The 108,565-nt window shown below is 58.5% G+C and carries 117 protein-coding genes and 2 pseudogenes (1 of these 119 cut by a window edge); 68 read left to right on the top strand and 51 right to left on the bottom strand.

Annotated features, from left to right (window positions below; genetic code table 11):
• Together rssB and rssC are read left to right on the top strand one after the other, a co-directional pair.
• Window positions 1–622: the 3' portion of a two-component system response regulator RssB gene (rssB, locus tag ACM6I5_RS08450; RefSeq protein ID WP_017339862.1), read on the top strand. Its footprint begins 563 nt before the window's first position; only the last 622 of its 1,185 coding nucleotides appear in the window; the start codon falls outside the window, past its left edge; its stop codon occupies window positions 620–622.
• The gene (gene rssC / locus ACM6I5_RS08445; RefSeq protein ID WP_007935262.1) at window positions 619–1,101 is read left to right on the top strand and encodes an anti-sigma factor antagonist RssC; all 483 of its coding nucleotides are present in this window, start codon (window positions 619–621) and stop codon (window positions 1,099–1,101) included. Before rssB ends, rssC begins: the two co-directional genes overlap by 4 nt.
• Before the next feature lie 216 nt (window positions 1,102–1,317).
• Here the strand turns inward: rssC and tal are convergent, their stop codons facing one another.
• Complete coding sequence (gene tal / locus ACM6I5_RS08440; protein ID WP_017339861.1) at window positions 1,318–2,244, bottom strand: transaldolase; 927 nt, start codon at window positions 2,242–2,244, stop codon at window positions 1,318–1,320.
• Window positions 2,245–2,422: 178 nt separating this feature from the next.
• Window positions 2,423–3,433, bottom strand: coding sequence for a tRNA dihydrouridine(20/20a) synthase DusA (gene dusA / locus ACM6I5_RS08435; RefSeq protein ID WP_414883575.1), 1,011 nt, complete (start codon window positions 3,431–3,433; stop codon window positions 2,423–2,425).
• A gap of 103 nt (window positions 3,434–3,536) precedes the next feature.
• Between dusA and ACM6I5_RS08430 the strand changes: the two genes are divergently transcribed.
• Together ACM6I5_RS08430 and ACM6I5_RS08425 are read left to right on the top strand one after the other, a co-directional pair.
• Window positions 3,537–4,652 (top strand): tyrosine-type recombinase/integrase, encoded by a 1,116-nt coding sequence (locus ACM6I5_RS08430; RefSeq protein ID WP_414883574.1) that lies wholly within the window; start codon window positions 3,537–3,539, stop codon window positions 4,650–4,652.
• A gap of 239 nt (window positions 4,653–4,891) precedes the next feature.
• On the top strand, window positions 4,892–6,475 hold the full coding sequence (locus ACM6I5_RS08425) for a BON domain-containing protein (RefSeq protein WP_414883573.1): 1,584 nt from the start codon (window positions 4,892–4,894) through the stop codon (window positions 6,473–6,475).
• A gap of 82 nt (window positions 6,476–6,557) precedes the next feature.
• Here the strand turns inward: ACM6I5_RS08425 and ACM6I5_RS08420 are convergent, their stop codons facing one another.
• From ACM6I5_RS08420 to ACM6I5_RS08395, 6 genes are all read right to left on the bottom strand, one after another.
• On the bottom strand, window positions 6,558–6,833 hold the full coding sequence (locus ACM6I5_RS08420; RefSeq protein WP_414883572.1) for a pyocin activator PrtN family protein: 276 nt from the start codon (window positions 6,831–6,833) through the stop codon (window positions 6,558–6,560).
• Entirely contained in the window at window positions 6,830–7,465 is a 636-nt protein-coding gene (locus ACM6I5_RS08415) for a hypothetical protein (protein WP_414883571.1), read from the bottom strand. Before ACM6I5_RS08415 ends, ACM6I5_RS08420 begins: the two co-directional genes overlap by 4 nt.
• Window positions 7,462–7,881 (bottom strand): hypothetical protein, encoded by a 420-nt coding sequence (locus ACM6I5_RS08410; RefSeq protein ID WP_414883570.1) that lies wholly within the window; start codon window positions 7,879–7,881, stop codon window positions 7,462–7,464. The genes ACM6I5_RS08415 and ACM6I5_RS08410 overlap by 4 nt, the downstream gene beginning before the upstream one ends.
• A gap of 58 nt (window positions 7,882–7,939) precedes the next feature.
• Window positions 7,940–8,257 (bottom strand): pyocin activator PrtN family protein, encoded by a 318-nt coding sequence (locus ACM6I5_RS08405; protein WP_414883569.1) that lies wholly within the window; start codon window positions 8,255–8,257, stop codon window positions 7,940–7,942.
• Between the two features lie 158 nt (window positions 8,258–8,415).
• The gene (locus tag ACM6I5_RS08400; RefSeq protein WP_414883568.1) at window positions 8,416–8,700 is read right to left on the bottom strand and encodes a phage antirepressor KilAC domain-containing protein; all 285 of its coding nucleotides are present in this window, start codon (window positions 8,698–8,700) and stop codon (window positions 8,416–8,418) included.
• 10 nt (window positions 8,701–8,710) lie between these two features.
• Window positions 8,711–9,301, bottom strand: coding sequence for a hypothetical protein (locus ACM6I5_RS08395; RefSeq protein WP_414883567.1), 591 nt, complete (start codon window positions 9,299–9,301; stop codon window positions 8,711–8,713).
• A 350-nt stretch (window positions 9,302–9,651) separates the two neighbouring features.
• Here ACM6I5_RS08395 and ACM6I5_RS08390 point away from each other — a divergent pair, with 350 nt between their 5' ends.
• The gene (locus ACM6I5_RS08390) at window positions 9,652–10,689 is read left to right on the top strand and encodes a DUF2806 domain-containing protein (protein ID WP_414883566.1); all 1,038 of its coding nucleotides are present in this window, start codon (window positions 9,652–9,654) and stop codon (window positions 10,687–10,689) included.
• A gap of 11 nt (window positions 10,690–10,700) precedes the next feature.
• Here ACM6I5_RS08390 and ACM6I5_RS08385 read toward each other — a convergent pair whose 3' ends face one another.
• Window positions 10,701–11,432 carry a S24 family peptidase gene (locus ACM6I5_RS08385; RefSeq protein ID WP_414883564.1) on the bottom strand — a complete coding sequence of 244 codons (732 nt, stop codon included), beginning with the start codon at window positions 11,430–11,432 and terminating at the stop codon, window positions 10,701–10,703.
• 79 nt (window positions 11,433–11,511) lie between these two features.
• Between ACM6I5_RS08385 and ACM6I5_RS08380 the strand changes: the two genes are divergently transcribed.
• From ACM6I5_RS08380 to ACM6I5_RS08360, 5 genes are all read left to right on the top strand, one after another.
• Complete coding sequence (locus ACM6I5_RS08380) at window positions 11,512–11,772, top strand: hypothetical protein (protein ID WP_414883563.1); 261 nt, start codon at window positions 11,512–11,514, stop codon at window positions 11,770–11,772.
• A gap of 331 nt (window positions 11,773–12,103) precedes the next feature.
• On the top strand, window positions 12,104–12,622 hold the full coding sequence (locus tag ACM6I5_RS08375; protein WP_414883562.1) for a phage regulatory CII family protein: 519 nt from the start codon (window positions 12,104–12,106) through the stop codon (window positions 12,620–12,622).
• On the top strand, window positions 12,615–12,845 hold the full coding sequence (locus tag ACM6I5_RS08370) for a TraR/DksA family transcriptional regulator (protein ID WP_414883561.1): 231 nt from the start codon (window positions 12,615–12,617) through the stop codon (window positions 12,843–12,845). The genes ACM6I5_RS08375 and ACM6I5_RS08370 overlap by 8 nt, the downstream gene beginning before the upstream one ends.
• Entirely contained in the window at window positions 12,835–15,051 is a 2,217-nt protein-coding gene (locus ACM6I5_RS08365) for a VapE domain-containing protein (protein ID WP_414883560.1), read from the top strand. The genes ACM6I5_RS08370 and ACM6I5_RS08365 overlap by 11 nt, the downstream gene beginning before the upstream one ends.
• Window positions 15,044–15,403: a hypothetical protein gene (locus ACM6I5_RS08360; protein WP_414883559.1), complete on the top strand. Its 360-nt coding sequence runs from the start codon at window positions 15,044–15,046 to the stop codon at window positions 15,401–15,403. Before ACM6I5_RS08365 ends, ACM6I5_RS08360 begins: the two co-directional genes overlap by 8 nt.
• Window positions 15,404–15,911: 508 nt before the next feature.
• Here ACM6I5_RS08360 and ACM6I5_RS08355 read toward each other — a convergent pair.
• The gene (locus ACM6I5_RS08355; RefSeq protein ID WP_414883558.1) at window positions 15,912–16,274 is read right to left on the bottom strand and encodes a hypothetical protein; all 363 of its coding nucleotides are present in this window, start codon (window positions 16,272–16,274) and stop codon (window positions 15,912–15,914) included.
• Window positions 16,275–16,374: 100 nt separating this feature from the next.
• Between ACM6I5_RS08355 and ACM6I5_RS08350 the strand changes: the two genes are divergently transcribed.
• The 28 genes from ACM6I5_RS08350 to ACM6I5_RS08215 all read left to right on the top strand — a co-directional run bounded on the left by ACM6I5_RS08350 (window position 16,375) and on the right by ACM6I5_RS08215 (window position 38,936).
• The gene (locus ACM6I5_RS08350; RefSeq protein WP_414883557.1) at window positions 16,375–16,719 is read left to right on the top strand and encodes a phage holin family protein; all 345 of its coding nucleotides are present in this window, start codon (window positions 16,375–16,377) and stop codon (window positions 16,717–16,719) included.
• 133 nt (window positions 16,720–16,852) lie between these two features.
• Window positions 16,853–17,443, top strand: a complete 591-nt coding sequence (locus ACM6I5_RS08345; protein ID WP_414883556.1) for a terminase small subunit — start codon at window positions 16,853–16,855, stop codon at window positions 17,441–17,443.
• Window positions 17,444–17,447: 4 nt separating this feature from the next.
• Window positions 17,448–19,460 carry a phage terminase large subunit family protein gene (locus ACM6I5_RS08340; RefSeq protein WP_414883555.1) on the top strand — a complete coding sequence of 671 codons (2,013 nt, stop codon included), beginning with the start codon at window positions 17,448–17,450 and terminating at the stop codon, window positions 19,458–19,460.
• 1 nt (window position 19,461) lies between these two features.
• On the top strand, window positions 19,462–19,668 hold the full coding sequence (locus ACM6I5_RS08335; RefSeq protein ID WP_414883554.1) for a phage head-tail joining protein: 207 nt from the start codon (window positions 19,462–19,464) through the stop codon (window positions 19,666–19,668).
• On the top strand, window positions 19,668–21,146 hold the full coding sequence (locus tag ACM6I5_RS08330) for a phage portal protein (RefSeq protein WP_414883553.1): 1,479 nt from the start codon (window positions 19,668–19,670) through the stop codon (window positions 21,144–21,146). The genes ACM6I5_RS08335 and ACM6I5_RS08330 overlap by 1 nt, the downstream gene beginning before the upstream one ends.
• A complete protein-coding gene (locus ACM6I5_RS08325) occupies window positions 21,143–22,297 on the top strand; it encodes a head maturation protease, ClpP-related (protein WP_414883552.1) in 1,155 nt (384 codons plus the stop codon). The genes ACM6I5_RS08330 and ACM6I5_RS08325 overlap by 4 nt, the downstream gene beginning before the upstream one ends.
• Entirely contained in the window at window positions 22,294–22,638 is a 345-nt protein-coding gene (locus tag ACM6I5_RS08320) for a head decoration protein (RefSeq protein WP_034156291.1), read from the top strand. The genes ACM6I5_RS08325 and ACM6I5_RS08320 overlap by 4 nt, the downstream gene beginning before the upstream one ends.
• A 61-nt stretch (window positions 22,639–22,699) precedes the next feature.
• Window positions 22,700–23,695: a major capsid protein gene (locus tag ACM6I5_RS08315; protein WP_074877060.1), complete on the top strand. Its 996-nt coding sequence runs from the start codon at window positions 22,700–22,702 to the stop codon at window positions 23,693–23,695.
• A 2-nt stretch (window positions 23,696–23,697) separates the two neighbouring features.
• Complete coding sequence (locus ACM6I5_RS08310; protein WP_150735304.1) at window positions 23,698–24,018, top strand: hypothetical protein; 321 nt, start codon at window positions 23,698–23,700, stop codon at window positions 24,016–24,018.
• Window positions 24,015–24,680, top strand: a complete 666-nt coding sequence (locus ACM6I5_RS08305) for a hypothetical protein (RefSeq protein ID WP_414883551.1) — start codon at window positions 24,015–24,017, stop codon at window positions 24,678–24,680. Before ACM6I5_RS08310 ends, ACM6I5_RS08305 begins: the two co-directional genes overlap by 4 nt.
• Window positions 24,673–25,182 (top strand): hypothetical protein, encoded by a 510-nt coding sequence (locus tag ACM6I5_RS08300; RefSeq protein WP_414883550.1) that lies wholly within the window; start codon window positions 24,673–24,675, stop codon window positions 25,180–25,182. The genes ACM6I5_RS08305 and ACM6I5_RS08300 overlap by 8 nt, the downstream gene beginning before the upstream one ends.
• Window positions 25,179–25,772, top strand: a complete 594-nt coding sequence (locus tag ACM6I5_RS08295) for a phage baseplate assembly protein V (protein WP_414883549.1) — start codon at window positions 25,179–25,181, stop codon at window positions 25,770–25,772. The genes ACM6I5_RS08300 and ACM6I5_RS08295 overlap by 4 nt, the downstream gene beginning before the upstream one ends.
• A 52-nt stretch (window positions 25,773–25,824) precedes the next feature.
• Entirely contained in the window at window positions 25,825–26,043 is a 219-nt protein-coding gene (locus tag ACM6I5_RS08290; RefSeq protein WP_414883548.1) for a hypothetical protein, read from the top strand.
• Window positions 26,044–26,048: 5 nt separating this feature from the next.
• Window positions 26,049–26,375, top strand: coding sequence for a GPW/gp25 family protein (locus ACM6I5_RS08285; RefSeq protein WP_414883547.1), 327 nt, complete (start codon window positions 26,049–26,051; stop codon window positions 26,373–26,375).
• Window positions 26,372–27,262: a baseplate J/gp47 family protein gene (locus tag ACM6I5_RS08280; RefSeq protein ID WP_414883546.1), complete on the top strand. Its 891-nt coding sequence runs from the start codon at window positions 26,372–26,374 to the stop codon at window positions 27,260–27,262. The genes ACM6I5_RS08285 and ACM6I5_RS08280 overlap by 4 nt, the downstream gene beginning before the upstream one ends.
• Window positions 27,259–27,867, top strand: a complete 609-nt coding sequence (locus ACM6I5_RS08275; RefSeq protein ID WP_414883545.1) for a phage tail protein I — start codon at window positions 27,259–27,261, stop codon at window positions 27,865–27,867. The genes ACM6I5_RS08280 and ACM6I5_RS08275 overlap by 4 nt, the downstream gene beginning before the upstream one ends.
• Window positions 27,860–29,500, top strand: coding sequence for a phage tail protein (locus ACM6I5_RS08270; protein WP_414883544.1), 1,641 nt, complete (start codon window positions 27,860–27,862; stop codon window positions 29,498–29,500). Before ACM6I5_RS08275 ends, ACM6I5_RS08270 begins: the two co-directional genes overlap by 8 nt.
• A 9-nt stretch (window positions 29,501–29,509) precedes the next feature.
• Window positions 29,510–29,950, top strand: a complete 441-nt coding sequence (locus tag ACM6I5_RS08265) for a phage tail assembly chaperone (RefSeq protein ID WP_414883543.1) — start codon at window positions 29,510–29,512, stop codon at window positions 29,948–29,950.
• A gap of 101 nt (window positions 29,951–30,051) precedes the next feature.
• Window positions 30,052–31,215: a phage tail sheath subtilisin-like domain-containing protein gene (locus ACM6I5_RS08260; RefSeq protein WP_414883542.1), complete on the top strand. Its 1,164-nt coding sequence runs from the start codon at window positions 30,052–30,054 to the stop codon at window positions 31,213–31,215.
• A 12-nt stretch (window positions 31,216–31,227) separates the two neighbouring features.
• Window positions 31,228–31,731 carry a phage major tail tube protein gene (locus ACM6I5_RS08255; RefSeq protein WP_248693294.1) on the top strand — a complete coding sequence of 168 codons (504 nt, stop codon included), beginning with the start codon at window positions 31,228–31,230 and terminating at the stop codon, window positions 31,729–31,731.
• Between the two features lie 12 nt (window positions 31,732–31,743).
• Window positions 31,744–32,049 (top strand): phage tail assembly protein, encoded by a 306-nt coding sequence (locus tag ACM6I5_RS08250; protein ID WP_414883541.1) that lies wholly within the window; start codon window positions 31,744–31,746, stop codon window positions 32,047–32,049.
• A 148-nt stretch (window positions 32,050–32,197) separates the two neighbouring features.
• Window positions 32,198–34,681, top strand: a complete 2,484-nt coding sequence (locus ACM6I5_RS08245) for a phage tail tape measure protein (protein ID WP_414883540.1) — start codon at window positions 32,198–32,200, stop codon at window positions 34,679–34,681.
• Between the two features lie 12 nt (window positions 34,682–34,693).
• Window positions 34,694–35,539 carry a phage tail protein gene (locus tag ACM6I5_RS08240; RefSeq protein WP_414883539.1) on the top strand — a complete coding sequence of 282 codons (846 nt, stop codon included), beginning with the start codon at window positions 34,694–34,696 and terminating at the stop codon, window positions 35,537–35,539.
• Window positions 35,514–35,720, top strand: a complete 207-nt coding sequence (locus ACM6I5_RS08235) for a tail protein X (protein ID WP_150735317.1) — start codon at window positions 35,514–35,516, stop codon at window positions 35,718–35,720. Before ACM6I5_RS08240 ends, ACM6I5_RS08235 begins: the two co-directional genes overlap by 26 nt.
• Window positions 35,721–35,802: 82 nt before the next feature.
• Window positions 35,803–36,849: a phage late control D family protein gene (locus ACM6I5_RS08230; RefSeq protein WP_414883538.1), complete on the top strand. Its 1,047-nt coding sequence runs from the start codon at window positions 35,803–35,805 to the stop codon at window positions 36,847–36,849.
• Between the two features lie 54 nt (window positions 36,850–36,903).
• Window positions 36,904–37,467, top strand: coding sequence for a glycoside hydrolase family 19 protein (locus ACM6I5_RS08225; protein WP_414883536.1), 564 nt, complete (start codon window positions 36,904–36,906; stop codon window positions 37,465–37,467).
• Window positions 37,449–37,991 carry a lysis protein gene (locus tag ACM6I5_RS08220; protein ID WP_414883535.1) on the top strand — a complete coding sequence of 181 codons (543 nt, stop codon included), beginning with the start codon at window positions 37,449–37,451 and terminating at the stop codon, window positions 37,989–37,991. Before ACM6I5_RS08225 ends, ACM6I5_RS08220 begins: the two co-directional genes overlap by 19 nt.
• A 150-nt stretch (window positions 37,992–38,141) precedes the next feature.
• Window positions 38,142–38,936 (top strand): DNA adenine methylase, encoded by a 795-nt coding sequence (locus ACM6I5_RS08215; RefSeq protein ID WP_414883534.1) that lies wholly within the window; start codon window positions 38,142–38,144, stop codon window positions 38,934–38,936.
• A gap of 597 nt (window positions 38,937–39,533) precedes the next feature.
• On the opposite strand, the gene ACM6I5_RS08210 is transcribed toward ACM6I5_RS08215, so the two are convergent.
• Entirely contained in the window at window positions 39,534–40,214 is a 681-nt protein-coding gene (locus tag ACM6I5_RS08210) for an SOS response-associated peptidase family protein (protein ID WP_414883533.1), read from the bottom strand.
• Between the two features lie 95 nt (window positions 40,215–40,309).
• Between ACM6I5_RS08210 and ACM6I5_RS08205 the strand changes: the two genes are divergently transcribed.
• Both ACM6I5_RS08205 and umuC read left to right on the top strand, forming a co-directional pair.
• Window positions 40,310–40,735, top strand: coding sequence for a LexA family protein (locus ACM6I5_RS08205; RefSeq protein ID WP_414883532.1), 426 nt, complete (start codon window positions 40,310–40,312; stop codon window positions 40,733–40,735).
• Entirely contained in the window at window positions 40,728–42,005 is a 1,278-nt protein-coding gene (umuC, locus tag ACM6I5_RS08200) for a translesion error-prone DNA polymerase V subunit UmuC (protein WP_414883531.1), read from the top strand. Before ACM6I5_RS08205 ends, umuC begins: the two co-directional genes overlap by 8 nt.
• Before the next feature lie 95 nt (window positions 42,006–42,100).
• On the opposite strand, the gene ACM6I5_RS08195 is transcribed toward umuC, so the two are convergent.
• Together ACM6I5_RS08195 and ACM6I5_RS08190 are read right to left on the bottom strand one after the other, a co-directional pair.
• Window positions 42,101–43,261: a DUF2971 domain-containing protein gene (locus tag ACM6I5_RS08195; protein WP_414883530.1), complete on the bottom strand. Its 1,161-nt coding sequence runs from the start codon at window positions 43,259–43,261 to the stop codon at window positions 42,101–42,103.
• Between the two features lie 93 nt (window positions 43,262–43,354).
• Window positions 43,355–45,220 (bottom strand): DUF4209 domain-containing protein, encoded by a 1,866-nt coding sequence (locus tag ACM6I5_RS08190; RefSeq protein WP_414883529.1) that lies wholly within the window; start codon window positions 45,218–45,220, stop codon window positions 43,355–43,357.
• A 680-nt stretch (window positions 45,221–45,900) separates the two neighbouring features.
• Here ACM6I5_RS08190 and ACM6I5_RS08185 point away from each other — a divergent pair.
• Window positions 45,901–47,103: an AAA family ATPase gene (locus tag ACM6I5_RS08185; protein WP_414883528.1), complete on the top strand. Its 1,203-nt coding sequence runs from the start codon at window positions 45,901–45,903 to the stop codon at window positions 47,101–47,103.
• Window positions 47,100–47,780 carry an HNH endonuclease gene (locus ACM6I5_RS08180; protein WP_414883527.1) on the top strand — a complete coding sequence of 227 codons (681 nt, stop codon included), beginning with the start codon at window positions 47,100–47,102 and terminating at the stop codon, window positions 47,778–47,780. The genes ACM6I5_RS08185 and ACM6I5_RS08180 overlap by 4 nt, the downstream gene beginning before the upstream one ends.
• 121 nt (window positions 47,781–47,901) lie before the next feature.
• On the opposite strand, the gene ACM6I5_RS08175 is transcribed toward ACM6I5_RS08180, so the two are convergent.
• Both ACM6I5_RS08175 and ACM6I5_RS08170 read right to left on the bottom strand, forming a co-directional pair.
• Entirely contained in the window at window positions 47,902–48,123 is a 222-nt protein-coding gene (locus ACM6I5_RS08175) for a hypothetical protein (protein WP_414883526.1), read from the bottom strand.
• Window positions 48,124–48,311: 188 nt separating this feature from the next.
• Window positions 48,312–48,422 (bottom strand): annotated as a pseudogene (locus tag ACM6I5_RS08170) (tRNA dihydrouridine(20/20a) synthase DusA); the annotation flags it as partial.
• A 101-nt stretch (window positions 48,423–48,523) separates the two neighbouring features.
• On the opposite strand from ACM6I5_RS08170, the pseudogene ACM6I5_RS08165 reads away from it, so the two are divergent.
• Window positions 48,524–48,922, top strand: a pseudogene (locus ACM6I5_RS08165) (integrase); the annotation flags it as partial.
• 58 nt (window positions 48,923–48,980) lie between these two features.
• Here the strand turns inward: ACM6I5_RS08165 and ACM6I5_RS08160 are convergent.
• From ACM6I5_RS08160 to ACM6I5_RS08150, 3 genes are all read right to left on the bottom strand, one after another.
• Window positions 48,981–49,352, bottom strand: a complete 372-nt coding sequence (locus ACM6I5_RS08160) for a hypothetical protein (protein WP_031319042.1) — start codon at window positions 49,350–49,352, stop codon at window positions 48,981–48,983.
• Window positions 49,337–50,044 (bottom strand): hypothetical protein, encoded by a 708-nt coding sequence (locus tag ACM6I5_RS08155; protein ID WP_414883525.1) that lies wholly within the window; start codon window positions 50,042–50,044, stop codon window positions 49,337–49,339. Before ACM6I5_RS08155 ends, ACM6I5_RS08160 begins: the two co-directional genes overlap by 16 nt.
• Before the next feature lie 362 nt (window positions 50,045–50,406).
• On the bottom strand, window positions 50,407–50,676 hold the full coding sequence (locus ACM6I5_RS08150) for a short-chain dehydrogenase (RefSeq protein WP_414880118.1): 270 nt from the start codon (window positions 50,674–50,676) through the stop codon (window positions 50,407–50,409).
• A gap of 479 nt (window positions 50,677–51,155) precedes the next feature.
• Here ACM6I5_RS08150 and ACM6I5_RS08145 point away from each other — a divergent pair, with 479 nt between their 5' ends.
• The gene (locus tag ACM6I5_RS08145) at window positions 51,156–51,374 is read left to right on the top strand and encodes a hypothetical protein (protein WP_414883524.1); all 219 of its coding nucleotides are present in this window, start codon (window positions 51,156–51,158) and stop codon (window positions 51,372–51,374) included.
• 94 nt (window positions 51,375–51,468) lie between these two features.
• Here the strand turns inward: ACM6I5_RS08145 and ACM6I5_RS08140 are convergent, their stop codons facing one another.
• Window positions 51,469–52,230, bottom strand: coding sequence for a transporter substrate-binding domain-containing protein (locus ACM6I5_RS08140; RefSeq protein WP_017339852.1), 762 nt, complete (start codon window positions 52,228–52,230; stop codon window positions 51,469–51,471).
• Between the two features lie 125 nt (window positions 52,231–52,355).
• Window positions 52,356–53,228, bottom strand: a complete 873-nt coding sequence (locus tag ACM6I5_RS08135; protein WP_017339851.1) for a LysR family transcriptional regulator — start codon at window positions 53,226–53,228, stop codon at window positions 52,356–52,358.
• A gap of 268 nt (window positions 53,229–53,496) precedes the next feature.
• Here ACM6I5_RS08135 and ACM6I5_RS08130 point away from each other — a divergent pair, with 268 nt between their 5' ends.
• Together ACM6I5_RS08130 and ACM6I5_RS08125 are read left to right on the top strand one after the other, a co-directional pair.
• The gene (locus ACM6I5_RS08130) at window positions 53,497–54,822 is read left to right on the top strand and encodes an MFS transporter (RefSeq protein WP_414883523.1); all 1,326 of its coding nucleotides are present in this window, start codon (window positions 53,497–53,499) and stop codon (window positions 54,820–54,822) included.
• A gap of 4 nt (window positions 54,823–54,826) precedes the next feature.
• Window positions 54,827–56,224 (top strand): FAD-dependent oxidoreductase, encoded by a 1,398-nt coding sequence (locus ACM6I5_RS08125; RefSeq protein WP_414883583.1) that lies wholly within the window; start codon window positions 54,827–54,829, stop codon window positions 56,222–56,224.
• Here the strand turns inward: ACM6I5_RS08125 and ACM6I5_RS08120 are convergent, their stop codons facing one another.
• A complete protein-coding gene (locus tag ACM6I5_RS08120) occupies window positions 56,225–57,547 on the bottom strand; it encodes a type VI secretion system Vgr family protein (RefSeq protein ID WP_414880115.1) in 1,323 nt (440 codons plus the stop codon).
• 220 nt (window positions 57,548–57,767) lie between these two features.
• On the opposite strand from ACM6I5_RS08120, the gene ACM6I5_RS08115 reads away from it, so the two are divergent.
• The gene (locus tag ACM6I5_RS08115) at window positions 57,768–58,472 is read left to right on the top strand and encodes a YebC/PmpR family DNA-binding transcriptional regulator (RefSeq protein ID WP_008029612.1); all 705 of its coding nucleotides are present in this window, start codon (window positions 57,768–57,770) and stop codon (window positions 58,470–58,472) included.
• A gap of 129 nt (window positions 58,473–58,601) precedes the next feature.
• On the opposite strand, the gene ACM6I5_RS08110 is transcribed toward ACM6I5_RS08115, so the two are convergent.
• From ACM6I5_RS08110 to ACM6I5_RS08070, 9 genes are all read right to left on the bottom strand, one after another.
• Window positions 58,602–59,906 (bottom strand): protein kinase, encoded by a 1,305-nt coding sequence (locus ACM6I5_RS08110; protein WP_414880114.1) that lies wholly within the window; start codon window positions 59,904–59,906, stop codon window positions 58,602–58,604.
• Between the two features lie 111 nt (window positions 59,907–60,017).
• Complete coding sequence (zapE, locus tag ACM6I5_RS08105; RefSeq protein ID WP_414883522.1) at window positions 60,018–61,148, bottom strand: cell division protein ZapE; 1,131 nt, start codon at window positions 61,146–61,148, stop codon at window positions 60,018–60,020.
• A 229-nt stretch (window positions 61,149–61,377) separates the two neighbouring features.
• Window positions 61,378–62,424, bottom strand: coding sequence for an ABC transporter substrate-binding protein (locus tag ACM6I5_RS08100; RefSeq protein ID WP_017339845.1), 1,047 nt, complete (start codon window positions 62,422–62,424; stop codon window positions 61,378–61,380).
• Window positions 62,425–62,442: 18 nt separating this feature from the next.
• Entirely contained in the window at window positions 62,443–63,558 is a 1,116-nt protein-coding gene (locus ACM6I5_RS08095; protein ID WP_017339844.1) for an NAD(P)/FAD-dependent oxidoreductase, read from the bottom strand.
• On the bottom strand, window positions 63,555–64,910 hold the full coding sequence (locus tag ACM6I5_RS08090; protein ID WP_414883521.1) for an FAD-dependent oxidoreductase: 1,356 nt from the start codon (window positions 64,908–64,910) through the stop codon (window positions 63,555–63,557). The genes ACM6I5_RS08095 and ACM6I5_RS08090 overlap by 4 nt, the downstream gene beginning before the upstream one ends.
• A gap of 157 nt (window positions 64,911–65,067) precedes the next feature.
• Complete coding sequence (locus ACM6I5_RS08085) at window positions 65,068–65,358, bottom strand: (2Fe-2S)-binding protein (RefSeq protein WP_017339842.1); 291 nt, start codon at window positions 65,356–65,358, stop codon at window positions 65,068–65,070.
• Window positions 65,359–65,365: 7 nt separating this feature from the next.
• Window positions 65,366–66,160: an ABC transporter permease gene (locus tag ACM6I5_RS08080; RefSeq protein WP_414880111.1), complete on the bottom strand. Its 795-nt coding sequence runs from the start codon at window positions 66,158–66,160 to the stop codon at window positions 65,366–65,368.
• A gap of 6 nt (window positions 66,161–66,166) precedes the next feature.
• Complete coding sequence (locus ACM6I5_RS08075; protein WP_414883520.1) at window positions 66,167–67,036, bottom strand: ABC transporter permease; 870 nt, start codon at window positions 67,034–67,036, stop codon at window positions 66,167–66,169.
• A complete protein-coding gene (locus tag ACM6I5_RS08070) occupies window positions 67,033–68,052 on the bottom strand; it encodes an ABC transporter ATP-binding protein (protein ID WP_414883519.1) in 1,020 nt (339 codons plus the stop codon). The genes ACM6I5_RS08075 and ACM6I5_RS08070 overlap by 4 nt, the downstream gene beginning before the upstream one ends.
• A gap of 241 nt (window positions 68,053–68,293) precedes the next feature.
• Here ACM6I5_RS08070 and ACM6I5_RS08065 point away from each other — a divergent pair, with 241 nt between their 5' ends.
• On the top strand, window positions 68,294–69,130 hold the full coding sequence (locus ACM6I5_RS08065; protein ID WP_414883518.1) for an IclR family transcriptional regulator: 837 nt from the start codon (window positions 68,294–68,296) through the stop codon (window positions 69,128–69,130).
• Between the two features lie 39 nt (window positions 69,131–69,169).
• Here the strand turns inward: ACM6I5_RS08065 and ACM6I5_RS08060 are convergent, their stop codons facing one another.
• Both ACM6I5_RS08060 and ACM6I5_RS08055 read right to left on the bottom strand, forming a co-directional pair.
• A complete protein-coding gene (locus ACM6I5_RS08060) occupies window positions 69,170–69,922 on the bottom strand; it encodes an anti-sigma factor family protein (RefSeq protein WP_017339837.1) in 753 nt (250 codons plus the stop codon).
• Window positions 69,919–70,425, bottom strand: coding sequence for an RNA polymerase sigma factor (locus tag ACM6I5_RS08055; protein ID WP_414880107.1), 507 nt, complete (start codon window positions 70,423–70,425; stop codon window positions 69,919–69,921). Before ACM6I5_RS08055 ends, ACM6I5_RS08060 begins: the two co-directional genes overlap by 4 nt.
• A gap of 156 nt (window positions 70,426–70,581) precedes the next feature.
• Here ACM6I5_RS08055 and ACM6I5_RS08050 point away from each other — a divergent pair, with 156 nt between their 5' ends.
• Both ACM6I5_RS08050 and ACM6I5_RS08045 read left to right on the top strand, forming a co-directional pair.
• Complete coding sequence (locus ACM6I5_RS08050) at window positions 70,582–71,667, top strand: catalase family peroxidase (protein ID WP_414883517.1); 1,086 nt, start codon at window positions 70,582–70,584, stop codon at window positions 71,665–71,667.
• Window positions 71,664–72,209 carry a cytochrome b gene (locus ACM6I5_RS08045; RefSeq protein WP_017339834.1) on the top strand — a complete coding sequence of 182 codons (546 nt, stop codon included), beginning with the start codon at window positions 71,664–71,666 and terminating at the stop codon, window positions 72,207–72,209. The genes ACM6I5_RS08050 and ACM6I5_RS08045 overlap by 4 nt, the downstream gene beginning before the upstream one ends.
• A gap of 98 nt (window positions 72,210–72,307) precedes the next feature.
• Here the strand turns inward: ACM6I5_RS08045 and ACM6I5_RS08040 are convergent, their stop codons facing one another.
• A complete protein-coding gene (locus ACM6I5_RS08040) occupies window positions 72,308–73,537 on the bottom strand; it encodes an MFS transporter (RefSeq protein ID WP_414883516.1) in 1,230 nt (409 codons plus the stop codon).
• Window positions 73,538–73,631: 94 nt separating this feature from the next.
• On the opposite strand from ACM6I5_RS08040, the gene ACM6I5_RS08035 reads away from it, so the two are divergent.
• The gene (locus ACM6I5_RS08035; protein ID WP_017339832.1) at window positions 73,632–74,078 is read left to right on the top strand and encodes a winged helix-turn-helix transcriptional regulator; all 447 of its coding nucleotides are present in this window, start codon (window positions 73,632–73,634) and stop codon (window positions 74,076–74,078) included.
• 81 nt (window positions 74,079–74,159) lie between these two features.
• Here the strand turns inward: ACM6I5_RS08035 and ACM6I5_RS08030 are convergent, their stop codons facing one another.
• Together ACM6I5_RS08030 and ACM6I5_RS08025 are read right to left on the bottom strand one after the other, a co-directional pair.
• The gene (locus tag ACM6I5_RS08030) at window positions 74,160–75,311 is read right to left on the bottom strand and encodes a M14-type cytosolic carboxypeptidase (protein WP_414883515.1); all 1,152 of its coding nucleotides are present in this window, start codon (window positions 75,309–75,311) and stop codon (window positions 74,160–74,162) included.
• A gap of 484 nt (window positions 75,312–75,795) precedes the next feature.
• Window positions 75,796–76,137, bottom strand: a complete 342-nt coding sequence (locus ACM6I5_RS08025) for a DUF6124 family protein (RefSeq protein WP_017339830.1) — start codon at window positions 76,135–76,137, stop codon at window positions 75,796–75,798.
• Between the two features lie 129 nt (window positions 76,138–76,266).
• Here ACM6I5_RS08025 and ACM6I5_RS08020 point away from each other — a divergent pair, with 129 nt between their 5' ends.
• On the top strand, window positions 76,267–76,914 hold the full coding sequence (locus ACM6I5_RS08020; protein ID WP_017339829.1) for a LexA family protein: 648 nt from the start codon (window positions 76,267–76,269) through the stop codon (window positions 76,912–76,914).
• 39 nt (window positions 76,915–76,953) lie between these two features.
• Here ACM6I5_RS08020 and ACM6I5_RS08015 read toward each other — a convergent pair whose 3' ends face one another.
• The 4 genes from ACM6I5_RS08015 to ACM6I5_RS08000 are packed head-to-tail and all read right to left on the bottom strand — an operon-like array spanning window position 76,954 to window position 82,522.
• Entirely contained in the window at window positions 76,954–78,909 is a 1,956-nt protein-coding gene (locus tag ACM6I5_RS08015) for an acetyl/propionyl/methylcrotonyl-CoA carboxylase subunit alpha (RefSeq protein WP_414883514.1), read from the bottom strand.
• A complete protein-coding gene (locus ACM6I5_RS08010) occupies window positions 78,909–79,724 on the bottom strand; it encodes a gamma-carboxygeranoyl-CoA hydratase (RefSeq protein WP_017339827.1) in 816 nt (271 codons plus the stop codon). Before ACM6I5_RS08010 ends, ACM6I5_RS08015 begins: the two co-directional genes overlap by 1 nt.
• A gap of 13 nt (window positions 79,725–79,737) precedes the next feature.
• Window positions 79,738–81,345, bottom strand: coding sequence for a carboxyl transferase domain-containing protein (locus ACM6I5_RS08005; protein ID WP_017339826.1), 1,608 nt, complete (start codon window positions 81,343–81,345; stop codon window positions 79,738–79,740).
• Between the two features lie 13 nt (window positions 81,346–81,358).
• On the bottom strand, window positions 81,359–82,522 hold the full coding sequence (locus tag ACM6I5_RS08000) for an isovaleryl-CoA dehydrogenase (protein WP_017339825.1): 1,164 nt from the start codon (window positions 82,520–82,522) through the stop codon (window positions 81,359–81,361).
• Window positions 82,523–82,853: 331 nt separating this feature from the next.
• Between ACM6I5_RS08000 and ACM6I5_RS07995 the strand changes: the two genes are divergently transcribed.
• Window positions 82,854–84,545 carry an AMP-binding protein gene (locus tag ACM6I5_RS07995; RefSeq protein ID WP_414883513.1) on the top strand — a complete coding sequence of 564 codons (1,692 nt, stop codon included), beginning with the start codon at window positions 82,854–82,856 and terminating at the stop codon, window positions 84,543–84,545.
• 679 nt (window positions 84,546–85,224) lie between these two features.
• Here the strand turns inward: ACM6I5_RS07995 and ACM6I5_RS07990 are convergent.
• The 3 genes from ACM6I5_RS07990 to ACM6I5_RS07980 form a co-directional block, all read right to left on the bottom strand.
• The gene (locus ACM6I5_RS07990; RefSeq protein WP_414883512.1) at window positions 85,225–86,124 is read right to left on the bottom strand and encodes a hydroxymethylglutaryl-CoA lyase; all 900 of its coding nucleotides are present in this window, start codon (window positions 86,122–86,124) and stop codon (window positions 85,225–85,227) included.
• 206 nt (window positions 86,125–86,330) lie between these two features.
• Window positions 86,331–86,732: a MerR family transcriptional regulator gene (locus ACM6I5_RS07985; protein ID WP_017339822.1), complete on the bottom strand. Its 402-nt coding sequence runs from the start codon at window positions 86,730–86,732 to the stop codon at window positions 86,331–86,333.
• Between the two features lie 132 nt (window positions 86,733–86,864).
• Window positions 86,865–87,794 (bottom strand): LysR family transcriptional regulator, encoded by a 930-nt coding sequence (locus ACM6I5_RS07980; RefSeq protein WP_008148497.1) that lies wholly within the window; start codon window positions 87,792–87,794, stop codon window positions 86,865–86,867.
• Between the two features lie 176 nt (window positions 87,795–87,970).
• Between ACM6I5_RS07980 and ACM6I5_RS07975 the strand changes: the two genes are divergently transcribed.
• Complete coding sequence (locus tag ACM6I5_RS07975) at window positions 87,971–89,200, top strand: acyl-CoA dehydrogenase (RefSeq protein ID WP_017339821.1); 1,230 nt, start codon at window positions 87,971–87,973, stop codon at window positions 89,198–89,200.
• A gap of 39 nt (window positions 89,201–89,239) precedes the next feature.
• Here the strand turns inward: ACM6I5_RS07975 and ACM6I5_RS07970 are convergent, their stop codons facing one another.
• On the bottom strand, window positions 89,240–90,049 hold the full coding sequence (locus ACM6I5_RS07970; protein ID WP_017339820.1) for a TatD family hydrolase: 810 nt from the start codon (window positions 90,047–90,049) through the stop codon (window positions 89,240–89,242).
• Window positions 90,050–90,284: 235 nt separating this feature from the next.
• Between ACM6I5_RS07970 and ACM6I5_RS07965 the strand changes: the two genes are divergently transcribed.
• The 3 genes from ACM6I5_RS07965 (at window position 90,285) to ACM6I5_RS07955 (ending at window position 92,802) form a co-directional block, all read left to right on the top strand.
• Complete coding sequence (locus tag ACM6I5_RS07965; RefSeq protein WP_414880099.1) at window positions 90,285–91,706, top strand: transglycosylase SLT domain-containing protein; 1,422 nt, start codon at window positions 90,285–90,287, stop codon at window positions 91,704–91,706.
• A gap of 105 nt (window positions 91,707–91,811) precedes the next feature.
• The gene (locus ACM6I5_RS07960) at window positions 91,812–92,246 is read left to right on the top strand and encodes a DoxX family protein (protein ID WP_017339818.1); all 435 of its coding nucleotides are present in this window, start codon (window positions 91,812–91,814) and stop codon (window positions 92,244–92,246) included.
• A 247-nt stretch (window positions 92,247–92,493) separates the two neighbouring features.
• Window positions 92,494–92,802: a hypothetical protein gene (locus ACM6I5_RS07955; RefSeq protein ID WP_017339817.1), complete on the top strand. Its 309-nt coding sequence runs from the start codon at window positions 92,494–92,496 to the stop codon at window positions 92,800–92,802.
• A 3-nt stretch (window positions 92,803–92,805) separates the two neighbouring features.
• Here ACM6I5_RS07955 and greB read toward each other — a convergent pair whose 3' ends face one another.
• The 3 genes from greB to ACM6I5_RS07940 are packed head-to-tail and all read right to left on the bottom strand — an operon-like array spanning window position 92,806 to window position 96,525.
• Window positions 92,806–93,303: a transcription elongation factor GreB gene (greB, locus tag ACM6I5_RS07950; RefSeq protein WP_017339816.1), complete on the bottom strand. Its 498-nt coding sequence runs from the start codon at window positions 93,301–93,303 to the stop codon at window positions 92,806–92,808.
• Between the two features lie 34 nt (window positions 93,304–93,337).
• Window positions 93,338–95,842 carry an ABC transporter permease gene (locus tag ACM6I5_RS07945; RefSeq protein WP_017339815.1) on the bottom strand — a complete coding sequence of 835 codons (2,505 nt, stop codon included), beginning with the start codon at window positions 95,840–95,842 and terminating at the stop codon, window positions 93,338–93,340.
• On the bottom strand, window positions 95,842–96,525 hold the full coding sequence (locus ACM6I5_RS07940; protein WP_017339814.1) for an ABC transporter ATP-binding protein: 684 nt from the start codon (window positions 96,523–96,525) through the stop codon (window positions 95,842–95,844). Before ACM6I5_RS07940 ends, ACM6I5_RS07945 begins: the two co-directional genes overlap by 1 nt.
• Window positions 96,526–96,535: 10 nt before the next feature.
• Here ACM6I5_RS07940 and ACM6I5_RS07935 point away from each other — a divergent pair, with 10 nt between their 5' ends.
• The 3 genes from ACM6I5_RS07935 to ACM6I5_RS07925 all read left to right on the top strand — a co-directional run bounded on the left by ACM6I5_RS07935 (window position 96,536) and on the right by ACM6I5_RS07925 (window position 98,561).
• Window positions 96,536–97,141 carry an arylesterase gene (locus ACM6I5_RS07935; RefSeq protein ID WP_017339813.1) on the top strand — a complete coding sequence of 202 codons (606 nt, stop codon included), beginning with the start codon at window positions 96,536–96,538 and terminating at the stop codon, window positions 97,139–97,141.
• A gap of 56 nt (window positions 97,142–97,197) precedes the next feature.
• Window positions 97,198–97,491, top strand: a complete 294-nt coding sequence (locus ACM6I5_RS07930) for a hypothetical protein (protein WP_003226812.1) — start codon at window positions 97,198–97,200, stop codon at window positions 97,489–97,491.
• A 98-nt stretch (window positions 97,492–97,589) separates the two neighbouring features.
• On the top strand, window positions 97,590–98,561 hold the full coding sequence (locus ACM6I5_RS07925; protein ID WP_017339812.1) for a L,D-transpeptidase family protein: 972 nt from the start codon (window positions 97,590–97,592) through the stop codon (window positions 98,559–98,561).
• 123 nt (window positions 98,562–98,684) lie between these two features.
• On the opposite strand, the gene oprI is transcribed toward ACM6I5_RS07925, so the two are convergent.
• On the bottom strand, window positions 98,685–98,936 hold the full coding sequence (oprI, locus tag ACM6I5_RS07920; protein WP_002553018.1) for an outer membrane lipoprotei OprI: 252 nt from the start codon (window positions 98,934–98,936) through the stop codon (window positions 98,685–98,687).
• A 644-nt stretch (window positions 98,937–99,580) separates the two neighbouring features.
• Here oprI and ACM6I5_RS07915 point away from each other — a divergent pair.
• Window positions 99,581–99,868, top strand: coding sequence for a GNAT family N-acetyltransferase (locus ACM6I5_RS07915; RefSeq protein WP_008057026.1), 288 nt, complete (start codon window positions 99,581–99,583; stop codon window positions 99,866–99,868).
• A gap of 62 nt (window positions 99,869–99,930) precedes the next feature.
• Here the strand turns inward: ACM6I5_RS07915 and ACM6I5_RS07910 are convergent, their stop codons facing one another.
• Both ACM6I5_RS07910 and ACM6I5_RS07905 read right to left on the bottom strand, forming a co-directional pair.
• Window positions 99,931–101,007, bottom strand: a complete 1,077-nt coding sequence (locus ACM6I5_RS07910; protein ID WP_017339811.1) for a 3-deoxy-7-phosphoheptulonate synthase — start codon at window positions 101,005–101,007, stop codon at window positions 99,931–99,933.
• 161 nt (window positions 101,008–101,168) lie between these two features.
• Window positions 101,169–101,612, bottom strand: coding sequence for a PilZ domain-containing protein (locus tag ACM6I5_RS07905; RefSeq protein ID WP_017339810.1), 444 nt, complete (start codon window positions 101,610–101,612; stop codon window positions 101,169–101,171).
• On the opposite strand from ACM6I5_RS07905, the gene ACM6I5_RS07900 reads away from it, so the two are divergent.
• From ACM6I5_RS07900 to cysB, 5 genes are all read left to right on the top strand, one after another.
• A complete protein-coding gene (locus ACM6I5_RS07900; protein WP_414883511.1) occupies window positions 101,611–101,997 on the top strand; it encodes a thioredoxin family protein in 387 nt (128 codons plus the stop codon). The genes ACM6I5_RS07905 and ACM6I5_RS07900 overlap by 2 nt on opposite strands.
• Window positions 101,994–102,950 carry a putative 2-dehydropantoate 2-reductase gene (locus ACM6I5_RS07895; RefSeq protein ID WP_414883509.1) on the top strand — a complete coding sequence of 319 codons (957 nt, stop codon included), beginning with the start codon at window positions 101,994–101,996 and terminating at the stop codon, window positions 102,948–102,950. Before ACM6I5_RS07900 ends, ACM6I5_RS07895 begins: the two co-directional genes overlap by 4 nt.
• 25 nt (window positions 102,951–102,975) lie before the next feature.
• The gene (locus ACM6I5_RS07890) at window positions 102,976–103,881 is read left to right on the top strand and encodes a 5'-nucleotidase (protein ID WP_017339807.1); all 906 of its coding nucleotides are present in this window, start codon (window positions 102,976–102,978) and stop codon (window positions 103,879–103,881) included.
• Between the two features lie 94 nt (window positions 103,882–103,975).
• Window positions 103,976–104,479, top strand: a complete 504-nt coding sequence (locus ACM6I5_RS07885; RefSeq protein ID WP_017339806.1) for a universal stress protein — start codon at window positions 103,976–103,978, stop codon at window positions 104,477–104,479.
• Window positions 104,480–104,752: 273 nt separating this feature from the next.
• On the top strand, window positions 104,753–105,727 hold the full coding sequence (gene cysB, locus ACM6I5_RS07880) for an HTH-type transcriptional regulator CysB (protein WP_008148549.1): 975 nt from the start codon (window positions 104,753–104,755) through the stop codon (window positions 105,725–105,727).
• Window positions 105,728–105,735: 8 nt separating this feature from the next.
• On the opposite strand, the gene ACM6I5_RS07875 is transcribed toward cysB, so the two are convergent.
• Window positions 105,736–106,218 carry a GreA/GreB family elongation factor gene (locus ACM6I5_RS07875; RefSeq protein WP_017339805.1) on the bottom strand — a complete coding sequence of 161 codons (483 nt, stop codon included), beginning with the start codon at window positions 106,216–106,218 and terminating at the stop codon, window positions 105,736–105,738.
• Window positions 106,219–106,220: 2 nt separating this feature from the next.
• A complete protein-coding gene (locus ACM6I5_RS07870) occupies window positions 106,221–106,631 on the bottom strand; it encodes a hypothetical protein (RefSeq protein ID WP_017339804.1) in 411 nt (136 codons plus the stop codon).
• Window positions 106,632–106,755: 124 nt separating this feature from the next.
• On the opposite strand from ACM6I5_RS07870, the gene earP reads away from it, so the two are divergent.
• Window positions 106,756–107,898, top strand: coding sequence for an elongation factor P maturation arginine rhamnosyltransferase EarP (gene earP, locus ACM6I5_RS07865; RefSeq protein WP_414880097.1), 1,143 nt, complete (start codon window positions 106,756–106,758; stop codon window positions 107,896–107,898).
• A gap of 48 nt (window positions 107,899–107,946) precedes the next feature.
• Window positions 107,947–108,516, top strand: a complete 570-nt coding sequence (locus ACM6I5_RS07860) for an elongation factor P (RefSeq protein WP_007943632.1) — start codon at window positions 107,947–107,949, stop codon at window positions 108,514–108,516.
• Window positions 108,517–108,565: the final 49 nt, after the last annotated feature.

Raw genomic sequence — 108,565 nt, 5'->3', positions numbered from 1 at the left:
CCTGTCGGGTGATTTCGTCGACTACTTTCGGGTCGACGAGCGTCGGGTAGCGTTCTACCTGGCGGACGTTTCCGGCCATGGCGCCTCTTCAGCCTTCGTTACCGTGCTGCTGAAATTCATGACCACGCGCTTGCTGTTTGAATCCAAGCGCAACGGTACATTGCCGGAATTCAAGCCTTCAGAGGTCCTTGGTCATATCAACCGGGGCCTGATCAGTTGTAAGCTGGGTAAACACGTCACAATGGTCGGTGGAGTCATCGACGAGGAGACAGGTTTGTTGACCTATAGCATCGGCGGTCATTTGCCGTTGCCTGTGTTGTACACGCCAGACAGTGTCCGTTATCTGGAAGGGCGTGGCCTGCCGGTGGGCCTCTTCAATGAAGCCACCTACGAAGACCACGTGCTGGAACTGCCGCCGACGTTCAGCCTGACGCTGATGTCTGATGGCATTCTGGACCTTTTGCCAGAGCCTACACTCAAAGAAAAAGAAGCGGCTTTGCCCCAACGGGTCAAGGCAGCGGGCGGCACCCTGGATGGGCTGCGGCAGGTTTTTGGATTGGCCACGCTAGGGGAGATGCCGGATGATATCGCCCTGTTGGTGTTGAGCAGGAATCTTCAATGAGTACCGGTAGAATCCAGTTCGCCGAGCAGGACGGCACCTTTGTCCTGAAGTTCGTCGGTGAAGTTCGCCTGACCCTGTGTTCGGCGTTGGATGCGACTATTGAGCGGATCTTCACGGCGTTGAACTTCAACGCGATCGTGATCGACCTGACCGAAACCCGCAGCATCGACAGCACTACCCTTGGCCTGCTGGCCAAACTGTCGATCCTGTCGCGGCAAAAGGTCGGCCTGCTGCCGACCGTCGTCACCACCCACGAAGACATCACCCGTCTGCTTCAGTCCATGGGCTTCGAGCAGGTGTTCAACATCGTTGACCGCCCGATCCCGTGCCCTGAATGCCTGACCGACCTGCCAGACCAGGATCAGTCCGAGGAAGTGGTGCGGATCAAGGTGCTTGAAGCACACAAGATCCTGATGGGGCTGAACGATTCGAATCGTGAAGCGTTCCATGATCTGGTGAATGCCCTAGAGCGTCACTGATCCCTGTGGCGAGGGAGCTTGCTCCCGCAGGGCTGCGAAGCGGCCCTGAAACATCCACGTCGTTGGGTCAGCCAGATCCCGGTTAATCGCTTTACGACTGCTGCGCAGCCGAGCGGGAGCAAGCTCCCTCGCCACCGTTCTTCATCTGCCTCAAAGCCGCACAAAAAAAGGGCGAACCCAATGGGTTCGCCCTTTTTGCATGGCGTCGAAACTACATCACAACTTGGCCTGCAACAGCGACTCAAGCTTCTCCTGATCACGGGCAAACTGACGAATACCCTCAGCCAGTTTCTCGGTTGCCATCGCATCTTCGTTCGACAACCAACGGAACTGCGCTTCATTCAGGTTCAAGCGCGCTTCGCCGGCATGACCCGGAGCGAGTTTACGCTCCAGTTTGCCTGTGTCCGCCGCCAGCTTGTCGATCAAGTCAGGGCTGATAGTCAAACGGTCACACCCGGCCAACTGCTCGATCTGATTCAGATTACGGAAGCTCGCGCCCATGACCACGGTCTTGTAGTCATTGGCCTTGTAGTAGTTGTAAATGCGCGTCACCGATTGCACGCCCGGATCATCCGCACCGGTGTAGTCGTTGCCGTTGGCCTTCTTGTACCAGTCGTAGATCCGGCCCACGAACGGCGAAATCAGGAACACACCCGCATCGGCGCACGCGGCCGCCTGGGCGAACGAGAACAGCAGCGTCAGATTGGTCTGGATGCCTTCTTTTTCCAGAATCTCGGCAGCGCGGATACCTTCCCAGGTGGAAGCGATCTTGATCAGCACGCGGTCACGGCCGATGCCGGCCTTGTCGTACAGCTCGATCAGACGGTGCGCACGCTTCAATACGGCGTCAGTGTCGAACGACAGGCGCGCATCCACCTCAGTGGAAATACGGCCCGGAATCACCTTCAGAATCTCTTGCCCTACCGCAACGCCAAAACGGTCGCTGGCCAGGCCCACGTCGCCCTTGCAGTCGTTGACGCAAGCGTTCAGCAACTCGGCATAAGCGGGAATGGCCGCCGCTTTGAGCAGCAGGGAAGGGTTGGTGGTAGCGTCCACCGGTTTAACGCGAGCAATCGCTTCGAAGTCGCCGGTGTCGGCAACCACGGTGGTCATCTGTTTGAGTTGTTCCAGCTTGGAAGTCATGGGCGTGCTCTGTCCTATGGGTCTAATGACATTACCCGAGCGCTGACAGCCACTCAAGGGCGCATGTACGTATCGAAGGCCCCAGCGGCAACAACCTGAAAACGGCTGTTTGAATGGCGGGGCGCGGTGTCCGTAAATACGATGCCAAATCCGGGCGCAGGTTCAACCCGGGTGACCGTTAGCGTCCTTTCAGCAACTGCGCCGCCTGATCCAGCAACACCAAAGGTTCCTTGGCCTTGTGAATATCCACCGACAACAACTGCCGAAACTTGCGCGCCCCCGGAAACCCGGTGCCCAGCCCCAGCACATGCCGGGTGATGTGGTGCATGGAACCGCCCGCATCAATATGCGCCGCTATATAAGGCCGCAATTGCGCCAGCGCCTCGGCCCGGCTGATCACCGGCGCCGTGCTGCCGAACAGTTGCTGATCCACCTCGGCCATGACATAAGGATTGTGATACGCCTCGCGCCCCAGCATCACGCCATCAAACGTCTGCAAATGCTCGTGACAGGCCTCCAGCGTCTTGATCCCGCCGTTGAGAATAATCTCCAGTTCCGGAAAATCCTTCTTCAACTGCGCCGCCACGTCATACCGCAGAGGCGGAATGTCGCGGTTCTCCTTCGGCGACAACCCCTCCAGAATCGCAATCCGCGCATGCACGGTAAAACTCGTGCACCCGGCATCGCGAACGGTGCCGACGAAATCACACAACTCCTCGTAACTGTCCCGTCCGTTGATCCCGATCCGATGCTTCACCGTCACCGGAATCGACACCGCATCGCGCATCGCCTTCACACAATCCGCCACCAACTGCGGATGCCCCATCAACACCGCGCCGATCATATTGTTCTGCACCCGATCACTCGGGCAGCCGACATTCAGGTTCACCTCGTCGTAACCGTGCTCCTGCGCCATGCGCGCGCAAGCGGCCAGGTCCAGGGGAACGCTGCCACCGAGTTGCAGGGCGAGCGGGTGTTCGGCTTCGTTGTGACGCAGGAAGCGGTCGTGATCGCCGTTGAGCAGCGCGCCGGTTGTGACCATTTCGGTGTAGAGGAGGGCGTGCTTGGAGAGCAGGCGCAGGAAGAAACGGCAGTGGCGGTCTGTCCAGTCCATCATGGGTGCAACGCTGAACCGCCGAGACAGCGCAGGGCTTGTGTTTGTTGGGCTGGAGTGGGTGTTTGGTACCATTTTGCTCTACATATTTTCAGCGTGTTTTGGGGCGTTTTCGGGCGTTTTTTGACTCTCGGTGGTACGATGTACCACTTCAAAACTGACGCGTACCACTTTCGATATGGCGACTATCAGGGCAAGAAAACTGGCGGATGGGACAGTGAGCTACACGGCTCAGATCCGCATCAAGCGCGACGGAGTGCAAGTCTACCAAGAGAGCCAAACGTTCGCCCGAAAACAGGCGGCGCAAGCTTGGGTGCGCCGACGTGAGGCTGACCTCGATCAACCAGGTGCGATTGAGCGAGCGAATCGGAAGGGTATTACCGTCCAGGACATGATCAAACAGTACCTGGATGAGATGGAGAAAGTTCGCCCCTTGGGTAAAACCAAGGATGCCACCCTCAATGCCATTGCTGCGTCGGACTTCGGGCAGACCGTTGACTCCGACATCAATAGTCAGCGGTTGGTGGACTTTGCGCTATGGCGTATGAGTAAGGAGGGCGGCGGCGTTCAACCGCAGACTGCTGGCAATGACCTGGCCCATCTTGGGGCTGTTCTGTCGATTGCTCGACCTGCGTGGGGATATGCGGTCGATCCGCATGCAATGACGGATGCTCGAAAGGTTTTGAGGAAGCTGGGCTATAACATGAAAAGCCGTGAGCGGGACCGGCGGCCAACCAAGGATGAACTGGATAAGTTGCTTAAGCACTTTGTTGGCATTTTGGAACGCCGTCCCAGCTCAATCAATATGCTGAAGGTGGCTGGTTTCGCGTTGTTCTCAACGCGTCGGCAGGACGAGATCTGCCGCATTCTTTGGGCTGATGTCGATGAGGAAGGTCAGCGCGTGCTTGTACGGGACATGAAAAACCCGGGGCAGAAGATTGGGAATAATGTTTGGTGTTACGTCCCTGACGAAGCCTGGAACATTCTTCAAAGCATGCCAAAAGAACGTGCTGAAATATTCCCGTACAATTCTTCGTCAATCTCTACGGCTTGGGCAAAGGCCTGCAAGTTTCTTATGATTGAGGACCTACACTTTCACGATCTGAGACACGATGGCGTTAGTCGGCTATTTGAGATGGACTGGGACATCCCCAGGGTTGCCAGCGTCTCTGGACATAGAGATTGGAACTCCCTGAGACGTTATACCCACCTCCGGGGAAGCCGTGACCCATATCAAAATTGGGAGTGGTTGAGGATGATTGTGCAAGCGACTGTGAGTCTTGGAACTAATTAATTATTTGGACTCGATGTTTCATAAACGTTACAGGTGAGCTTATTCCGATTACCTTTTGAAAGGTGCTCTGTGGGACGCTAAAAATTTTTTGAAAGCTTCATAAGCTTGTCCTGAGTGCGCTGTTAAGAATTTCATGACGCGTTAGCTAGACGGTTTTGAAAAGCCCGACTACTGTGCAGTGTGTGCGAATTTTTTCGTGGTTTATGACTGGCTTTGTTCCTATCTAACGCGGGGTGGTCATGTATAGGTATATTCATTTTATCGCGTTGTTTGCGTCTTTGGCCTTTCCGACTATGACTTATTCTAGTTACATGCAAAGTAACAAAGATAAAGCGCTGGAAGGAAAGGTGCATGCGGTACTTATAGGTCTTCCGATCAACCGTTCGAGTTTTGATGTAGGTGTTCATCGAGATGAGGTGTTGCTTGTTGGAATGATTGAATCTCCCGCGTTAGCGAAAACCGTGGTGAATGCGGTTTCTGCCGTTCCCGGCGTATTACGGGTTCATAATGAACTGAAGTCAGCGCCCCGCAGTGATAAATCCTACGATTTAACAATGGCAAAGCAGTTAGATCTAGTTGTAGAAAATTCTGGTATCGCCGGCCCCCAACGTATTGCTGCTTACGTAATCGAGGGAGGGTTATATTTGATGGGGCCAGTTACCGAGTCGGAAGGAAATAAGGTCGTAAAGGCTGTTGTGGCTTGGTCCTCTTCTCATCCTGAGCTTAAGAAGATAGTTAAGCTTTTTGTGTATTGGAAGGAAGTTCCTGGGTTGGTAAGTATAAAGGGATGTCAGATCTACATTATGGATAGTGCAATAGGGAAGAGTGAAAAAGTCTCTTGGGATGGACGTTGTGTTAAAGGCATTGCTGAGGGGCAAGGGGTAATTACCCTTGTAAAAGGGGGGGAGAATGTAAAAGGGGAAGGGGTGTTTGAGCATGGTTCTTTGGTAAGAGGTACTCTTAAGTATCAAAGAGGTGCCGAGTCATTTGTTTATAATGGTGGGATATTCAATCTGCTGCCTCAAGGCCCCGGTACAGCGAAGATAGAGAGCGCAGATGTGAGTGCAGAAGTGGTTGGTACATTCGATGAGGGAGAAATAGAAAATTGGAAAACCGCAACGAATCTTAAAACCGGGGAGGTCCGTCGTTTTGGGGAGAGTCGAGCTGTTGTGGCTACGACAGAGCCTGATTCAGGCTCTGGTGATGAGTCATCCGGGATTGGCAACATCATAGGCGGTCTACTACAAGGGGCTGGGCAGGCAATGCAATCGATGGGCGGGACACAGTATGGTAAAGGAGTGCTTATTGAAGGAATTGGTGGTGCAGTTGCCGGTGATGAAGATGTTGCTAATAAATCTATGCAATCGCTCAATTCAGGCCGAGCTTCTGCGACATATGGTCAGGGTTTAGTTTCAGCAGAGTCAAAAAAGGAGAATTGTCGATACACGCCATCAGGTTCGATTCGTGGTTGTGTAGTGCCCAGTTTGAATCATTGCATTAAAGTTCGGCCTGGTCGAGATGGGCAAGCGGAACGTTTTAATGGCTGCTCAGAACCTATAAGTTTATATGTATGCAGTTCCGGTCAGGGACAGCGATCGAGTAACGCTGTATCGCCTCTTTGTTCCAGTCTGGTGAACCCCTCAAACAGTAATGCTATCGCGGAACCCTTGAACTATCCCATAGATCCAGGTCGGAGCATTCCTATCTCGGGAAGCTCTGTCACTTGGGCTTGCCCTCCCGGTCGTACCGATGTCTTGGGGTGGGATGGGAGAACTTTACAAACGGTCTGCTACGAAGCGGGGCTTCAAACGGATAGTCGTTGATTGTCAGCGGATATTTACGAGTCGGGTTCAATTAGATAAGAACAGGGCGCCCTCATATCGGCGGCGCCAGTGATAGAGTGAATTAACTGGCTCGGCGGAATCCGTTGAGCTGGTTGAATTCTTTCACAGCAGCCTCCCGTTGCAAATCTAGGTAAGCCGCCAGATCAGTAATGTGGATGCCTTTTGCGCTTTTTTGGCTCGACTCCATCCGCGTGATCGGGATTTTGATCTGCCCGGCCATGACCTTGCGCTGGAACATATCGGTGGTTAGGTGCGTAAAGTAGTCCTTGCAAACCATGTCCAGTGGGATGATCGCCTGGCCGTTGTACTGAGCCATCAGGATGAAAGCAGTGTTCATTTTTCCTCCTGGGCTGCGGGTTGATCCTGTTGTTCTCTGCTGATTTTCGGCAATTCCAGCGCTGCCTGCTTCCACGCCCGACGCATCCATGCTGCGAAACCCGCTTTATAGGCGTAATGCTCGCGGGCGAATGTGTCAGATGTACTTGCTCCTGGTGTCCTGATGTACGTCACGCGCTTTCTGCAGTACTGCAGGCCTTCAGGTATTGGAAACTCATTCTCGAACTCGGCTCGCTCGTCGATCTGAACTACTTCGACGGCCAGCCTTGGCGGTCTTTCGAGAATACATTCAGGGTGCGTATACCCCACAGCAGGCTGCGCGGGCGGGCGATTCTGAGCGATTAGCGTTGCATTGGGTGTGGCTGCCTCGCGCAGCTTTTCGTGGGGTATAAGCGCCTCGGTGGTGCTGCTGGAAGGAGAAATAATGCCTGCTGCTGCGCAGCAGAGGCTGTTTGTTTCTAGTGTGTCGACACTGGTTTCCCTGCAGAGCAAAGCGGTCGTGGATTGAGTGTTGTGCTGGTCCTTTTGCATGCCGCTTTCCTCCGAGGTTCGAATGCGCGTGGGTTCATCTGCCGCTGGTGGGGCGTGAGCCGGGATGCGGTGGGTGTTGGATTGGGGGGAGATCTGGCTCATGCGGCGCTCTCCTGATTTGCCGGTTCCAGCAGGGCTGCGATGGCGAGCGCTTGAGCGCACAAGACGCGGGTTTCGCGCTCGAGTTTTTTTCCCGTGCGAAAGGCTGCGAATGTCTCGGCGGCAATGCGGAGCTTTTCGGCGATATCGAGCAACGTCTGGCGTTCGGGTTCGCCAAGCGTCAATGCTTGCTGAAGGCGCTTGCTGAATTGCGCCAAGCGAGCGTGGTCAGCCTTGATGAAGTCGAGGGAGGCCCTTAACTCGCGGATGGTCTTGGCGCTTTCTGCGCGCTGGATGTCGTCGCTTTCTTTCATGCCGGCAGACATGCCGTCGCTGTGGCCCATGAAGTAGCCGGCCAATACCAATAGCCCGGCCAGAACGATCAGGGCGATGAGTGCGCAGATCTGAATTGCAGTCATGTGGTGTGCTCCTGGTGATGTCTTTGGCTGGTGGTGGCAGCCGTTCGGTTTGTGGTTGTTACTCGGCGGTTTCGTCCTGCTGTCGCTGCATGTCTTCGTCGGCCCTGTAGGCGCGGATGTCGATCAGTGAGGCGACGTGCCGGATGTGGGCGTACTTCGGTGCCTTGCGGCTGGTGTCTAGCGTGGTGATGGGGAGCTGGATGCGGCCGCTGCTGATCTCAGCCACGAACGATTGCTCGTTGAGATTGCGGAAGTACTGCTCGCGCACTTTGTCCAGTGGGATCAGGACGTCGCCGAAGATGCGGTAGAGCAGTTCGACGGTGGCTGACTCCGGTGCTGGGTGTAGGCGCAGCGGGTTTTGTGCTGTGTTACTCATGGCTTTGTTGGGCCTCCTTGCGTTGTTTTCTGCCCGGGTGATTCCAGGCGTTCAGGCAGTGCCGTTTGGTCAGCTCGCGCAGATGTTCGGGCACTTCAAGGAGCGCGGCGTTACGCTCCTCTCGTGTCCGCATGGCGATGATCTGGCGGGCGTATTCCCTAGGCCACGTCACGGTTGTCTGCCGGGATGGCAGGTAGGTCGACGCCTAGCTGTTCGGCCAGCCAGCGGATGCCGGGTTGTTTCACCCGGGTCGACTGGCTGTACTGCATGCCGAGCTGGTCGTGATACCACTGGCCGTCCTTTATCCGCAGGTAGTCCCGGTCACGGTTGGGATAGGCCGGTAGGTTCCGTTCGTTGAGCAGACCTTTTTCCCGCATGCGAGCGATGAGCTTGGGCCGGGTCAGGCCGAGGTGGGTTGCGGCTTGGGCGAGGGTGCGTTCCATTGCGTCCCCCTCATGCCGCGTGCGCGGCAGGGGTTGCCGCTGCAGCGAGGTGGTTGATGGACTCGGTGACCTTGCCGTAGATCTCGACATCGGTGCCGTACACGGTGAAGCACCGGGTGTGTGGGCTTTTGTTGCCGATGCTCAGGATGGTGGTGACACCTGATCGAGATTGAGTGAGATGAAGCGCGACGATTAGCGGGTAGTCGAAACCCATGTCGAGGTTCAGCACGCCGCCGGTGCGCACCAGCTCAAACACTCGTTGCTTGTCCGAGACTTCAAAGCGGCCGTATTCGCGGCTGGCGTGGGGACGGTGCAGCAGGTCGCTGGTATTGCTGGCGTCGAACGGGCCGTTGGCGATCTCTTCGATGAAGTCGGCCAGCTTGAGATGCATCTTCTTTTCGTTCTGCAGGGTCAGCGTGTGGCGTTCGCTGCCCAGCTCCACGACGAAGGTGCTTTCCGAGATGCCGCGTTCAACCTTGAGGCGGAACGCCAGGCACTCGCGCTTGGGCGCGGTCCGGAGTACGTGGTTGAAGGTCTCGGTCAGGTTGACTTGGGCGTTGAGCAACTGAAGTGTGCGGTTGTCGATTTTGTACTTGATCATGCTGCATGCCCTCCGTCGTTCGGATTGACTGGGGCAGGAGTGGTGCGTGCTGTCAGCTTCGGTTTGCTGATGGCGAAGGCGCAGCCGTACTCGCGGGCTAGGCGCCGGATCTCAAAGATTTGGAAGGAGTTAGCAGCGGCCGGATGGACGTGCAGGGTTGCTGTGGTGTGCATGGTGTTGCCTCGCTCTGTGGTGGAAGAGTGAGACGAATATCAACCTTTGGTTGCGCTATGTCAACTGCTGGTTGATTTGTTGGTTGCGATAGAGGCATACAGCTATCATCGTGAGCATCCCTAACGACGTCTGCCTGACAAGCACTTGTGCTTAGAGCATATAAAATGAGGTTCTAAATGGATTTTCCTGGCGAAAAACTAATCTTACGTCTTTGGGATACTCTTGCTGTAAGCGGAGTTAGTACTCTGCTAAAACCTTGGCAGATAAAGCGTGAGGGATCCGCTCAGATTGAAATTCGTCGTTTAGAGCTTCTTTCGATGGCTCAGGCTGAGGTGGACGCAGAAAAAATAAAAGAGGGCAGTAAAAGTCTGCAAGACTTTATGCCACGAAATAACCTTTTGCTTCAAAAGCATTCTAACGATTCTATTGATGATCGTGTAGAACCTGTATTAATAGTTTCAGAGGTTTTTGAAAAAACCATCGAACAAATGATTGGTGATAATGTTCGAAAAAATATAAATATTTCCAAAGCAGTGTTTTACGCTGAAGACCATTTAAAGCATAAGGCCAGTCCTGGGTCAGATACTGCGGTAGAGAAAGATTGGGTTCATCGATGGCGCGAGCTTGTGGGCAATGTTTCCTCAGAAGAAATGCAACGCTTGTGGGGCCGGCTATTAGCTGAAGAGGTCGAATCCCCTGGTTCTTTTTCTTTACGATGCCTTGAGTTTATAAAAAATCTCTCTCGCCAAGAAGCGCATCTAATAGAGCGGCTTGCAAAGATTAGCTTCAGAAAGAATCTTTGGGGTGATGATGATGTTCTTGAGGAGTTTGGTTTTAGCTTTGATGATTTAATGGAACTTCAAGGATTAGGCGTGATTTCAGGCGTAGAAGCTGAATCATTGATGAGTAGTGTTCCATCTATCGATTCAGAAGAAGGACGGTTCAGAACGTTAATCGTTTTATCAAGCAAAAAGTTGCTAGTAATTCAAAGTGATGATGCGAAAAGCGTGGATTATAAATCTTATCTTGTTACAAGATTAGGGCAGCAGCTATTAAGATTGAGTTCGGTTGATCCTGAGATTGAGTTCTTTAAGAAGTTTTCTAAAATGCTTATGTTGGAAGGGTATTCTGTTATTCTTGTCAGTTATGTTGAGGGTGACGACGGCTATTTTGAATGGGAAGAGGAAGAAGATGAGCTTAAGCTAGGTCTCTAAATTTTTTGGAGTTATTCCGGGATGAAAGAGCCTACTACTTTTCCGCAAATATGAGTTTCCTCTGTGATTTCAATAATCGGATATTGAGGGTTGATTGGGCGTAAAAATTGGCGGCCAGCATCCTCAACTAGTATTTTAAACGTAGCTTCATTCGTCCTGGGAACTCTAGCAATTACCCTATCTCCGGTTTTTGTTTCTGCTTCAGGGTCTACGAAGATTATGCATCCTGCAGGATAACTACGCCCTGGTCCCGGATTCGTCATCGAGTCACCGAGAACCTTCAAGGCATAGCCATGGTTGCTTATCGGAACCGGGCACGACAACCAGGAGTCACTATCATAGTTCTCTATGTTTGAGATCGCCTCGCACCAGGCCCCGGCTTGAACCCAAGAGATCAATGGAACCTTGCCAAAGCGCTGATTGATTTCACTAACGTTGCTCAAGTCACTAGGGGCTAGAACGCGAACGTTGCTATAGCCAGTCTGCTCCTTCGGTAGAACCCCGTACTCAAGCCATTCCCGCCTGACACCAAGCCATGAGCAGAGCGCAGACATGCTATCTGCCTCAGCCATCGCTTCGCCATTCAGCCACTTGCTGATGGCCTGGGTCGTTTTATCAACTCCCACGCTTTTCAACTGACGATGAATATCCACTCCACGACCTCGGGCACGTACGCCGGCATCGTTGAGAGCTTCGTGTAGGCGCTCGCTGAAAGCTGCGCGGAGAGAATTTTTATCAACCATGAGTTGAGAGTCTCATAAAGGTTGCGCAATAGTCAGTTGATCTATAACATCAACCGCAAGTTGATAAATGGAGGTTGTCATGTTGGACCCCGCAGATTTTCCGAGCGCGATTGCGTTTGCGTTTGAAGCCGTAGGCGGCATCGGGGCCGCTGCGAAGGTATGCGATAGAAGCTACCAAGCTCTGAACAAATGGCGTCAGGCTGCATGCCTGCCGCGAACGGATTACACAGGTGAAACCAAATACGCCGAGCTGTTGGCGACTGCTGCGAAGCAGAAAGGCAACGCATTCCAAGCTGCTTGGCTGTTGAACGCTTCGGCTCCGCAAAAAGCAGCTGCGTGATCAGAAAAAAGGCGACCTAAAGGCCGCCTAGTTCCTCCCGGCACGCACCACCACAGCGCTGTCGGATCGCGATAGAGAAAGGCGGGCACACCACATGCAACCACCGCTCTTTATCGCGCTTTTCCAAGGCTCGGAAGCCTTGGTGTTGCTGCCTCTTCCACCACAGATTTGGCAGCTGATGCGCCAGGGGTGAGCAACGGATTGCTCGCCCCGGCACGGTGCCGGTGTCGATCCCGAAGATCTAGCCGGCGTTTGGGCCCTTTCAAGCCACGCGGCAAATGTATCACCACTGCATGTCGCGCGGCACTGGCAACTTACAAGGATTAATGCCATGAGCCGTATCGCTCTTAGTTCTGTTGAGCGGGCGCAGCGGGAAGTTTTGCCGCTCGATCTCGCGCTTTACCATGCCGCTCGGGACTACCCCGGTGGCGCCGCTGCTATCGCCGCCACCACCGGCCGGAATGCAACCACGCTGCAGCACAAGTTGTCCCCAACCCACCCAAGCCACACCGTGAACATTCAAGAGTTCGGCGAGATCCTGGAGCTGACTAAGGATCGCCGCATTCTGGATGCGGTGCATGCGTTGGTCGGTGACACGACTTGGCAGGAGCTGGCTGAGGCGTACACCAACGACATGCCCGAGACGTTGACCACTGGGATTGCCGAGTACTTCCGGCGGGTGGCGGATCTGGCGGATACCTGGGCCAAGAGCATTGGCGACGGGGTGGTTTCTGATGAGGAACTGGCTGCGATTCGCCTGCAGGTGTTTCGTGGAATTCAGGGGCTGTTGGGGTTGTTCAACCGCGCCACCTACGTCAACCAGACGACGCGGGGTGCTGATTTTGGCTGACATCGCTGATTTCGCTAATGACCTGGTGCAGGAGCGTATTGATCAGGCGTTGGCTGCACGTCGCCTCGCCGCCAAGCCTGCTTTGGCGGCGCATTCGTTTCTGTTCTGTGAAATGTGTGACGGACCGATTCCGGAGGCTCGCCGTTTGGCGCAGCCCGGCTGCACGCAGTGTGTCGATTGCCTTTCCCTCGCGGAATTGAAGGGGACACGCCATGCTCGATGAAGTGTTGGGACAGTTCGCAGACTACGGTCTTGAGCCTGCGCAGCCATTGGTGTTCGGCAAGCTCACCCGCTGCAAGACGGCCCAAGACAAGGGCAAGGAAAAAAACGGCTGGTATGTCGTACATGAGCAACGCACCGAGAAAGGCGAAACGCTCATCTTCGGTGCGTTCGGTGACTGGCGTTCGGGTGAGTCCCAAAAGATCAAGGTCAAGGCCGGGCGCATGTCGCCAGAAGAGCGCGAGGTTATGCGCGCTCGGCAGGAAGAGGCCAAGCGGCGTGCGGCTGAGATCTCGGCCAATGCGGCACGTCGTGCAGCCAAGCGGGCAGCGGGCATGTTTAAGCGCATGCCGGAAAAGGGCCGTAGCGACTATCTGGATCGCAAGCAAATTGTCGGCTTCGGCGTTCGGTATGCGCCGCGCACTGGTGCGTTCCTGGTACCGATGAGCAATGTGCGGGACGAGATTGTTGGCCTGCAGGTGGTGTTCCCGACCAAGCAAGAGGACACCGGCCGGGACAAGTCATATTGGCCTTACGGCATGTCGAAAGAGGGCGCCTTCCATCTGATCGGGCCACACCCGGATCCGGGCGAGCCGGTGCTGGTGTGTGAGGGTTACGCGACCGGCGCAAGCCTGCATATGGCCACGTCATTGACTGTGGCCGTTGCGTTTGATGCGGGCAATTTGTTGGTGGTTTGCAAGGCTATGCGCGAGCGTTTCGCCGGTTGCCCGCTGATCATCTGCCGAGACGATGACTGGAAGACCACGAAGCCGAATGGTGACGCCTGGAATCCCGGTGAAGAGAAGGCCAATAACGCGGCGTTGATCGTCGGTGGCCAGGTGGTTGCGCCGATCTTCTCCGGTGAGCGGGCAGACAAGTGGACCGACTTCAACGACCTGCATGTTGCGGAAGGTTTGGAGGCGGTGCGCCGTCAGGTGTTGGCGGTGGTCAAACCGCCGGCAGCGGGTGGTTGGAAAGATCTGCTGGCCCGTAGCGAAAGCGGCGCGCTGATTGCGCATATGCAGAACGTCGAGTTGATCCTGGCCAACGATGAGCGCTGGGCCGGGGTCATCAGTTACAGCGCGTTCAGTTCGAAGATCGTGAAGCTGCGTGCGGCGCCTTATGGCGGCGGCACGGGCGATTGGGCTGACATTGATGACGTGCGGGTGATGAAGTGGCTCGCGCAGCAGTACAACTTGCGGGTCAAGGCCTCGCATGTGATCGAAGCGGTGAGCGTGGTGGCGCATGACCACGCGTTTCATCCAGTGCGGCAGTACCTGCGCAAGCTGGAATGGGATCGCGTGCCACGCCTTGAAAGTTGGCTCACCGAAGTTATGGGCGTCAAGGCCACTGACTACTCCTCGAAGGTCGGCAAGCGCTGGTTGTTATCTGCTGTTGCGCGGGTGATGAAGCCGGGCTGCAAGGCTGACTCGGTGATGATTCTCGAGGGCGCGCAGGGCGCTGGTAAGTCCACCGCGATGAGCATCCTCGGAGGCGAGTGGTTCATGGATACGCCGTTTGCACTGGGTGACAAGGACGGCTTTCAGGCGATCCGGGGCAAGTGGATCGTTGAACTGGGGGAACTGGACAGTTTCAACAAGGCTGAGAGTACGAAGGCCAAACAGTTCTTTTCAGCGTCTACCGACACTTATCGCGAGAGCTACGGCCGCAGAACGATGGACGTGCCACGCCAGTGTGTTTTCGTGGGTACGACCAACCAGGACGAGTACCTGAAGGATGCCACCGGCAACCGGCGTTATTGGCCAGTGGCGTGTACCAAAGTTGATCTGGAGCTCTTGCGCTCAATGCGCGATCAGCTGTGGGCCGAGGCGGTGTTCTGTTACGACGCGGGCGATCTCTGGTGGGTGACGCTAGATGAGGCGGCGATGTTCGGCGAAGAACAGGACGAGCGCTTTGTGGTGGATGAGTGGGAAGGGCCGATTCTGACCTGGCTGGAAGAGTCGCAGATCGGCGAGACCACCACCGGCAGCGAGGTGTTAACCAGTGCGTTGAAGTTGGACTTCGGGCATTGGGGCAAGCCTGAGCAGATGCGCGTCGGTGCGATCATGCATCGGTTGGGGTGGCGGCGTGTACGGTTGACGGCGTTGGCTAAGAGTGGGCAGCGGCCTTGGGCTTACAAGAAGCCGGCAGGGTGGGGCGGTGTTTCGGCGTTGAAGCGGGAACCGATTGAGGAGCCTTGCTTTGATTAAGGAGATCGATTCGCTGCTTCGGTTGTGGGCGCAGGAGCTGCACTCGGAACATTCAAAAGGGGGGCTGGCTGGGGGAAATATGGTTGCCATGATGATGGAGAGCAACGGGCAATTGATCAGGGGGCGGCGTGCCTTCCGCGCGCCGTTGGAGAGTTCGTTGGACATTGAGCTGATCGTGAGCAAGCACTTGGCACCGGAGCTGGTGACGGTAGTGCGGGAGCAGTACTGCACGCTCGATGTGGATATGCGCTTGCGGTATGCCCACTGCGGTTGTGGCCGCGACACGTACTATCAGCGTTTGCATGATGCGCATCTGCAGATCTACTGGGTGCTGATGGGGAAGGCTGCGTGACCCCAGGCATCGCTCCGGTTGTGGTTGTCCCAGTGGCCCGTCTTGTCTCGCTACGTTTTGATGCAGTGGGACAGGTGCGGGCCTTGTCGTTGTTGGGTTGTCCCACCGTCCCGCCTAGAAGTACCTCCCGCCCGTGTGAGCGTAGCGGGCGAGCATTACGCGCTTACGCGCGAACGCGTGTTCTTTAAATTTCTTCCTTTACACGAGAAAGAAGAAAGATAAGTAGGACAGTGGGGCGAAGCCCCGAATTTAGGCGCTCTCAGGCGTCCCACTTCGATTCTGAAAAGTGGGACATATGGGACACCACCGCAACAACAGAATGCCGTGGTGGTGTATTCGCCGACATTCGCTAGGCGTTCACCCTGTGTTACCCACTTATTCACCGGGTGGCATTAAAACAGGGTTGCTGCCACCGGAATCGACCTGTAAAAAGTAGTCATCTTCGATAGGTGCGACCGCAGAAGCGGCAGGAAACCGGCCATAGCGCCGGTTTTTTTGTGCACGTCATTTACGATTGCTGTTTACGTTGATCTTCATCCATTTTTCGCCAAATCACGGCGAGACCTAATCCGGTTCCAGCGAAAACGACAATGGACCAACAGTCCAAAAGTAAATGCAGGACACTGGAACGGGTCAGAGGATCATCGGATGTGGCGAAAGCTACGATTCCCAGGACGCCCCGAATGCAAAGTACGAGAGTTCCTGCGTAAGTAAGTGCGCGAATCATTTTTTCGGCGCAGAAAGCTCTCAGCTTCTTCCACTTCATTTTGTCCTCGTCTGAGGCTTGAACCCACAAGAGCATGAACGTGGCGACGCCGATTGGGAAAAGAATGAGTGCTGTTACAGCGACCAAGACGTTCAAGGTATTCATGACAATCCTCAAGACTAAACCGGCAGCTTATTCGACATCCGAGATCACCGAAATAGAGCGGTAGTGTTACTGACACTCCAATTTTACAGTGAGAGAGCAAATGACAAACGAGCAACAAGCACTTGCAGAGATGCCGATCTGGTTAGTGATCGTTCTGGCATTGGTCGGCGGCGTGTCCGGAGAGATGTGGAGAGCTGACAAGGATGGGGCGCGGGGCTGGGTGTTGTTGCGACGCCTAGCGCTTCGGTCCGGCGCCTGCATCGTCTGCGGCGTGTCGGCGATGATGCTGATGATCGGCGCAGGTATGACGATTTGGACGGCGGGCAGCTTGGGTTGCCTGACCGCGATGGCGGGTGCCGATGTTGCCATCGGGTTGTACGAACGCTGGGTTGCCAAGCGGCTTGGCGTGTGCGAAGTCCCGCCGAATGGCGGCGGATCAGCCTGAAACCGCCGGGGACCCTGGCGTTTTCCGGCGGGTACGGGGTCGGAAACCCGCGGGACTGTGTTAGCGGACAGTTCACCAGCTTAGTGAACTGAGGTGAACAGGTGAACACCCGAGGTGAACAGGACATTCCATCATGACTGTAATTAGCAAAACGGAGTTTGCGGCACGGCGAGGCTGGGCTAAATCCTATGTTTCCAAGTTAGCCAATCAGGATCGATTGGTGTTGACCCAGGACGGCAAGGTCGACCTGGAAGCAACGGAAGCACTCCTGGCTCAGACTGCTGACCCCAGCAAAGCCGCTGTTGCCGATCGTCATCACCAAGACCGGCTTCAGCGTGACGTTTACAGCCAGCTCGCCAGCCATGTCGAACCGACTTCCACGGCTGCGCCGCCGCCCGCGATCATCCCTGCGGGGCAAGTCCCTGACTTCCAGAAGGCGCGGGCATTGCGCGAACACAACCTGGCTCAGCTCGCTGAGATCGAGTTGCACAAGGCAAAGGGCTCGCTGGTCGCTCTGGCAACAGTCAAAACCGGTGCATACAACGCCGGCCGCATGCTGCGCGACCAACTGCTCGGCATGCCTCCCCAGCTTGCTCCCGAGCTGGCGTCCATGACCGACCCTTGGGAAATCGAAAAGCATCTGACGGCGGCGATTCGTCGCTCCCTGGAAGACGCTGAACGCATGTCGTCGGCGGACCTTGAACACGCACTGACGACGAGTTAAGCCTATGTCCACGGAATTTCCTGACGGTGCAGAGGTGTATCGCGAGGAGTATTTCCGTGGGCTACGGCCCGACCCGGATGTCTGGATCGATCAGTGGGCCGACGAGTACATGCGGATCCCGCGTGACACCGGCGCCGCAGAGCCCGGCAAGTACCGCACCTCGCGCACGCCTTATGCGCGCGAGCCGATGCGTTGCCTGTCGCCGGCGCACCCCTGCAAACGCGTGGTCACCATGGTGGCCTCGCAGTTGATGAAAACGCAGATCGCCTTGAACTGGATCGGCGGCCTGATCCACATGGCGCCGTCCAACATCCTGACACTGTTGCCCAGCCTTGGCCTGGCCAAGCGGGTATCGTCGCGTATCAGCAAGACGATCAAGGCCACGCCTGTACTGCGTGAGCGTGTGGCGTCCAGCCGTTCGCGGGACTCGCGCAACACCATGGACACCAAGGAATTCGAAGGCGGTTCGTTGTACGTCACGACTGCCGGCTCGGCGGCCAACCTGGCCGAGCTCTCGGCGCGCTACGTGTACGGCGACGAGATCGATCGTTGGGAGGTGGACATCGGTGAAGAGGGTGATCCGATTGAACTGGCAGAAACCCGAGGCAGTACATTTGGCCGCAATGCGAAGTTCTACTTTTCCAGTTCGCCGACCATCAAGGGCGCCTCACGGATCAACGATCTGTTCGAGGGCAGCGACCAGCGTTACTACTACGTGCCATGCCCGAGCTGTGGACACATGCAGACCCTGGAGTGGGAGCGCCTGCATTACTCGAAAGATTTCAGCGTGGTGCATTACCAGTGCGCAGGCCCCGACTGTGACGTCCTGATCGAGGAATATCACAAGGGCGAAATGCTCGCTCAGGGTGAGTGGCGTGCCCATGCGGAAGGCGATGGCGAGACGATTGGCTTTCACCTCAACGCGCTGTATTCGCCGCTCGGCTGGATGGACTGGAAGTCGCTTGCCAAGCAATTCGAGAAGGCCAAAAAAGCCCAGGCGAAGGGCGATCTTGAACCTATGCAGGTGTTCTACAACACCCGTCTGGCCAAGGTCTGGGACGCAGCTCAAGAGCAAACCAAAGCCGATGTACTGAGGCAGCGGGCGCGACTGGAAGACTTCACCCTCGGCTCGTTGCCGGCGGTCGTGTTGATGATCACAGGCTCCGTAGACGTCCAGGCCAACCGCCTGGAATTCATGGCGATGGGTTGGGGCGTCGGCATGGAACGTTGGGTCGTCGACTATCAGATCGTTTCGGGCGATCCCGCTGACGAGCGCACCTGGGCGGCACTGGACGAATTGCTCAAAGCCAAATATCGCCATCCGTGTGGCGTGGGTTTGGGGATTCTCGCCGTCGCGGTCGACTCCGGTGGCCACCACACAGACGAGGTTTATCAGTTCTGCCGCGTGCGGCGCTGGCGCAATGTGTTCGCCATCAAGGGCGCGAGCAAACCGGGTAAACCGGTGATTGCTCAGCGTCCTTCCATGGTCGACGTAACCTGGAAAGGCCAAACCGAACGCAACGGCGCCGAGCTTTGGTTCGTCGGTACCGACACGGCCAAGGACTGGATTTACAATCGCTATCCGTTCGAGGCGGGGCCAGGCGCACTGCACTTTGCCAATGACCTGCCCGACGATTTCTTCGATCAGTGCGTCGCGGAACGCAAGGTTGCGCGCTACATCCGTGGTCACAAGCGCATCGAATGGGTCAAGGGAAAAGCCGAACGAAACGAAGCGCTGGACTTGATGGTGTACTGCCTGGCCATGGCGCATTACCTCGGGCTCAACCGTTACAAGGAACACGACTGGGAGCGCGTGCGTCAGTCCCTCGCGCAGTCGGGTTTGTTTGACGACGCCTTGGGCATCAAACCGGTTCAAGGCGAACGCGTCACCGCTTCAACACCACCAGCTGCTGCTCAACCGGCACCGCAATCCACTGTTGCGGTCGTGCAAACGCGACCGGCAGCACCACCCCCTCAACGCCGCAGCTCCACCAGCGGTTACCTGAAGAGACGCTGATATGTCCTTTACCCAAAAGCACCTCGACGCGGTTGAGGCGGCCATCGCTCGCGGTGAAAAAGTTGTGCGCTACACCGACCGCACCGTGGAATACCGCACCATCGACGAACTGCTCAAGGCACGCGAGGAAATTCGCGCCTCGCTGATCAGTGCAGCCGGACCACGCTCTCGGGTGGTTCGGTTGTACCACGGAGGAAAAGGAGTCTAATGGCCCGCTATCCGACGCTCACCCGTAACGGGTTCGTGTTGCCGTCGAACATCAAGGCCAGTTACGAAGGCGCCGGGGAGGGCCGACGTTCCACTGGCTGGGATGCTCCCGACAACGGAATCAACAGCATCAACACCCCGGCGCTGCGCAACTTGCGATCACGCTCCCGGGCAGCGGTTCGCAACGACCCGTATGCCTACAACGTAATCGACAAACGCGTCAGCAACCTGATCGGCACCGGTATTACGCCAAGGCCAAAAACCGACGATGAAGCCCTGCGCAAACTGCTGCAGGAACTCTGGGACGATTGGGTCGACGAGTCGGACGCCGATGAGCGCACCGACTTCAACGGCCAACAGGCGTTGGTCGCGCGCACCGTGGAAACCTCGGGCGAATGTTTTATCCGGCTGCGCCCGCGTGGCCTGGATGAAGGTCTCGCGGTGCCGTTGCAGTTGCAGATCCTGGCCCCCGAGTTTGTCCCTCACGATAAATTCGAAACCACTCGCGACGGCAACTTCATCCGCGCGGGGATCGAGTTCACCCCGGGTGGCAAGCGCGTGGCCTATTGGATGTACCTCTCGCATCCGCGTGATGCATCTTCGCTGAATGCCGGTTACAACCAACTGGTGCGCGTGCCGGCCGCGCAGGTGTTGCATATTTTCGAACCGGTCGAGCCAGGCCAGTTGCGTGGCGTGCCGCGTTTATCGCCGGTGTTGAAGCGCCTGCGCAGCCTCGACAACTACGACGATGCGGTGTTGTTTCGCCAGGAAGTCGCCAACCTGTTCGCCGGGTTTATCAGTCGTCCGGCGCCGGATAGCGTCCAAACGCCTAGAGACCCGGTCACCGGCCAACCGTTAAATATGGATCGCGACGGTTTCACACCGATGGTGGCGCTGGAACCTGGAACCATGCAGGAGCTGGGGCCGGGTGAAGAGGTCGAATTCTCGAAACCGCCGGATGCGGGCAACAACTATCCCGACTTCATGCGACAGCAACTGATGGCAGCTGCTGCCGGTACCGGCACACCGTACGAGATCCTCACCGGCGACATGCGCGAGGTCAACGACCGGGCGCTGCGGGTAGTGCTCAACGAGTTCCGGCGCCGATTGGAGCAACTGCAGTTCGGCGTCTACGTGCATCAGCTTTGCCGGCCGGTCCGTGCGGCCTGGATGGACATGGCAGTGCTGTCGGGTGTCCTGGTGCTGGACGACTACACGCAACGGCGCCGTGAGTACTTGCGCACGCGTTGGGTCCCGCAAGGCTGGGCTTACATCCAGCCTGTTCAGGACGTGCAAGCCCGGCGAATGGAAGTGCAGGCCGGCTTCGCCTCACGCAGCGAGATGGTCCTGCGTACCGGTTACGACGCGGAAACGGTCGACGCGGAAAACGCAGCCGATCTGGTCCGGGCCACCACCCTCGGCCTCAATTACACCACCCTCGACGCTTTCGTCCCGATCGACGACAAGGAGCAACCATGAGCAAGAAAACGCGACCGCGCGTTTACAACCGGGCGGGCGAGCGCGTGCCGGTGCAAGACAAAACCTGGTACGCCGTACACGCCAGTGGTGAAGCCACCGAACGGGTGATCGAGGTCTTTGTTTACGGCGAGATCGGTGGCTGGGGTATCACCGCCAATCAGTTTGTGCAGGATCTGCGCGCCATGGACGACGGCGTCTCGCCGGTGATCGCCGCCTTCAACAGCATCGGCGGCGACTTGTTCGACGGCCTGGCCATGCACAACGCGTTGTCGCGTTTGGGCGAACGTTGCACCGGCCGGGTGGACGCGTTGGCCGCCAGTGCCGCCAGCGTCGCGGTGTGTGGGGCTCACCGGGTGGTGATCGCCTCCAATGCCATGCTGATGATTCACAACCCTTGGACGTACGCGGCAGGGGATGCCGAAGACTTCCGCAAGGTGGCCGATGTCCTGGATCAAACCATGGAGGCGATCATCGCGGCCTACAAGGCGAAGGCACCAGACATTGATGAGGTCGAGTTACGGCGCCTGGTGGCCAATGAAACCTGGCTCACCGCCAATGAGGCGGTGGCCTTGGGGCTGGCGGACGAAGTGGGTGATGGTGTCGCGGTCAAGGCGTGCGTCGGCCAAGGTGCCGTATTGCAGCGTTATCAGCACGCACCGGCCGAGCTACTGGCCCAGCTCGACGAACCGCCAGAGTCTGATCCGGACTTGGAACCGGATGAACCGCCGCCGACGCCTCCCGTGGTCGATTCAGCAAAGTTGGCCCTGATGATCACCCAGCGCTGTGCCGAGTCGGACATCAGCAATTTGATCGAGCCACTGCTCAGCTCCACCAAACTTGAAAGCGAAGCCATCGTCCAGGCCGGCCTGACTCGGGCCAAAGCGGTGAACGATCTTTGCGTGGCTGCGCGGTTGCCCGAGTTCAGTGTCGAGTTCGTTGCCGCTGGCCTGGACGTCGCAGCGGTACGTGCGCGCCTGTTCGACAAGATCGTCGGCAGTGGCAAGGGTTTCGAAATCGACAACAGCTTGCCGCTGGACGATGACCCGGCCCTGAAGGTGCAGGCCAAAAAAATCGATCAACCTTCCATTTGGTCCGCCCGCCAAGCCGCGCAGACCGGTAAATCCCAACCTGCTTCAGGAGTAAGACGATGACCATCCAACGTGAGCCAATGCATGCGGGCGAATTTCTCCTGTCTGAAGCGGCCGGCACCATTTCCCGCGAAGCGATCAATGTCGCCGCTGGCCCTGCACTCGAGCCTGGGCAGATCCTCGGTCTGGTCAGCCTGACCGGTGAGTTTGCTCCGTATAACCCAACGGCCGAAGACGGTAGCGAAAACGCGATCGCCATCCTTTACGGCCCGCTCGGCGAATCGGATGTGGTGCGTCGTGGTCGTGCCGTGGTGCGTCTGGCTGAAGTCAGCGAAGCCCACCTCACGGGCCTGGACCCTGCTGCCGAGAAGGCGCTCGCCACCCACTTCCTGATCGTCCGCTAAGACGATCCCCTGTTTTTCCAGCCCGCCGAGTGCGGGTTTTTTATTTTCTGGAGATTGCTTCATGGCTGATATTGAAATCTTTAACGATGACGCGTTTTCGGTCTCTTCGCTGACCGCCGCCATCAACGAACAGGAATACCTGCCGGGCCGCATCAGCAGCCTGGGTCTGTTCCAGGAAGAGGGCATTACCACCCTGACCGTGCAAATCGAAAAGGATGGCGACATCCTGGCTTTGGTGCCAGCCGGTGAGCGCGGTACGTCTGGCCTGGTGGTCAGTGGCACGAAACGCAACCTGATTCCGTTTAATACTGTGCACTTGCCGCAACGCTTCGCGATCAAGGCCGATGAGATTCAGGGGATCCGCGCCTTCGGAACGCGCTCCGAGTTGCAGGCTGTCCAGGACGTGGTGAATAAACGCCTGGCGAAAGCGCGTCGACAGCTGGATGCCACTCACGAATTTCAGCGCATGGGCGCGTTGAACGGGCAGATTCTCGATGCCGACGGGTCGACGGTGCTGTTGGACATCTACAAAACCTTCGGCGTGACCCGCAAGAAAATGTCCATGGGGCTCGCCAATGCTGAGACCGAGCTGCGCGTAAAGTGCGGTGAAGCGTTGGACCTGCAGGAAGATGCGCTGGGCAGCATCACCAGCAGTGGCTCGCGCGCCCTGTGTGGCAAAAATTTCTGGAACAAGCTGATCGTTCACAAGTCGGTGAAAGAGACCTTTCTCAACAGTCAGCAAGCCGCCGCCTTGCGCGGCGATGCCCGCGAAAGCTTCGAATTCGGCGGCATTGTCTGGGAGCGTTATCGCGGCAAAATCGCCGGTGTGACCTTCATCCATGACGACAAAGCGCTGCTGATTCCCGAAGGCGTACCGGACCTGTACATCTCGGTCTTCGCCCCGGCCGACTACATGGAAACGGTCAACACCGAGGGCGTGCCGTACTACAGCAAAATCGAGCCGATGCCGTTCAACAAAGGCATGGCCGGTGAAGCGCAGTCCAACCCATTGCACCTCTGCACTCGGCCTCTGGCGCAGATCCTGCTGGAGCTCTGATCATGGGCTTTCGCGATCTGATCGCCGATATCGACGCGGTGGTGTTCGAAACCCTGGGCGACACCGCGCGGATCGAGGGTCGCGAGGAGCCCGTGCTGGGCATGTTCTCGGCACCCTGGTTACAACCGAAAATCGGCAAGCTCAATACCGGCCTGCGTGAGCCTCGTTTCGAGATTCGCGTCAGCGATTCACAGGGGCTGGAGCAGGGCATGTTGGTCAGCGTCGATCTGCCCGAGCTGGACGGTGGTGGCGACTACGATCTGCTGCAGCTGGAGCCGAGCGGTGACGGTCTGGTCGCCCTGATTTTGAGGATGCGCGCATGAGTATCGGAAGCTTCTACAAACCCTCAGCCGACGGCGGGATGATCTCCATCCAGGCGTCGACCGCAGATCTGCAAGCCTTTGAAAACTTCGCCAGCCTGGTCCCCAAAGCAGCTGCCGCAGCCCAGCGTCGAGCGATTAACAAGACGTTGGGCTGGCTGCGCACCCACATTGCCCGGGCGGTCAGTCGGCAGGAGCGGATCGCCGTCGCGGCGGTCCGTCAGCGCCTGCGGGCTTACCCGGTCTCCGGCGGCGCAACCAGCGGTAAATTGTGGTTCGGTCTCAATGCCATCGAGTCCAGCCGTATCGGCCGGGCACGGCAGTCCGGCCGTGGTGTGTCGGTGGCGGGGCGGCGCTATCAGGGAGCCTTCCTGAAGCAGGTTTACGGTAACAAACCCGACATCTGGATTCGTACCGCGAGCAAGCATTTCAACGCGGACGATTACCCCGACAGCACCGTGTCAGGTGCTGCTGGAGCCAGCTCTGGCTGGGTGGCGGAAAACGGCAATCGCTTTCCGTTGGCCAAGGCCAAGGTGTCGCTGGAGCAAGCCCGGCCGCACTTCGACGAATGGATCAAAAAGGCCAATTCACGCTTGCTGGAAATCCTGCAGCAAGAATTCAACTTTGAGCTGCAGAAGTACCTGAAGGGGTCGGCGAATGTCTGATGAACCATTTAGCCTCGATCAGTTGTACAAGGCGATTGAGCAACACCTGTTCAGTCAGTTACCCGGCATCAAAGCGGTCACGGCATGGCCGAGCATCAAGGACCGCATCGCGTTGCCTGTTGTGTTCATCGAGATGGCCGAGATTGAACCGGGCAAGGATATTGGTACCGGTGAAACAACCCTGATTTGCCGTTTCGAAGCACGGATCATTGTTGATCCCATCCGCCCGCAACATTGCCAACAGGCCGCGCAATTGGCGGCCCAACTGGCGGTATTGCTGCGCATGCAAAATTGGGGGCTGGCCATCGAACCGGCCGAGTTTGTCCAGGCACTGCAGGACTGGACCAAGCCGGAGCTCGATGGTTACACCGTCTGGTTGGTGGAATGGACGCACCAGATTTACCTGGGTGTTGAGGAGTGGCCGTGGCCAGATGAGCCGCCGGGCTCGCTGGTGTTCGACATCGAGCCCGGCGATGGCCCGGTAAGTCCGGAGGATCTATGAGCCACGCCCTGGCCGAACATGATCGGATGATTGCCGCCATGCTGATGCCGTGCGCGGTGGTCGGTGTGGATCTGCCAGCGGCGACGGTGCGCGTCTCCAATGGTGCATGGACCAGCGCCTGGGTGCGCTGGCACAGTCTCGCCGCCGGCAAGGCGCGGCACTGGCGGGCGCCCAGCTTGGGCGAGCAAGGGGTGTTGTTCAACCCGAGCGGCCAGGCGGGCATGGGAACGTTTATCCCGGGGCTGTACGGAAACGCCGGACCACCACCGGATAACCGCGATCATGTCGAGGCCTGGCGCTTCGACGATGGCGGCTCCCTGGTCTATGACTGGGAAGCCAATAGCTACACCATCACGCTGCCGACGGGGACAGTGATCACCAAGGTGGGGGCGACCGAATCCATCACCACCGACACCAATATCACCGTGACGACGGCAAACATGAAGCTTGTCGCGGCCGTGGAAATTCAAGGGCCGTTACGCGTAACGGAAGGCGTCGAAATTGGCGGCACCTTGCACGCGGTGGGAAGCATCACCAGCGGCGCCGATATTCTCGCCACTGGCAATAGCGACAACCATCACTCGCACTAACCCGCAATCATCCAGCCCGCCCAGTGCGGGCTTTTTCATGTCTGGAGAAAACATGGCCAAGCCTTCCGATGTAGCCGTTGACGACCCATCACCGGCGCCTGATCTGTTGCTGACCTTTCGCGACAAGGTCTACACCTCGCGAACCTTGATCCTCCCTCGCAGCAAGCGTTCGCTGGCCGTGATCAAAGGGCGAGTCGAGGTGTCGGCGTCTGATGAGCAGGCGATCAGTTACCTGAAAGCCAACCCTGAGTTCGAACCGCTGAAGGAGTGATGTCGATGATCGGAATGGATCGCCACACCGGGCAGCCCATTTCCGGTATCGAGCATCTGCGGCAGTCCATAGCCGACATCCTCGGCACGTCGCCGGGCGCCCGACGGCAACGGCCGGACTATGGCAGCAAGCTGCGCGCCTATGTCGACCTGCCGGTTAACGAGGGCTGGAAAAGCTCAGTCCAAGCCGAGGCCGCCCGCGCGCTGATGGCTTGGGAGCCGCGGCTAAAACTGAAGAGCGTACGCGTGTTGTCGGTGCTGGGCGGGAAGATCGATCTGAGCATTGCCGGCGACTACCTCGGCGACCGCTTTCTGGTAGAGGTGAGTGTATGAGCAGCATTGTGGATCTGTCGGAATTGCCGGCGCCGGATGTGCTGGAGCCGTTGGACTTTGAGGCGACGTATGAGGAAGGGCTGGCCACCTTTCGCAGTTACATGGGCGACAACTGGAGCGCGCCGCTGGAGAGTGACCCGGTGGTGAAGCTGATCGAGGTCGGTGCCTATAACAAAGTGGGCAACCGGGCCCGGGTCAACGATGCCGCCAAGGCCCTGCTGTTGGCTCACGCGATCGGTCCGGATCTGGATCACCTGGGGGCCAACGTCAATCTGCCGCGGCTAGTAATCCAGGCCGAGGATCTGCTGGCCGTGCCGCCGGTGGCGAAGGTCATGGAGCTGGACGACCCTTACCGCGAGCGCATCCAGTTAGCCTTTGAAGGGTTGACCACGGCCGGTCCGCGTAACAGCTACATCCTGCACGCGCGTAATGCCTCGGGCCTGGTCGTGGATGCCTCGGCGGAAAGCCCATCCCCCGCCTGCGTGACGGTCACGGTGTTGAGTTCCGAGGGCAAAGGCGAGGCCAGTCCCGAGCTACTGGCCACCGTCACGGCCGCGTTGAATGACGATGAAGTCAGGCCGGTGGGCGATCGGCTGACGGTGCAAAGCGCTGAGATTATCGACTATCGCATTGAAGCCGTTTTGCACATGAACAGCGCCGGGCCCGAGGGTGACGCCAGTCTGGCCGAAGCCAAAAAGCGCCTCGCGGCCTGGATCAATCCACGCAAGCGCCTGGGCGTTGAGGTGGCGCGCTCGGGGGTAGATGCGCAACTGCACGTTGCCGGCGTGTCCCGGGTCGAGCTGGTGGGGTGGGTTGATCTGGCTCCGACCAAGGCACAGGCGGCGTATTGCACCGAGTGGAGCGTGGTTCTGGCGGGCGCGACATGAGAAGCCTACTGCCGAGCAATAGCACGCAACTGGAGCGCGCCCTGGAGGCGTCGTTCTTCGACAAAACCATTGTGCCGTTGCGCACCTTGTACAACGCCGATACCTGTCCGGTGCATTTGTTGCCCCACCTGGCGTGGGCCTGGTCGGTCGACCGTTGGGATTATCGGTGGTCCGAGGCGACCAAGCGCGCGGCAATCAAGGCGTCGTATTACATCCATGCCCACAAAGGCACGATCGGCGCCTTGCGCCGCGTGGTCGAGCCGCTGGGCTACCTGATCGAAATCATCGAGTGGTTCAAGACGGTGCCCGAAGGGGTGCCGGGCACCTTTGCGCTGAAGGTTGGCGTTCTGGACACCGGGATCACCGAGGAAATGTATCAGGAGCTTGAGCGCCTGATCGACGACGCGAAGCCTGTCAGCCGCAAGCTGACCGGGCTGGCGATCAGCCTGGAAACCAAGGGCCATTTGAACATCGCGGCCTGTCTCTACGACGGCGACGAAATCGACGTTTACCCGCCGGTGATGCGTGACATCGAGGTCACGGGCAGCTTTTCCGTGCTCGGCCGTGAACACACCATAGACTCCTTGGACGTTTATTATGATTGATGCGAATTCGCAGTTTTTCGCCATCCTCACCAATGTGGGGCTGGCCAAACAGGCGAACGCCGACGCGCTCGGCATTCCCTGGAAGATCACCGACATGGGTCTGGGTGATGCCAACATGACGGACCCCATCCCCAATCCCGCGCAAACCGCGTTGATCAACGAATGGCGGCGTCGGCCGCTGAATCAGCTCAAGATCGACCCGGCCAACCCGGCGATCATCATCGCCGAGCAGATTATTCCGGCCGACGAGGGCGGGCGCTGGATTCGTGAAATCGGTCTGTATGACGAGGCCGGCGATCTGGTGGCGGTGGCCAACTGCGCGCCGAGCTACAAGCCGCTGTTGTCGCAAGGCTCGGGCCGCACGCAAGTGGTGCGGATGAATTTCATCGTCAACAACGCCGGCAACATCACGCTGAAGATCGACCCGGCGGTGGTGCTGGCTTCGCGCGCCTACGTCGACGCGGCCATTCTGGAAGTTCTGCCGGCGAACAAAACCGCCGGCGAGTTTACCCGGGTGAAGGTCAACAATCGCGGCGTCGTGGTGTCGGGTGACAACCCAAGCACCCTGGCCGGAATGGGGATTACCGACACTTACACCAAGGCGCAAATCGAGGCGATGATTGCCCAAGCCTCGGCGTTGCCAGTTGGTGCGCAAGTCTCGTTTCCGGTCAACAAGGTGCCGCCGGGCTTTCTGGAGCGTGACGGCAGTGTCAAGAGCATTGCAGCCTATCCGGATCTGGCGACTTTTCTGGGCGGCGCATTCAATCGGGGTGACGAGGGCGCGGGTAACTTCCGTCTCCCGGAGTCGCGCGGCGAGTTCGAGCGCGGTTGGGACCATGGTCGTGACATTGATAGCGGTCGTGCTATCGGTAGCTGGCAGGTCGGGACGTATGCACCTGGCGATGGTGATGCGCAAAATTTGCCTATCCCTAACTTGAACAACGCGGACCATATTCGCGTTCTCGGTATTGATTACGACAAGGCGCCTTGGGTGCCAGAAACGCTTAACCTTGGCTTTACAGCGGCGCAACCGTCGACTACTCCTGCGGATGGTGTGCAGGCGCCAGGCCAAGCCAGCGGCGGTGTGGATTGGGGGCGAAGCCGTCCACGCAACGTCGCGGTAATGATGTGCATCAAGGCCTGGAACGCGCCGATCAATCAGGGAAACATTGATATTGCCGCGCTGGTGACGCTGGCCGCCCAGGCCACCGAAAACAATCAAGGCACGGCTAAGGTCGCAACACAGGTCCAGGTTAATGCCGGTACTGATGACGCGACGATCGTCACACCCAAGAAATTGCGGTGGGGCTTCGCCATTCTTCTAGCCATCAATGGCTTTATCGCGTTTCCGTCGTGGCTGGGTGGTTTCGTTTTTCAGTGGGGCCGTATCACTATTAACCAGCCCACGACTAACGCTGCGGCCACTGGTAATTGGACGTATCCGATGCAGTTCCCGACCGCGTGCCTGAGTGTTTGGGCCTTTCAGCATACGCTTGGCGGAAGTTCGTCGGGCTCAATCCTTGAGCGCCTATGTGGTAACGGTGAGCCCGCTATCAACGGTGCGAGTTTTGTCATTAGCGATGCCGATACGGTGGGCAACTACACGCTTCGAACGTTCGCGATTGGTTCTTGAGGATACGCAATGAAAATGTTCCACAGCCCTTCGAAGGACGCCATGTTTAACGATGCCGTCTACGGAAACGCTATGCCCGAAGACGCGGTGCAAATCCCGGCCAATCGTGTCGACGAAATACTGGCGGGCCTCGGCCTGCAAAAGACACTAGTGGTCGACGAGGGCGGGAAACTGGTGTTAGTCGAACCTGTGCCCGTGGTGCCTACGCTTGAACAGATTGCCGCTGCTGAGCGGACATGGCGTGACGCCGAAGTCTCGCGGGTGCTGTGGTTGCGTGATCGGCATCGCGACCAGCTCGACGTGGGCATGGATACCACGTTGACCGCTGAGCAGTTCAACGAGCTGCTGACGTACATTCAGGCCTTGCGCGATTGGCCGCAATCGTCTGACTTCCCCGACAGCCAGGACCGGCCAATCGCGCCGGCGTGGATCGCCGAACAAACCCAATAAACGCCCCGCACTGACGGGGCGTTTTCTTTTCCGTTACGCATAACACCAATACCCTCACGGCCTCGCTCACGCGGGGCTTTTCCGTTTCTGGAGATTGATCTATGGCTGGCTTTTTTCACGGCGTCACCACGACGCTGATTGATACCGGCGCGCGCACCATTTCGTTGCCGTCGTCGTCGATCATTGGTTTGTGCGACACCTTCACCCCGGGCCTTTTGGCCACGGCCAAAGCTGGGGAATTGGTGCTGATCACGACCGAGCGCGAGGCCATTGCCGCGTTCGGTGCTGACTCGGCAATCACCCGGGCCTGTCAGGCGATCTATGTCCGCGCCAAAGCGGTGATCGTGGCCATCGGCGTGCCCAAGCTGGAAGACGAGGCGCTGCAAACCTCGGCGATCATCGGCGGCGTTCTCGCCAATGGCCAGCGTACCGGCCTGCAAGCGCTGTTGGACGGCAAGAGCAAACACAACGCCCAGCCGAAACTGTTGATCGCCCCGGAGCATTCCGCCACGCAAGCGGTGGCCACCGCCATGGATGCCCTGGCCGGCAAGTTGCGCGCGATCGCCATTGTCGACGGGCCGAACACCACCGATGAGGACGCTCTGGCCTACGCCGAAAACTTCGGTAGTAAGCGGGTGTATTTGGTCGATCCTGGTGTGCAGTACTGGGATACGGGCAAAAGCGAGACGGTCAACGCGCCAGGCTCGGCGTGGGTCGCTGGCCTGTTCGCCTGGACCGATGCCAATTACGGCTATTGGGCATCGCCGTCGAATAAAGAGTTTGTCGGCATCACCGGTACCAGTCGTCCGATCGAGTATCTGGACGGCGACGACACCTGCCGGGCCAACCTGCTGAATAACGCCAATATCACCACGATCATTCGCGATGGCGGCTATCGCCTGTGGGGTAACCGCACTTGCTCCGCTGATGCGAAGTGGTCGTTTGTCACCCGCGTGCGTACCTGCGACATCCTCATGGATGCGATCCAGGCCGGGCACAAGTGGGCGGTAGACCGCTCGATCACCAAGACCTACGTGCAGGACGTCACCGAAGGTCTGCAAGCGTTTATGCGCGATCAGAAAAACGCCGGCGCAGTGATCAATTTCGAAGTCTACGCGGACAAGGAAATGAACACGGCCAGCCAAATCGAGCAGGGCAAAATTTACTGGCGCATCCGTTTCACCGACGTGCCGCCGGCGGAAAACCCGAATTTCCTTATCGAAGTCACCAACGAGTGGCTGACCGAAGTTCTCGAAACAGCCTAAGGGGGCCTTTCAATGATTCCTCAAGTACTGACCAACTGCGTCGCGTTTATTGACGGCGTGAGCCTGTCCGGTGAAGTGCCAAGCCTGACCCTGCCGAAGCTGACGCAAAAGACCCTCGACTATCAGGGCGGCGGCATGTCGGCGCCGATTGAGTTCGCTGTGGGCATGGAAAAGCTGGAGTCCGCGTTTACCACCAACGGCGTGCGCCGCGAGACGCTGAAGTATTTGGGGCTGTCCGATCAGACCGCCTGCAATCTGGTGTTTCGCGGTGCGTACAAGGGCCTCAAGGGCGCGGTCACGCCAGTGGTCGTGACCATGCGCGGCGGCGTGAAAGAGGTCGACATGGGCGACTGGAAGCCGGGCGATCAGGCCGAAATCAAACACGCGGTGAAGCTTGTTTACTACAAGCTCGAAATCGACGGGCGTGTGATGTACGAGATCGATCCACTCAACATGATTCAGGTGATCGACGGCGTTGATCAACTCGCTGCCGAACGCTCGGCAGTTGGCCTTTAAGGATAAAAGCACATGACTCTAGATACTCAAGCGTTGCCGGCCTGGCTCGCCGTTACCGAGGAAGGCGTCACCGTAACGCTGCGTTATAAAGCCAGCTTCAACGGTGTGCTGGTCGACAAGTTGACCATGCGCGCGCCCAGCGTGAAGGAATTCAACGCCGCGAAAATGATCGGCGCCGGCGACATGGAAAAGATGGAGCTGCACCTGTTTTGCTCCTTGCTCTCGGTCGCCGAGGCGGATCTGTTGGCCCTAAAACTCAAGGACTACAACCGCTTGCAGGCCGGCTATTTTCGCCTGGTCGAAGAGGACGATGTGTAACGCAACCACGCTCAAGATCGCGGCTAAACGCTTGGCCAAAGAGACGGGGTTCTCGGCGGCCGAGATCGAGGCCATGACTTTTGATCGGATGGTGTGGTGGCTCACGGATTGAGCCGCCTTCGATCGACTCGACGCATAGGGCACGTACATGGCGAACAAACTCGCGCTCGGCCTGGTCATTGGTGGGGCGGTCAGTTCCTCGGTGGGCAACGCCTTTAAGGATGTCACCGGGCGCATCAAGAAGCTGGAAGCCGAAGGCAAAAAAGCTCGGGTGCTGGAAAAGACCATTGGCGACACCATCCGCTTGCGTGATGAGTGGCGTAAGGCGCATCTGGCGGGTGAACAGGGGGCCGGCGCACTGCTGAAACGGCTTGAGTCCAATATCAGTAGCCTGAAAAAACAGGGCGTTGAAGTCCGCAACTTGACCAAGGCTTACACCAGCATGGGCGCCGTGGCGGCCAAGGCCGAGCTGAAAGCCAAGGGACACATGCAGCTTGATGAGGGCAAACAGAACCTGAAAAGCAGCGTCGGCCAGGCAGCGGCGGCCACGGTGGCCATGGCCGTTCCGACCAAGGTCAGCGCGGACTATGGCGCGATCATTCGCGACATTTCGATCAAGGCCGGTATTGCCAACAAGCCGGAAGAAGCGCAGCTGTCCAAGACGATTATCGGCACGTCGCGCGATACCGGCATGGCGCGCAATCAGGTGGCTGAAGTGGTCAATGCCCTGGTCGGTGCCGGCATGGAGCTGGACAAGGCTCTGCAATATGCGCCGACGGCGGCCAAGTTTGCCGTGGGCCAGGGTTCGGATGGTACCGAAACGGCGCGCATGATCAATGCCCTGGGGCAGAACGCCAAGATCACCGACCCGGCGCAGATGCAAAAGGCCCTGGAGGCGATCGCCTACCAAGGCCAGGCCGGCAGCTTTGAGGCGGCCGACATGGCGCGCTGGTTCCCTGAATTGCTCGCGGGCATGGGCAAGCTGGGCATCACTGGCATGGACTCGGTGTCGCAACTGGGCGCCATGCTTCAGGTGCAGATGAAGACCGCCGGCGGTTCCGATGAGGCGGCGAACAACCTCAAAAACTGGATGGAAAAAATCGGCTCGGGCGACACCGTCAAGGCCTATGCAGACGCCGGTATTGATTATCAAGCGTCGATGAACACCGGCCTGCAGAATGGCAAGTCCACCCTGGAATCCAGCTTTGAATTGGCGCAGAAGTATATTGCCGCGACCGATCCGAAGAAGGCCGCCGCCATGGCGGAAGCCACGGCCAGGATCAGTAAGGAAGCCGATCCGGAAAAAGCCAAGGCCATGATTGCGTCTCTGGAACAAGCCCTGCGCACCGGCGACCTGTTCGCCGACATGCAGGTCAAGGGCGCGCTGACGGCGTACATGCAGAACAAGGATCTGTACGCCAAGTTGAAAAACGAGTCGGCCAATGCCAGCGGGATCTTGGATAAGAACCTGGAAGAGCGGCGCCAGTCCTCGGCGCAGAAGTGGGCAGAAATGGCCCAGGGCATGGATGACGCCATGCGCGCGATCGGTGACGCCTTTCGACCAGTGACGGATGCAGTGGCTGGTGGTTTGACGTCGGTCGCCCAGGGCCTGAGCAAGCTGTCGGATGAATCGCCGCGGCTGGTGACGGGGATCGGTGCGGCCGTGGCGGCGGTGATCGCCGCGCAGACGGCGTTTAGCAGCTTCAAGATCGCCAAGGGCCTGTTGAACATCGGGCGCGGTTCGCTGGGGGGCAATCCCAACATTCCGCAAAAGGTGATCGTCACCAACATGCCAGCCGGCGGTGCCGGCGGCCTGGATGGCGGCGGCGTCGATGCCGACGGCGGCAAGGGCAAGAGGGGCGGCAAGGGCGGTCGGTTTGGCGGTGGTCGCGGTGCGAGTGTCGGCCTGGGGGTGAAGGGGCCGGCGATCTTTGCGGCGGTTGATTCCATGTTTAAGGCGGTGGACACCTACCAGAACGCCGAAACACAAGACGAAAAGGCCGAGGGCTACGGCGGTGCGGCGGGCGGTTTGGCCGGGGCAATCGCCGGCGCTTCGGCGGGGGCTTTCATCGGCTCGGTGGTGCCGGTGATCGGCACTGTGGTGGGTGGTGCGATCGGCGCCGCCCTGGGCGGTATGGGTGGCGATCTTTTGGGTGGAGTGCTCGGCAAGACGATGTTTGGTGCCGACGAATCACTCAAGCGCCTGCCTGACGCGGGGCCACTGATGATGGCCAACGCCGGCAAGGATATTCCGCCGGTCATGGGCAGCATCGCGCAGTCGTTCGCCAAGCCTGGCGCCAGTGGGGTGTCGCTGTTGGCCGCTCCCGGCCGTGCCGCGCCGGTGGTCGAGGCGCAGCCTGGTGATGCGGCGCGCGCCATGATGTTGCCGCCAGCCAGTGCCGACGCGGCGGCGGCGAAGTTGGCTGCACCATCGCCGGCCAAGGCTGAGGCCGCAGGGGTAAAGGTCGATTCCAAGGTGGAAATTCATGCGCCATTGACGGTGACAGTACAGGGCGATGCGAAAGATCCGGCGCAACTCGCGGAGCAATTGCGGCCGTTTTGGGAGCAGCAGCAACGCAACATCGCCCAGCAATTGGAAAGCCGCAAGTTGTACGACTCGCCAAACATTTAATGCGGAGGGCTTATGCCTGCATTGGACCAATTACAGTCGGGGCTGAAATACCTGGCCTCGGCGGGGGAAACCGGACGGCGCAGCCTGGACGGCATGCTGGGGCCGATGAATGGCGCGATCAGCGAAATTACCGGCGCCGCGTCCGAGCTGGAGGATCTGCCCTTTGTCGGCCCGGTGGTCGGCGCCAAGCTTCAGCGGGTCATGCGCGGGGTGAATGCCGCGCAAGCCAAGGTCGGCGCGGTGGTGGCCACCTACAACAAAGCCTCCCGGGCGTTGTCGGGAATGGATGAGCGCTTGGGCACCCTCAAGGAACAGGCCGGGAAAGCGGCGACGGCGATTAACAAGATCGCCGGCAAGGCCAGTCCGGCGTTGGCCAACATCGTGCCCACGGGGGCCTTTGCCACTGATCAGACGCCGGCGCCGGAGGCGGTTAAGCCGTTTCCGCACCTGCTGATCATCCAGCCGCAAGACCCCAAGGCACCGCCGTATTTCTTCAACCTCGATACGGCCGCCTTTGATGAGCTGCGCCGCTCGACTGAATTTCGTTGGGCCTCGCAAGAGCGCCTATCACGGCGCCCGGCCCAGCAAGCAGTCGGCATGGGCGACGAGAAAATCACCCTCAAGGGCGCGATCATCCCAGGCCTCAAAGGCGGCTTGAAACAGCTCGACACGCTGCGCACGCTCGGCGCCCAGCTCCAGCCGCTGACCCTGACCACCGGTTATGGCGACGTGCTGGGCACCTGGTGCCTGAAGAGCCTTGAGGAAGAGCAAAGCGCGTTGATGCAGGGCGGCATCCCACGTAAACAAGGGTTCACACTGGAGTTTGTGCGCTATGGCGACGACATGCAGAACGTCTGACGGGGATCTGCTGGACACCATTTGCAATAATTTTTATGGCCATCTGGTCGGCACGGTCGAGGCAGTCCTGAACGCCAATCAGGGCTTGGCTGAGGAGGCGCAACCGTACCGCGCTGGGGTGCTGATCGTGCTGCCGGATCTGCCCAAGCCAATCGAAGAGCAGGTAACGCTATGGGATTGATGATCTAAGATGCGATCGCTTAATTCGTTAAGCTCCTTACTTTCTAGCCCGCCTCGCGCGGGCTTTTTTTTGGAAAAAATCCATGACGCCTGTATTTCGCATCGTGGCCGATGGTGCCGATATCACCAGCCTGATCAATGATCGGCTGATTCAGCTTCGTACCACCGACAAGACCGGCATGGAGTCAGACGAGTTCGAATTGCGTATTGACGACCGCGACGGCCTGGTGACGCTGCCGAGCCGTGGCGCGGGGATAGAGGTCTACCTGGGCTACGCCGAGACGTCCCTGGCCCGCATGGGCCGTTACGTGGTGGACGAAATCACCGTGTCAGGTCCGCCCGACACCATCGTGATTCAAGGTAAGGCCAGCGACATGCGCGGCAGTGGCAAGACCATTCGCAGCGGCAGTTGGGAAAACGTGCCGCTGTCGAAGATCGTCGCTGATATCGCCGCGCGTAACGGCTGGCAGCCAGTGTGCCCGGTGGCCACCAAGGTCGAGCGCGCCGATCAAATAAGCGAGTCCGACTTTAATTTCATCACGCGCCTGGCCAAGCAATACGACTGCACGGCCAAGGTCGCCGACGGCAAGCTGTTGGTGATGCCGCGCCAGGGGGGCGAGAGTGCAAGCGGCAAAGCATTTGGCGTGATCACCCTGACTCGTAGCGATGTCAGCCGCTGGCAATTCCGCCTTGGCGATCGCAACGCGCACAAGTCGGTGGCCGCCACGCATCAGGACAAGAAGACCGGCCAGCTCGCCGTGGTGTCCCTGGACAACGACGACGTGCCGGACGGCCTGCCGGCGGTGCATACCGATCGACACATTCACCCGAACAAGACTGCCGCCGAGGCAGCGGCCAAAGCACGCCTGGCGGCGTTCAATCGATCGACCGCCGGCGTGCGCTTTGAAATGCCCGGGCGCACCGACATTTTTGCCGAGCGCTCAATCAATGCCCAGGGCTTCAAGGTCGGGCTCGATGGCGAGTACCTGGCCGACTCGGTGGAGCAGGTTTTCACCCAGGCAGGCTGGTCGACCACAGTCGAATGTAACGGCGGAAAAAAGGGCAAGGCCAAAGCCAAAGGCAAGAAAAAGAAAGCCGACAAACCGATCAAGGTGGTCAGCCTCGCGTAACGCAACAAAACACTCATCGCCGCCCTGTGCGGTTTTTTTATGTCTGGAGTTTGTATGCCCTTAACCGAGCAACAGCTGCAACGCATCATGCCCAACGCCCGCCGCCAAGCGGGCGTTTTTGTATCCGCCCTTAACGCTGCAATGGCATACCGGCAGATCAATACACCGAAACGCCAAGCGGCGTTCCTCGCCCAAGTGGGTCATGAGTCAGGTCAGCTGCAGTACGTGCGGGAGCTGGGCGGTGATCAATACCTGAGCAAGTACGACACCGGGTCACTAGCTGCCAGATTGGGCAATTCGCCGGAAGCTGATGGTGATGGCCAGCGCTATCGCGGTCGCGGTCTGATCCAGGTCACCGGCCACGACAATTATCTGCGCTGCAGCTTGGCGTTGTTCGGCGACGAGCGATTGCTGCGCACCCCTGAGCTGCTGGAGCTGCCGCAGTGGGCTGCCGAGTCGGCCGCGTGGTTCTGGTCTGTGAATGGGCTGAACGCGCTGGCCGATCAAAACGAGTTCAACACGATCACCCGCAGGATCAATGGTGGTCTCAATGGCCTGCAAGACCGGATCGAACTATGGGAGCGGGCGAGGGCGGTGCTATGCGTATCGGCGAACTGATCCCAGCGCCGTATCGGCTGCTGGTAAAAAGCGTGCTGATGGTCGTCTTGGTCGGTGGTTCTGCGGCCATTACCTGGCAAATCCAGGACTGGCGATATGGCAACCAGCTCGCCGAACAGGGCCGCCTGCACACCGAAACGCTCAATCAGATAACCCTTGCTTCGGTCGCGCAGCAGCGTGCCGAACGAGACAAACGCCTCGCGCTTGAGCAGCGCCTGGCAACCAGTGAACAAACCCATTACCGAGTCTTGAGCGATGTCCAACGTGATCAAGGTCGCCTGCGCGACCGCCTTGCCACTGCTGATCTGCGCCTGTCAGTCCTACTCGACGCCACCACTGACGCCGGCAACGGATCGGTGCCAGCCACCACCGCCACCGGCGGCGTGGTTCATGGCCCCGCAAGAGCCCAACTTGACCCAGCGCATGCTCAACGAATTATCGGCATCACCGATGCCGGCGACCAAGGACTGATCGCCCTGGCTGCCTGTCAGGCCTACGCCAAAGAAGTCTCAACACCGAAGTGAAAAAGAGCGACCGGGTCGGATGCGTCAACATCCAACCCGGCCGCCGTCCCTGCAGATGTTCCCTGCAAGTCCAGCCAAGGCTCTTACTCCGTGCACGAAGCGCGGCGAGCCTAGCACCTGTTTATCCATACAGTAAAGGTCTTGCTTTCTATGTCCACACCCATCATCCCTTGGATGGGCGGCAAACGTCGCCTGGCTGATCGCCTCATCCCGCTTTTTCCACCACACGAATGCTACGTTGAAGTCTTTGCCGGCGGTGCCGCGCTCTACTTCATGAAGCCCCAGCCATCGCCGGTCGAAGTCCTCAACGACATCAACGGCGACCTGGTCACGCTTTACCGCGTCGTGCAGAACCACCTCGAAGAGTTCGTGCGCCAATTCAAATGGGCGCTCAGCTCGCGCCAGGTGTTCGAATGGCAGAAAATGACCCGCCCCGAAACCCTCACCGACATTCAGCGCGCCGCCAGATTCTTCTACCTGCAGCACCATGCTTTCGCCGGCAAGGTCACCGGGCAGACGTTCGGTACTGCGACGACTGGACCGGCCATCAACCTGCTGCGGATCGAGGAGAACCTCTCGGCCGCCTGGCAGCGCCTGTCCGGCACCTACGTTGAAAATCTCCCTTGGCTTGAATGCGCGGAGCGTTATGACCGCGCTCACACTTTCCACTATATGGACCCGCCTTACTGGCAGACCGCCGGGTACGGCGTGGACTTTCCGTTCGAGAACTACGAGCGGATGGCCGACTTCATGCGTCGCTGCAAAGGCAAGGTCATGGTCAGCATCAACGACCATCCTGATATCCGCCGTGTGTATACAGGCTTTCATTTCGAAACGCTCGACATCCGTTACTGCAATACCAACCAGCGTCAAGGGAAGGCCGACGTAAGTGGTGAGCTGGTGATCATGAATTGGAAACCTGATTCGTTGGGTGGATTGTTCTGATCACCATGGAGTAAACCCTGGGCAGCCCATACCCCAGAGCTGTAATAATTCAGTGAGTTTGATAAGGAACTCTACGGACACCATTAGAAGAATTATCACATTCATTTTTGTTCTCGCAAAGAAACCTGCCGCGCTTGAGGGCGCGGTAACGTTGAGTTAGGAGTGAATCTATTCTTAAACTAGTTGCTTGGTACGGTATTCGTCAATGGTCAGTTTTGGATAAGTTAAAAAAACTTGATGGGGGCTGTTGGTATGTTGTCCCTAGGGCTGAATGTGTATGCCTTGTGCGGGACTACTTTGTCATAGGGTTATGGGTGTATATGGCAGGAGGGGATTGGGGCATTGGGTGTATACGGCAGGCGTATAATGATAAAGTTGATGGCTGTTTCTGTTGGGTGTTTTTTACACGGAAAGTGGAATTTGCGTATTTACGTAATTAAGTAAGTACGTAGGTTTTTTATCTGGTTTTGAACGGGGAATATTGTTCTAGGTACCTCTGCCTACTTGTAAGTAGGCAAACATTCAAAATTTTTGCTACACGAAAAGTGTTAGTCATGAATTGGGTGCTCAATGAGATCGAGCATTTACCCGCTGAGGTTAGGAAATCGGAGTAATGAGTGCCGCGCCTTGGTTGCGGACATTGCCAATTGCCCGATCGACCTTGAACCACTCGAAAACCTCGGCTGGTTCACCATGCTGTAGCACCATTTCTTCTGCTCGTTCGCTGGGTGTTGCCGGATCCAGCCATTCCCGAGCGAGTTCTGGTGAAAGTGCTACCGGACGCCGGTCGTGAATATCCACCATACCGCCGGCGCTGTCGGCAGTGATGATCACGAAACCGTCGTGCTCGCTGCGTTCTCTCCCGACGGTGGGATATTGGCCAATTGCTGCACAGAAGATTGGTGTCTGTTTTCGATACCGAATCAGGTAGGGCTGTTTCTTAGGCCCGCCTTCGTCGACCCATTCGAACCAGTTGTTGATTGCAACGATGGCCCGATGCGGCCAAATGGCGCGGAAGAACGGACCATGGGCGACCTTTTCTACACGAGCATTTATCGGTGCGGCTCGATCCTTTGCCCAAAGCGGCCGCCATCCCCAGCGCACCAGATTTACATGCAGAAGATCCTTTTCCTGATGAAAGAGAGCCAATTGAGTGGTGGGGGCTGCGTTGTATTTTTCGAGCGGCAGATCGCCTATGTGGTTGACCAGCGCATTTGGCATGCTCAAGGCGGCGACGAAGTCGTGAATGCCATCGTATTGAGAAAGTCGTCCGCACATCTCCAATCCACCTATCAGAAAATACCTACATAAATTGACCGCAAGGCAATTTGAAAGTTAACTGTATATTCGTACAGTATAGGAAGTCGTGCGTTATGAGCTACTCCATTTTAGGTCCGATCACCGCAGGCGGTTTGAAGGTGCCGCTATGTCTGTTCCGCGTCCCTGCCGGTTTCCCGTCGCCGGCAGCGGATCACATCGAGGCGCAGATCTCCCTGGACGAAGTGCTAAATATCCGAGCACCACACGTTTATCTGGTATCAATCACAGGAGAAAGCATGCAGGGTGCGGGGATCTATGAGGGCGATCTGGCAATTGTGGATCGCTCCATCGAGCCAGCCCACGGCCACATCGTCATTGCCTTGTTGAACAATGACCCCGTCTGCAAACGTTTGTGCATTCGCGGCAAGGAAGTAGTCCTGCTTTCGGAAAACCCAAAATACCCGCCGCGCTACGTACTCGAAGGAGACGAGCTATCAATTTGGGGTGTAGTCACCAGCAGCGTGCGTAGCCATGTCTAAGACTCCGCCGGTGTTCGGTCTAATCGACTGCAACAGCTTCTATGCCAGCTGTGAACGCGTATTTCGCCCTGACCTGGCAAAGGTGCCCATCGTGGTGCTATCTAACAACGACGGCTGCGTCATCGCCCGCAGCTACGACGCCAAGCCGTTCGTAAAAATGGGTGAGCCGTATTTCCAGATTAAGCACAAGCTCAAGCGACACGGCATCATTCCGTTCTCCTCGAACTACGCACTGTATGGCGATATGAGCGAACGGGTCATGACGCTAATCGAATCGCTGGTGCCTGCCATCGAGGTGTACAGCATCGACGAAGCATTTGCCGATCTCACCGGCATCGACGGCTTAGATAGTCTTGGCCGGCTGCTCCGAAGCCAGGTGCTTAGGTGCACGGGCATCCCGGTCGGAGTAGGGATTGCACACACCAAAACCCTGGCTAAGCTCGCCAACCATACTGCCAAACGACTGCAGACCCAGACAGGTGGTGTGGTAAATATTTGCGACCCGATTAAGCGCGACTGGGTGCTACGCAATACAGACGTAGCGGAAGTCTGGGGTGTCGGTCGACGGATGAAAATGCACTTGGACTCTATGGGCATCAAATCCGCCATGGAACTGGCCAAGGCAGATCCTTGGACGTTGCGCAAAAACTTCAGCGTGGTGATCGAAAAGACTGCACGGGAACTAGCGGGCACTCCCTGCCTGGAGTTGGACGAACCCGACCCGCCAAAGCAGGAGATCTGCTGCAGCCGAATGTTCGGGAAGCGCCTGCAGGAGCTGCCACCTATAAAGGAAGCAGTGGCCACCTACGTGATGCGCGCCTCTGAGAAGCTGAGAGCGCAGAAATCGCTATGCAAGAAGATCCGCGTAAGCCTACGCACGGGCATGTTTAATCCTGATGAAGCTAAATACGCCAATGGTGTCATTGTGGATCTACCGTACCCGACGGACGATGTGCGTCTATTGACCAAGGTGGCGGTGGATGCGCTGGATCGCGTGTTTCGCCCTGGATTCAACTACAGCAAAGCTGAAGTGTTATTGCTGAGTCTTTGTCAGCCGGGGGAGTACACCGACGATTTATTTGCCCTCTCACAACCGGCAGAGGCCTCGAAGGTGATGGCCGTGCTGGATCAGATCAATGGCAGATGGGGTCGTGGAACGTTACGGGCAGCTAGCGTGCCAACTAATCCGGAGTGGGGAATGCGACGGGAAATGATGAGTCAGAGCTACACCACACGACTGGATCAGTTGTGGCGAGTTGTATGTAAATAGTTTATTACGAAAGGCGAGCACTCCTGCTCAGTGGCTCCTTTATGGAGCCCCTCCTGATGTTTAAAGGTATTGATGAGTTTAGGAGGGGCGGATTTTCAGAGTATTGGGTCGTAGCTATATTTTCCCGATTGATAAGTTACGCCCTCAAATTTTTTCCACTTTGCTAATTGCCGGTTGTAGTAATCGTTGCCCGGTTGAATGGTTGTGCCCATGCAGTTTAAATCAAGGTCTAAAATTTTTATTTCTCTTGAAGAAGCGCAGATTTTTGCTTGCTGAAACAGAAAATCAAAAATATATGTTTTTTGTCTTTGGGTGCCTAGATTTTTGAAGTGTTGAGATATTTTTAAGTTTATGATTTCTCTGATTATCTTCTTTTCATTGTCAGGCATTCTCGCGCCGAAAATAATTCCGGTTACTTGTCCGAAGTCGTAATAAAATAACCTTTGTAGGTGGCTGAAATTTGAGTGTCCGGAAATATATTTGCTTGGTTGTGTGAGCATGAGGCGACATTCTTGCTCATATTCCCAGCATGTATTTTTGGTAAGTAGTTGCTTTTCAATAATCGAATGATACTGAAGGCGATCAATTTCTGAGTTGAATTGGAAACCAGTATGGATGGTGGGGAGTAAGGTGTGCGCGTCAATTGGATCAAGTCCATTTTGGTAGTGGATGTCTTTGACTTGAAATCTGTCGCCAACTACAGATGAGTGACCTTGCGAAACTATTAGGCTTTCCTTTTTTCTATTTGGACATTGATTCAAACAACCTTCTATAGGACGGTAAATTAAGCAATAGCCTGTATGGCTATTTGTGTAATGTGACCACATTAGCATTTCACTATTGGTTTTAGAGAGTGAAACAGAGTAAGCTGATTTCGGTTCGTAGAGTGATAACAATGAGCGAAGTGCATTAAATGAGTGGTGGAGGCTTTCAATGTCGTCTAGGGTGATTTTTTGTTTTTCGAGTAATAGTTTGAAAATTGATTTTGTGTGTAGGTCAAAGTCTTGTAATAATAGTTCGTAAGAGATCGGGCTTAGCTTTGCAAGGTAATCGGAAGCGACTTCGATGTAGTTGACGTTCTTCCATAGTGTGGATAGTGTACGATGCCAGATTTCGCCAGTGTTATCTGTGAATTCAAATTTTGATTGCATTTCGATTGGGTCATTTAACTCCTCTCTTGATGCAAAGTACCATTCGTCATATAGCAACCCCTTTTGTGAAAGTAGTCCTGGTGACCTGTAACGGTAGAGGTGCATATGTTATTCCTATAGAAGTAGAATGAGGCGCTCTAAGGTTTTCTCAGTCTTATATTAAGTGCCAGGTTTCCAATGTTGAGCCTCTTATGGAACTCAAAGCGCTTTATCCTCGTCCGGATTGCTGTTGATCGTAGTGTTCCACCACGTATTGAAAGTGAGACGTAAAGTTAGCCACCATGCGTAGATAGCAAAGGGTGAATGGCACCCATCTTCGTCGAGCAATCCGTGGGCCAGTTCATTCCGTAAATTTGGGCCAAACGCGTCGCAAAACAGTGACTTAATTTCAAAAGCGAGATCCTTCCCAAATACTTGATCTGCTTCCGGAAGTTCCATCAAGGTACTCAGCCCGTTTTCATTTTCGATGCCATCTTTGTCGAGATTCGTAGTTATGGCACCGGCCTGCTTTAAGTGCACACGAACCATGTGTTCAATCTGTGGGATCAAAAGGTGCAGCGCGGATATGAAGTCTCTTTCGTAACCAGCAAACAGGGCTTTACCGAAAAGCCCAGCCCGATCCTTTGGGACGATGGGCGATTGGCGAGCAAAGGCAATGAATTCGGCTTCAGACAGTCGATGCTCTAGTAAAAGAATTTCCAGGGCGGGCCAAATATCACCGTGAACCACGATGCTCACCCAGAAACTGTAGTCCCTAATCGTTTCGGCGCGAATAGCGATTTCATCACTTTCTGTCATATCTCCGCTTAAACTCATCGCCGGGCGCTTAGCAACGACACGGCCATCACGGCTTATCATGGTTGAGGCAAAAATTGATTGCAAAGGATGCCGACGCATTCGCTGTATGGCACTGTCCCGCAGTTTTTCCGCGTTTGCGTAATTACTCAGGTTTGCAAATGCAAGCATTGCTTCTCGAGCCGATTTTCCAGTCACTGACCGTCTTGCGTTGTCGATGATCTGGCTGATGTCGATTGGGGGTGTGCTAATCACTCCCATCTCTCCAAGTGATTTTTGCCCTGAGTCGTTCAGATGTGTCCGGAGCTCGACAATTCTCTCATCGACGCGGTACACCGCTCGCTCGGATCGAGGGATCATTCGATATGTCTGTATGGCATTTTCGTAGAAGCTTGCAGCCACCATATGGCTCGGGCCCTCTGATGCGGTACGTGCGATGGCTTCTTTTACCCAGCCTTCGGCTACAGACACCGTCATCTCGGCAGCTTTGACGGCATTTTGGATCGCCCTATACCAATCGGCTGCAGCGGTGAAATACTCTCGCGCCCTGTGCAGATCGCCATGCTCGTCAAACTGGTGGGCTGAGGACTCCAGACTGTTTGCCACATTGAAGCGAGCTTCTCGCCCCAGTCCATTTGATCGCAGAAGCTCGGCTAGCCAGAGGCCAAGATATCCATCCGCCTGAGTTGCTGCGTTGAATGCATCAATAATCGATGCCTCAATTTGCTCCAGTCGATCACCAGCACCTGCTTTAAGCATACGGACCAGGCTGATAGCTCTAATCCAGCACTCTCGTCCACCAGACAGCCAAGTGTCTAGGTCCAGAGGTAGCGCACGGTAGGCATCAATTGCCTTTAGCGCGAATGCAATACTACGTGGTTTGCCCATCAGCCAGACCAAGTCGGCAAGTCTTCCTCTTAATCGACTGTCATCAACAACATCGACGATCTGAGAAAAGAACGTGATATCTGTTTGATACAGATCATCGGGGATCGCCGAGCGACGGTCATCGAAGACGGCGCATGGTTTAAAAGGCTGGTTTTGACTCGACGGCGAAAGCATCATTGAGCAGGCATCAGCCAGCAACCAGAGGACTTTACTGTGTTCGTTGCGGCTCTGATTAATTGCGTTGCGGGCGGCATCAGAGAAGACATGCCACATCGCCGGGTAGCCTTCGCGAGCAGCTTCACCCAACACTTGCTTCCATCCTGATGCATGAAAGTCCTCGAGTGATATAGCTAAGTGTTCGGGGTAGCGCTCGTTGCTCATGTCTTTCCCTCTTCATCAGTGAATATTCCCTCGTCGAATTTAACCGCGAAGCTCTGCCCCGTACCAGCGACCTATTTGGGGGGCGCTGCAATTCAACCCTGACACCCCCCCGAATGGGATTTGTATCCGACGTACCAAGGCCGGTTCATAAATGCACTCGAAGTTCACTGCTGGTGGCTGAAAGGGGGGTAGCCGCAAAAGACTATTTGGCTAACCTCTCGGATTGTCGGTGCCATCGGAAATCCCCACTTCAATCACTGCTGGCGCTAGGCAGGCAGGGTTTAGGGCAAAATTAGGGCAAATTCAGGGCCGGCTCAGGCCGCAGCATGCTTCGCGCAGATTGCTAAAACCCCCTTTTTTATGGCCTAGAGCGGACTAGAGGGAGTCTTGAAGGGGTTCGAATCCCTGTCCATGGCGACGTCTTCCCCAGAAGTACCAAGGCTTGCACTCGGCCATAATTGACAGTCATGACGGTCTAAATTAGGCCAGTTAACCTCCGTAAACCTCTGTCCAAAAGCACCTAATGAGATGCGGCTAAGATATTAAGAGCAGCTCACTTAGCGTCTCACACTTTACAATTTATTAAATTCCCTTCGCGCAAATTTGTGTGCCCACGATGCTATAGTTTGCGCCAGCCCTCTGCTTGGGCTGATTACCTTAGCCTGAGGAGCCATTGATCCATGAGCTACATCACCGAACTAAACGTTTCCAATGTGCGGAACTTACGGCCCTTCACCCTCACTATCAACAGTAAGAAAAATATTATAGTGACGGGTAAGAATGGGTCGGGCAAAACGACTTTATTGGAGGCTATTCGGGATGAGCTTTCGAGTCGTAGGAAGTATGGCGACAAAACGGATATGTATCTCACAGCATATTCTGAGTTATGTAAAGAAGCGAAGACTCGAACGCTCACACCTCAGGAGTCGGAGCACCAAGCGAATCTCGCGAAAATGGTAGGAACAGGTGGTATAAAAATAAGCTTGCACGCCAGCCAACGTTACCTGGCTCCTGACGAGATTTTCGTATGTTTCTCGAGCAGGCGAACGACCGAAGCTGCGACGCCGAAGGGACCACAAATTATTGCGTACGGTAAACAAGAGGACAGTACACCGAACTATGGAAAGAACTTCATCCAGTACTTGGTCAACTTGTGGACGGAAAAGTCCTATGCGCGCGAGGATAACGATCTTAAGCGTGTAGCTGAACTTGATGAGTGGTTCACCAAATTCTCGAATCAATTGCGAAAAATTTTCGAGGATTCCGCGCTGCAGCTTGAATTTGATCGGAAAATTTTTAATTTCTGGATCGTGCAACCCGGGAAGGATCGGTACTCCCTAAATGAACTGTCTGACGGTTTGTCATCAGCGATAAATATCGTTTCAGAGCTAATACTCCGGATGGATCAAGCTGGAAATGCATCCTTCGACGCCAGTGGCATCGTGATCATCGACGAGATCGAAAATCATCTGCATGTTTCCCTGCAGAAGATCATTCTGCCGTTTCTATCTTCACTTTTCCCCAATATCCAGTTTGTTGCTTCGACACATTCGCCGTTCGTACTTATATCCGATCCCAACACATGTATAATCGACCTTACAAAAAACGAAATCCATGAAGACTTCTCGGCGTTCTCTTACGAGGCTATTATTGAAGACTACTTCAATGTGGACAAATACTCGTATAGCCTCAAAAATAGAGTCGAAGAAATTCGAGGCATGATCCGCCGACAGGATTACACCCAGGCGCTGGCCCAGATCGATTCAGTGCGTGACGATGCTAAGCTGAACCGAGAGAACGCGACCGACACCTCAGGCGAGCTTGTTCTGGCCCTTGGGGATCTAGAGCTGGATATCAAAAGCAAGACGGTTTTCGATAAATGATCAAAATTACCAAAAGCCCTGAGCCCGCTCAACTAGCCATAGAACGCAATAAAGCCAGCGGTACCTACAGACACACAGACATTGTCGCCGTGATCAAAAAAGACTTTTACAACCGCTGCTATCTTTGCGAAGACAACCCGCAAAGTATCAATATTGAACACCTAATACCGCATCGAGATGTTCGTGAATTGATTTTCAACTGGGAAAATCTCTTTTGGTCCTGTAGCCACTGTAACAACATAAAATTGGCCAAGTACGACAATATCCTGGATTGTACCACTCTGGCTGATATCGAAAATGTACTCGCTTACCATTTCGAGCCATTCCCCACTGAAGATGTACACATCGAAATAATGCCGCCATACAATGGTGAACCTCAGGCCCAGCAAACCCGTGCGCTGCTGCAGGATGTATTTAATGGTACTACTACTCTCAAAAGCATCGAGTCCAATGGCTTGCGTAAACTCATCACCACAGAGCTTATTAACCTGCAAGGGCTGTTGCGGGATCTAGATAACGAAAACAAATCCGACGAAGAAATCGCAGATATCAAACTCAAATTGACCTCGGCGCTCTCCCCTAAAAGCCTTTTCGCATCGTTTAAACGCGGTAAAGTCAAAAGAATGCCTAATTTGGTAACCCACTTAAAGACCCACATCCCGGCGCTTCAACTCTGAACCAGATATCAGCCTCCACTAATGCTGTGGCAGCAAGCCGTTTAGAGCGGATGTAGTGTAGTTTAACGTGTGGTATTGGCCGATTACCCTCTCTCAGCGGGGGCGGTTTGGTGTCTAATATTCAACGGTTAACCATTATCCAATTTTTTCGGCGAGCCAGGCCTTGATTTATAAATCCTACATTTTCACCGATGGTCTCTAGTGCCCCTCGAACATTTCCTCCCGCTTCGGCCGCGCCCTGGGTTTCTACTAACAAGGTCAGCTCCATGATGGCTGCCTCTAGGGCCAGTTGATTGTGATAGATCCTTGCCAACACATCCGACAGGGAATATTCGTTTGTCACGGTTACCGACTCCTTCCGAAAAAATTTAAGCATAGCAGCGACAGTGCTCGTGATTGGTCCCGGGAACGGTTGCTAAAAATTTGCTACAGCGTTGCGAGAGTAGGTGAATTTTACGATGGAGTGAATGATGGTGGTACGGAATTGGTACGGGGATTTTTGAATGGGCTTGATAGCCTTTATTTACAGATGTGCCGAGATAAATTTGTCCAATCCATCATCGGGGCCACACTGAAGCGGCGAGACGGCTCGGAGCGGGCATGGCTAGTGTTTACAGGCGCTTCAGGATTTTCGAAATTCATTGATACTGATCTTTTATACAGCGGTTTTTACCCATTTTTCCTTGTTTCTGAAGTCGGTTGCTAAAATGTAGCAAGCGAATTCGGCAATGTAGCAACTGGAAATGGGCACGATCACATCACGCAAGCGCAAGGACAATTCGACGGCCTACACGGCGCAGATACGGATCAATCGGGACGGGAAGACAGTTTATCAGGAAAGCCAGATGTTCGACCGTAAGCAGGTCGCCCAGGCTTGGATCAAGCGCCGCGAGACGGAGTTGGCCGAGCCTGGTGCCATTGCACGCGCTAACCGTAAGGGTGTGACGGTCAAGAAGATGATTGAGCAGTACCTGGACGAGTACGAAAAGATCCATCCGTTGGGCAAAACCAAAAGCGCAACGCTGAATGCTATCAAGGACACCTGGCTGGGCGAGCTCGGCGACTCGGCGCTGACCAGCCAAAAACTGGTGGAATTCGCTCAATGGCGAATGAGCAAGGAGGGTGGTGGTGTCCAAGCGCGGGGTTCGAATCCCTATCTCAGAAGCTCTATTGCGCCGGCTGAGGCTATTCTTATGGGGGCTACAATGACTGAAAATGATGAAATTTCATGATCTCCTTCCAGATGTAACCGTAGCTGTAACGTAGCCATGTAACTTTTAACCGGTCGAAGCTACGTCGTAGCCAACTGCTTTCTCGCGCTTTGAGTTCTTTGGCTATTTCATCCAGTAACCATTCATCCTGAAAACCGGTCCAAACAGGAGGGACGGGCGTTTCAAGGTTGCTGAAACACACGGGCGCGACCTCTGAGTACAAGATGTCTTCAACGACCTTTGGGTCATAGCCCCGGATTCGCTCTGCGATAGAGGCGTAGTCGACAACGCTGTCTACAAAGGCCTCTGCCAGCGCAATCTGGATGTTCGCTCGTTCCGCAGGAGTCAAAATATGTCCCAATGGGCCAGCTCCTCTAGCTCTGCGTCGAACGTATCAGCCGCGACCCCGCCAGCAATGCCACCGGCAATGCTTCCAATGAGAACAACGGCTATGGCACAGGCCGGAGCTCCAGGACCACAAAGAGCGGATATGCCCAAGCCCGCCAGAAACCCCCCTGCCGCACCACTACCCAGGATGGTGGCTTGACGGGCCGTTTCTTTGGCCTTGTCGTCTGCGTTCAGTATTTGGTAAGTGGCAAGCACCGCTGTCATGATGATGCCAACCTTGCCCATAACGGACATGATTTTGGTGCCAGAAGTGAACTTGGCATTGGCACTGCCAGACCGCTCTAGAGCTTTGTACAAGACTTCTTTCTGTTGAGCCTTAGAAAGTTGTTCGTAATTTTTGTTGAACTGGGTTTGAGATTTTCCGTTCAGGATTTCGCTGTGTGTTTTCCCAGTTTTCTTCTTTTTTTGCACGATGGCCAGGCCCTGTGCAGAGGTCAGCTTGCGGTGTTCGAAAATGATTTTGTTGCGCATCTCATTGCTGAATTTTGTCGCGTCCTCAACGCTGATATTGCCGGCTCTGACCTCAGCGAATATCTGCTGCGACATTCGTCGAATATTGCCCTCTGTAGTTGCTTGAGCGCCGAGCTGAAATTTGGACTTTTGGGGCTGCCGTTCTGATTGAAAAAAGCGAAACGCTCTTTCCATTTTGGGCTGGCGTTGTCGGTTTGCAATTCATCCGTGTTGCTCATGTTCTGTCCTTTTTTCGGGTGGCGCTCGGTCGAGGTATCGACCAGATTTTCTTTCCGTGTGCTTGGTATCGCGTTTTTTGCATGCTGCAGGCCAGTGGCCAATGTTGCGGGGGGAGTTTCCGGCAGCGTATGAAATTTCACAAGCCATTATGTTTGGCCGAGACTTCGTTCGTTTCCCTTCATATACCCGCAGAGAACTGCAAGTTGATCTTGAAGATCATCAATGTCGTGCTGATCGTGGGTGCTTTGTTGATGAGCGCGTGCTCGGGTGATCCATGAGTTCGAAGGGGCGTCCGGGGAGGGCGCCCCTTTGTGACGTCAGGACTTTTCGGCATCCATACGTCGCGCAACGACATCCAGAACATCACAGCCATCACGCAACGGTATGCAGCAAAGCATTGCGAAGTCGCTGAGAATCACCGAGTCCGTGGTGATGTCGCCGCGCATTGCGAGGTTTTCGAGGATCTGCGTTACCGCGCCAATTCGGTAGCGTGCGGTGCTAAGCAGTGAATGCAGCGGTTGGGTGGTGTTTACATACAGCGAGGGAAGGTCATCGGCATTGCTGGTTAAAGCCATAAACTCTTTCATGTGAAGCTCCATTAATTTGAGAAAACTACTGCTCATTCGTCGCCAAACGAATGGGTGGTAGCTGTACGCGGGTTGGCGAACCGGGCAATGGAGAAACCGGCAGACCCGAAGGTCTCCCGCGCACAGCCACCATAAAACAGGCAGCTAAGTGCGTTCCGAAACGCTTCGAAAATGGTCGAAGGATTCAGTTCAATTGCCATCGAGTCGCCAAACCCGACACGCCATTTGGGCGTTGGGTGGACTATAGGCCTCGTGACAAAAGTGCAGCAATGGACAAGTGTACGGACAATTCCGAGTGTCGTGTAGGACGTTGCTCTTTCAACGATTTGTCTGGGGAGCGACCTTTTTCGCATCAACAAACCGCAGCAGCTGAACCAATGCTGTCGCCCTGTAAAGTTTCATAATGCGCAGCCGCTTCCGGGCCTACGATGACGAGCAAAGCTCACATCACCACGCCCCAGCCCACAGGAAACGGAAAAATGATCTCGAACCTCGCCAAAACCTTGCTGATCGGTGGTGCGTTGCTGTTGAGCGCCTGTTCGGGGGTAAGCACCCAAAGCAATTATTCAGAAGACCTCCAGCCATCTGCCGGCTTTGGCCCGGGCCCTACCAATAATCACAGTCAGTTGAATTTCCATGGCAGTGCGCTCGGTAACAGCTTCGGCGAGTACAGCTCGGGGTTGTTGCACGACGACTAGAGTGTGACGCAACGGCGCGGTATTCCTGCCGTTGCGTGTTCTCCGAGGGGGCGACTACTGCGCAGTCGAACGCAGGCGTTGCCAGCGTGGACGGCTATTTGCTCTCAGGCGTCGCAATCCATTCACCCAAGACCTTCTGGTATTTCCCCGTCACCTTGGCCAGATGCAACCACTGATCCACATACAACTTCCAAGTCATGTCATCACGCGGCAGCAAATACGCCTTCTCCCCATACTGCATGAACTGCCCCGGATTCACCGCGCACAATCCAGGTTTCAGTTTCTGCTGATACAGCGCTTCCGACGCATCGGTAATCATCACGTCGGCCTTCTTGTCCAGGAGCTCCTGAAAGATGGTCACATTATCGTGAAGGCTCAATTGCGCCTTGGGCAGGAAGGCGTGAACGAAGGCTTCATTGGTGCCACCGGCCGGTTCGACCAGTCGAACCGAAGGCTGGTTGATTTGCTCGACGGTCTGGTACAGCGCCTGATCCTCGCAGCGCACGAGGGGGATTTTGCCGTCGACGTCCAGCGTGGTGCTGAAGAACGCTTTTTTCTGCCGCTCTAGCGTGACCGAGATCCCGCCCATGCCGATGTCGCATTTTCCCGCGAGCAAGTCGGGCATCAGGGTTTTCCAGGTGGTCTGCACCCACTCGACCTTGACGCCGAGGCTGTCGGCCAGCGAGCGGGCCATGGCGATGTCTATTCCCGAGTATTCGCCGTTCTCTGCTTTGAAGGTATAGGGTTTGTAGTCCCCGGTGGTGCAAACGCGCAGTTGGCCTTGCTGAATGATGTTGTCCAGATGCGATGGCTCTGCCTGAGCGCCAAACGAGAGGGCGAGCAGCCCGGCAAGCATCGATATGCGTTGTGTCGTCTTCATTGTTTTCCGGCTTCCATGAGGGATTGGATTCGTTTCTTGGCGCCTCGCTTGAAGTGCGAAAGATCGCAGCCTTTGCCACCTCCTACAAGGGCGCCGTGCGTTCACTTCAAACTCTCGCGAACCATGTCCAGAAACGTCGCCACCACCCGCCGTGAACTCTGCTCGCGCAAGCACACCAGTGTCTCCGTCAGCCGCCGTGTGCAATCGGTGATGGGTAACGCACACACCCGCGAATCCGCGCCAAATTCCGCGGCCGAGACCACGCCCACGCCAATCCCCACGACCACTGCCTCACGCGCCGCTTCCCGACCTTCGACCTGAATCGCCGGACGAATGCGAAACCCCGCCCGGGCCATTTCCTCCTCCAGCGTCTGACGCGTCACCGAGCCGATTTCCCGCAGCACCAGCGGGGTGTCGTCGAGGTCGGCCAGGCAGATCGACTCGCGGTCGGCCCACGGATGATTGCGTGAAACAAACGCCACCATCGGGTCGTTACGCAGCGCGACCGAGATCAATCGTTCATCGCTGACCTCACGCCCGAGCAACGCCAGGTCGGCCTGATAGTTGAACAGCCGAAACAGCGATTCATCGGTGTTGCCGGTTTCGATTTTCACGCTGATGCCGGGATAGCGCTCGCAGAACCGCGCGATCTGCGGCAGGACGTGGACCGGCGCATCCACCGCCAGGATCAGGCTGCCGGTCTGCAACGCCTGGGAGTCCTGCAGCAACTCCTGCGCCTCGGCCTCAATCACAAACAGCCGCTGGGTGATGCCGAGCAAGCGTTCGCCCAGATCGGTGAGGCGCACCGAGCGTTTGTTGCGGTGGAACAGCAACACGCCAAAGCGTTCTTCGAGTTTGCGCACCTGGTCGGAAATCGCCGGTTGCGTGAGGAAAAGCCGCTCGGCGGCTTTGGTAAAGCTTCCGTGAACAGCCACGGCGTGGAAGGCTTTGAGCTGGGCGTGGGAAACCGACATCGAAACCTCCAGTAACAAGCTGAGCTTATATTGGAAATACGATAAATCGATTTCACTTATTAATCAGTAATTGTTTTTATCGGCCTCAGTTGCGGTGACTGGTCGGTCGAACAGCCTCCGTGACCATGAGCCTGCGCGTGTAATTGCAGAACTCATCTGACCGGTATCGCCTCAGGGAAGCAGCGATATCGCAGTGCTCAACAATAAAAACACAGGCGTTATTTCTCAAATTCTGCCGGCACACTCACACCCTGAGGTCAGAACCACAATGAACAAGCACATCGGCACCATCAAGCGTTGGCGCGTGCAGATCTTCGCGATCACCTGGCTCGCCTACGCCGCTTTCTACTTCACCCGCAAAGCGTTTTCCGTGGCCAAACTGGGGATCGCCGAAGACCCCACGTTCACCCTCGACAAAATGGCCATGGCCAACCTCGACGCCATCTACCTCGCCGCTTATGCCGTCGGGCAATTCACCTGGGGCATCCTTGCCGACCGTTTTGGCCCGCGGGTCGTGGTGCTCGGCGGGTTGCTGATTTCCGCCGCCGCCGCGCTGGTGATGGGCAGTTTTGCCACGTTACCGATTTTCGCCACCTGCATGCTGATTCAAGGCCTGGCCCAGTCCACCGGATGGTCGGGGTTGTGCAAGAACATCGGCAGTTTCTTTCCCGCCGAACAGCGCGGGCGGGTGCTCGGTCTATGGAGTTCCTGCTACGCCTTTGGCGGGCTCGTGGCTTCGCCGTTTGCCGGTTGGTGGGCGTACACGCTCATCGGCAGCTGGCACGCGGCGTTCATTTCCAGTGCGGCGGTGGTTGGGCTGGTCGCCGTGCTGTTTTTTATTTTCCAACGCAACAAACCGGAAGACGTCGGCTTGCCGGCGGTGGAGCCTGAGCCGGAGCTGACCGCCGAGGAGGCGCATGCTCAAAGCAAGATCAGCGTGCTGGAACCGCTGAGGGAAATCCTGCGCAATCGCACGGTGCTGATTCTCGGTCTCGCGTATTTCCTGCTGAAACCGGCGCGCTACGCGATTCTGCTGTGGGGCCCGGTGATCGTTTTCGAGCAGATGCCGACGGTGGGTAAAGTCGGTGCGGCGATCATTCCGACGGCGTTCGAACTGGCCGGGCTGCTTGGGCCGATCTTGCTGGGGCTGGCTTCGGACAAGCTGTTCGGTGCCCGGCGCATGCCGGCCTGCGTGCTCAGTCTGTTGGCGCTGACCGTTTCCCTGGCGTTGTTCATGGGGGCACTGCACACCGGCAGTGTGATGCTGGTGGTGGCGTTGTTGTTCGTCATGGGCCTGACCCTGTACGGGCCGGACTCGATGATCAGCGGCGCGGCAGCCATCGATTTCGGCACGGCCAAGGCTGGCGCAACGTCGGCAGGTTTCGTCAACGGTTGCGGTTCGGTCGGAGCGATTCTGGGCGGCTTGCTGCCGGGTTACTTCGACTCGGTCACTGTGTTCATTATCTTCGCCGGTTGCGCGTTGTTCTCTGCGCTGGTGCTGATCCCTTACTGGAACAGCCGCCCGGCGGGCCTGCAGGCCAAAAGTGCGTTCGTGCCTAACCGGCCGATGAGTGTCAAACCCCTGCGTACCTGAGGAAATACCGATGAGACCTTTCTGGCTGGAACAGGCGCTGGCGGCCGAGTCCTGCGCGCCGTGCGAACCCTTGGTGGGCGATACCCGCGCCGATGTGTGCATCGTCGGCGGTGGCTACACCGGGTTGTGGACCGCGATCATGCTCAAGGAGCAGAACCCGCAACTGGATGTGTTGCTGATCGAGGCGGACATCTGCGGTGCCGGCGCCAGTGGACGCAACGGCGGTTGTGCGCTGTCGTGGTCGGCCAAGTATTTCACCCTGGAAAGGTTGTTCGGCGTCGAAGAGGCGGTACGTCTGGTCAAGGAGTCCGAGCGCAGCATTTACGCGATTGGCACCTTCTGCGAACAGTACGGCGTGGACGCCGATTACCGCCTCGACGGCACGCTCTACACGGCGACCAACCGCGCTCAATGCGGTTCGACCGACGCGGTGATCGCAGCGCTCGAACGCAACGGCATCAACTCCTTCACTCAGCGGCCGGTCGCGGATGTACAACGCATGGCCGGGTCGAGCAAACACCTGGAAGGCTGGTTTTCTCCGGCCGCCGCGAGCGTGCAGCCAGGCAAGCTCGTGCGCGGTTTGCGCCGGGTTGCGTTGCAGTCGGGTGTGAGGATTCATGAAAACACTGCGATGATCGGGCTGGAGGAGGGCAAGCCGGCAGGCATTCAAACAAAGAACGGCACTGTCCGCGCGGACCGGGTCGTGCTGGCGATGAACGCGTGGATGGCCCGCGCGTTCCCGCAGTTCGAACGCAGCGTGGCGATTGTCTCCAGTGACATGCTGATCACCGAGCCGCGGCCGGATCTGCTCAACGAAATCGGTTTGACCAGCGGTGTGACGGTGCTCGATTCGCGAATTTTCGTGCACTACTACCACAACACCCCGGACGGCCGGATCATGCTTGGCAAGGGCGGCAACACGTTCGCCTACGGTGGGCGAATGCTGCCGGTGTTCGATCAGCCGTCGCCCTATGCCGGTGTGTTGAAGCACAGCCTGAGCGAATTCTTTCCGGCGTTTGCCGAGGTCAAGGTCGAGGCCACCTGGAACGGACCTTCGGATCGCTCGGTCACAGGGCTGCCGTTCTTCGGTCAGATGAGTGCCCACGGCAATGTGTTTTACGGTTTTGGTTATTCCGGCAGCGGAGTCGGACCGTGCCATATGGGCGGGCAGATTCTCGCTTCGATGGTCCAGGGGCTGGACAACGCCTGGACCCGTTCACCGCTGGTCAACGGTCCTTTGGGCTTTTTTCCGCCGGAGCCGATTCGCTACCTGGGCTCGCTGATGGTGCGCAACGCCATCCGCCGCAAGGAGCGCGCCGAGGATCACGGGCACCGGCCAAGGCATCTGGATGTGCGCCTGGCGAAATTCGCGGCGGCGGCCGGCAAGGCAGACAAGGGCTGATCAGGTTTTGCGGTTGACCAGCCAGTCAAGCAGCAGGCGGTCATCGCCCCTGGGGTGCGGGACGGGGCGAGGCGGGCTGTTTACGGTGGCGTACAACACGGGGCGGTCCGGATCACCGTCGAGAAAACTGATGAGCACCTCGGTTCCGGCGACCGGCAGCCTGGACGGATCGATCCGGCCATCCGGCGCAACGACGACCATGGGCAGCCAGAATCCGCTGGACTCGTCCTCCTTGGTCTGCGGGGTTGGCCATAACCTGACCTTTATCCGGCCTTGATCATCCAGCTCCGCTGGCTGGCCGACTGGGCCCAGCACCCGGGCCGTCTGGAAACCCGGAATGGTGGGTCTGGCCTGTGTGAGCGCGGGCCGGAATACCGTTGACCAGGGAATGGCGGTGAACTGATTGCTGTAACGCCGCACCCTGTCGGTTGCGTTGCGCTCAAGAATCGACGGCTGCCGGCCCTGATGCCGGATTTCGGTCAGCAGCCATTGATCGTTGAAGTTCGGCAGCGGATGTTCCGACACTTGTACGATTCGTCCGCTGCGCAATGCGCTCTGGTTGCTTTGGCCCTGCATCCGCCCATGTCGGCAGCGCAGGCGTTCCAGTGTCCGGCGGCTGAGCTGGTCGCGTTCGAGCGTATGTGGGGCGAGGGGCGCGGTGAGGGGGTGCGAGGTGTGGCACTGGAACAATTCACTGATCACCGGCACGTTCACAGTAGGAGACGCATCGCCGTGAAAAGGCAGGAGCAACGGTTCTTGAGGGAAACTCAGGCTGTCGTCCGCCAGCACCAGCACGTGACCGTCCCGCTGATGTTCGAAGTGATAGTGGATGCCTTCTTCTTCGCAGAGTCGTTGCAGGAAGGCCAGGTCCGTCTCATCGAACTGAATGCACAACGGCCTGGCGGGATAGCGCCCGTTCGGCAGTTCAAAGCGGTAGCTGTCTTCAGGCAGGCCGTTTTCTTCGAGCAACTGGCGCAGGATGGCGGGCACATCGAGTTGATGAAATACCCGGCGGCAACGCTGCCGGTCGAGGTTTTGCAACCAGGGCACCACCGCCAGCCTGTAGCCGACCCGGTGCAGGTCGCGATGTTCGCGGGTGGCGCAGTGGATGATGCCGTGAATGCCCTGGCCCTCCGCCAGGCTGAAGAACACCGGTTGTTGCAGCAGGCGATCCAGGCTCATGGCCGGCGCCAGGCCGATCACTTCGATGTCGAATCGGTAAGGCTGGTTGAGGGCTTCAAGGCCATGGAACTGCAACGCCTGCAAACTCAAGTTATCGTTCAGCAGTGTCAGGGTGAAGGGACTTTCCTTGTCGTTGTGCATTCGAACGCGCTTCTGCCAGGGAGTACGGGCGCAGAGGGTACGAAACCGTGGCCCCTTGTAGTCACCGCAAATCGAATTTTCAGAATCGCCCTACAACCAGCGGTGAAGATGTCGATTCGACGAGATGGAATTTTTGGTCGATTGCCAACTTTAGGCCGTATAAACTTGCACAAAGCGTCGGCCAATAGATGTCTCGGCGCCACAGATAAGAGAGTGAGTAATGGGCGCACAGTGGAAGGTTAAACACAAAGAAGCGGCAGCCAACGCCAAGGGCAAGATCTTCGGCAAACTGGTGAAGGAAATCACCATCGCTGCGCGCAACGGTGCCGATACCGCCACCAACGCACACCTGCGTCTGGTGGTCGAACAGGCGAAAAAGGCTTCGATGCCCCGCGAAACCCTGGAACGTGCGATCAAGAAAGGCTCCGGCCAGCTCGGCGAAACCGTGCAATACCATCGCGTGACGTATGAAGGGTTCGCTCCGCATCAGGTGCCGCTGATCGTTGAGTGCGTGACTGACAATATCAACCGCACCGTCGCGGAAATCCGCGTCGCGTTCCGCAAGGGGCAATTGGGCGCATCCGGTTCCGTGGCCTGGGATTTCGACCATGTGGGCATGATCGAGGCGTCCCCGGACAGCCCGGATGCCGATCCGGAAATGGCTGCCATCGAAGCCGGCGCTCAGGATTTCGAGCCTGCCGACGACGGCGCAACCTTGTTCATCACCGAAGCGACCGACCTGGATTCGGTACAGAAAGCCTTGCCCGAGCAGGGTTTCACCGTGTTGTCGGCGAAGCTGGGTTACAAGCCGAAGAACCCGGTCAGCGGCTTGAGCGACGAGCAGATGGCTGAAGTTGAAGCTTTCCTGGAAGGCCTGGATAACCACGATGACGTGCAGGACATGTTTGTCGGGTTGGCCGGTTAAACCACATCGCTGAGATCTAAGTGTGGCGAGGGAGCTTGCTCCCGCTGGACGGCGAAGCCGTCCCAAAAGCGGCGGCTGCTGCGCAACCGAGCGGGAGCAAGCTCCCTCTCCACAGGTTTTGTATTACCTTCAGTTCAACCTGGCCAGCTCCCGCACAATCTCGCTGAACCCCGGCCGCGCCAGCACATCCGGCTGACTGCAACGCTGCTGCAAATCTTCCAGCCGCTCATGCACCTCATCGCTCAACCCCGAATCGATCCGCTCCAGCAATTCCCCCAATAGCACCCCAAACGCACGCACCTCGATCCGTTGCAATGCACGGCTTTCAAGGCTGTCCTCCGTCGAATGGAAAGACGCTGCGCCAAAGTCCCCTAACAGGCAATCACCCTGTTCGTTCCACATAATGTTGTGGCCATAGAGGTCGCCGTGGGTGATGCCCTGACGGTGCAGATGCTCGGCTACCGACGCGATGCCACAGGCGATCCGCAGGGCCACGCCAGCGCTGAAGCGGGTGTCGCTGGCGTAGACATCGCGGCTGCAGGACGCCAGGCTCGGCAACCCGGCGAGGTTGCGATAACTCGGTTCGATCAGCTCCATGACCAGCCCGGCCTGCGCCTGCGGGTGATCGATGATCCGTCCTTCGACCCGGATCAGGTTAGGGTGAAGACCGGCGGTCATGCAGGCGTTCATTTCGTGCAGCGGCGAGCCATCGCTGGTCATTTCACCCTTGTAGAGTTTCACCGCGACCGGCGTTGCCTGTTTCCACAACGCCTGATGAATGACCCCGGAGGCGCCTTCTCCCAATTGTTGTTCCAGACTGAGCTGCGACCAGGGAATCGTCGGCGTGGCCTCGAGCACGGCCGCATCCGCCTCTGTTTCCAACGGATTACCGGCGTAAGCCAGCCAGGTCAGGCTTGGCAGGGTCAGCAGCCATTCGGGCAGTTCGGTCAACTGGTTGGCGGCGATGCGGGTCAGCTCGAGGCGATGGCAATTGCTCAGGCTCTCGGGCAAGCGCTGCAATCGATTGCCGGCCAGCATCAGCTTTTGCAGGTGCGGACGTTCACCCAGTTCGGCGGGCAGTTCGCTGATGCGGTTGTCCGTGAGGATCAGCCAGCGCAACAGCGGTGGCAGCGCAGCGCCCGGTACGGTTTCGATGCGGTTGGACTTGAACCCGAGCATGGTCAGCGCGGCGCACTGGCCAAGGCAGGCGGGCAACTCGCTGAAATGGTTGCGGTCGCAGAACAACACACGCAAACGGGTCAGGCGGTGAAAGTCGTCTGGCAGGGCGCTCAAGGCGTTGCCACTGAGGTTGAGCACCTCGAGCGAGTCCGCGAGGTCGAGGATTTCCCTGGGGAATTCCGTCAGGCCGGCGGCCAGGTCCAGGCGAGTGGAGCCAGCCAGCAGGCCGGCGCGCAGTTGCGCAAGGGTATCCATGAACAGATTCGCTATTGATCGAAGGTAGGGCGCGGGGGCCTGAAAAAGGGCGACATGATAGCGGTAAAGATGCGGTGACGGTCAGGAACTCTGCGCGAGCAAGCCCTGTGGTCAGACCGGTTCCCTGACCTCCACCAACTGCCCCAGCCGGCTGCGGGTGCGTGCCAGATCAATGGCATCGCCGCCCAGGTTCTCGCGCAACGACCGCTGGCCCAGCAGGATCAAATGCTTGTCCTGGTCATACAAAACGTCCACCAGATTGATGAAGCGCTGCTGCGCGGCGATCGGGCAGTCGGCGAGGTTGGGCAGCCCGTCGATGATCCAGTGATCGAAACGGCGGCACAGTTCCAGGTAATCCATGACCGCGGTGGGGTGGTCGCACAGGTCGGCGAAGGTGAATCCGATGGTGCGTCCTTTGCAATACCGGGCTGGAAGATGTCGAGCCCCGACGGGCAGAGCAATGGCCGGCGCGTCGGGTTCGGGCAGGTTGAACGCCTGACGCTGTGCCACGGTGGCCGGCCAAATGTAGTGGCCTTGGGTAAACAGCTGCTGGGCGTGATGTCTCGCCTGACTGCGGTAATCGTGAGGGCCGCCGACTTCCATCACTTGCATGCGGGCGTTGATCAAGTCGATCACCGGTTTGAAACGCGCATGGTAGAGCGGGTTGGGCAGCAAGCCTTCGGGTGGGTAATTCGACGTGACCAACAGCAGGATGCCGCGGCGGAACAGGGCCTTGAACAACCGCGTAATGAGCATTGCATCGCCGATGTCATGGACGTGAAACTCGTCGAAGCACAGGACCCGGCAATCGCTCAGCAGCTCGTCCAGCGTGGTCGCCAGCGCATCAGGGTGGTCGCGATGACTGAACATGCCCTGGTGCAGGCGGGCGAAAAACTCATGAAAGTGCAGGCGCTGTTTTTCCGCGATGGGCACGGCCTGGAAAAAACCGTCGAGCAACCAGCTCTTTCCGCGACCGACGGCGCCATGCAGGTAAAGCCCCGGCAATGGTTTCGATGAAGTACCAAGCAGCACCGCGGCGTGCTGCGCCATGCAGTCGATCACGCGCTGTTGGCTGTGGCTGAGTGTGTAACCCTGGGAATGAGCCTTGTGGCGAAAGTAGTCGTGGACGGCGCGTCCCGTCGCGCAATGACTGGCGGAGGCGGTCGATGCCTTGCCGAAGAGGCGGCGCAGCGCAGGCCAGCGTGGTGTGAATCGCGAACGGTCAGGCGGTCGAACGGCCACTGATATCACCCCGTTATCGTCAGGCAGGCTCACCGAGCTGCGGCGGCGTAGTGTAACCAATACGGGAAATTGGCTGCCAGTTGTGTAGACAAGTGCGGGGTGCAAAACGGGGGGCTGGCGGTGAAGTTTGTTACTTGGCGCGGACCTGTAGGCGCGGGCAAGTCGAATCGTCGCACCGCCGCTCCCACAGGGTTTTGCATTGTTTTACTGACAGTGCCGCGTCAGTTGCCTACCGCTCGATACTGCGATTCCACCGCGCATTCCACGCCGGGCGCTGTTCGTTGACCTGATCCCAGTCGATGGCAATCGCCGTTGTCAGGTACTGCTTCATCGCCTCGACCTGGCCGCGAGTCTTGTCGGTGGTCGGGGTATTCGGGTTGGACGGGATCTGATCGCCATCTTCAAGCGCAGCGGCTTGCGCCTCGGGCGTCAGCAGAAACGCGGCGAGCTTCTGTGCCAGTTCCGGCTGGGTGTTGTTGGCGATGGCGCATTCGGCAACGTTGAGCACCACCGCGCCTTCCTTCGGTTGCGCGTACTCGATCGGCATGCCTTTGAGTTTCAGCGCCGTGACTTGCGTCGGTGTCAGCGGGAACAGCGCCGCTTCGTCGGTCTGGAGCATTTCGGAAATCTTCGCCGAGCTCGGAATGTATTCCAGCACGTTGCGTCCGACAGTGTTCGGCCACGCCTTGAAGCCGGGTTCGACGTCGGTTTCGCTGCCACCCTGAATCCGGTTGAACATCAGGAAACCGTGCAGGCCGAAGGTTGACGAGGCCATCGACTGGAACACCAGTTTGTCCTTGAAACGCGGGTCGGCCATGTCCATCCACGAGGTCGGCGCGGCCCAGCCTTTTTCCTTGAACAATCGCGTGTTGTACGCCAGCCCCGTGACACCGAGGCTGACCGCCACGGCCTGGTCCTTGATACGGCCCTTGGCCGGAATCTGCGCCAGGGTCGGGCTGTCCTCGAGTTTGTCGCACAGGCCCATGGCGATGGCGCGGTACATGATGCCGTCGTCGAGGAACATCACGTGCATCTGCGGGTTGCCTTTGCTGGCCTGGACCTTGGCCAGGATATCGGCGGAGGTGCCGGGCACAATCACCACTTTGACGTTGTTGGCTTTCTCGAACACCGGCAGCACCTTGTCGGCGTAGAGCCGCTCCATGGTCCCGCCGTTCATGCCGAGGTAAAGCGTCGGCTCGGCCTGGGCCTGGGTGACCGTGAGCAAGGCGCCCAAGCAGGACATACCGAGCAGTGCAGTGCGTTTGACGTTATTCATTGGCGCGACCTTCCTCTATCAAGCAACGGAGATGGAGTGAAACCGGGTGATGGAAAACGCATCCAGCGACGTGGTTGAAGCGCCGCTGCAGATGATCTCGGTGAGCGCCTGGCCCACCGCAGGACCGATCTGGAAACCTGCGCCGGCAAAGCCGAACGCGTGCAACAGACCGGGTTGAGTGCCACTGTGGCCGATCACCGGCTGGCGGTCGGGCAGGTAACCTTCGGTGCCGCTCCAGGTACGAATCGCCTGGGCGCCTTCAAGAAACGGGTAGAGCTCGACCGCCTGGCGCAGGATCTCGATCACCGCGTGTTGACCGGGGCGGGCGCGGGCGTCGTCGAGGGCAAAGCCCTGACCGCCGCCCAACACACAATTGCCGCGCGCGACCTGGCGCGCATAGATGCCGCCGCCCTCGACACCGGTGCTGGCGTTCATCACCCACGGCAGCGGCTCGGTGACCAGCATCGCCGGGTGCCCGGCGTGCATCGGCACGGCTTCGCCGAATTGCTCGGCCAGTTTTCCCGCCCACGCGCCGGCGCAGTTCAACACCCAGGGGGCCCGCAGTTCGAGACCGTTTTGAGTGCTGATGCGAAAGCGCTGGCCGTCGTGCTCCACCGCGCCCACCGCGCATTGTTCATGGACCTGCGCGCCGTGGCGCCGTGCTGCACGGGCAAACGCTGGCGATACCAGGCGCGGGTTGGCGTGACCGTCATCCGGACAAAACGAGGCACCGACCGCCACCTCGCCGACCCACGGAAAGCGCGCGCGCAATTCACTGCGATCGAACACCTGCAAATCGAGGCCAAAGCCCTGACTGCTGGCGGCATAGTCCTGCAACGCGCGCAGGTCATCGAGGCTGCGCGCCAGTTTCAAGTGGCCGCTGCGCTGGTACTCGCCGTCAATGCCGATCAACTGCGGCAACCGGCTCCAGATCTCGTGGGCACGTTGCGACAGCGGCAGTTGCGACAGCGGTCGGCCCTGGCGGCGCACGCCACCGTAGTTCACGCCGCTGGAATGCGAGCCGCAAAAATCCCGTTCCAGCAGCACCACGCGACGGCCCGCCTGGCTCAGGAAAAGCGCCGCGGAAGCCCCGACAATGCCGCCGCCAATGATCACTGCATCGACTTCGATCATGGTTCGATCTCCAGACCAAACGGCAACGGTTTGATCGGCGCCTGCGCTCGCAGTCGACCGATCCCGGACACCGCCCGCTGACTTTCGCAGGCGATGATTTCCGCCGCCGCGGCACCACACATCCGACCCTGGCAGCGGCCCATGCCGACCCGGCAATGGGCCTTGACCCGATTGATTTCCCAATGGCCTTCGCGCACCACTTCGCGGATGTCCCCGGCGCGCACTTCTTCGCAGCGACAGATCATTACGTCGTCAGCGGTATCGGCCGCCCAGTTTTCGGGGAATACGAAAGCGCGTTCCAGACCATGACGGAAGGTATCGATCCGTCCAAGTGCCTGCTCCAATTGCCTGCCACGCTGCGGCGCGATCGGGTAGTCGTTGTCTTCGAGCAAGGCGAGGGCGGCGCGTTCGCCGGCCATTTCCGCCGCGTCGGCGCCCATGATGCCGGCGCCGTCACCGGCCAGGTAAACCTCGGCGACACTGCTGCGACCGGTGCTGTCGCGTTGCGGCAGCCAGGCGCGGTTGAGCGGGTTCCAGGCGAATGCGCAGCCGAGCAGATCCGCCAGTTGGGTTTCGCTGCGCAGGCCGTGGGCGAAGGCCACGGCATCACAGTCCAGCGAATGCTCGCCGCTTGAGTTGGACCAGCTCAGCGACTGCACCCGTTGTTCGCCGTTGATGCGTTTCAGGGTTGCACCCTGATGCACCGGGATGCCGTGGGCGGTCAACCAGCTGCGGTAATAGATGCCTTTGGCCAATGTGCCCGGTTGCGACAGCAGGACGGGCAGGGCACGGGCCTGAGCGCTGAACGGCGAGCTGTCGAGTACCGCAACCACTTTGGCGCCGGCCTTGGCATATTGATACGCCACCAGATACAGCAACGGACCGCTGCCGGCGAACACCACTCGTTCACCGATGGCGCAGCCCTGGAATTTCAGGGCGATCTGCGCGGCGCCGAGGCTATAGACACCCGGCAGCGTCCAGCCCTGTACCGGCAAAACCCGGTCGGTGGCGCCGGTGGCGACGATCACCCGAGAGAATTCCAGGCGTGCCGCGCAGCCCTCGTGCAAGGTGTCGAGTGCACCGTCTTCGGCGTTCCACACCAGGGTGTCGGGACGGTAATCGAGCTGGTCGCGCAACTCATCAATGGTTTGATGCAACGCCTGCGCCTTGCGGGCTTCGAAGCCATACAGCTTGACCGCCGAACGTTTGAAATTCGCCGGCTGACGCCGATAAATCTGCCCGCCGCCGCGTGCGGCTTCGTCCAGCAGAATCGGGCGTATGCCATGCGCAACCAAAGTCTGCGCCGCACGAATCCCGGCCGGCCCGGCACCGATGATCACCATGGACTTCATACCCACCCCCCTTGAGCCAACCACCGCTGAAACCCCGTGGGCGCCAGCCTGCTGGCGATGACGGTGGCACATTCAAAAATGAGAGAGGCTGATGCTCCGCCATCGCCAGCAGGCTGGCTCCCACAGGTGATTGGGGAGAGGCAGTTGAAAGCTGGGTTCATAGGGCACGCCCCGGTTCGCGGCTGATGTGTTGGCCGGCTTCGAGCAACGTCGAACACGCGCGCACCCGCCGACCATCGCCCAGCCGAACCCAGCAGTCCTGGCACGCCCCCATCAAGCAAAACCCGGCGCGAGGCTCGGCGCTGAAATCGCTGCCGCGCAAATGCTCGCTGCACGTCAGCACCGCGGTCAGCACGGTGTCGCCGAGCAGCCCGCTGGCCGGTTGGCCGTCGAGGGTAAAGTCCAGGGCCGGGCGGTCGCCTTCGGCCAGTCGTTTCAGCAGAGCCATGGCGCCCTCATTGTTTACCCACCAGAACCCGATCCAGGCCGTACACCCGGTCGAGCAGAATCATGGTCGCCGCGGTCAGCGCAATCACCAGGGCCGATACCGCCGCCATCATCGGATCGATGGATTCGGTGGCGTACACGTACATGCGCACCGGTAAGGTTTGCGTGGCCGGCGAGGTGACGAAGATCGACAGCGTGACCTCGTCAAAACTGTTGATGAACGCCAGCAGCCAGCCACCGGCGACCCCCGGCAAAATCATCGGTAAGGTGATCTGGCGGAACAGCGTGAAGCGCCCGGCACCCAGCGATTGCGCGGCGTGTTCGGCGCTGCGATCCAGGCCGATGGCCGACGCCAGCACCAGACGCAACACATACGGTGTGATCACCAGCACGTGAGCAAAAATCAGCCAGGCGAAGCTGCCGTTGACGCCCATCAGCGCGAACAGACGCAGCAGGGCAACCCCCAGCACCAGGTGCGGAATGATGATCGGCGACAGGAACAGGCCGTTGAAAAAGTCCCGGCCGGGGAACTCGAAGCGAGTGATCGCCAACGCTGCCGGCACTGCAATCAACGTCGCCAGACTGGCGGCGCTGAACGCCAGGATCAGGCTGTTGTAAAACGAATCGACAAAGTCGGCGCGCTCGAACACCGCACGGAACCAGCGCAAGGAAAATTCCGTGGTCGGCAGGCTCAACGTGTTTTCCGGGGTGAACGCGACGAGGCACACCACCACCAGCGGCGCCAACATGAACACGACCACCAGGGTATGGAACAGCAGGGCGAAAGGACCGTTCTTGGACATGACGAGTTATCCCAATGACTTCTTGTAGCGGCCTTCGATCATCCGGTTCCACGACAGCATGATCAGCAGGTTGAGCAACAGCAGCGCGACGGCGATGGCCGCGCCCATCGGCCAGTTGAGTTCCGACAGGTACTGGTCGTAGATCAGCGTGGCGACCATCTTGATGCGGCGCCCGCCGAGCAGGCCGGGAATGGCGAAGGAGCTGGCGGCGAGGCCGAACACGATCAATGTGCCGGAGAGCACGCCGGGCATGATCTGCGGCAGCACCACTTTGCGCATCACCGTGAGATGGCTGGCGCCCAGGGACAACGCCGCTTGTTCGGCGGCGGGGTCGAGTTTCTGCAGCGAGGTCCAGACCGGAATGATCATGAACGGCAGCATGACGTGGACCAGCGCGATCACTACCGCGAACGGTGTGTAGAGCAGCTTCACCGGTGAGCCACCGAAGGCTTGCAGGGTCTGGTTGACCAGGCCGTCGGCGCCGAGCAACAGGCTCCAGCCGAAGGCGCGCACCACCACCGAAATCAGCAACGGCGTGAGGATCAGAATCAGGAAAATCGAGCGCCAGGGCGCGCCCATGCGGCTGAGGATGTAGGCCTCGGGCACGCCGATCACCACGCACAGCAGGGTGGTCAGAGCGCTGATCCACAACGTGCGCAGGAAAATTTCGTAGAAGTACGGGTCACCCAGCAGGCTGCTGTAATGGTCGACGGTGTAGGCGTTACCGTTGATGCCCGAGCTGTAGTCGAAGACGTTGAACGACAACACCAGCGTCAGCAGCAGCGGGATCACCAGCAGGCAGACGTACAACGCCAGCGCCGGTGCCGACAACAGGTAACCCTGGCGTCCCTGGCGAAGGGCGACGAGCGTGCTCATGCTGACACCTCGTCGACACTCAGCACCCGCAGGAGCGCCGCGTCCCAGTCGAGGCCGACGGCCGTGCCTTCGTTCATCGGCGCCGAGCCATCGTTGCGGCGCACCACGCAGAGCTCGCCCAGGGGCGTGGAGACGCCGTAGAGCCATTGGCTGCCGAGGAAGAAGCGGCTGACGATCTGGCCTTGCAGACGGCCGTGATCTTTTTCCCGCAGATCGATTTTTTCCGGGCGCAGGCTGAGGGTCAGTTCACCGCCGCTGCGCACCTGAATCACACCCGCACTGTCACGCTCGCCGGGCAGCAGATTGGCCTTGCCGACGAAGCCGGAAATGAATTCGGTGCGCGGGTGTTCGTAAAGGGTGTAGGGCGCATCGATCTGGGTAATGCGCCCGGCCTGCATCACCACCACGCGGTCGCTGATGGACAGCGCTTCGGACTGGTCGTGGGTGACCATCAACGTGGTGATTCCGACTTCGCGCTGGATGCGGCGGATCTCGAACTGCATCTCTTCGCGCAGGTTGGCGTCGAGGTTGGACAACGGCTCGTCCAGCAACAGCACCGGCGGCTCGATCACCAGCGCTCGGGCCAGGGCAACACGCTGGCGCTGACCGCCTGACAGTTCTCGTGGGTAACGCTCGGCGTGCTGGTCCAGACGCACCAGTTTCAGCACCCGGTCCACACGCTGCTGCAACTCGCCGTTGGGCACCTTGCGCATGCGCAGGCCGAAGGCGACGTTGTCTTTGACGGTCATGTGCGGGAACAGTGCGTAGCTCTGGAACACCACACCCAAACCGCGGCTGGCAGGTTTGGCGTGGGTGATGTCGCGACCGTCGAGCAAAATGCGCCCGCTGGTGACTTCGACGAAGCCGGCGATCATTTGCAGGGTGGTGGTTTTGCCGCAGCCGGAGGGGCCGAGCAGGGAAACGAACTCACCTTTCTCGACCGAGAGGTGGGTGGCGACGACGGCGTCGATCTCACCGTAGCGTTTGCCGAGTCCTTCAAGTTGCACAAAAGCCATAACTGCGCTCCACCTGAGATTGTTATGCGCGGCCTGAGGTCGCGCTTTTTTGTATGGGCAGATACGAAAGGTGTTGCCGGGTGCGTTGGCGCTCGACTTGAGTCGGCTGCCGCTGTTGTTCGAATCGCCCCTGTGGACGCAGATTAGGACGAAGACTAGGATGGGCTCAATGGCCTATTTCACTGAATCGATGGTTATTTTCAGTTTCATTCAGTGAGTAAATTAATCGTCGAGAAATCACATGACTGATTCCACTGAGCGGAATGAAAATAAAAATGAAGTCGGCGTCGGTGCCGTCTCAAGACTGTTTGCCGTGTTGCGCACGTTGGGTGACACCGTCGAGGGCGGCGAGCGTGTGACGCAACTGGCCCAGCGCATCGGTTTGTCGCAACCGACCACGCACCGTCTGCTGCGCAGCCTGATGGACGAGGGCATGGTCGAGCAGGACGTGCGCAGTAAACGCTATCGCCTGAGCCTGGATTTTTTTGCCCTGGCAGCGCGTGCCGGCAACACCGGAAACCTGCGCGAGCTGGTGCGGCCGTCGTTGCTGCGGCTCTCGGCCTCGTTGGGGGATTCGTTGTTTTTGCTGGCGCGCAGCGGGTTTGATGCGATCTGCCTGGACCGCAGTGAAGGGCCGTTTCCGATCCGTACGTTTACCGGCGACATCGGCGGGCGGGTGGCGCTGGGTGTGGGGCAGGGCAGTCTGGCGATCCTGGCATTCCTGCCGGAAGAGGAACGTGACACGGTGATTCATTACAACTTGCCGCGGCTGAAGGATTTTCACCTGTATGACGAGGTGTTCCTGCGCTCGGAAGTCGAGAACGTGCGTGCCCTCGGTTACGCCGGGCGCAACACCGGCGTGTTGCAGGGCATGGCTGGTGTGGCGGTGCCGATTCTTGATCGTGAAGGGCGGGCGGTGGCGGCGTTGAGTGTTGCCACCGTGAGTGATCGGCTCGGGCCGGATCGTTTGCCCACGGTAGTGGACATGCTCAAGCGCGAAGCGGCGCTGATCGGGCCGCGGATCAATCCGTTTGATCCGCTGTTGCGCCGGCCATCTCAAGTCTTCGGGCAGGGTTGAATACGGTTAACAATCCTCCCACAGGGGACGGTGGTGTATTCAGAACTGCACGGTTTGCTTGAGCATTTTCGCCGCAGGCGTGTCTGTCGGGCTGACCATCGCGTAGTTGTAACCGCTCCCCGACCAATACTCGGCCTGTAATTCACCGTCACTGCGACTGCCCCTCGGCAGCAGGAAGTTTCTCGGTCCCGGCGGGCGCACGTAGAAGCTGACTTTGTGCCCGCTGCGATCCTCGTAAACCACCATCGCCGCCGGCCCTTGTTCGGTGCTGAGCAAGCGCCCGCTGACCGGTTTGAACCCTGCGCCGGACAGGTCCGGCAAGCGATGGGCCTGGGTGAAATAACGGTCGAGCCAGCCCTGCATATCACCGTCGTCGCTGACCTTGTAATCGGCCGGCAGCATGCCTTGCTGGGCAAACAGCCGATAAGCCTGCATCGCATCGGCCATCGGTGCCGCAGCGCTGAGGAGGGTCATTTCCCGCGCCTGCCAGCCGCCGATTCCGCCGATGCTCACAGCGATCAGCAACACCGCAGCGCTGGCCAGGTGACGGCGTGATTGGCGCTTGAGGCGTTGGCGAATCAGCGCCGGGTCGAGGTCCGGGTTGGCCGGTTGCTGCAATGCGCCGCTGAGGGCCGCGCGCAGTTGCTGGGCGTCCTGCTGCCAAGCGCGGACCTGTGCAGACATTTCCACGTTACCGGCCAGAAAAGTCTCCACCAGGCGTCGGTCGTCATCATTGAGTTGGTGGTCCACATACGCGTGCAGGTCACGCTCGCTCGGGGGCATGCTGATCATTTGAGTCTCCGCAGAGAAGGGCGGGTGATTTCGCCGTCGCTGAGTTGGCGCAAGGCCTGGCGGGCGCGGGACAGGCGCGACATCACGGTGCCGACGGGAACGTCGAGAATCTCGGCGACCTCCTTGTAACTCAGGCCTTCGACCGATACCCAGAGCAACAAGGCGCGCTGCTCGGTGTTGAGCTGATCGAAGGCTTGCAAGGTCGATTGGGCGATCACGGTGCGTTCTACCGACGGTTGGGAATCGTCCCGTCCGGTAAAGAATTCGAGCATCCGCGCATAACGCCGAGCGCGGCGGTGAGCGTCGAGAAACTGCCGATAGAGAATCGAAAACAGCCAGGCCCGCAAGTCGCCCTCGGGACGCTTTTCGCTCCAGCTCGACAGCGCCCGCTCAAGGCACGACTGCACCAGATCGTCGGCGCTGCTGGGGTTGCGCGTCAACGACACGGCAAACCGGCGCAATCTGGGAATGATTTCACTCAGTTGTTCGTCGATATCGTTCATCACATTCTGACTAGTCACTACGCTGGACTAGGGAGACGCCCGGGACTCGAGGTTATTCCACGCTCGAAAAAATAAATACCGAGCGATGGAATAAACCCGCATGGCGTTCGTCTGCTTGATCCTTCTCACTTGTGGCCGATGGCCCTGGAGTCTTTCATGGTAGATCGCTCATCACCGCCCACCCGGCCACCGTTGAGTGCCGCGAGCCTGACGTTGCGCCTGGCCGGCATTGCCGTGGTGATCGCTGTCGTGGCCGGGGCTTTTGCCTACGTCAACGGCACCTTTGACCCACAGCGCCTGACGCCGAAAAAACTGATCAACGTGTTGGAAACCAACAATGGCGTGCACCCGGGGTTCCGGCGTAATCACTCCAAAGGGGTATGCGTGATCGGGCACTTCGAGAGCAGCGGTGAAGCGCGCAGTTATTCCAGCGCTCAGGTGTTCAATGACGCGCGGACTCCGGTTGTGGGGCGTTTCGCGTTGCCGGCCGGCAATCCTTACGCACCGGACAACAGCGTGCCGATCCGCAGTCTCGCACTGCGTTTCACCCAGGCCAACGGCCAGCAGTGGCGTACCGGGATGAACAGCATGCCGGTGTTCCCGGTGGGCACGCCTGAAGCGTTTTACCAATTGCAGCAGGCCCAGTCGCCAGACCCGGCCACCGGCAAACCGAACCCGGCAGCGGTGCCGGCGTTCTTCGGTGCACACCCGGAAGCCGCGCCGTTCCTGGCCTGGATCAAAACCGCCAAGCCGTCCGCCAGTTACGTGACGGAAACCTACAACAGCGTCAATGCGTTTTACCTGGTCAACGCCGCCGGGCAACGGCAAGCGGTGCGCTGGAGCATGGTGCCGGTGGCACAGGACGCAGCAGGTGCCACGGCCCCAGAGGGCGGTGACTTCCTCGAGAAAGACCTGGTTCAGCGGATCGCCGCAGGACCGTTGCGTTGGAAGCTCCAGATCACACTGGCCGACCCCGCTGATCCGGTGAACGACGCCAGCAAAACCTGGCCTGAAGGTCGCAAAGTGGTGAACGCTGGCACGCTGGTGCTCGAAAGCACCCAGCCGCAACTCAATGGCGAATGCCGGGACATCAACTATGACCCGCTGGTCTTGCCATCCGGTATTGAAGGTTCCGACGACCCGTTGCTCGCCGCTCGTTCTGCCGGTTACGCCAGTTCCTACTTGCGTCGCACCAGTGAAGTCAGCCAACTGCCCGCCGCTAAACAGGAGGCTCAACAATGAGCGCCCAACCGAACCACTTCGCGCCACTGGCGCGACTGCTGCACTGGCTGATGGCGTTGATGATCATTGCCATGCTGTTCATCGGCGCGGGCATGGTCGCTTCTGTATCAGAGCGTCATGAATGGCTGATCCATCTGCACAAACCGCTGGGCATTGCGATTCTGCTGCTGGTGATCGTGCGCCTCGGCGTGCGCTTTTCTACCCGACAGCCACCGCTTCCCGCGGACTTGCCCGGCTGGCAGGCGCTGGCGGCCAAGGCTTCGCATGTCTTGCTGTACGCCTTGATGTTTATCCTGCCGCTGCTCGGCTGGGCAATGATTTCGGCGGCGGGCGACCCGGTGATGCTCAGCAGTTCGCTGCAATTGCCCTCGATCGTGCCGGCGAATGCGCAGCTGTTTGCGTTCCTGCGCAAGGCGCACGGGTATCTGGCGTATCTGCTGTTTCTGACCGTGCTGCTGCATCTGGCGGCGGCGTTGTTTCATGGTTGGGTGCGGCGTGATGAGGTGCTGGACAGCATGTTGCGGGGCAAGGATCGCACCTGATTTGATCTGCCGAAATCCATTGTGGCGAGGGGATTCATCCCCGTTGGGCTGCGAAGCAGCCCCAATGCGGTTCGTCAGATAAACCGCAGTGGATGAAATTACGACTGCTTCGCAGCCGAACGGGGATGAATCCCCTCGCCACAGGTTTCGTGTGCTTTCGTGGGCAGCGTCCGCCACCAATAGACCAATGCCACGGCGTTGATACCTGCCCCCAGCAGGCAAACGCCGAGCCACCCGCCCCACGCATACATCGCCGTCGAACCGATCGAACCCAACGCGCAGCCAATCGAATAGAACAGCATGTAACCCGCGGTAAGACGGCTTTGGGCTTCGGGGCGCACGCTGTAGATCATGCTTTGGCTGGTCACGTGCACGGCTTGCAAGCCAAGATCCAGGGTAATCACACCCAGCAACAAGGCCCACAAGGAGGATTGGGTCAGGGCGATCGGCAACCAGGAAACCAGCATCAATAACAGTGACAACCCGCTGGTCCATTGACCCAAACCGCGATCGGCCAGATGCCCGGCACGTGCAGCCGCCAATGCACCGGCAGCACCGGCCAGTCCGAACAATCCGATTTGCGTGTGGGACAACGACAGCGGCGGGGCGCTCAGCGGCAACACCATGGGTGTCCACAGCACCATGGCGCTGGCGAAGGTCAGCAACGCGAGAACCGCCCGTTGACGCAGCACCGGTTCTTCCTTGAACAATGTGAACACCGAACCGAGCAACGTCGCATAAGAACGGGCGGGTTGCGTGTTCTCGTGTTTCGGCAGTACGCGAAACAGCAGCAACGCCATCACAAGCGTCAACCCCGCCGACAACAGATAAATCGACCGCCACCCTGCCAGATCAGCCATCCCACCCGCGACTGTCCGGGCCAGCAGAATGCCAATAACAATGCCGCTGGTGACCACGCCGACCACGCGCCCGCGCTGCGCCGGGATGGCCAATGTCGCGGCGTAGGCCACCAACACTTGTGTCACCACCGCCAGTAACCCGGTCAACGTCATCCCGATCAACAACCAGGTACTGTTCGACGCGAGGGCGATCATCAACAAGGTCAGCGCCGACAGCAGGGTTTGCGTGACGATCAAACGTCGACGGTTCAGCAGATCGCCAAGCGGCACCAGCAACAACAATCCGACGCCGTAACCTACCTGGGTGAGCGTGACGACGATGCCGATGGTGGCCGGGTCCATGGCAAATGCCTCGGCCATGGCATCGAGCAAGGGCTGCGCGTAATACACGTTACTGACGGCCAGGCCGCAGGCTACGGCGAACAGCAGTACAACGCCGGTGCTGAGTGTTGTTTGAGTGGGCTTCATGCCGGGCTCCCAAGGTGGTTTCAAAATAAAACCAGTTGTACGGTAAGCAAACTGGTTTTATATTGCAACCACGTTTGTTTTCGAGGGCTCAGTCATGGCCAAACGCACAAGCATGCAAAGCGCCGAATGCCCGGTCGCCCGTTCACTGGATGCCATTGGCGATTGGTGGTCGTTGTTGATCGTGCGCGATGCATTCGACGGCATTCGCCGGTTCGGTGAGTTTCAGCGAAGTCTGGGCATGGCGAAGAATATTCTCTCGGCGCGATTGCGCACGCTGGTGACCCACGGGATTTTCGATCTGGTGCCGGCATCGGACGGCAGCGCCTATCAGGAATATGTGTTGACGGAGAAGGGCAAAGGGTTGTTTCCGCTGATCATTGGTTTGCGGCAGTGGGGCGAGGCGTTCTTTTATGAGGACGGGGAGGCGCACTCGCGGGTGGTTGACCGGGATAATGGTCGACCTGTCCGGGCACTGGAGTTGCGCGCCGAGGATGGGCGCTTGTTGGGACCTGAGGATTGCGTGCGGGTCGCGGCAGAGTAAACACCAAAAGATCGCAGGTTTCGCCCACTCCTGCATTGAACCGTGTAGGAGCTGGCGAAGCCTGCGATCTTTAGATCTTGGTTAGCGCAGGGTGCCGACCATATCCGCAACAGTCGTCAACACATCCTTGCCCAACTGCTTCGACCGCTTGCCCGACCAGCCCGTCAGCGGGTTCGGTGCGTCATCGTTGTCCTTGAACGGCATTTCCAGGGTCAGCGACAGGCAGTCGAATTTCTCGCCAATGCTGTTGCACGCCAGCGTCATGTTGGCTTTGCCCGGCTCGTCGCGGGTGTAGCCGTGTTTGGTCTGGAAGTCTTTGGTCAAATGTTTCAAGTGATCGCGAAAGTGAGTTTCCAGCTTTTCGATCCGCGGCGTGTAGCCAGGGTTGCCTTCGCAACCGGCGGTGAACACGTAAGGGATTTCTTCATCACCGTGGATGTCGAGGAACAGGTCGACACCATATTTTTCCATCTGCTGCTGAACGAACAGGACTTCCGGGCTGACTTCCTGGCTGGCGCTCTGCCAGGCGCGGTTGAGGTCCTGGCCCATGGCGTTGGTGCGCAGATGACCGTGGAAGGCGCCATCCGGGTTCATGTTTGGCACCAGGTACAAATCGGCGCTGGCCAGCAGTGTGTTCAGGACGGGATCGTCGTGCCTTTCCAGGCGTTCGATCACACCTTCCATGAACCATTCGGCCATGTGCTCGCCGGGGTGTTGCTGGGCAATTATCCAGACCTTGCGCTGGCCTTCGGCACCGGTGCCTTTGCGCAGCAACTGAATGTCACGCCCTTCAACGCTTTTGCCGGTGGCCAGCAGTTCGGTGCCGGCCTTGGTCAGCGCCTGCTCGATCAACCAGTCATGGCGGCCACGGCTGTAGGGTTCGAAGTAGGCAAACCAGGCGTGGGTCGCCGTGGCTTCGAGGCTAAAACGCAGGCAGTCGCCTTCGAAAATGGTCGGCACCCGGAACCAGTTGACGTGATCATAGGACGCCACCGCCTGATAACCATCCCAGGCTTTGTTGTATGAGGATTTGCTGGCATTGCTCAGACGAAACCAGTGCTCCTGACCGACGTGCAACCCGCTGGCCTTGAAGTGAAACCACTGGAAATGCTGGCTGCGGGTGTCAGGCTTGATGGCCAGCAACGCTTGCAACGGATTGCTGATATCCAGCACTTCAATATTGCCGCTGTCGAAGTTTGCACTGATGCTGAAAGAGGATTTAGCCACGGTCATAGTCGATTCCTGAATATGATTTTTATGGCTGCTACTTTACACGCTGGGAAGGGAAAAACCGGGGGAAATTGCGGGGTGTAGCGGGGGGCGTCCTCCTTGACGCAGACGCAGCTTAGAGACTGCGCGATTGATTCTCAAGTGCTATTTTTCGCGAGTTTGGGCCAATGTTGCCGGGCTTCTCTTGCCAACAGATATTCTTTTGATATTATCCGCGCCATCGAATTTGCAGCACATAAAGACTTCATTAGCCTGAAGGTCAAGCCAGAATAACTGGCAAAAAAAAAGACCCGGCAAAAAGCCGGGTCAAAAACCGTGATTAGCCTGATGAGGAGATAGTCCAGGAGACCGACCTAAGGTCACTTGGACAATCGACTGATCTCGCGACCAGCTGCATGCAATAATAATCATTCTCGTTTGCAAGTCAAATGATTTTATCTGCGCGATTGGAAAATTCTTTTCGCGCCCTCGAATTACTCCTCCTTTCTTATGCGTGATGATCCTCGTCCAGGGACCGATCCAGCAGCGCCTTGGCCATATCGATCATATGCACCGTCGAAAATGCCAGGGCCCGGTGGACACCGTGCAGACTATTCGCCGATTCGGATGCCGTGGCCGCGGCGCAGCACAGCAGATCTGAAGCACGCACCAGCGCTTCCTCGCTGCTGACGTTGCGGTTCACCTCAAAAAAGCGCTCTTCTTCCACCTCCTCGGACACAGCTGGTTTCAAGTAATAATCCAGTGCCCGTTGTGCGGCAGCCGAGCCTTTTGGCGAGGTGAGGGAGGTGTCGATTTGCAGATCGGGCAGGTCGTTGCTGGGGATAGTCATGGCGATGGCAAGCTCCGTGATAGATTCAGATCCGTGATCCAATCCTAGTACGAAGTGTATTTGTGACGAGAATTTAAATACTACAATTTGTGTTTTGATGGGGAGAGGCGCCCACGTATCGTGCCGCACATGGATAAATGGATTGAATTGGTCAAGGCCAAGATGAGTGAACTCAACGTCACTCAAGAGATACTCGCCGAGCGCCTCGGAATGTCCCAGGGCGGCATCGGCCATTGGCTGAACAAACGCCGCCAGCCGGGCATCGATGACATGAACCGGGTACTACACGCGCTGGGCATGGAATTTCTCGAAGTGGCGCTGGTTATCCGCGAGCCGGACACGTCGAAGGAGGACAGCCAGGATCTGGTGCGAAAGTACAACCCGTACTTCCGCTACCCGGTCAGTGACTGGCGAGAATCCTGCGAGGTGCGCGACGGCGAGCCGACCGTGTATGACAAGGCGCGATTCGAGCTGACCGATTACCACGCTCAGGGCGCGGCGTTCTGGTTGAGGGTGACGGGCGATGCGATGACCGCACCGACTGGCGTCAGTATCGCCGAGGGCATGATGATCCTGGTGGACCCGGCCATTGTGCCGGAGCCCGGAAAACTGGTGATTGCCCAATGGCCGGACAGCACCGAGGCGACCTTTCGCAAGCTGATCGAAGAGGGCGGGCAGCGTTACCTGGTCCCGCTCAATCCGACATATCCGAAAGCCCTTTTCACTGAAGCCTGCCGAATCATCGGCGTAGTGGTTCAGGCAACGGCCAGGTTCTGATCAGATCGGTCCTCGCGAGGCGTAGGACCGATCTTGATGTCAGGCTTCTTCCAGCTCGACCAACGCACTGCCTTCGCTGACCATTTCGCCTTCCTGGCAATACAACGCCTTGATCACCCCGGCGTGTGGCGCACGAATGCTGTGCTCCATCTTCATCGCTTCCAGCACCACCAGTTGCGCCCCGGCTTCGACCGTTTGCCCGGCCTCCACCAGCACCCGCACGATGCTGCCGTTCATGGGGGCGGTCAGTCCGCCGTGATGGCTGTGACTGGCTTCGACGGCGCTGATCGGGTCGTAGGCCTCGATGCGGCGCAATTCACCTTCCCATTGCAGATACACAATGCCGTCGCGGCGGATTGCCCGATGCTGGCGGCGCACGCCGTTGCGTTCGGTGAGCAGTTGCTCGCCCTTGAGTTGCGCGCATTGGGCATTGCGGTCGCCCAACGTCAATGCGCGGTCCTGACCTTCACAACTCAGGTGCAAGGTGATTTCGGTCGGCAGGCCGGACCGAAAACCGTTGCTGTTGGCCCAAGGCGAACTCAGGTCATCGACGCGCGGTGAACGAGGCTGGCTCTGGGCGAACGCCTGCGCCGCGGCTTGCCAGAATTCATCGCTGAGTTCCGAGGGCTCCGGCAGCAGTTGCTCCTGATAACGCGGAATAAACCCGGTATCCAGTTCGGCCGCCGCAAACGCCGGATGACCCACGATTCGACGCAGGAAGTTGATGTTGGTCTTGAGCCCACCAATCGCGAACTCATCGAGCATGCTCAACAAGCGCAGGCGTGCCTGCTCACGATCCTCGCCCCAGGCAATCAGCTTGCCCAGCATCGGGTCGTAGAACGGCGAAATCTCATCGCCTTCTTCAACACCGCTGTCGACTCGACGCCCCGAACCTTCAGCCGACTCTCGATACAACTCCAGACGCCCGGTGGCGGGCAGGAAATCATTGCCCGGATCTTCGGCATACAGCCGCACTTCAATCGCATGCCCGATCAACGGCACCTGATCCTGGGTCATCGGCAGCGCTTCACCGCGCGCCACGCGAATCTGCCAAGCCACCAGATCGAGGCCGGTGATGGCTTCGGTAACCGGGTGCTCGACTTGCAGGCGTGTGTTCATCTCCATGAAGAAGAACTCACCGCGCGCATCCAGCAAGAATTCCACGGTGCCGGCACCGACATAACCGATGGCCTGCGCCGAACGCACAGCAGCTTCGCCCATGGCGCGACGCAGTTCCGGGCTGAGGCCTGGCGCGGGGGCTTCTTCGACGACTTTCTGGTGCCGACGCTGAATCGAGCAATCCCGTTCGTTGAGGTACAGGCAGTTGCCATGCTGGTCGGCGAAAATCTGGATTTCCACGTGGCGCGGTTTCAGCAGGTATTTTTCGACCAGCATCCGCGAATCGCCGAACGAGGATTGCGCCTCACGCTGGGCCGAGGCCAGGGCTTCGGCCAGTTGGCTGACGTCCTCGACCACTTTCATGCCTTTGCCGCCACCGCCCGCCGTTGCCTTGAGCAGCACCGGGTAGCCGATGCGTTCGCAGGCGTCGCGGAAGGTATCGAGGTCTTGAGCTTCGCCGTGATAACCCGGCACCAGTGGCACGCCAGCGGTTTCCATCAAGGCCTTGGCGGCGGACTTGCTGCCCATCGCATCGATGGCCGAGGCGGGCGGGCCGAGGAAAATCAGGCCCGCTGCTTCGATCGCCCGGGCGAACCCGGCGTTCTCGGACAGAAAGCCGTAGCCCGGATGAATGGCCTGAGCGCCGCTGGCTTTGGCGGCAGCGATCAGTTTGTCGATTTGCAGGTAACTGTCGGCGGCCTTGCTGCCGCCGAGGTCGACGCGGATATCCGCTTCGCGGCTATGCCGGGCTTCACGGTCGGTGGCGCTGTGCACGGCGACGGTGGTCAGGCCCAACGCCTTGGCGGTGCGCATCACCCGACAAGCGATTTCGCCACGGTTGGCCACCAGCAGAGAGGTGATAACAGGTGCGCTCATCAACGCGGCTCCTTGGGGGTGGTTTCGGCCTGCCAGCTCGGCGGACGCTTTTGCAGAAAGGCCCGCAGACCTTCCTGGCCTTCGGGGCTGACGCGGATTCGCGCGATGGCATTTTCGGTGTAGCGGCGCAGCGCCGGCGTCAGCGCGCCGTTGCCGACTTCACGCAGCAAGTCTTTGCTGACGCGCATGGCCGCGGGGCTGTTGAGCAGCAGATTGTCGATCCACTGATCGACTTTCTGTTCCAGCTCATTGATCGGATAGCTCTCCGACAACAAACCGATTTCCCGCGCCCGCTGCCCGCCGAAGCGCTCGGCAGTCAGCGCATAACGGCGTGCCGCGCGCTCGCCGATGGCTTGCACCACGAATGGGCTGATCACCGCCGGCGCCAGGCCGATGCGTACTTCCGACAGGCAGAATTGCGCGTCGTCGGCGCCGATCGCCATGTCGCAGCAACTGATCAGGCCCAGCGCGCCGCCGAACGCCGCACCTTGCACCACGGCCAGGGTCGGGACTTTCAGCTTGGCGAGGTTGTACATCAACTCCGCCAGTTCCCGCGCGTCGTCGAGATTGGTGTGGTAATCGAGCTCGGCTGACTGCTGCATCCACGCCAGGTCGGCGCCAGCGCTGAAATGCTTGCCGCGTCCACGCACCAGCAAGAAGCGCAGGCTGGCATCGCCCGAGACCTTGTCCAGGGCGAGGATCAGTTCGCGGATCATTTCAGCGTTGAACGCGTTGTTCTTTTCTTCGCGGCTCAGCCACAGGGTGGCGAAACCCCGCGGGTCGATCTGCAGCTCGAGGGTGTTGAAGTCGCTCATGAGGTTCTCCCGATCACATCCGGAACACGCCGAAGCGGCTCGGTTCGATTGGCGCGTTCAACGACGCGGACAAGGCCAGGGCCAACACGTCGCGGGTTTGTGCCGGGTCAATGACACCGTCATCCCACAGCCGTGCACTGGAGTAGTAAGGGTGACCCTGTTCCTCGTATTGATCGAGGATCGGTTGCTTGATCTCGGCTTCCTGCTCGGCGCTGAAACCCTGGCCACTGCGCTCTGCCTGCTCGCGTTTGACCTGCACCAGAACGCCCGCCGCTTGCTCGGCACCCATCACGCCGATGCGTGCGTTAGGCCACATCCACAGGAAGCGCGGATCGTAGGCCCGCCCGCACATGCCATAGTTACCGGCGCCGAAACTGCCGCCGATGATCACGGTGAATTTCGGCACCTTGGCGCACGCCACGGCGGTCACCAGTTTCGCGCCGTGCTTGGCGATGCCGCCGGCCTCGTATTTCTGGCCGACCATGAAGCCGGTGATGTTTTGCAGGAACAGCAGTGGAATGCCGCGCTGACAGGCCAGTTCGATGAAGTGCGCGCCTTTCTGCGCCGCTTCAGCGAACAGGATGCCGTTGTTGGCGAGGATCGCGATCGGATAACCGTGCAGGTAGGCAAAACCGCACACCAGCGTAGTCCCGAACAGTGCCTTGAATTCATCGAACACCGAGCCGTCCACCAGTCGCGCAATCACTTCGCGCACGTCGAACGGTTGCTTGGCGTCCGCCGACACGACGCCGTACAACTCGTCGCTGCTGTAGAGCGGGGCGATGGGCGTGTGTTGCTGGACTTCACCGAGCTTGCGCCAGTTGAGGTTGGCGATGCTGCGCCGGGCAATGGCCAGGGCGTGTTCATCGCTCTCGGCGTAGTGGTCGGCGACGCCGGAAATCTTGCAATGCACATCGGCGCCGCCCAGATCCTCGGCGCTGACCACTTCACCGGTCGCGGCTTTTACCAGCGGCGGACCGGCAAGAAAGATCGTCGCTTGCTCGCGAACCATGATTGCTTCGTCGGCCATTGCTGGCACGTAGGCACCACCGGCAGTGCACGAGCCCATGACTACCGCGATCTGCGGAATGCCCATGGCGCTCATGTTGGCCTGGTTGAAGAAGATCCGCCCGAAATGCTCGCGGTCCGGGAACACTTCATCCTGGCGCGGCAAGTTGGCGCCACCCGAATCCACCAGATAAATGCACGGCAAGCGATTCTGCTGGGCGATGGTCTGGGCGCGCAGGTGCTTCTTCACGGTCAGCGGGTAATACGAGCCACCTTTCACGGTGGCATCGTTGGCCACGATCATGCATTCGACGCCTTCCACACGGCCGATCCCGGCGATCACGCCAGCGGCCGGCACGTCTTCGCCATACACCTCGTAAGCCGCCAGTTGGCTGATCTCGAGAAACGGTGAGCCCGGATCGAGCAGGCGATTGATTCGTTCACGGGGCAGCAATTTGCCCCGCGAGGTGTGGCGTTCTTGCGCTTTCGGGCCGCCACCTTGCTGCACTTGGGCGAGCAGGGTGTGCAGGGCGTCGACCTGTTTGAGCATCGCCGCGCTGTTGGTCGCGAACTCCGCCGAACGGGGGTTGAGCTGGGTATGCAGGATAGCCATGGACAGCTCCGTCTCAGCGGGTTTCGTTGAACAGTTCGCGACCGATCAGCATGCGACGAATCTCACTGGTGCCAGCGCCGATTTCGTACAGCTTGGCGTCACGCAGCAGACGACCGGCCGGGAATTCGTTGATGTAGCCGTTGCCGCCGAGAATCTGGATCGCGTCGAGGGCCATTTGCGTGGCGCGTTCGGCGCTGTAGAGGATCACGCCTGCGGCGTCCTTGCGGGTGGTTTCGCCACGCTCGCAGGCTTGAGCGACGGCATACAGATAGGCGCGGCTGGCGTTGAGCTGGGTGTACATGTCGGCGACCTTGCCCTGGATCAGCTGGAATTCGCCGATGCTCTGGCCGAACTGCTTGCGGTCGTGGATGTACGGCACGATCAGGTCCATGCAGGCCTGCATGATCCCGGTCGGGCCGCCCGAAAGGACAACGCGTTCGTAATCGAGGCCGCTCATCAGCACTTTCACGCCGCCATTGAGTACGCCGAGAATGTTTTCTTCCGGCACCTCGACGTCATCGAAGAACAGTTCGCAGGTGTTCGAACCGCGCATGCCCAGCTTGTCGAATTTGTTGCTGCGGCTGAAACCTTTCCAGTCGCGTTCGACGATGAAGGCGGTGATACCGTGCGGACCTTTTTCCAGGTCGGTCTTGGCGTAGATCACGTAGGTGTTGGCGTCCGGACCGTTGGTGATCCAGGTTTTGCTGCCGTTGAGCACGTAGTGATCGCCACGTTTGTCGGCGCGCAGTTTCATCGACACCACGTCGGAGCCGGCATTCGGTTCGCTCATGGCCAGGGCGCCGATGTGCTCGCCGCTGATGAGCTTCGGCAGGTATTTGCTTTTCTGTTCGTGATTGCCGTTGCGGTTGATCTGGTTGACGCAGAGGTTGGAGTGCGCGCCGTAGGACAGGGCAACCGACGCCGAGCCCCGGCTGATTTCTTCCATGATGACCACGTGGGCCAGGTACCCCAGGCCAGCACCGCCGTACTCTTCCGGCACGGTAACGCCGAGCAGGCCCATGTCACCGAATTTGCGCCACAGGTCGGCGGGGAACAGGTTGTCGATGTCGATCTGAGCGGCGCGCGGGGCGATCTCTTTGGCGACGAAGGACTGAACCTGATCGCGCAGCATGTCGATGGTTTCACCGAGGGCAAAGTTCAGGGATGGGTAGCTCATGGGGCACCTTTTGGCTTTTTTGTAGGGTGGGGAGGGCCGTGATGCAGCTCTCACCTTTACGTTAACGTAAGCCTGTGACGAATGGCTGTCAATCACCCTTTACGTTAACGTCAACTTGAGCGAGAGTAGAGGCAGTTCTGAAAAGACCAGCGTCGCATTCTGTGGCGAGGGAGCTTGCTCCCGTCCGAGCGCGAAGCGGTCGCAAATCGGCAAGTCAGGTGTAGCAGAAAGCACCCTGGCTGATGATTTCACGACTGCTGCGCAGCCGAACGGGAGCAAGCTCCCTCGCCACACAAGCCTCGCTCCTACAATAAAGACAATAGGGGTCGTCATGGATCAACCCAGTGCAAGCCCGCAACGCAGCTACACCCGTGGTGCTCAGGACAAAGCCTTGCTGGCGATGACCATCGGTCAGGCGTTCGATATCACCGTCGCGAAGTACTCGGCTGGAGAGGCGCTGGTCGTGCGTCATCAACAGCTGCGTTTCACCTGGCAGCAACTGTCCGACGCGGTGGACCTGCATGCCAGGGCATTGCTGGCGCTGGGCCTGCAAGCGGGAGATCGCCTCGGCATCTGGGCACCGAATTGCGCGCAGTGGTGCATCAGCCAGTTCGCCAGCGCGAAGCTCGGCGTGATTCTGGTCAACATCAACCCGGCGTATCGCAGCTCTGAACTCGAATACGTGTTGAAGCAATCGGGTTGCCAATGGCTGGTCTGTGCGGGCTCTTTCAAGACCTCCAACTATCACGGCATGCTGCAAGGGCTGGTGCCCGAGCTGGCTGAGCAATCCATCGGACAGTTACGAAGTGAACGCCTGCCTGACCTGCGCGGGGTCATCAGCCTGGATGCGCAACCGCCATCGGGTTTCCTGCCCTGGTCGCAACTGGCCGATCTCGCGGCCAGCGTGTCCGCCGAACAGTTGCGCGAGCGTCAGGACAGCCTGCACTTCGATCAACCGGTGAACATCCAGTACACCTCCGGCACCACCGGTTTCCCCAAGGGCGCGACCCTCAGCCACTACAACATCCTCAACAACGGTTACATGGTCGGCGAAAGCCTCGGCCTGACCGACCAGGATCGGCTGGTGATCCCGGTGCCGCTGTATCACTGCTTCGGCATGGTCATGGGCAACCTCGGCTGCATCACCCACGGCAGCACCATGATCTACCCCAATGATGCGTTCGATCCGTTGCTGACCCTGACCACTGTCGCCGAGGAGAAAGCCACCGCACTCTATGGCGTGCCGACCATGTTTATCGCAATGCTCGATCAGCCGCAGCGAGCCGAGTTCGACCTGTCGACCCTGCGCACCGGAATCATGGCCGGCGCGACCTGTCCGATCGAAGTGATGCGCCGGGTCATCAATGAAATGCACATGAGTGAAGTGCAAATTGCCTACGGCATGACGGAAACAAGTCCGGTGTCTTTGCAGACCGGTCCTTCAGACGAGCTGGAATTGCGAGTCACCACGGTCGGTCGCACCCAGCCGCAGCTTGAAAGCAAAATCATCGACGAGGCGGGTAACCTGGTGCCGCGCGGCACCATCGGCGAACTCTGCACCCGTGGCTACAGCGTGATGCTCGGCTACTGGAATAACCCGCAAGGTACCGCCGAAGCCATCGATCAGGCGGGCTGGATGCACACCGGTGATCTGGCGAGCATGAATGAAGAAGGCTACGTGTGCATTGCCGGACGCAACAAGGACATGATCATCCGCGGCGGTGAGAATATTTACCCGCGGGAGCTGGAAGAGTTCTTCTTTACCCACCCGGCGGTGGCGGACGTGCAAGTGATCGGCATTCCGTGTTCGCGCTATGGCGAAGAGATTGTCGCCTGGATCAAGTTCCACCCGGGCCACAGCGCCACGGAGCAGGAGCTGCAAGCCTGGTGCAAGGAACGCATCGCGCACTTCAAGACGCCGCGTTACTTCAAGTTCGTCGAGGAGTTTCCGATGACGGTGACCGGCAAGATCCAGAAATTCCGGATGCGCGAGATCAGTATCGAGGAGTTGCGCATCAAGTAGGGTTGATCACAAACCAATGTGGGGGCGGGCTTGCTCGCGAAGGCGATGTGTCAGTCAATGAATGTGTCGACTGATGCATCGCATTCGCGAGCAAGCCCCACATTATGCTTGGGGGAAAACCTGAATCGCAGAAAGCACAAAGGGGAGCCGAAGCTCCCCTTTAATTTTCGTTGCGTGTGCTCTTTTTTTATTATTGAGGGGCGGTCTGTTTTTGTTTTTGGTAACCGTGACCCTTTACCGCTGTTTTTATCGATCCCCATCCGGGATCAAGAGCAAACGTATTTTTTTGAGCGCTGATCTGCTTTTTCGCTGAGCGATCCAACCAGTTCGGGAGCTACCTGAAGGTAGTTTTATTGTTCTCTGCCCGGTTGCGGGTTACTCCGAAAAGCACCCTGAAAAGCACACCTTCTCCAAAAAAATCTGTTAGCTGCGTCTCTGCCGTGTTGTTCTTGTTATGTCAGAGTCGTTTCGTCTTATTTTTATTGGTTTGCTGCTTTTTATTCTTGTTATGCCATAGAGATAGCAGAAGCCGTGCCAACTTTTAAAAATCCTTTAAAATCAACGGTTTAAGTTTTTGTCGGATTTTTCACTCAGTCAGAACCCGACAATTTGTTTCCGTGTTACTCGGTTGAGCCCCCACATTTCGACATGGCGGTAACACCAGGACACATCCGCGCACTTATTGCGCGCTACGAGCCTTGGCCACGCGCGAACCGGTCGGACGGCCCAGTACTGTACAAATCTGCTGGCCAGCCAGAATCAAGGCGTCCAGATCAATACCGGTGTCGATGCCCAAGCCATTCAACAGATAAACCACGTCTTCGGTGGCAACGTTACCGCTGGCGCCCTTGGCGTATGGGCAGCCGCCGAGACCGGCGATCGAGCTGTCGAACACCGCGATACCTTCGAGCAGGCTGGCGTAGATATTGGCCATGGCCTGGCCGTAGGTGTCGTGGAAGTGCCCGGCGAGTTTTTCCCGCGGCACGTCGGCGGACACCACGTCGAACATCTTGCGCGTCGCACCTGCCGTTCCGGTGCCGATGGTGTCGCCCAGGGAGATTTCGTAGCAGCCCATGGCGTAGAGCTCGCGGGCGACCCGGGCAACCTGCTCCGGTGCGACGTGACCTTCATACGGGCAACCCAGCACACACGACACGTAGCCGCGCACGCTGACGCCGTGTTGTTTGGCAGCCTCCATGATCGGCGCAAAGCGCTCCAGGCTTTCATTGATCGAGCAGTTGATGTTGCGCTGGGAGAAGGCTTCGGAGGCCGCGGCGAACACCGCGACTTCCTTGACCCCGGCGGCGACCGCATCCTCGAACCCGCGCAGGTTGGGGGCGAGGGCGCCGTAGGTCACGCCCGGTTTGCGCTGGATCTGCGCGAAGACGTCGGCGGAGCCGGCCATCTGCGGCACCCATTTGGGCGAGACGAAACTGCCGACTTCTATATAGCTGAGGCCGGCAGCGGTCAGCGCGTCGACCAGTTGCACCTTGTCGGCAACGCTGATCGGTTGGGCTTCGTTTTGCAGACCGTCGCGGGGGCCGACTTCGACCAGGCGTACGTGGGTTGGAAGAGACATGGGAATCGACCTGTGCTGATTGTCTGAATGTTGGCACTTACCCTGTGGGAGCGGGTTTGTGGCGAGGGGATTTATCCCCGTTGGGTCGCGAAGCGGCCCCGCCCTTTAAAGTCCAACTGCATGAATAAGTTGACGCCTGCTTCGCAGTCGAACGGGGATAAATCCCCTCGCCACAAAGGCTAGCTCCCACAGAGGAATGTGTTGACCTACTGAACCACCGACTGGCTTTTCATCGTTTCTTCCAGAGCCTGGGTGCAGCGCTCCTGCGCCGTGTCCAGTTCCAGCTTCATCTGCTCGATGTCGAGCATCTGCTGTTCCAATTGTTCGCGGCGTTCGGCGATTTTGTTGAGCATGGTTTGCAGCTGCTTCTGGTTGCCGCCGGTGGGGTCGTAAAGTTCGATCAGCTCACGGCATTCGGCCAGGGAGAAGCCTATGCGCTTGCCCCTCAGAATCAGCTTCAGGCTGACCTTGTCCCGGGGCGAATAGATGCGTTCCTGGCCACGGCGCTCGGGGCTGAGCAGGCCTTGCTCTTCATAAAATCGAATGGCCCGCGTGGTGATGTCGAGTTCGCGGGCGAGGTCGGAGATGCTGTAGGTCTGGCTGCTCATGGAAGCGCTCGAAAAAGGTCATGGCGCTAAGCTAAAGGCAGGTTGACGTATACGTCAAGGGGCGGGGTTCTGTAGTGTTACCCCTGGCCTCTTCGAATTGCCTGCGATTTAGCGATAACTCGGTGCATTGCCTTACACCTTATCGAGCTTCTTCTCATGCGCCGTCACCTGCTGGCACAGCTCGATCATCTGCTCGCGCATCCAGCGGTTGGCCGGGTCCTGGTCGGTGCTTTCGTGCCAGTAAAGGTGGGTTTCCACTGGTGGTACATCGTTGACCGGCAGGTTCACCGAATACAAATCATGACGACGGGCGAAGCGTTCCGGAACGGTCATGACCATGTCGGTCTGCTGCAACACCTGCGACGCCATCAGGTAGTGCTGGGAACGCAAGGCGATCTTGCGCTGAATGCCCATTTTACCGAGCGCGAGGTCTACATGGCCGAGACCGCTGCGGCGGCTGGAAATATGGATGTGGGTCAGCGACAGGTAATCATCGAGGGTGAATTTCTCCTTGCCCGCCAGCGGGTGGCCCTTGCGCATGGCACACACGTAGCGGTCTTCCATCAGCTTGACGTGACGCACCTGCGGGTCGGTGTTGAGCGGCGCGTCCACCGCAAAGTCGAGACGCCCGGCCGCCAGTTCCTTGGTGGTCTCACGGCGCTTGGACAGAAAGCTTTCGATGATGACCGTTGGCGCCAGGCGACGAAGGCGCTGGAACAGCGGCGGCAGGATCACCGCTTCGGTGAGGTCGGTCATGCTGATGCGGTACGTCTTGACTGCCTGCAACGGATTGAAGATGCGGCTTTCCTGCACCGACACCCGCAGCAGCGAGAGGGCGTTGCGCACCGGACCAATGATGTTTTGCGCCATCGGCGTCGGCACCATGCCTTGGGCCGTACGCACGAACAACGGATCGTTGAACGTCTCGCGCAAGCGGGCCAGAGCGTTCGAGACCGCAGGCTGAGTAATGCCGACAATCTGCCCGGCGCGGGTCAGGTTGGCTTCGGTGTAGATCGCGTCGAAGACGATGAAAAGGTTGAGGTCGACCTTGCTCAGATTCATTGCGCTGCACTCTTATTGTTGGGGCGTTTTGATGAGGCCGTGGGCCTCGGCAATCACCCGATCATATATCGGTGATGAATGTTAATACACGCCGAGAATAGGCTAGGTAAATTTTCGTAGCTGTTCTAGCATCGATTGCATGACCTAAACAACCTCCCTCAAGAAGGTAGCTGCTCATGGATTTCGCTTATTCGCCCAAGGTGCAAGAACTGCGTGAGCGCGTGACCGCGTTCATGGACACCTACGTTTATCCCGCCGAAGCCGTGTTCGAACGCCAGGTTGCCGAGGGCGACCGTTGGCAGCCGACTGCGATCATGGAAGAACTCAAACTCAAGGCCAAGGCCGAAGGCCTGTGGAATTTGTTTCTGCCTGAGTCCGAACTCGGCGCCGGCCTGACCAACCTCGAATACGCGCCATTGGCAGAAATCATGGGCCGCTCGCTGCTGGGCCCCGAGCCGTTCAACTGCTCGGCACCCGACACCGGCAACATGGAAGTGCTGGTGCGTTACGCCAACGAAGAACAGAAGCAACGCTGGCTCGAACCGTTGCTGCGCGGTGAGATCCGCTCGGCGTTCGCCATGACCGAGCCGGACGTGGCTTCCTCCGACGCCACCAACATGGCCGCCCGCGCCGTGCGTGACGGTGACGAGTGGGTGATCAACGGCAAGAAATGGTGGACCTCGGGTGCCTGCGATCCACGCTGCAAGATTCTTATTTTCATGGGCCTGAGCAATCCCGACGCGCCGCGCCACGCCCAGCATTCGATGATTCTGGTGCCGGTGGATGCCCCTGGCGTGAAGATCGTCCGTCCGCTGCCGGTGTTCGGTTACGACGATGCACCACACGGCCACGCCGAGGTGCTGTTCGAAAACGTGCGGGTGCCGTACGAAAACGTTCTGTTGGGTGAAGGACGCGGCTTTGAAATCGCACAGGGTCGCCTTGGCCCTGGCCGGATCCACCACTGCATGCGTTCGATCGGCATGGCCGAGCGTGCACTGGAACTGATGTGCAAACGCGCGGTGAACCGCACCGCGTTCGGCAAACCGTTGGCGCGTCTGGGCGGTAACATCGACAAGATCGCCGACTCGCGGATGGAAATCGACATGGCTCGCCTGCTGACCCTGAAAGCGGCGTACATGATGGACACCGTCGGCAACAAAGTGGCGAAGAGCGAAATCGCGCAGATCAAGGTGGTCGCACCGAATGTGGCTTTGCGCGTTATCGACCGGGCGATCCAGATCCATGGCGGGGCAGGGGTTTCCAACGATTTCCCGCTGGCCTACATGTACGCGATGCAGCGCACCCTTCGCCTGGCCGACGGCCCGGACGAAGTGCACCGCGCGGCGATCGGCAAGTTCGAGATCGGCAAGTACGTGCCAAAGGAAATGATGCGCAGCAGTCACTAAGACCGCTGTATCGCGGGCCTGCTTCAGGCCCGCGATACGTCATCCTGCTATTAAAGGCAGCCCGAAAAAGGCTCGCGCACACGCGGTGCTGTGAGCCGCCAGTTCTTCCTCGCTTTCCCCGCGATGCAATGCCACTTCCCGCAACACTTCAGTCAGATACGCCGGTTCGTTACGGCCATTCTTCGGCTTGGGCCGCAAGCTGCGCGGCAACAGATACGGCGCATCACTCTCCAGCATCAACCGCCCGCGCTTGATTTCTTTCACCAGCGGATGCAGATGCGTGCCGCGACGCTCGTCGCAGATCCAGCCGGTGATGCCGATGTGCAAGTCCAGGTCGAGGTAGCTGAACAGCGCTTTCTTCTCGCCGGTGAAGCAATGCACCACGGCGGCCGGCAACTGATCTCGATAATCCCGAAGAATTTCCAGAAGACGCTGACTGGCGTCGCGCTCGTGGAGGAATACTGGCAGTTGAAGCTCGATCGCCATTTCCAGGTGTTGTTCCAGGACTTTTTCCTGTTGCGGGCGCGGGGAGAAATCGCGATTGAAATCCAGGCCGCATTCACCTACGGCCACCACGTTTGGCTCTTTGAGCAAACTGCGCAGACGCTGGGCGCTGTCGGCGTTCCAGTCGCTGGCCGAGTGCGGATGAATGCCGGCGGTGGCGAACAGCCGTTGCGCCGTGTCATCCAGTTGCTGGCACAGCTCCAGCGCCTGTTCACTGCCCTCGACACTGGTGCCGGTGAGCACCAATTGGCAGACCCCGGCGGCATACGCGCGGTCGAGTACAGCCTGGTGCTTGCCGGCAAAACTGGGGTTGGTCAGGTTGACGCCGATATCGATGAGTTGCATGGTGCTACCTCGGACCAAAGGCTGGAAAGCATATCAGAGCTGTAGATTTATAAGAAAAGCCAAGAGCTACAACGAGTTAAAGCTGTCTTTTGATGCCGCGAGGCAAGCCGGGGTGGTCAGCGTGCCATCACTGTGCCAGTCTTTCGCACTTTGCCAGCGCTCAAGGCGCTCTGTTTCTGTCGTTCGGTTTCATGGAGATTTTTGAAATCGGCCCAGTATTCTTTCCGGAGAGTGGATGACACGTCCCTCGATTTTGATACTGCTGTGTGGTTCTCTGCTGTTGCCGATGCCCGCGGTTGCGCGTCTGGCCGGCCCACTGCAAGCCGTGCCGGCGGTCAAGGTGCGCGATCTGCAGGAAATCCGCAGCAGTCGGGTGCTGAAGGTGCTCGTCAACCAGAGCCGCAACAGCTCCGGCGAAGTCCAGGGCCAGGCCATCGGCGTCGAATACCATCGGTTGCGTGCTTTCGAGCAATACCTCAATGGCCACGCCCGCGACGGTCAGGAAGTCACCCTCAAGATTATCCCCAAAGCCAAGGATCAACTGCTTGGCGCATTACAGCGCGGGGAGGGCGATCTGGTTGCGCCGGGGGAATTGCTCGATCTGCAACCGGGTTACGCCGTCAGCGCCAGTGAGCCTATTGCCAGCAACATCCCGCTGGTGCTGGTCGGCATCAAAGGCGAGAAGCGCTACACCCACCTTGAGCAACTTTCCGGTAAAACCCTGGCATTGCCCACCGGCAGTGCCGCCGGGGAAGCGATCAGTCAGATCAATCAAAAACTCGCCCTGCACAAGCTGGCGCCAGTGAAAATCGAGTGGGTCGATCCGAGCCTGGCGGTTGAAGACGTGCTTGAAATGGTTCAGGGCGGCATCTTTCACCTGACCATTGTCGAGCAACCGATTGCCGAGCGCTGGGGCAAGATCCTGCCCAAGCTGCGCTTTGATCGGCAGGTGCTGATCAGCGAGCCAGGGGAAGAGTTCTGGTTTGTGCGCCGCGATGCGTCGATGCTGCGGGCAAGCATCGACCGCTTCCTCATCGGGTACAAAAAGCCATCGGACCAGGATGTGGCTTTCCTGAGGATCTATCGTCGCTTGTATCAAGTGCACTATCCATTGGCCAAGGCTGATCGCCAGCGCCTGGAAAAACTCCGGCCGGTACTGCAGAAGCACGCCGATGCTCAAGGCATGGACTGGCTGAACCTGGCGGCACTGGCATTCAAGGAATCCGCGCTGCAGCCCAATGCCCGCAGCGGTAGCGGCCCCACCGGCCTGATGCAGATCACCCCGTCGGCGGCCCAGCGGGTGGGGGTCGGCAACATTCAGAATCTCGATGCCAATGTGCAGGCCGGTGCCAAGTACCTGGCGATGATCCGCCGCAAGTTTTTTGCCAGCCCCAAACTCAACGAGCGTGAGCGCATGGCGTTTGTGCTGGCGGCCTACAACATCGGGCCGGAGCGGGTTCAGGGCATGCGCGCCGAGGCGCGGCGGCGTGGTTTGAATCCCAATCAGTGGTTCTTCCAGGTCGAGCGGATCGCCATGGAGCAGGTGGGAATGGGTCCCGTCAGCTATGTTAATAGCGTGAACAAGTATTACCTGGCGTTCGATCGGGAACGGGAGTCGTTGGAGCCCCAGGGGCAGAAAGTGGCCTCACGGAAATAATCGACTAAACTGATTGTTATGACGAAAAAATTGCGCTTTTAACATTCGATTTATTGATTAATATGGCGGCCAACCAACACACAAACTCACAATGGATGACACAGCATGAGCTCACTGATCAACAAGGTACTGTTTACCCGCGCTGGCTACGGCCTGACTGTTTTGCGGATCTTCGTCGGCATCATCTTCGCAGCCCACGGCGCGCAGAAGCTTTTTGGGGCGTTCGGTGGTTACGGTCTGGCCGGCACCGCGCAGTACATGGAGAGTATCGGCCTGACACCGGGCTACCTGATGGCGACGCTGGCGGGTGGTACTGAGTTCTTCGGCGGTCTTGCCTTGATCATCGGCTTGCTGGTCCGTCCAGCAGCCCTCGGCCTGGCTTTCCTCTCGCTGGTGGCGATCTTCTCGGTGCACCTTCCTAACGGTTTGTTCATGGCCAACAACGGTTATGAATTCGCCCTGGCCCTGCTCGGTGGCAGCATCGCCGTGCTGATCGAAGGCGCCGGCAAACTGTCGGCCGACCGCGCCATCGCTGGCTGACCGCTCTGGCTCAACGAAAAGGCCCGCATTGCGCGGGCCTTTTTGTTGTGCGTCATTCTTGACACTGTCCAGTCAGCTTCTCTAGGATGCTGCTCATGCGCCGATTTAAACAGCTACTTGCGGGGCGCCAGGTGACTCATTCAGTTGCCGATAGAAGCCTGAAACAGGCTTCGAAATACCGCTAAAGCGCTGGTTCGGTGTTGCCTCTCACCTGCCATGCAGACTTTTGAGGCAGAGACACGACACGATGAATGCACTAAACCCCGTTGTACGCCCCGCGCCGATCACGGCACACCTTACCCAGCGCAATCCAAAAATCCTGCTTGGCGGCAAACATCAGCCGACGCTCTTGCGTTATCTGGATGGCTGGCCGCGTCGCACCGGCGGGCCTGCAGCGTTCCTGATCCAGTTTGTCGAAGACAGTGAGTCACTGGCCCGATTTGCCAGCGACAGCTTCGACCTGGCGGTGATTCAGTCACCCAGTCTCGAAGACGCGCCTGAAATGATCAAGCAACTGACCCGCGTGGCCCGACAAGGGTTGATCACCCGCCGCTGAGGCCTAGGGGTATTCAATCGCCACGATGTACACGCATTGCTCACCGGTCGGCGTCTGGACTCGAACTTCGGCGTCCAGTGCCTTGCCGATCAGGGCGCGTGCCAACGGCGAGTCGATACTGATCAGGCCCAGTTTCAAGTCCAGCTCATCCGGGCCGACGATGCGATAACGCGACTCCTTGCCGTCCTCGTCCTCGATCGTGACCCAGGCGCCGAAGTAAACCTTGTTCGGATCGCTGGGCTTTTCGCTGACCACCTTGAGTGCTTCCAGGCGTTTGGTCAGAAAACGCACGCGGCTGTCGATCTCGCGCAGCATCTTTTTGCCGTAGGTGTATTCGGCATTTTCGGAGCGATCGCCCTGCGCTGCGGCCTCGCTGACCGATTGCGTGACCTGCGGTCGGCGCACATGCCAGAGCTCATGGAACTCGGCCCGCATCCGCGCTTCACCTTCCGGGGTGATCAGCGCGGTGCCAGCTGTGCGAGGAGGGCGATAACGGCTCATGGCAACTTCTTGTGATTGAGGAGGCTTGAGTCTATCAACCCTCGCGCAACACTGTCAGGGGGCTGGCGTTCAAGGCTCGACGGGTACCGAACACGCCGGCACCGCCGATCAGCGCAGCACCGATCAATGGCAGTACCAACAGCCATGGATGCGGATGCCAGGGCAGGTCGAACGCGTAACGGTACAGCACCAGGCTCACCAGTTCCGAACCCAGCGCTGCCAGCAATCCGCTGACCGCGCCGAGCAGGCCGAACTCGATTCGCCGGGCCTTGACCAGCAACTGTCGCTCAGCCCCCAGCGCGCGCAACAAGGCGCCTTGACGGATGCGTTCATCCAGCGTCGCTTGCAGGCCCGAGAACAACACCGCCATCCCCGCCGCCAACACGAACAACAGCACGTATTCCACCGCCAGAGTGACCTGGGCGAGGATGCTGCGCAGTTGCGCAAGCAACGCTTCGACTTGCAGGATGGTCACCGCCGGAAAGGCGCGGGACAGGTCGACAATCTGCTGGTCATGACCGGCTGCCAGATAGAAGCTGGTCAAGTAAGTCGCTGGTAAATCCTTCAATGTCCCTGGTTGGAAGATCATGAAGAAGTTCGGCTGGAAGTTGTCCCAGTTGATCTCCCGCAGGCTGGTGACTTTCGCTTCGCGATTGACCCCTCCGACGGTGAACACCATGTGATCGCCCAGCTTGAGTTTCAGGCTTTCGGCCACTTTGCCTTCTACCGACACGCCGGGAATGTCATCCGCAGGCTGTTCGCTCCACCAGTTTCCCGCGGTGAGCTTGTTGCCCGTCGGCAGGTCCGCCGCCCAGGTCAGGCTCAGGTCGCGCTGGATTGCCCGATCTCCGGCCGAGTCCTTGCTGACGATCTCCTGCACCGGCTCGCCGTTGATGCTGATCAACCGTCCCGGCACCACCGGGTACAGCGGCGCCGATTGCGCTGACAGTTCGATCAGGCGATCGGTGAAGGCCTGTTTGTCTGCCGGCAGGATGTTCAGCGCGAAATAGTTCGGCGCATTTTTCGGCAACTGATTTTGCCAGGTGTCGAGTAACTCACCGCGCAGCAAGGCGATCAACGCCATGGACAGCAGAATCAAACCGAAGGCCAGGGATTGTCCGGCGGCAGCCAGTGGATGACGCAGCAATTGGCCCAGCCCGAGACGCCACGGCAACGAAGCACGCGCGAGCATCCGGCGCAGGCTTTTCAGCAGCAGCAACAGCAAGCCGCCCAATACCAGCGCCGCAATCACGCCACCGCCGAGCAGGGCGAAGGTTAGCAGCAGGTCGAGGCTCAGGCGCCACATGATCAGCCCGAGAGCGCCCAAGGCCACGCCGTAGACCATCCAGGTGCTGGAAGGAATCGGTAGCATGTCGCGGCGCAATACCCGCAATGGCGGAACCCGGCCCAGCGCCGCGAGGGGCGGCAAGGCAAAACCGGCCAGCGCCACCAGCCCGGTGCCGATCCCGGCGATGGCCGGAAACAGGCCGCCCGGTGGAACGTCGGTGGGCAACAAATCATGCAACAGCGCGAACAGGCCAAGCTGCGCCAGCCAGCCGATCAACGCGCCGCTGATGCTGGCCAACAGTCCGAGCACCGTCAGCTGCAAACTGAACAGGACCATGGTTTCCCGGCGGGACAGCCCCAGGCAGCGCAATAGCGCGCTGGCATCGAAGCGGCGGGTGGCGAAACGCGTTGCCGACAGCGCCACCGCCACCCCGGACAGCAGGACCGCCACCAGGCTCGCCATGTTCAAGTAACGTTCGGCTTTACCCAGCGCGCCGCCAATCTGCCGGTTGCCATCGCGGGCATCCTGGATGCGCTGGTTGGCGGCGAGGCCGGGTTTGATCAGTTGGCGATAGGTTTCCAGCGCTTCGGCTTTGCCGCGCCAGAGTTCGCGGTAACTGACACGGCTGCCGGGTTGCACCACGCCAGTGGCGGCGAGGTCGCTGAGGTTGATCAGCACGCGCGGCGTCAGGCTGTAGAAATTGCCGGCGCGATCCGGTTCGTAAGTCAGCACTCGCGCGAGTTTGAGAGTGCGCATGCCGACGTCGATGCTGTCGCCGATCTTCAGATCCAGGGCGGTCAGCAATCGTGCCTCGACCCAGGCCTCGCCGGGTTTCGGTCCGCCCCCGGTCTCTTCCGGAGCAAAGGGGGCGGGGGCGCTTTTCAGTTCGCCGCGCAGGGGATAGACCTCGTCTGCGGCTTTGATGCTGGACAGCTGAATGCCGTTGTCGGTGGCGATGACGCTGGAGAACTCCACCACTTGCGCATGTTCAAGGCCCAGCTCAGTCCCGCTTCTGATCTGTTCGGGCCGCGCCGGTGAACTGCCCTCAAGCAGCAGATCGGCGCCAAGGAATTCGGTGGCACGCAGCATCATGGCGCCATTCAGGCGAGCGCCGAAGTAACCGATGGCGGTACTCGCCGCCACCGCCACCAGCAAGGCGAAGAACAACACCCGCAATTCGCCGGCGCGAGCGTCGCGCAGCAATTGGCGAATGGCGAGACTGAACAGGCGCAACAGCGGCAAGCGTGCCATCAAGGCTCCAGAGGGGCGACCAGCAGGCCGGCTTCAAGTCGGATCAGGCGCCGGCAGCGATGTGCCAGGCGTTCATCGTGAGTCACCAGCACCAGGGTCGTGCCGCGCTCCTTGTTCAATTCAAACAGCAAGTCGCTGATGCGCTCGCCGGTATGGCTGTCGAGGTTGCCGGTGGGTTCGTCGGCGAACAACACATCGGGCTCGGCGGCAAACGCACGGGCAATCGCCACGCGCTGCTGTTCCCCACCGGAGAGCTGGCGTGGCGAGTGGGTCAGGCGCTGGCCGAGACCAACCCTTCGCAGCAATTCGGTGGCGCGCTCGCGCGCGTCTTTGCGGCCATCGAGTTCCAGTGGCAGCATGACGTTTTCCAGGGCGTTGAGACTGTCGAGCAGCTGGAATGATTGAAAGACAAAGCCCACGTGTTCGGCGCGAATTCGCGCCCGCTGGTCTTCATCGAGATTGCTCAGGCTTTGGCCGGCGAGGGTGACTTCGCCGCTGCTCGGCAGGTCGAGGCCGGCGAGCAGGCCGAGGAGGGTGGATTTGCCTGAACCGGACGCGCCGACGATGGCCAGGCTGTCGCCCTTGTTCAGTTCCAGGCTGAGTTCGTGCAGGATAGTCAGTTCACCTTCCGCGCTGGGAACCACTTTGCTGAGGTTCTTCGCGGTGAGAATGCTTGCGCCCATGGAGAATCCGATGCGTGTGTGGTTTTTGAGTGCTGGCCTGGCCCTGATGTGCATGGCCCAGAACGCAGCGGCGGGTACAGTCCTGATCGTTGGCGATAGTATCAGCGCCGGTTTCGGACTGGATACCCGCGTTGGGTGGGTGTCGTTGCTTGAGCAACGGCTCAAGCGCGAAGGTTTCGACGATAAGGTGGTCAACGCATCCATCAGCGGCGACACCAGTGCCGGAGGCCAGGCGCGCCTGCCTGCGCTGCTTGCAGAGCATAAACCGGAGCTGGTAATCCTCGAGTTGGGCGGCAACGACGGCCTGCGCGGAATGCTGCCAACGCAATTGCAACAAAACCTTGCAGCGATGATCGACAGCTCCCGCGCCAGTGGGGCGAAGGTGCTGCTGCTCGGCATGCAACTGCCACCCAACTACGGCGCGCGCTACACCAAGGCCTTCGCCGAGGTATACAGCAACGTCGCCACCGAGAAAAAAATCCCGCTGGTGCCATTTTTTCTCGACGGCGTGGGCGGTCATCCAGACCTGATGCAGGCCGACGGCCTGCACCCCGCTGCGGGGGCTCAGGACAAGTTGCTGGAAAATGTCTGGCCGACACTGAAACCGCTGCTTTGACGCTTTTCTAGCGGCGGCGTTTCGGCTAAGGTGGCGCCCCCGATTTGGAGCCCCCGATGCCGCGTCCCGCCTGGTCACTTTTTGCCTACCAACTGATCGAGCCTGACGAACAGCTGGATCTGTTCGCCTGCCAGGAAGTGCGGGTACATCTGGTGACCCGTCAACTGGAGCTGGGTGGCTCGGCCGATCGAACCCTGTGTGGCAGTCTGCTTCCGGCGCAACCGCGCTGGTCGAGCGTCGACCGCCGCGTTTTCCAGGACCAGCGCCTGTGCTCGCTGTGCCGGGCGATTCTGGAATCGCAGAAACGCGGCACTTCGCCGATCTGGCCAGAGCTGCGCTTCGAGCTTTGAGGCAATAAAGATAGCGTGCTATCGGCCGACTCCCCGAATTTACGGGCGCCGGTGTACAATCCCGTTTTTATCCCCTGACCCTGCGAAGGATTTACCGGATGTTGCCGCGCTTTCCTGCCGTCACCCGCTGCCTGTCTCTTGCCGCCCTTTGTGTGGCAGGTCCCGTAGCCGCATTGGAGTTGCCCCTGCCACCGCCCGGTGAAGACATCGTCGGCCAGGTTCAGGTCATCAAGGCCAAATACGAAGACACCTTCGCCGACCTTGGCACCACTTACGATCTGGGTTATTCGGAAATGGTCGCGGCCAACCCTGGCGTCGATGCATGGCTGCCGGGCGCCGGTACCGAAATCGTGTTGCCGACGCGTTTCATCCTGCCGCCAGGACCGCGTGAAGGTATCGTCATCAACCTGGCTGAATATCGCCTCTACTACTATCCGAAAGGCCGGAATGTGGTCTACACCTTCCCGCTGGGTATCGGTCGCGAGGGTTGGGGTTCACCGATCGCTCACACCACCATCACGGCCAAGACGCCGAACCCGACCTGGACGCCTCCAGCCTCGATCAAGGCCGAGCACCTTGCAGACGGTGATCCGTTGCCAAACGTCGTGCCGGCCGGCCCGGACAACCCGCTGGGGCCGTTCAAGTTCAACCTGGGTACGCCGGGTTACCTGATCCACGGCTCGAACAAGAAGTTCGGGATTGGCATGCGCACCAGCCACGGTTGCTTCCGCATGTTCAACAACAACGTGCTGGAAATGGCGAGCATGGTGCCGGTCGGTACGTCGGTGCGCATTATCAGCGACCCGTACAAGTTCGGTGTCAGTGGCGGCAAGGTCTATCTGGAAGCGCACACGCCGCTGGACGACAAGGGCAACCCTTCTGTGGTCGACAAACACACTGCGGTGATCAACGCGATGCTCAAGCGTGAGGACATCACCAACAACCTGCGCATGAACTGGGATGTGGTCCGCGACGTGGTTGCTGCCGAAGATGGTCTGCCGGTGGAAATCGGAGTTCCGAATACCTCGGCGCCGATGGTGACGAGTGCACCGCTCGACCCGCTGCAGTAAGGCTTGAACAGAACCCGCCGATGCAGGCTGCGTCGGCGGGTTTTTTATGACGGGTACAAAACGACCGGCCATAAAAAAGCCGACCCAAAAATGGGTCGGCTTGATAACAATCCCGAAGGATTATTACTTGCGGCTAGCTTTGTCCAGCATGCGCAGAGCACGCTCGTTAGCTTCGTCAGCAGTCTGTTGTGCTTTTTGAGCAGCAGCCAGAGCTTCATCAGCTTTACGGTAAGCTTCGTCTGCACGAGCCTGGGAGCGAGCAGCTGCGTCTTCAGTAGCGGTCAGACGTGCTTCGGTTTCTTTCGATACGCTGCTGCAACCGGTAGCCAGAACTGCGGCCAGAGCCAGAGCAGAGAATTTCAGAACGTTGTTCATCGTGTTCCCCTTCAAGGACTTTCTATTAAGTAGCTGTCTCCTCAGAGTGAGGAAATAGCCGGCGTACATACTACCCATTACTTGTCGTAAGTAAACTGACGTAAAGCAAGAAGCCAAAAAAATTGTAGGCGTTGATTCTTTTTCGAGCAACTTTTACTTGCATTTGATTAAAAAATATCCAGCTGCAAAGCCCGCGCTGAGCGAGTTGGCACAAAAAAGTTCCCAGCAGCCGCGAGTGTTTTCACGGTCTTGGCTAAAGTCTGTCTACATGGATTCGTCTACACTTTTGTTCGGGATTTGCGGTGCACCTCTCATATCTTTCTCCTAGTTGAGGTGACTTAAAAGAAGGGCGCTCGTCTTAAGTCTCAACATCCGGCAATGTTCAGGCGATCGACCACCCGGGATCTTCGGTCGAGCACGCCCCTGCGTAACCCCGGAGCAGCACCGACCCAACCTTGCATGATGACGAGCGTACCTTGAGCATTTTCTGCCAATGGTGCCTACTATTTGATACGTGCTCGGTTGCGCGAGATCGGTGCTGTTCTTCTCGGTGTCCATTCAGGCACGGGGTGGCGTAGATGTTCCTTCGCCGGAAAAACATCGGTAAGGTAGGGGTCGGAATCAAAGACCCGCGAGGAGTAGTGATGAGTGAGGCGTTGTCCATCCACCATGACCAGGCTGGTCATCAGTTCGAGACCAATGTGGACGGTCATCGTGCCTACCTGACCTATATGGATCTCGGGAAACAGACCCTGGATATCTATCGCACGTTCGTGCCCAATGCCTTGCGTGGTCGCGGTATCGCGGCAGCCTTGACCGAGAAGGCGCTGGAATACGCCGAGGAAATGGGCTACACCGTCATTCCTTCGTGTTCCTACGTGGAGCGCTACATGGAGCGTCACCAGCGGCATGCGGCCAAGCTGAGCCAGTAAAACGAACGCATAAAAAAACGCCGGGTTTATAGCCCGGCGTTTTTTTTTGCGCTGAAAAGTGATCAGGTGCGGGCGCGTTTCGGCAGCACGTCCTTGAGCTTGGCATGCATGCTGCGCAAGGTGTTTTCAGTAGCGGACCAGTCGATGCAGGCATCGGTGATCGACACGCCATATTGCAGGTCGGCGAGGTCTTTCGGGATGGCCTGGCAGCCCCAGTTCAGGTGACTTTCGACCATCAGCCCGATGATCGACTGGTTGCCTTCGAGGATCTGGTTGGCGACGTTTTCCATCACCAGTGGTTGCAGTGCCGGGTCCTTGTTGGAGTTGGCGTGGCTGCAGTCGACCATGATGTTCGGTTTGATCTTCGCTTTGTTCAGCGCTTGCTCGCACAGTGCGACGCTGACCGAATCGTAGTTCGGTTTGCCGTTGCCGCCGCGCAGCACCACGTGGCCATAGGCATTGCCCTTGGTGGTGACGATCGACACGCCACCTTCCTGGTTGATGCCCAGGAAACGGTGCGGGCTGGAAACCGATTGCAGGGCGTTGATCGCCACCGTCAGGCCGCCGTCGGTGCCGTTCTTGAAGCCGACGGCCGAAGACAGGCCAGAGGCCATTTCACGGTGAGTCTGGGATTCGGTGGTGCGCGCGCCGATGGCCGACCAGCTGATCAGGTCCTGCAGGTACTGCGGGGAGATCGGGTCGAGGGCTTCGGTAGCGGTCGGCAGGCCCATCTCGGCCAGGTCCAGCAGCAGTTGACGACCAATGTGCAAACCGTCCTGAATCTTGAAGGAGTCGTCCAGGTACGGGTCGTTGATCAAGCCTTTCCAGCCGACGGTGGTGCGTGGCTTCTCGAAATACACGCGCATGACCAGATACAAGGTATCGGACACTTCCGCAGCCAATACCTTCAGGCGCTCGGCGTATTCGTGGGCAGCCTTGATGTCGTGGATCGAGCACGGCCCGATGACGACGAACAGGCGGTGGTCGGTGCCATCCAGGATGTTGCGAATGACTTCGCGACCCTTGGTGACGGTGCGCAGGGCAGCGTCGCTCAGAGGGATATCACGCTTGAGCTGATCGGGAGTGATCAGCGTCTCGTTGGAGGCGACGTTTAGGTCGTTGATCGGTAAATCAGCCATCGTTTACTCGTCAGGTCACGGGTGCCGGCCGCCAGCGAACCCGCGCGGCGGAGCACAGCAAATTAAGCGCGTCGGGAGCGGAACCTTAGCGCGTTACACCGTGGCTCGACAATGGGCAGACAGCGGTTTTAGGGGCATTCGCAACGAATTGATAACGTCCCTTAATCCATCACCGCCTGTGCAAATGCCTTGCGAACCGTATCGTGGGAGAACTCGTCGGCGTGCTGCTGGACCCATTCGAGGGCCAGCGCCTGGGTTTCCTGCAGGTCGTCATGGGCGTCATGCAGGCGACAGTAACGTTCGATCTGGCACACCTGTTCGCCCATTCGGGCACTGAACATCATCTGCTCGTCAACAAAGGCAATGCCCACCAGATAACCGTGTTTGCGTCGCAGGCACCAGGCGACGTAGCCCAGAAAACGCAAATCGGGGTTCAAGGTCGGGATGCGAACTTCCAGCGCCGTGCCGTGACGCCAGGCGCGGTGATAATTGCAAGCCATGCCCCCGAGGCTGATAGTGTGCAGCTGTTGCCGTGAAATACACTCAGGTTTGAGCAACGTTAATTCGACGGGCACATCGTCAGGATGAGGAATAAAACGTCCCATGAGCACGGACTCCATGTGTCGGCCATCTGACATTGTTTCCCCCAGTATAGTGGCCGAATCGGAACTGACCGATTTCGACGCCGACCAACGGTTGCTGGCGATGAGCGGGGTGTCGCTGGTTATATTCACCAGCGTCGGCTGTGCCAGCTGCCGTTTTGCCCGTGAGCAATTGCCAAGGCTCGATCTGCAGGTCGATCGTTTGTGCTGGATCGATGCCGGGGACAATGGCGGGGTGGTCGAGCGTTATCAGGTCTTTCATTTGCCGGCGCTGTTTGTGGTGCGCGACGGTGAGTTTTTCGGAGCATTAAAATCGCGCCTGACCAGCACCGAGCTCAATGCGGCCGTGGGTCAGGCGCTGACCAGAACAGCAGAGGAGTTGCCATGACGGGTGCAGTTGCCAGGCCGACCATCGGTATTATCGGAACCGGTGCAATCGGTGGTTTCTACGGGTTGATGCTCGCGCGTGCCGGTTTCGACGTGCATTTTCTGTTGCGCAGCGAATTCTCGGCGGTGGCCGAGCGCGGGTTGCAACTCGACAGCGCGGTGCACGGTGCGCTGACGTTGAATCCGGTTCAGGCCTATTCGTCGGCCGAAGACATGCCGCCCTGCGACTGGCTGCTGGTGGGCGCGAAGACCACCAGCAATGCCGGTCTGGCGCCGGCGATCATTCAAGCGGCGGCACCGAACGCCAAGGTGCTGTTGCTGCAAAACGGCCTGGATGTCGAAGACAGTCTGCGAGCCTTGCTCCCGGATTCCCTGCACCTGCTCGGCGGACTCTGCCTGATCTGCGTCCATCGCACCGGCCCGGGTGCGATCACTCATCAGGCCCTCGGCGCGGTGAACGTCGGCTACCACAGTGGCCCCGCCACCGATGAACAGGCGCGAATGGCAATTGTCGAGGAAGGCGCCGGGTTGTTCCGCAGCGCCGGCATCGACTCCCAGGCCATGCCGAACCTGCATCAGGCGCGCTGGCAGAAACTGGTCTGGAATATCCCTTACAACGGCCTGTCGGTGCTGCTTGGCGCGGGCACCACACCGTTGATGACCGATGCCGACAGCCGGGAACTGATCAAGGCCTTGATGGCCGAAGTGGTTCAGGGCGCCAAGGCCTGTGGTCACGACATGCCGGCGGGTTACGCGGACTATCTGTTCATGATGACCGAAAAAATGCCGGACTACTGGCCGAGCATGTACCACGATTTTCTGCACAAGCGACCGTTGGAGCTGGCGGCCATTTACGCCCGGCCACTGGCGGCAGCCAAGGCCGCCGGTTGCGACCTGCCGCGAATAGAAGCGTTGTATCGCAGTTTGAGTTTTATCGATCGACGGAACACCTGAGTCGATCAACCCGAGGGGGAAGGGCATGGCAAAGACGATTGACGACAAACTGGTGCTGGCGATTTCTTCGCGCGCGTTGTTCGACCTGAGCGAAAGCCACAAGGTTTACCTGTCGAGCGGTGTCGAGGCCTATCGGCAATATCAGATCGAACACGAAGACGAAATCCTCGAGCCCGGTGATGCCTTCCCGTTGGTGGAAAAACTCCTCAGCCTCAATACCCGCCTCGGCCGCGCCAGGGTCGAAGTGATCCTGGTGTCGCGCAACAGCGCCGACACCGGGCTGCGGGTGTTCAATTCTATTCACCATTACGGACTGGCGATCTCCCGTGCGGCATTTGTCGGTGGGCGCAGCCCGTACCCGTATCTCAAAGCGTTTGGTTGCGACCTGTTTCTGTCGACCCACGCCGAAGACGTGCGCAGTGCGCTGGATGCCGGCTTCGCTGCGGCGACCATTCTGTCGGGCGGTGCCAGCCGTGCCGCGAGCGATGAATTGCGCATTGCCTTCGACGGTGACGCGGTGCTGTTTTCCGACGAGTCGGAGCGTGTTTATCAGGCGGGCGGCCTGGAGGCGTTTCAGGCCAGCGAGCGCGAAAGTGCCCGCGAGCCACTGCGCGGTGGGCCGTTCAAAGGCTTTCTCGCGGCGCTCAATCTGTTGCAGCGCGAGTTCCCGGAGGACGCCTGTCCGATCCGCACCGCGCTGGTCACCGCCCGTTCGGCGCCGGCCCATGAGCGGGTGATCCGCACGTTGCGCGAGTGGGACATTCGCCTGGATGAGTCGTTGTTCCTCGGCGGCCTGACCAAGTCCGCTTTCCTCGAAGCCTTTGCCGCCGACGTGTTTTTCGACGATCAGGCCGGCCATTGCGAGTTGGCTCGTGAGGTGGTCGCTACCGGCCATGTGCCCCATGGCATAAGCAACGAGCAAAAGGTTTAACCCCGCCGTTCAACGCGTTACGCGAGACGTCGTACTCGCCAAGGCACTGCTAAGCTGAATCAATCTCCGCCATGTTGGCACTCGAGGAGGTCATATGATTCGTTCGATGCTGTATGCCACTGACCTCGGCCTGTACGCGCCCTTAGTGATGCAGCATGCCCTGGAGCTGGCTCGAACATTCGATGCTGACTTGTATGTGGTGCACGCGGTTGAGCCGATGGGTTTGTTTGCCGAATCGGTGCTTCAGAGTTACCTCGATGAACAGGCGTTGAACGAGTTTCACAGTCAGGGCCTGAACACCGTCATTGCCAATATCGAGCAACGGGTGCTCGACAGTTTTCGTGAGGAGTTGGGGGACGAGGGGGCGCACGATCTGGACCGGATTCAGGCGGTGCGGGTGCTTCAGGGCGATCCGTCGCAGGTGATTCTCGACCAGGCGCAGAAACTCTCCGTGGATTTGTTGATCGTAGGTAGTCATAGCCATGGTGCTGGCGCGGAAACGCCTTTGGGCAGGACCGCAGCGCGGGTGTTGCAGTTGGCTCGGGTCCCGGTCTATCTGGTGCCGCTGGTGGAACGCCGTCGCCAAGGGGATCGTTAGTGTCCTGCCTCGCAAAGACTGTTTCTTTTTTGACGGCGTCTGTTTCTGCCATGCTGCGTTGCCGCTCCTCGCCATAGCGGGCTATGAGTCATCGCGGCGCCTTGCCTGGCAGCAACAGCCACTCGTCAAAAGAGAAACGTATTTACGAGACAGGACACAGAACACGAATAGTGGCGTTCTGATAAAAAAGTTCTAGATTTATTCTTCAAGCCATTAATATAGTTATATACCGTCGCTGATGCCCGTGGCGTCTACCTGCTTTGAGGGATTCATATGAAGCTTCAACAACTGCGCTACATCTGGGAAGTGGCGCACCACGACCTCAACGTTTCCGCTACAGCCCAAAGCCTTTACACCTCGCAACCGGGTATCAGCAAGCAGATCCGTCTGCTGGAAGACGAATTGGGCGTCGAGGTCTTTGCTCGCAGCGGCAAGCACCTGACCCGCGTCACCCCAGCCGGCGAGCGCATCATCACCACCGCCGGCGAGATCCTGCGCAAGGTTGAAAGCATCAAGCAGATCGCCCAGGAGTTCTCCAACGAGAAGAAAGGCACCCTGTCGATCGCCACCACGCACACCCAGGCGCGTTACGCGTTGCCGCCGGTGATCAGCAATTTCATCAAGCAATACCCGGACGTTGCGCTGCACATGCACCAGGGTTCGCCGATGCAGATCGCCGAAATGGCCGCTGACGGCACCGTCGATTTCGCCATCGCCACCGAAGCCCTCGAGCTGTTCGGTGACCTGGTAATGATGCCGTGCTACCGCTGGAACCGTTGCGTGGTCGTGCCTCAGGGCCACCCGCTGACCAAGCTGTCGAAGCTGACCCTTGAAGCACTGGCCGAATACCCGATCGTGACGTACGTGTTCGGTTTCACCGGTCGTTCGAAACTCGACGAAGCCTTCAGCCATCGCGGCCTGACGCCGAAAGTGGTGTTCACCGCCGCCGACGCCGACGTGATCAAGACCTACGTTCGCCTGGGGCTGGGTGTGGGCATCGTGGCGAAAATGGCGGTTGATGCAAAGCTCGACAGCGATCTGGTGATGCTCGATGCCAGCGACCTGTTCGAGTCCAGCATCACCAAAATCGGTTTCCGTCGCGGTACCTTCCTGCGTGGCTTCATGTGCGACTTCATCGAGAAATTCGCCCCGCACCTGACCCGCGAAGTCATGGCCAAAGCCATTCAGTGCCACAACAAGCAGGAACTGGAAGAGCTGTTCGACGGCGTCGAACTGCCCGTTCATTAATCTACGGTTTACACCACCTCGGTGACAGAAAACTGTTGCCGAGCGCCCGCCACCAGAATCTCCACCTCGTCCCCTTCGAACTTGCCCAGCAGGCTTTTGCCCAGCGGTGAGCGAGGGGTGATGACGGTAATCCATTGCCCGACAAGATCGACCTTCAAGCCTGCCGCGTCGGGGGCCAGAAACAGCCATTGTTCACGACCCTTTTCGTCTTCCAGACCCAGCAGGGCGCCGACTTCGATACCGCGTTGATCGTCGTAAGGCCGTAGCGTCAGGCTCTGGCACAGCGCCAGCGATTGCCTGATTTCCTCGACCCGTTTCGCCTGCCCGGCCGCCAGGTATGACGCCTCCAGTCCCAAGGTGTCGTACTTGTTTTCGGCGATGTTTTCTTCGTGGGTCGCCGTTTCGTACGCGGTTTGCGCGGCACGTTCGGCGATGTCGAGATCGACTCGCAGCTTGTCGAGAATCAATTGGTGGACGGCTTGTTTATTCATGGTCAATCGCAGAATTGCAGAACGTTGGCGCGGCTTTTTTCGCTTGGCGCGGTCTGGTCCTGCTGCAGCCAGAACTGGCATTTCGGATTGGCCAGATTGCGGCGGGTGCTGCGGGCCTGATCCAGTCGTTGCTGCTGTTCGTTCTTGCGCAGGTTCTCTTCGTATTGGTCGAACAGCGGGCTCTGCGGTGGAATGTCCGGAACCGGTTGCGCGACCACAGGTGGTTTCGCCAGTTGCTCTATCGCTTGCGCGACCGGCGCCAATTGCTCGTTGAACAACAGTCGGGAAGCGAGCCAGCAGGTCAGCGCAATAGCCAGGAATCCCAGCCACAATCCGAGGGCAATGCTGCCGGTCAGTTGCAGGGCATTGAGCTGAATCGGCAAGCGGCGGCGCGGGTTGGGGCGGTAGGGCATGACTGCCTCCTGGCGGGTGGTCGCGGGCGAGTGGCGATTGTCGCATGAAGATTAATCGCCGTCGGCTCTTCTGCACGGAGTAATTTATGCGGACAATCGGCGCCTTTGCCAACGGGAGCCTGGAATGCCTCAATTGAAAACCCGCTGGGATATTTTTTGCGCCGTGGTCGACAACTTTGGCGACATCGGCGTGACCTGGCGCCTGGCCCGACAACTGGTCACCGAGCATTCGCTGGCGGTGCGTTTGTGGGTGGACGACTTGCGGGCCTTCGAGCGACTCTGTCCGCAGATCGACATCCATGTCGCGCAGCAATGGCAGGACGGTGTCGAAGTCCGGCAATGGCCAGCCGACTGGTTACCCACCGACGCCGCCGATGTGGTGATCGCCGCATTCGCCTGCCAGCTGCCTAGCGGCTACATGGACGCCATGGCCGCGCGGGAAAAGCCGCCGTTGTGGATGAACCTTGATTACCTGAGTGCTGAAGACTGGGTTATCGGCTGCCACGGTTTGCCGTCGGTAAAATACAAAAGTGTGCAGAAGTACTTTTTCTTTCCGGGTTTCCAGAAGGGCACCGGTGGCTTGCTGCGTGAAAGCGGATTGCTCGAGCGACGCCGGCAATTTCAGCAAAGCCCCGAGGCTCAGCGAAAATTCCTGCAAGGGTTAGGGATTGATCGCGCGCCAGGTGCACAGCTGATCTCGCTGTTCGCCTATGAGAATAGCGGCCTGGCGAGCTGGCTGGATGTGATGGCTGCCGATTCGACACCGACGCATCTGTTGGTGCCCGAAGGGCGGATTCTGGGTGATGTCGAGCGTTGGCTCGGTGTCGAGGGATTGGCGGCGGGCGCCGTGCATGTGCGCGAGGCCTTGACCGTGCAAGTGCTGCCGTTCGTCCGACAGGAGCAATACGATCACCTGCTCTGGTGCTGCGATTTCAATGCTGTGCGCGGCGAAGATTCGTTTGTCCGCGCTCAGTGGGCGGGCCGGCCACTGCTCTGGCACATCTATCGGCAGGACGAAGACATTCACCTGGACAAGCTCGAAGCGTTCCTCACGCTGTACACAAAAGGCCTGTCTGCGCCCGCCCGCGAGGCGATCAGCGGTCTTTGGCGTGCGTGGAATGCCGGGCATGATATGTCGGGTCACTGGCTGACAACCCGTGAACACTGGCCGGAACTGCAAAAACATGCCGAAGCGTGGTGTCTGGAACAAGCCTTGCAGGCAGATCTTGCCGCGGCGCTGGTACAGTTTTACCTAAATTGGATATGATACGCGGCCTAGATTTTTGTAAATCCCATCCAAATTCGGATATTCGCAATGAAAACTGGTAAAGAACTGAAACCCGGTACCGTGATCCGTCTCGAAAACGATCCTTGGCTGGTTCAGAAAGCTGAATTCACCAAGTCTGGTCGTAACAGCGCGATCATGAAGACCAAGCTGAAAAACCTGCTGACCGGTTACAAGACCGAGATCGTTTACAGCGCCGACGACAAACTGGACGACGTAATCCTCGACCGCAAAGAAGCGACCCTGTCCTTCATCAGCGGCGACACCTACACGTTCATGGACACCACCGACTACACCATGTACGAGCTGAACGCTGAAGACATCGAAGCCGTTCTGCCTTTCGTTGAAGAAGGCATGACCGATGTTTGCGAAGCGATCTTCTTCGAAGAGCGTCTGGTTTCCGTAGAACTGCCGACCACTATCGTGCGTCAGGTTGACTACACCGAAGGTTCCGCTCGCGGCGACACTTCCGGCAAGGTGATGAAGCCTGCCAAACTGAAGAACGGTACCGAGTTGTCGGTTGCTGACTTCATCGAAATCGGCGACATGATCGAGATCGATACCCGCGAAGGCGGTTCCTACAAAGGCCGTGCTAAATAAGCACCGCTTCAGGAATGAAAAAGCCCGACCATTGAGTCGGGCTTTTTTG

The organism is Pseudomonas sp. IT-P171, assembly GCF_949767765.1.
GTDB lineage: Bacteria > Pseudomonadota > Gammaproteobacteria > Pseudomonadales > Pseudomonadaceae > Aquipseudomonas > Aquipseudomonas fluorescens_B.
Note: the sequence above shows the minus strand (reverse complement) of the source record. Positions and strands in the feature narration are given on the sequence as shown.

What these genes read in the sequence shown, in the direction of transcription:
- dusA (WP_414883575.1), bottom strand. Translation starts at nt 3,433, where the DNA reads ATGGTACCAAACACCCACTCCAGCCCAACAAACACAAGCCCTGCGCTG.
- ACM6I5_RS08270 (WP_414883544.1), top strand. Translation starts at nt 27,860, where the DNA reads ATGATTGATGCGAATTCGCAGTTTTTCGCCATCCTCACCAATGTGGGG.
- ACM6I5_RS08245 (WP_414883540.1), top strand. Translation starts at nt 32,198, where the DNA reads ATGGCGAACAAACTCGCGCTCGGCCTGGTCATTGGTGGGGCGGTCAGT.
- ACM6I5_RS07985 (WP_017339822.1), bottom strand. Translation starts at nt 86,732, where the DNA reads ATGAGCAGCCAGACCTACAGCATCTCCGACCTCGCCCGCGAACTCGAC.
- ACM6I5_RS08210 (WP_414883533.1), bottom strand. Translation starts at nt 40,214, where the DNA reads ATGTGCGGACGACTTTCTCAATACGATGGCATTCACGACTTCGTCGCC.
- ACM6I5_RS08080 (WP_414880111.1), bottom strand. Translation starts at nt 66,160, where the DNA reads ATGTCCAAGAACGGTCCTTTCGCCCTGCTGTTCCATACCCTGGTGGTC.
- ACM6I5_RS08225 (WP_414883536.1), top strand. Translation starts at nt 36,904, where the DNA reads ATGCCCTTAACCGAGCAACAGCTGCAACGCATCATGCCCAACGCCCGC.
- ACM6I5_RS07895 (WP_414883509.1), top strand. Translation starts at nt 101,994, where the DNA reads ATGACGGGTGCAGTTGCCAGGCCGACCATCGGTATTATCGGAACCGGT.
- ACM6I5_RS08130 (WP_414883523.1), top strand. Translation starts at nt 53,497, where the DNA reads ATGAACAAGCACATCGGCACCATCAAGCGTTGGCGCGTGCAGATCTTC.
- umuC (WP_414883531.1), top strand. Translation starts at nt 40,728, where the DNA reads ATGTCTAAGACTCCGCCGGTGTTCGGTCTAATCGACTGCAACAGCTTC.
- ACM6I5_RS07980 (WP_008148497.1), bottom strand. Translation starts at nt 87,794, where the DNA reads ATGAATCTGAGCAAGGTCGACCTCAACCTTTTCATCGTCTTCGACGCG.
- ACM6I5_RS08220 (WP_414883535.1), top strand. Translation starts at nt 37,449, where the DNA reads ATGCGTATCGGCGAACTGATCCCAGCGCCGTATCGGCTGCTGGTAAAA.
- ACM6I5_RS07955 (WP_017339817.1), top strand. Translation starts at nt 92,494, where the DNA reads ATGAATGCACTAAACCCCGTTGTACGCCCCGCGCCGATCACGGCACAC.
- ACM6I5_RS08235 (WP_150735317.1), top strand. Translation starts at nt 35,514, where the DNA reads ATGGCGACGACATGCAGAACGTCTGACGGGGATCTGCTGGACACCATT.
- ACM6I5_RS08155 (WP_414883525.1), bottom strand. Translation starts at nt 50,044, where the DNA reads ATGGAAAGAGCGTTTCGCTTTTTTCAATCAGAACGGCAGCCCCAAAAG.
- ACM6I5_RS08230 (WP_414883538.1), top strand. Translation starts at nt 35,803, where the DNA reads ATGACGCCTGTATTTCGCATCGTGGCCGATGGTGCCGATATCACCAGC.
- ACM6I5_RS08060 (WP_017339837.1), bottom strand. Translation starts at nt 69,922, where the DNA reads ATGATCAGCATGCCCCCGAGCGAGCGTGACCTGCACGCGTATGTGGAC.
- ACM6I5_RS08050 (WP_414883517.1), top strand. Translation starts at nt 70,582, where the DNA reads ATGGTAGATCGCTCATCACCGCCCACCCGGCCACCGTTGAGTGCCGCG.
- ACM6I5_RS08295 (WP_414883549.1), top strand. Translation starts at nt 25,179, where the DNA reads ATGAGCCACGCCCTGGCCGAACATGATCGGATGATTGCCGCCATGCTG.
- ACM6I5_RS08265 (WP_414883543.1), top strand. Translation starts at nt 29,510, where the DNA reads ATGAAAATGTTCCACAGCCCTTCGAAGGACGCCATGTTTAACGATGCC.
- ACM6I5_RS08000 (WP_017339825.1), bottom strand. Translation starts at nt 82,522, where the DNA reads ATGAGCTACCCATCCCTGAACTTTGCCCTCGGTGAAACCATCGACATG.
- ACM6I5_RS08305 (WP_414883551.1), top strand. Translation starts at nt 24,015, where the DNA reads ATGAGTATCGGAAGCTTCTACAAACCCTCAGCCGACGGCGGGATGATC.
- ACM6I5_RS08385 (WP_414883564.1), bottom strand. Translation starts at nt 11,432, where the DNA reads ATGGTTGATAAAAATTCTCTCCGCGCAGCTTTCAGCGAGCGCCTACAC.
- ACM6I5_RS08415 (WP_414883571.1), bottom strand. Translation starts at nt 7,465, where the DNA reads ATGAGCCAGATCTCCCCCCAATCCAACACCCACCGCATCCCGGCTCAC.
- ACM6I5_RS08395 (WP_414883567.1), bottom strand. Translation starts at nt 9,301, where the DNA reads ATGATCAAGTACAAAATCGACAACCGCACACTTCAGTTGCTCAACGCC.
- ACM6I5_RS07970 (WP_017339820.1), bottom strand. Translation starts at nt 90,049, where the DNA reads ATGCAACTCATCGATATCGGCGTCAACCTGACCAACCCCAGTTTTGCC.
- ACM6I5_RS08020 (WP_017339829.1), top strand. Translation starts at nt 76,267, where the DNA reads ATGGATAAATGGATTGAATTGGTCAAGGCCAAGATGAGTGAACTCAAC.
- ACM6I5_RS08375 (WP_414883562.1), top strand. Translation starts at nt 12,104, where the DNA reads ATGAGCCGTATCGCTCTTAGTTCTGTTGAGCGGGCGCAGCGGGAAGTT.
- ACM6I5_RS08320 (WP_034156291.1), top strand. Translation starts at nt 22,294, where the DNA reads ATGACCATCCAACGTGAGCCAATGCATGCGGGCGAATTTCTCCTGTCT.
- ACM6I5_RS08250 (WP_414883541.1), top strand. Translation starts at nt 31,744, where the DNA reads ATGACTCTAGATACTCAAGCGTTGCCGGCCTGGCTCGCCGTTACCGAG.
- ACM6I5_RS08255 (WP_248693294.1), top strand. Translation starts at nt 31,228, where the DNA reads ATGATTCCTCAAGTACTGACCAACTGCGTCGCGTTTATTGACGGCGTG.
- ACM6I5_RS08330 (WP_414883553.1), top strand. Translation starts at nt 19,668, where the DNA reads ATGGCCCGCTATCCGACGCTCACCCGTAACGGGTTCGTGTTGCCGTCG.
- ACM6I5_RS08190 (WP_414883529.1), bottom strand. Translation starts at nt 45,220, where the DNA reads ATGAGCAACGAGCGCTACCCCGAACACTTAGCTATATCACTCGAGGAC.
- ACM6I5_RS08085 (WP_017339842.1), bottom strand. Translation starts at nt 65,358, where the DNA reads ATGGCTCTGCTGAAACGACTGGCCGAAGGCGACCGCCCGGCCCTGGAC.
- oprI (WP_002553018.1), bottom strand. Translation starts at nt 98,936, where the DNA reads ATGAACAACGTTCTGAAATTCTCTGCTCTGGCTCTGGCCGCAGTTCTG.
- ACM6I5_RS08335 (WP_414883554.1), top strand. Translation starts at nt 19,462, where the DNA reads ATGTCCTTTACCCAAAAGCACCTCGACGCGGTTGAGGCGGCCATCGCT.
- ACM6I5_RS08280 (WP_414883546.1), top strand. Translation starts at nt 26,372, where the DNA reads ATGAGCAGCATTGTGGATCTGTCGGAATTGCCGGCGCCGGATGTGCTG.
- ACM6I5_RS07875 (WP_017339805.1), bottom strand. Translation starts at nt 106,218, where the DNA reads ATGAATAAACAAGCCGTCCACCAATTGATTCTCGACAAGCTGCGAGTC.
- ACM6I5_RS07870 (WP_017339804.1), bottom strand. Translation starts at nt 106,631, where the DNA reads ATGCCCTACCGCCCCAACCCGCGCCGCCGCTTGCCGATTCAGCTCAAT.
- ACM6I5_RS07990 (WP_414883512.1), bottom strand. Translation starts at nt 86,124, where the DNA reads ATGTCTCTTCCAACCCACGTACGCCTGGTCGAAGTCGGCCCCCGCGAC.
- ACM6I5_RS08400 (WP_414883568.1), bottom strand. Translation starts at nt 8,700, where the DNA reads ATGGAACGCACCCTCGCCCAAGCCGCAACCCACCTCGGCCTGACCCGG.
- ACM6I5_RS07890 (WP_017339807.1), top strand. Translation starts at nt 102,976, where the DNA reads ATGGCAAAGACGATTGACGACAAACTGGTGCTGGCGATTTCTTCGCGC.
- ACM6I5_RS08065 (WP_414883518.1), top strand. Translation starts at nt 68,294, where the DNA reads ATGACTGATTCCACTGAGCGGAATGAAAATAAAAATGAAGTCGGCGTC.
- ACM6I5_RS08075 (WP_414883520.1), bottom strand. Translation starts at nt 67,036, where the DNA reads ATGAGCACGCTCGTCGCCCTTCGCCAGGGACGCCAGGGTTACCTGTTG.
- ACM6I5_RS08215 (WP_414883534.1), top strand. Translation starts at nt 38,142, where the DNA reads ATGTCCACACCCATCATCCCTTGGATGGGCGGCAAACGTCGCCTGGCT.
- ACM6I5_RS08005 (WP_017339826.1), bottom strand. Translation starts at nt 81,345, where the DNA reads ATGGCTATCCTGCATACCCAGCTCAACCCCCGTTCGGCGGAGTTCGCG.
- ACM6I5_RS08115 (WP_008029612.1), top strand. Translation starts at nt 57,768, where the DNA reads ATGGGCGCACAGTGGAAGGTTAAACACAAAGAAGCGGCAGCCAACGCC.
- ACM6I5_RS08350 (WP_414883557.1), top strand. Translation starts at nt 16,375, where the DNA reads ATGACAAACGAGCAACAAGCACTTGCAGAGATGCCGATCTGGTTAGTG.
- ACM6I5_RS07995 (WP_414883513.1), top strand. Translation starts at nt 82,854, where the DNA reads ATGGATCAACCCAGTGCAAGCCCGCAACGCAGCTACACCCGTGGTGCT.
- greB (WP_017339816.1), bottom strand. Translation starts at nt 93,303, where the DNA reads ATGAGCCGTTATCGCCCTCCTCGCACAGCTGGCACCGCGCTGATCACC.
- earP (WP_414880097.1), top strand. Translation starts at nt 106,756, where the DNA reads ATGCCTCAATTGAAAACCCGCTGGGATATTTTTTGCGCCGTGGTCGAC.
- ACM6I5_RS08145 (WP_414883524.1), top strand. Translation starts at nt 51,156, where the DNA reads ATGATCTCGAACCTCGCCAAAACCTTGCTGATCGGTGGTGCGTTGCTG.
- ACM6I5_RS08260 (WP_414883542.1), top strand. Translation starts at nt 30,052, where the DNA reads ATGGCTGGCTTTTTTCACGGCGTCACCACGACGCTGATTGATACCGGC.
- ACM6I5_RS07965 (WP_414880099.1), top strand. Translation starts at nt 90,285, where the DNA reads ATGACACGTCCCTCGATTTTGATACTGCTGTGTGGTTCTCTGCTGTTG.
- ACM6I5_RS08140 (WP_017339852.1), bottom strand. Translation starts at nt 52,230, where the DNA reads ATGCTTGCCGGGCTGCTCGCCCTCTCGTTTGGCGCTCAGGCAGAGCCA.
- ACM6I5_RS07900 (WP_414883511.1), top strand. Translation starts at nt 101,611, where the DNA reads ATGAGCACGGACTCCATGTGTCGGCCATCTGACATTGTTTCCCCCAGT.
- ACM6I5_RS08070 (WP_414883519.1), bottom strand. Translation starts at nt 68,052, where the DNA reads ATGGCTTTTGTGCAACTTGAAGGACTCGGCAAACGCTACGGTGAGATC.
- ACM6I5_RS07860 (WP_007943632.1), top strand. Translation starts at nt 107,947, where the DNA reads ATGAAAACTGGTAAAGAACTGAAACCCGGTACCGTGATCCGTCTCGAA.
- ACM6I5_RS07935 (WP_017339813.1), top strand. Translation starts at nt 96,536, where the DNA reads ATGCGTGTGTGGTTTTTGAGTGCTGGCCTGGCCCTGATGTGCATGGCC.
- ACM6I5_RS08025 (WP_017339830.1), bottom strand. Translation starts at nt 76,137, where the DNA reads ATGACTATCCCCAGCAACGACCTGCCCGATCTGCAAATCGACACCTCC.
- ACM6I5_RS08055 (WP_414880107.1), bottom strand. Translation starts at nt 70,425, where the DNA reads ATGAACGATATCGACGAACAACTGAGTGAAATCATTCCCAGATTGCGC.
- ACM6I5_RS07915 (WP_008057026.1), top strand. Translation starts at nt 99,581, where the DNA reads ATGAGTGAGGCGTTGTCCATCCACCATGACCAGGCTGGTCATCAGTTC.
- ACM6I5_RS07975 (WP_017339821.1), top strand. Translation starts at nt 87,971, where the DNA reads ATGGATTTCGCTTATTCGCCCAAGGTGCAAGAACTGCGTGAGCGCGTG.
- ACM6I5_RS08095 (WP_017339844.1), bottom strand. Translation starts at nt 63,558, where the DNA reads ATGATCGAAGTCGATGCAGTGATCATTGGCGGCGGCATTGTCGGGGCT.
- ACM6I5_RS08195 (WP_414883530.1), bottom strand. Translation starts at nt 43,261, where the DNA reads ATGCACCTCTACCGTTACAGGTCACCAGGACTACTTTCACAAAAGGGG.
- ACM6I5_RS08150 (WP_414880118.1), bottom strand. Translation starts at nt 50,676, where the DNA reads ATGAAAGAGTTTATGGCTTTAACCAGCAATGCCGATGACCTTCCCTCG.
- ACM6I5_RS08180 (WP_414883527.1), top strand. Translation starts at nt 47,100, where the DNA reads ATGATCAAAATTACCAAAAGCCCTGAGCCCGCTCAACTAGCCATAGAA.
- ACM6I5_RS08035 (WP_017339832.1), top strand. Translation starts at nt 73,632, where the DNA reads ATGGCCAAACGCACAAGCATGCAAAGCGCCGAATGCCCGGTCGCCCGT.
- cysB (WP_008148549.1), top strand. Translation starts at nt 104,753, where the DNA reads ATGAAGCTTCAACAACTGCGCTACATCTGGGAAGTGGCGCACCACGAC.
- ACM6I5_RS07910 (WP_017339811.1), bottom strand. Translation starts at nt 101,007, where the DNA reads ATGGCTGATTTACCGATCAACGACCTAAACGTCGCCTCCAACGAGACG.
- ACM6I5_RS08010 (WP_017339827.1), bottom strand. Translation starts at nt 79,724, where the DNA reads ATGAGCGACTTCAACACCCTCGAGCTGCAGATCGACCCGCGGGGTTTC.
- ACM6I5_RS08285 (WP_414883547.1), top strand. Translation starts at nt 26,049, where the DNA reads ATGATCGGAATGGATCGCCACACCGGGCAGCCCATTTCCGGTATCGAG.
- tal (WP_017339861.1), bottom strand. Translation starts at nt 2,244, where the DNA reads ATGACTTCCAAGCTGGAACAACTCAAACAGATGACCACCGTGGTTGCC.
- ACM6I5_RS08030 (WP_414883515.1), bottom strand. Translation starts at nt 75,311, where the DNA reads ATGACCGTGGCTAAATCCTCTTTCAGCATCAGTGCAAACTTCGACAGC.
- ACM6I5_RS08420 (WP_414883572.1), bottom strand. Translation starts at nt 6,833, where the DNA reads ATGAACACTGCTTTCATCCTGATGGCTCAGTACAACGGCCAGGCGATC.
- ACM6I5_RS08205 (WP_414883532.1), top strand. Translation starts at nt 40,310, where the DNA reads ATGAGCTACTCCATTTTAGGTCCGATCACCGCAGGCGGTTTGAAGGTG.
- ACM6I5_RS08425 (WP_414883573.1), top strand. Translation starts at nt 4,892, where the DNA reads ATGTATAGGTATATTCATTTTATCGCGTTGTTTGCGTCTTTGGCCTTT.
- ACM6I5_RS08405 (WP_414883569.1), bottom strand. Translation starts at nt 8,257, where the DNA reads ATGAGTAACACAGCACAAAACCCGCTGCGCCTACACCCAGCACCGGAG.
- ACM6I5_RS08365 (WP_414883560.1), top strand. Translation starts at nt 12,835, where the DNA reads ATGCTCGATGAAGTGTTGGGACAGTTCGCAGACTACGGTCTTGAGCCT.
- ACM6I5_RS08120 (WP_414880115.1), bottom strand. Translation starts at nt 57,547, where the DNA reads ATGCACAACGACAAGGAAAGTCCCTTCACCCTGACACTGCTGAACGAT.
- ACM6I5_RS08290 (WP_414883548.1), top strand. Translation starts at nt 25,825, where the DNA reads ATGGCCAAGCCTTCCGATGTAGCCGTTGACGACCCATCACCGGCGCCT.
- ACM6I5_RS08430 (WP_414883574.1), top strand. Translation starts at nt 3,537, where the DNA reads ATGGCGACTATCAGGGCAAGAAAACTGGCGGATGGGACAGTGAGCTAC.
- ACM6I5_RS08345 (WP_414883556.1), top strand. Translation starts at nt 16,853, where the DNA reads ATGACTGTAATTAGCAAAACGGAGTTTGCGGCACGGCGAGGCTGGGCT.
- ACM6I5_RS07930 (WP_003226812.1), top strand. Translation starts at nt 97,198, where the DNA reads ATGCCGCGTCCCGCCTGGTCACTTTTTGCCTACCAACTGATCGAGCCT.
- ACM6I5_RS07925 (WP_017339812.1), top strand. Translation starts at nt 97,590, where the DNA reads ATGTTGCCGCGCTTTCCTGCCGTCACCCGCTGCCTGTCTCTTGCCGCC.
- ACM6I5_RS08325 (WP_414883552.1), top strand. Translation starts at nt 21,143, where the DNA reads ATGAGCAAGAAAACGCGACCGCGCGTTTACAACCGGGCGGGCGAGCGC.
- ACM6I5_RS07945 (WP_017339815.1), bottom strand. Translation starts at nt 95,842, where the DNA reads ATGGCACGCTTGCCGCTGTTGCGCCTGTTCAGTCTCGCCATTCGCCAA.
- ACM6I5_RS08240 (WP_414883539.1), top strand. Translation starts at nt 34,694, where the DNA reads ATGCCTGCATTGGACCAATTACAGTCGGGGCTGAAATACCTGGCCTCG.
- ACM6I5_RS08355 (WP_414883558.1), bottom strand. Translation starts at nt 16,274, where the DNA reads ATGAATACCTTGAACGTCTTGGTCGCTGTAACAGCACTCATTCTTTTC.
- ACM6I5_RS07960 (WP_017339818.1), top strand. Translation starts at nt 91,812, where the DNA reads ATGAGCTCACTGATCAACAAGGTACTGTTTACCCGCGCTGGCTACGGC.
- ACM6I5_RS08040 (WP_414883516.1), bottom strand. Translation starts at nt 73,537, where the DNA reads ATGAAGCCCACTCAAACAACACTCAGCACCGGCGTTGTACTGCTGTTC.
- ACM6I5_RS07940 (WP_017339814.1), bottom strand. Translation starts at nt 96,525, where the DNA reads ATGGGCGCAAGCATTCTCACCGCGAAGAACCTCAGCAAAGTGGTTCCC.
- ACM6I5_RS07885 (WP_017339806.1), top strand. Translation starts at nt 103,976, where the DNA reads ATGATTCGTTCGATGCTGTATGCCACTGACCTCGGCCTGTACGCGCCC.
- ACM6I5_RS08275 (WP_414883545.1), top strand. Translation starts at nt 27,259, where the DNA reads ATGAGAAGCCTACTGCCGAGCAATAGCACGCAACTGGAGCGCGCCCTG.
- ACM6I5_RS08045 (WP_017339834.1), top strand. Translation starts at nt 71,664, where the DNA reads ATGAGCGCCCAACCGAACCACTTCGCGCCACTGGCGCGACTGCTGCAC.
- ACM6I5_RS08310 (WP_150735304.1), top strand. Translation starts at nt 23,698, where the DNA reads ATGGGCTTTCGCGATCTGATCGCCGATATCGACGCGGTGGTGTTCGAA.
- ACM6I5_RS08185 (WP_414883528.1), top strand. Translation starts at nt 45,901, where the DNA reads ATGAGCTACATCACCGAACTAAACGTTTCCAATGTGCGGAACTTACGG.
- ACM6I5_RS08090 (WP_414883521.1), bottom strand. Translation starts at nt 64,910, where the DNA reads ATGAAGTCCATGGTGATCATCGGTGCCGGGCCGGCCGGGATTCGTGCG.
- ACM6I5_RS08135 (WP_017339851.1), bottom strand. Translation starts at nt 53,228, where the DNA reads ATGTCGGTTTCCCACGCCCAGCTCAAAGCCTTCCACGCCGTGGCTGTT.
- ACM6I5_RS08390 (WP_414883566.1), top strand. Translation starts at nt 9,652, where the DNA reads ATGGATTTTCCTGGCGAAAAACTAATCTTACGTCTTTGGGATACTCTT.
- ACM6I5_RS08110 (WP_414880114.1), bottom strand. Translation starts at nt 59,906, where the DNA reads ATGGATACCCTTGCGCAACTGCGCGCCGGCCTGCTGGCTGGCTCCACT.
- ACM6I5_RS08315 (WP_074877060.1), top strand. Translation starts at nt 22,700, where the DNA reads ATGGCTGATATTGAAATCTTTAACGATGACGCGTTTTCGGTCTCTTCG.
- ACM6I5_RS08410 (WP_414883570.1), bottom strand. Translation starts at nt 7,881, where the DNA reads ATGACTGCAATTCAGATCTGCGCACTCATCGCCCTGATCGTTCTGGCC.
- ACM6I5_RS08380 (WP_414883563.1), top strand. Translation starts at nt 11,512, where the DNA reads ATGTTGGACCCCGCAGATTTTCCGAGCGCGATTGCGTTTGCGTTTGAA.
- ACM6I5_RS08015 (WP_414883514.1), bottom strand. Translation starts at nt 78,909, where the DNA reads ATGAGCGCACCTGTTATCACCTCTCTGCTGGTGGCCAACCGTGGCGAA.
- ACM6I5_RS08100 (WP_017339845.1), bottom strand. Translation starts at nt 62,424, where the DNA reads ATGAATAACGTCAAACGCACTGCACTGCTCGGTATGTCCTGCTTGGGC.
- ACM6I5_RS07905 (WP_017339810.1), bottom strand. Translation starts at nt 101,612, where the DNA reads ATGGGACGTTTTATTCCTCATCCTGACGATGTGCCCGTCGAATTAACG.
- rssC (WP_007935262.1), top strand. Translation starts at nt 619, where the DNA reads ATGAGTACCGGTAGAATCCAGTTCGCCGAGCAGGACGGCACCTTTGTC.
- ACM6I5_RS08340 (WP_414883555.1), top strand. Translation starts at nt 17,448, where the DNA reads ATGTCCACGGAATTTCCTGACGGTGCAGAGGTGTATCGCGAGGAGTAT.
- ACM6I5_RS08300 (WP_414883550.1), top strand. Translation starts at nt 24,673, where the DNA reads ATGTCTGATGAACCATTTAGCCTCGATCAGTTGTACAAGGCGATTGAG.